Annotated in this window: 106 protein-coding genes, 4 tRNA genes and 1 other RNA gene (1 of these 111 running past the window's edge); 76 read left to right on the top strand and 35 right to left on the bottom strand. The window is 64.2% G+C overall.

Annotation, left to right across the window (positions count from 1 at the left end; genetic code table 11):
- Together mraZ and rnpB are read right to left on the bottom strand one after the other, a co-directional pair.
- On the bottom strand, positions 1-461 hold the 5' portion of the coding sequence (mraZ, locus tag B8446_RS12255; RefSeq protein WP_048849981.1) for a division/cell wall cluster transcriptional repressor MraZ. The gene continues 7 nt to the left of window position 1, outside the view; only the first 461 of its 468 coding nucleotides appear in the window; it begins with the start codon at positions 459-461; the stop codon falls past the left edge of the window.
- Positions 462-760: 299 nt separating this feature from the next.
- Positions 761-1186: RNase P RNA component class A (gene rnpB / locus B8446_RS12250), an RNA gene on the bottom strand.
- Between the two features lie 194 nt (positions 1187-1380).
- On the opposite strand from rnpB, the gene B8446_RS12245 reads away from it, so the two are divergent.
- Positions 1381-2289 (top strand): alpha/beta hydrolase, encoded by a 909-nt coding sequence (locus tag B8446_RS12245; RefSeq protein ID WP_158507588.1) that lies wholly within the window; start codon positions 1381-1383, stop codon positions 2287-2289.
- Here B8446_RS12245 and B8446_RS12240 read toward each other — a convergent pair.
- Positions 2267-2653, bottom strand: coding sequence for a hypothetical protein (locus B8446_RS12240; protein ID WP_084712313.1), 387 nt, complete (start codon positions 2651-2653; stop codon positions 2267-2269). The two genes, B8446_RS12245 and B8446_RS12240, sit on opposite strands and share 23 nt — an antisense overlap.
- 262 nt (positions 2654-2915) lie before the next feature.
- Positions 2916-4391 carry a glucose-6-phosphate dehydrogenase gene (zwf, locus tag B8446_RS12235; RefSeq protein WP_048850067.1) on the bottom strand — a complete coding sequence of 492 codons (1476 nt, stop codon included), beginning with the start codon at positions 4389-4391 and terminating at the stop codon, positions 2916-2918.
- Between the two features lie 334 nt (positions 4392-4725).
- Here zwf and B8446_RS12230 point away from each other — a divergent pair, with 334 nt between their 5' ends.
- Positions 4726-4995 carry a DUF2312 domain-containing protein gene (locus B8446_RS12230; protein WP_048849973.1) on the top strand — a complete coding sequence of 90 codons (270 nt, stop codon included), beginning with the start codon at positions 4726-4728 and terminating at the stop codon, positions 4993-4995.
- A 64-nt stretch (positions 4996-5059) separates the two neighbouring features.
- The gene (locus tag B8446_RS12225) at positions 5060-5971 is read left to right on the top strand and encodes a hypothetical protein (RefSeq protein ID WP_053053855.1); all 912 of its coding nucleotides are present in this window, start codon (positions 5060-5062) and stop codon (positions 5969-5971) included.
- Between the two features lie 19 nt (positions 5972-5990).
- Here the strand turns inward: B8446_RS12225 and proB are convergent, their stop codons facing one another.
- From proB to rplU, 4 genes are all read right to left on the bottom strand, one after another.
- On the bottom strand, positions 5991-7115 hold the full coding sequence (gene proB, locus B8446_RS12220) for a glutamate 5-kinase (protein WP_048849971.1): 1125 nt from the start codon (positions 7113-7115) through the stop codon (positions 5991-5993).
- On the bottom strand, positions 7112-8149 hold the full coding sequence (obgE, locus tag B8446_RS12215) for a GTPase ObgE (RefSeq protein WP_048849969.1): 1038 nt from the start codon (positions 8147-8149) through the stop codon (positions 7112-7114). The genes proB and obgE overlap by 4 nt, the downstream gene beginning before the upstream one ends.
- Before the next feature lie 116 nt (positions 8150-8265).
- A complete protein-coding gene (gene rpmA, locus B8446_RS12210) occupies positions 8266-8535 on the bottom strand; it encodes a 50S ribosomal protein L27 (protein WP_048849967.1) in 270 nt (89 codons plus the stop codon).
- A gap of 29 nt (positions 8536-8564) precedes the next feature.
- Entirely contained in the window at positions 8565-8879 is a 315-nt protein-coding gene (rplU, locus tag B8446_RS12205) for a 50S ribosomal protein L21 (protein WP_048850064.1), read from the bottom strand.
- A 254-nt stretch (positions 8880-9133) separates the two neighbouring features.
- Here rplU and B8446_RS12200 point away from each other — a divergent pair.
- From B8446_RS12200 to B8446_RS12180, 5 genes are all read left to right on the top strand, one after another.
- Positions 9134-9223 (top strand) — tRNA-Ser (locus tag B8446_RS12200).
- Between the two features lie 143 nt (positions 9224-9366).
- Complete coding sequence (locus B8446_RS12195) at positions 9367-9843, top strand: ImmA/IrrE family metallo-endopeptidase (protein WP_158507587.1); 477 nt, start codon at positions 9367-9369, stop codon at positions 9841-9843.
- Between the two features lie 32 nt (positions 9844-9875).
- Complete coding sequence (locus tag B8446_RS12190; protein ID WP_048849963.1) at positions 9876-10241, top strand: hypothetical protein; 366 nt, start codon at positions 9876-9878, stop codon at positions 10239-10241.
- 99 nt (positions 10242-10340) lie between these two features.
- Complete coding sequence (locus B8446_RS12185; RefSeq protein ID WP_048849961.1) at positions 10341-12728, top strand: TonB-dependent receptor; 2388 nt, start codon at positions 10341-10343, stop codon at positions 12726-12728.
- A 22-nt stretch (positions 12729-12750) separates the two neighbouring features.
- Positions 12751-13869, top strand: coding sequence for a glycerophosphodiester phosphodiesterase family protein (locus tag B8446_RS12180; protein WP_048849959.1), 1119 nt, complete (start codon positions 12751-12753; stop codon positions 13867-13869).
- Positions 13870-13875: 6 nt separating this feature from the next.
- Here B8446_RS12180 and B8446_RS12175 read toward each other — a convergent pair whose 3' ends face one another.
- The 4 genes from B8446_RS12175 to B8446_RS12160 form a co-directional block, all read right to left on the bottom strand.
- The gene (locus B8446_RS12175) at positions 13876-14181 is read right to left on the bottom strand and encodes a carboxymuconolactone decarboxylase family protein (protein WP_048849957.1); all 306 of its coding nucleotides are present in this window, start codon (positions 14179-14181) and stop codon (positions 13876-13878) included.
- A 60-nt stretch (positions 14182-14241) separates the two neighbouring features.
- Positions 14242-15570 (bottom strand): guanine deaminase, encoded by a 1329-nt coding sequence (gene guaD, locus B8446_RS12170; protein WP_048849955.1) that lies wholly within the window; start codon positions 15568-15570, stop codon positions 14242-14244.
- Positions 15571-15572: 2 nt separating this feature from the next.
- Entirely contained in the window at positions 15573-17747 is a 2175-nt protein-coding gene (locus B8446_RS12165; protein WP_306301110.1) for an FUSC family protein, read from the bottom strand.
- 96 nt (positions 17748-17843) lie between these two features.
- Entirely contained in the window at positions 17844-18806 is a 963-nt protein-coding gene (locus B8446_RS12160; protein ID WP_241767767.1) for a UdgX family uracil-DNA binding protein, read from the bottom strand.
- A 765-nt stretch (positions 18807-19571) separates the two neighbouring features.
- On the opposite strand from B8446_RS12160, the gene B8446_RS12155 reads away from it, so the two are divergent.
- From B8446_RS12155 to B8446_RS16290, 4 genes are all read left to right on the top strand, one after another.
- Positions 19572-20054: a MucR family transcriptional regulator gene (locus B8446_RS12155; protein ID WP_048849949.1), complete on the top strand. Its 483-nt coding sequence runs from the start codon at positions 19572-19574 to the stop codon at positions 20052-20054.
- Positions 20055-20176: 122 nt separating this feature from the next.
- On the top strand, positions 20177-21127 hold the full coding sequence (gene sppA / locus B8446_RS12150; protein WP_048849947.1) for a signal peptide peptidase SppA: 951 nt from the start codon (positions 20177-20179) through the stop codon (positions 21125-21127).
- A 114-nt stretch (positions 21128-21241) separates the two neighbouring features.
- Positions 21242-21577, top strand: a complete 336-nt coding sequence (locus B8446_RS12145) for an integration host factor subunit beta (protein WP_048849944.1) — start codon at positions 21242-21244, stop codon at positions 21575-21577.
- A 266-nt stretch (positions 21578-21843) separates the two neighbouring features.
- Positions 21844-21987, top strand: coding sequence for a hypothetical protein (locus B8446_RS16290; protein ID WP_158507584.1), 144 nt, complete (start codon positions 21844-21846; stop codon positions 21985-21987).
- A 509-nt stretch (positions 21988-22496) separates the two neighbouring features.
- Here B8446_RS16290 and B8446_RS12135 read toward each other — a convergent pair.
- Positions 22497-23414 carry a LysR family transcriptional regulator gene (locus tag B8446_RS12135; protein WP_048849940.1) on the bottom strand — a complete coding sequence of 306 codons (918 nt, stop codon included), beginning with the start codon at positions 23412-23414 and terminating at the stop codon, positions 22497-22499.
- A 109-nt stretch (positions 23415-23523) separates the two neighbouring features.
- Positions 23524-24474 carry a thioredoxin-disulfide reductase gene (trxB, locus tag B8446_RS12130; protein ID WP_048849939.1) on the bottom strand — a complete coding sequence of 317 codons (951 nt, stop codon included), beginning with the start codon at positions 24472-24474 and terminating at the stop codon, positions 23524-23526.
- Between the two features lie 213 nt (positions 24475-24687).
- On the opposite strand from trxB, the gene B8446_RS12125 reads away from it, so the two are divergent.
- The 6 genes from B8446_RS12125 to B8446_RS12100 all read left to right on the top strand — a co-directional run bounded on the left by B8446_RS12125 (position 24688) and on the right by B8446_RS12100 (position 31859).
- Positions 24688-25203 (top strand): Lrp/AsnC family transcriptional regulator, encoded by a 516-nt coding sequence (locus B8446_RS12125; protein WP_084712303.1) that lies wholly within the window; start codon positions 24688-24690, stop codon positions 25201-25203.
- Positions 25203-26312 (top strand): glycosyltransferase, encoded by a 1110-nt coding sequence (locus tag B8446_RS12120; RefSeq protein WP_048849937.1) that lies wholly within the window; start codon positions 25203-25205, stop codon positions 26310-26312. The genes B8446_RS12125 and B8446_RS12120 overlap by 1 nt, the downstream gene beginning before the upstream one ends.
- Complete coding sequence (locus tag B8446_RS12115) at positions 26309-27712, top strand: glycosyltransferase family 39 protein (RefSeq protein ID WP_053053853.1); 1404 nt, start codon at positions 26309-26311, stop codon at positions 27710-27712. The genes B8446_RS12120 and B8446_RS12115 overlap by 4 nt, the downstream gene beginning before the upstream one ends.
- 50 nt (positions 27713-27762) lie before the next feature.
- Entirely contained in the window at positions 27763-28797 is a 1035-nt protein-coding gene (locus B8446_RS12110; RefSeq protein WP_048849935.1) for a flagellar motor protein MotB, read from the top strand.
- Positions 28798-28800: 3 nt separating this feature from the next.
- Positions 28801-29667: a flagellar motor stator protein MotA gene (motA, locus tag B8446_RS12105; protein ID WP_048849933.1), complete on the top strand. Its 867-nt coding sequence runs from the start codon at positions 28801-28803 to the stop codon at positions 29665-29667.
- Between the two features lie 65 nt (positions 29668-29732).
- Positions 29733-31859, top strand: a complete 2127-nt coding sequence (locus B8446_RS12100; RefSeq protein ID WP_048849931.1) for a prolyl oligopeptidase family serine peptidase — start codon at positions 29733-29735, stop codon at positions 31857-31859.
- A gap of 86 nt (positions 31860-31945) precedes the next feature.
- Here B8446_RS12100 and rpsU read toward each other — a convergent pair whose 3' ends face one another.
- Positions 31946-32149: a 30S ribosomal protein S21 gene (gene rpsU, locus B8446_RS12095; protein WP_007283570.1), complete on the bottom strand. Its 204-nt coding sequence runs from the start codon at positions 32147-32149 to the stop codon at positions 31946-31948.
- Positions 32150-32439: 290 nt separating this feature from the next.
- Between rpsU and def the strand changes: the two genes are divergently transcribed.
- Genes def through B8446_RS12070 form a run of 5 tightly spaced genes read left to right on the top strand, consistent with a single transcriptional unit; the run spans position 32440 to position 36089 of the window.
- A complete protein-coding gene (def, locus tag B8446_RS12090) occupies positions 32440-32982 on the top strand; it encodes a peptide deformylase (protein WP_048849928.1) in 543 nt (180 codons plus the stop codon).
- Positions 32979-33542: a ubiquinone biosynthesis protein COQ9 gene (locus tag B8446_RS12085; protein WP_048849926.1), complete on the top strand. Its 564-nt coding sequence runs from the start codon at positions 32979-32981 to the stop codon at positions 33540-33542. Before def ends, B8446_RS12085 begins: the two co-directional genes overlap by 4 nt.
- Before the next feature lie 5 nt (positions 33543-33547).
- A complete protein-coding gene (locus tag B8446_RS12080; protein WP_241767766.1) occupies positions 33548-34027 on the top strand; it encodes a MarR family winged helix-turn-helix transcriptional regulator in 480 nt (159 codons plus the stop codon).
- Positions 34024-34713, top strand: a complete 690-nt coding sequence (locus B8446_RS12075) for a response regulator (protein ID WP_048849922.1) — start codon at positions 34024-34026, stop codon at positions 34711-34713. Before B8446_RS12080 ends, B8446_RS12075 begins: the two co-directional genes overlap by 4 nt.
- Positions 34710-36089, top strand: coding sequence for an ATP-binding protein (locus tag B8446_RS12070; protein ID WP_048849921.1), 1380 nt, complete (start codon positions 34710-34712; stop codon positions 36087-36089). The genes B8446_RS12075 and B8446_RS12070 overlap by 4 nt, the downstream gene beginning before the upstream one ends.
- Positions 36090-36092: 3 nt before the next feature.
- Here B8446_RS12070 and B8446_RS12065 read toward each other — a convergent pair whose 3' ends face one another.
- Complete coding sequence (locus B8446_RS12065) at positions 36093-36650, bottom strand: outer membrane protein assembly factor BamE (RefSeq protein WP_048850060.1); 558 nt, start codon at positions 36648-36650, stop codon at positions 36093-36095.
- A gap of 198 nt (positions 36651-36848) precedes the next feature.
- On the opposite strand from B8446_RS12065, the gene B8446_RS12060 reads away from it, so the two are divergent.
- From B8446_RS12060 to B8446_RS12030, 7 genes are all read left to right on the top strand, one after another.
- Positions 36849-37403: a YceD family protein gene (locus B8446_RS12060; RefSeq protein ID WP_048849920.1), complete on the top strand. Its 555-nt coding sequence runs from the start codon at positions 36849-36851 to the stop codon at positions 37401-37403.
- 165 nt (positions 37404-37568) lie between these two features.
- Positions 37569-37772 carry a 50S ribosomal protein L32 gene (rpmF, locus tag B8446_RS12055; RefSeq protein ID WP_048849918.1) on the top strand — a complete coding sequence of 68 codons (204 nt, stop codon included), beginning with the start codon at positions 37569-37571 and terminating at the stop codon, positions 37770-37772.
- 61 nt (positions 37773-37833) lie between these two features.
- Complete coding sequence (gene plsX, locus B8446_RS12050) at positions 37834-38904, top strand: phosphate acyltransferase PlsX (protein WP_264921728.1); 1071 nt, start codon at positions 37834-37836, stop codon at positions 38902-38904.
- 25 nt (positions 38905-38929) lie between these two features.
- Positions 38930-39877, top strand: a complete 948-nt coding sequence (locus B8446_RS12045) for a beta-ketoacyl-ACP synthase III (protein WP_048849917.1) — start codon at positions 38930-38932, stop codon at positions 39875-39877.
- 62 nt (positions 39878-39939) lie between these two features.
- Positions 39940-40263 (top strand): integration host factor subunit alpha, encoded by a 324-nt coding sequence (locus B8446_RS12040; RefSeq protein WP_048849916.1) that lies wholly within the window; start codon positions 39940-39942, stop codon positions 40261-40263.
- A 40-nt stretch (positions 40264-40303) separates the two neighbouring features.
- Positions 40304-40891, top strand: coding sequence for a MerR family transcriptional regulator (locus B8446_RS12035; RefSeq protein ID WP_084712311.1), 588 nt, complete (start codon positions 40304-40306; stop codon positions 40889-40891).
- 123 nt (positions 40892-41014) lie between these two features.
- Positions 41015-41088 (top strand) — tRNA-Pro (locus B8446_RS12030).
- Between the two features lie 96 nt (positions 41089-41184).
- On the opposite strand, the gene B8446_RS12025 is transcribed toward B8446_RS12030, so the two are convergent.
- From B8446_RS12025 to B8446_RS12015, 3 genes are read right to left on the bottom strand one after another with little or no spacing between them, the layout of a single operon-like run.
- Positions 41185-42324 (bottom strand): AI-2E family transporter, encoded by a 1140-nt coding sequence (locus B8446_RS12025; RefSeq protein ID WP_048849914.1) that lies wholly within the window; start codon positions 42322-42324, stop codon positions 41185-41187.
- Positions 42325-42361: 37 nt separating this feature from the next.
- The gene (locus B8446_RS12020; RefSeq protein ID WP_048849912.1) at positions 42362-42787 is read right to left on the bottom strand and encodes a DUF3574 domain-containing protein; all 426 of its coding nucleotides are present in this window, start codon (positions 42785-42787) and stop codon (positions 42362-42364) included.
- Complete coding sequence (locus B8446_RS12015; protein ID WP_084712310.1) at positions 42784-43623, bottom strand: NUDIX hydrolase; 840 nt, start codon at positions 43621-43623, stop codon at positions 42784-42786. The genes B8446_RS12020 and B8446_RS12015 overlap by 4 nt, the downstream gene beginning before the upstream one ends.
- 102 nt (positions 43624-43725) lie before the next feature.
- Between B8446_RS12015 and B8446_RS12010 the strand changes: the two genes are divergently transcribed.
- The 6 genes from B8446_RS12010 to B8446_RS11985 all read left to right on the top strand — a co-directional run bounded on the left by B8446_RS12010 (position 43726) and on the right by B8446_RS11985 (position 52936).
- Complete coding sequence (locus B8446_RS12010) at positions 43726-45591, top strand: ABCB family ABC transporter ATP-binding protein/permease (RefSeq protein ID WP_048850054.1); 1866 nt, start codon at positions 43726-43728, stop codon at positions 45589-45591.
- A gap of 168 nt (positions 45592-45759) precedes the next feature.
- On the top strand, positions 45760-46065 hold the full coding sequence (rpmB, locus tag B8446_RS12005; protein ID WP_048850052.1) for a 50S ribosomal protein L28: 306 nt from the start codon (positions 45760-45762) through the stop codon (positions 46063-46065).
- Between the two features lie 266 nt (positions 46066-46331).
- Positions 46332-48440: an elongation factor G gene (gene fusA / locus B8446_RS12000; protein ID WP_048849909.1), complete on the top strand. Its 2109-nt coding sequence runs from the start codon at positions 46332-46334 to the stop codon at positions 48438-48440.
- A 349-nt stretch (positions 48441-48789) separates the two neighbouring features.
- Positions 48790-50118, top strand: a complete 1329-nt coding sequence (locus B8446_RS11995; RefSeq protein WP_048850049.1) for a cytochrome c — start codon at positions 48790-48792, stop codon at positions 50116-50118.
- A gap of 39 nt (positions 50119-50157) precedes the next feature.
- Positions 50158-50619: a (2Fe-2S)-binding protein gene (locus B8446_RS11990; RefSeq protein WP_048849907.1), complete on the top strand. Its 462-nt coding sequence runs from the start codon at positions 50158-50160 to the stop codon at positions 50617-50619.
- Complete coding sequence (locus B8446_RS11985; RefSeq protein WP_048849905.1) at positions 50612-52936, top strand: xanthine dehydrogenase family protein molybdopterin-binding subunit; 2325 nt, start codon at positions 50612-50614, stop codon at positions 52934-52936. Before B8446_RS11990 ends, B8446_RS11985 begins: the two co-directional genes overlap by 8 nt.
- Positions 52937-52957: 21 nt before the next feature.
- Here the strand turns inward: B8446_RS11985 and B8446_RS11980 are convergent, their stop codons facing one another.
- From B8446_RS11980 to B8446_RS11965, 4 genes are all read right to left on the bottom strand, one after another.
- On the bottom strand, positions 52958-53626 hold the full coding sequence (locus B8446_RS11980) for an HAD family hydrolase (RefSeq protein WP_048849903.1): 669 nt from the start codon (positions 53624-53626) through the stop codon (positions 52958-52960).
- 200 nt (positions 53627-53826) lie between these two features.
- Positions 53827-54093 (bottom strand): GlsB/YeaQ/YmgE family stress response membrane protein, encoded by a 267-nt coding sequence (locus tag B8446_RS11975; protein WP_048849901.1) that lies wholly within the window; start codon positions 54091-54093, stop codon positions 53827-53829.
- Positions 54094-54099: 6 nt separating this feature from the next.
- Entirely contained in the window at positions 54100-55704 is a 1605-nt protein-coding gene (locus tag B8446_RS11970) for a S10 family peptidase (protein WP_048849898.1), read from the bottom strand.
- A gap of 67 nt (positions 55705-55771) precedes the next feature.
- Positions 55772-58549, bottom strand: a complete 2778-nt coding sequence (locus B8446_RS11965; RefSeq protein WP_048850047.1) for a phosphoenolpyruvate carboxylase — start codon at positions 58547-58549, stop codon at positions 55772-55774.
- A gap of 204 nt (positions 58550-58753) precedes the next feature.
- Between B8446_RS11965 and B8446_RS11960 the strand changes: the two genes are divergently transcribed.
- The 8 genes from B8446_RS11960 (at position 58754) to B8446_RS11925 (ending at position 66163) form a co-directional block, all read left to right on the top strand.
- Positions 58754-60052 carry a DUF445 domain-containing protein gene (locus tag B8446_RS11960; RefSeq protein WP_048849897.1) on the top strand — a complete coding sequence of 433 codons (1299 nt, stop codon included), beginning with the start codon at positions 58754-58756 and terminating at the stop codon, positions 60050-60052.
- 128 nt (positions 60053-60180) lie between these two features.
- Positions 60181-60627, top strand: coding sequence for an SUF system Fe-S cluster assembly regulator (locus B8446_RS11955; RefSeq protein ID WP_048849895.1), 447 nt, complete (start codon positions 60181-60183; stop codon positions 60625-60627).
- A gap of 37 nt (positions 60628-60664) precedes the next feature.
- A complete protein-coding gene (gene sufB / locus B8446_RS11950) occupies positions 60665-62155 on the top strand; it encodes a Fe-S cluster assembly protein SufB (protein ID WP_048849893.1) in 1491 nt (496 codons plus the stop codon).
- 39 nt (positions 62156-62194) lie between these two features.
- The gene (gene sufC, locus B8446_RS11945; RefSeq protein WP_048850045.1) at positions 62195-62965 is read left to right on the top strand and encodes a Fe-S cluster assembly ATPase SufC; all 771 of its coding nucleotides are present in this window, start codon (positions 62195-62197) and stop codon (positions 62963-62965) included.
- A complete protein-coding gene (gene sufD, locus B8446_RS11940) occupies positions 62962-64185 on the top strand; it encodes a Fe-S cluster assembly protein SufD (RefSeq protein WP_048849891.1) in 1224 nt (407 codons plus the stop codon). The genes sufC and sufD overlap by 4 nt, the downstream gene beginning before the upstream one ends.
- A complete protein-coding gene (locus B8446_RS11935) occupies positions 64182-65408 on the top strand; it encodes an aminotransferase class V-fold PLP-dependent enzyme (RefSeq protein ID WP_048850043.1) in 1227 nt (408 codons plus the stop codon). The genes sufD and B8446_RS11935 overlap by 4 nt, the downstream gene beginning before the upstream one ends.
- 14 nt (positions 65409-65422) lie before the next feature.
- A complete protein-coding gene (locus B8446_RS11930; protein WP_048849888.1) occupies positions 65423-65779 on the top strand; it encodes an SUF system Fe-S cluster assembly protein in 357 nt (118 codons plus the stop codon).
- Between the two features lie 15 nt (positions 65780-65794).
- Positions 65795-66163, top strand: coding sequence for a HesB/IscA family protein (locus tag B8446_RS11925; protein ID WP_048849887.1), 369 nt, complete (start codon positions 65795-65797; stop codon positions 66161-66163).
- Here the strand turns inward: B8446_RS11925 and B8446_RS11920 are convergent.
- The 3 genes from B8446_RS11920 to B8446_RS11910 form a co-directional block, all read right to left on the bottom strand.
- Positions 66111-67346: a class I SAM-dependent RNA methyltransferase gene (locus B8446_RS11920; RefSeq protein WP_241767764.1), complete on the bottom strand. Its 1236-nt coding sequence runs from the start codon at positions 67344-67346 to the stop codon at positions 66111-66113. The two genes, B8446_RS11925 and B8446_RS11920, sit on opposite strands and share 53 nt — an antisense overlap.
- A 59-nt stretch (positions 67347-67405) precedes the next feature.
- Entirely contained in the window at positions 67406-69172 is a 1767-nt protein-coding gene (locus tag B8446_RS11915) for a DEAD/DEAH box helicase (RefSeq protein ID WP_048850042.1), read from the bottom strand.
- A 939-nt stretch (positions 69173-70111) separates the two neighbouring features.
- Positions 70112-70558 (bottom strand): hypothetical protein, encoded by a 447-nt coding sequence (locus tag B8446_RS11910; protein WP_241767763.1) that lies wholly within the window; start codon positions 70556-70558, stop codon positions 70112-70114.
- 127 nt (positions 70559-70685) lie between these two features.
- On the opposite strand from B8446_RS11910, the gene B8446_RS11905 reads away from it, so the two are divergent.
- From B8446_RS11905 to dnaE, 16 genes are all read left to right on the top strand, one after another.
- Positions 70686-72119, top strand: a complete 1434-nt coding sequence (locus tag B8446_RS11905; RefSeq protein WP_048849881.1) for a bifunctional ADP-dependent NAD(P)H-hydrate dehydratase/NAD(P)H-hydrate epimerase — start codon at positions 70686-70688, stop codon at positions 72117-72119.
- Between the two features lie 71 nt (positions 72120-72190).
- Positions 72191-72275: transfer RNA gene (locus B8446_RS11900), tRNA-Leu, on the top strand.
- A gap of 91 nt (positions 72276-72366) precedes the next feature.
- On the top strand, positions 72367-73698 hold the full coding sequence (gene tig / locus B8446_RS11895; protein ID WP_048850041.1) for a trigger factor: 1332 nt from the start codon (positions 72367-72369) through the stop codon (positions 73696-73698).
- A 194-nt stretch (positions 73699-73892) separates the two neighbouring features.
- Positions 73893-74531, top strand: a complete 639-nt coding sequence (locus B8446_RS11890) for an ATP-dependent Clp protease proteolytic subunit (protein ID WP_048849879.1) — start codon at positions 73893-73895, stop codon at positions 74529-74531.
- 138 nt (positions 74532-74669) lie between these two features.
- The gene (gene clpX / locus B8446_RS11885) at positions 74670-75935 is read left to right on the top strand and encodes an ATP-dependent Clp protease ATP-binding subunit ClpX (protein ID WP_048849878.1); all 1266 of its coding nucleotides are present in this window, start codon (positions 74670-74672) and stop codon (positions 75933-75935) included.
- A gap of 161 nt (positions 75936-76096) precedes the next feature.
- Positions 76097-78571, top strand: coding sequence for an endopeptidase La (gene lon / locus B8446_RS11880; RefSeq protein ID WP_048849876.1), 2475 nt, complete (start codon positions 76097-76099; stop codon positions 78569-78571).
- Positions 78572-78750: 179 nt separating this feature from the next.
- On the top strand, positions 78751-79035 hold the full coding sequence (locus tag B8446_RS11875; protein WP_048849875.1) for an HU family DNA-binding protein: 285 nt from the start codon (positions 78751-78753) through the stop codon (positions 79033-79035).
- 81 nt (positions 79036-79116) lie between these two features.
- A tRNA-Val gene (locus B8446_RS11870) sits at positions 79117-79191 on the top strand.
- Between the two features lie 19 nt (positions 79192-79210).
- Positions 79211-79945, top strand: coding sequence for a biotin--[acetyl-CoA-carboxylase] ligase (locus tag B8446_RS11865; RefSeq protein ID WP_048850039.1), 735 nt, complete (start codon positions 79211-79213; stop codon positions 79943-79945).
- A 10-nt stretch (positions 79946-79955) separates the two neighbouring features.
- On the top strand, positions 79956-80771 hold the full coding sequence (locus B8446_RS11860; RefSeq protein ID WP_048849873.1) for a type III pantothenate kinase: 816 nt from the start codon (positions 79956-79958) through the stop codon (positions 80769-80771).
- Positions 80772-80791: 20 nt separating this feature from the next.
- Positions 80792-82450 carry a ribonuclease J gene (locus tag B8446_RS11855; RefSeq protein ID WP_048849871.1) on the top strand — a complete coding sequence of 553 codons (1659 nt, stop codon included), beginning with the start codon at positions 80792-80794 and terminating at the stop codon, positions 82448-82450.
- Between the two features lie 36 nt (positions 82451-82486).
- On the top strand, positions 82487-83806 hold the full coding sequence (gene proS, locus B8446_RS11850) for a proline--tRNA ligase (RefSeq protein ID WP_048849869.1): 1320 nt from the start codon (positions 82487-82489) through the stop codon (positions 83804-83806).
- Positions 83806-85053: a lipoprotein-releasing ABC transporter permease subunit gene (locus B8446_RS11845; protein ID WP_048849868.1), complete on the top strand. Its 1248-nt coding sequence runs from the start codon at positions 83806-83808 to the stop codon at positions 85051-85053. The genes proS and B8446_RS11845 overlap by 1 nt, the downstream gene beginning before the upstream one ends.
- Positions 85046-85741 carry an ABC transporter ATP-binding protein gene (locus B8446_RS11840; RefSeq protein ID WP_048849866.1) on the top strand — a complete coding sequence of 232 codons (696 nt, stop codon included), beginning with the start codon at positions 85046-85048 and terminating at the stop codon, positions 85739-85741. The genes B8446_RS11845 and B8446_RS11840 overlap by 8 nt, the downstream gene beginning before the upstream one ends.
- 34 nt (positions 85742-85775) lie before the next feature.
- Positions 85776-86555 (top strand): CBS domain-containing protein, encoded by a 780-nt coding sequence (locus B8446_RS11835; protein ID WP_048849864.1) that lies wholly within the window; start codon positions 85776-85778, stop codon positions 86553-86555.
- 33 nt (positions 86556-86588) lie between these two features.
- A complete protein-coding gene (dnaE, locus tag B8446_RS11830; protein WP_048849862.1) occupies positions 86589-90008 on the top strand; it encodes a DNA polymerase III subunit alpha in 3420 nt (1139 codons plus the stop codon).
- Here dnaE and B8446_RS11825 read toward each other — a convergent pair whose 3' ends face one another.
- A complete protein-coding gene (locus B8446_RS11825; RefSeq protein ID WP_048849861.1) occupies positions 90009-90293 on the bottom strand; it encodes a hypothetical protein in 285 nt (94 codons plus the stop codon). It abuts the gene before it with no gap.
- 262 nt (positions 90294-90555) lie between these two features.
- On the opposite strand from B8446_RS11825, the gene rpsB reads away from it, so the two are divergent.
- The 7 genes from rpsB to galK all read left to right on the top strand — a co-directional run bounded on the left by rpsB (position 90556) and on the right by galK (position 97560).
- A complete protein-coding gene (gene rpsB, locus B8446_RS11820; RefSeq protein WP_048849859.1) occupies positions 90556-91335 on the top strand; it encodes a 30S ribosomal protein S2 in 780 nt (259 codons plus the stop codon).
- Positions 91336-91448: 113 nt separating this feature from the next.
- On the top strand, positions 91449-92354 hold the full coding sequence (tsf, locus tag B8446_RS11815) for a translation elongation factor Ts (protein ID WP_048849858.1): 906 nt from the start codon (positions 91449-91451) through the stop codon (positions 92352-92354).
- 38 nt (positions 92355-92392) lie between these two features.
- A complete protein-coding gene (recO, locus tag B8446_RS11810) occupies positions 92393-93130 on the top strand; it encodes a DNA repair protein RecO (RefSeq protein ID WP_048849856.1) in 738 nt (245 codons plus the stop codon).
- 42 nt (positions 93131-93172) lie between these two features.
- Positions 93173-94216 carry a nucleoside hydrolase gene (locus B8446_RS11805; RefSeq protein ID WP_084712309.1) on the top strand — a complete coding sequence of 348 codons (1044 nt, stop codon included), beginning with the start codon at positions 93173-93175 and terminating at the stop codon, positions 94214-94216.
- Between the two features lie 114 nt (positions 94217-94330).
- Positions 94331-95320, top strand: a complete 990-nt coding sequence (gene galE, locus B8446_RS11800; RefSeq protein ID WP_048849855.1) for a UDP-glucose 4-epimerase GalE — start codon at positions 94331-94333, stop codon at positions 95318-95320.
- Positions 95321-95331: 11 nt separating this feature from the next.
- Positions 95332-96354 carry a UDP-glucose--hexose-1-phosphate uridylyltransferase gene (locus B8446_RS11795; protein WP_048849853.1) on the top strand — a complete coding sequence of 341 codons (1023 nt, stop codon included), beginning with the start codon at positions 95332-95334 and terminating at the stop codon, positions 96352-96354.
- A gap of 12 nt (positions 96355-96366) precedes the next feature.
- Complete coding sequence (gene galK / locus B8446_RS11790) at positions 96367-97560, top strand: galactokinase (protein WP_199484105.1); 1194 nt, start codon at positions 96367-96369, stop codon at positions 97558-97560.
- On the opposite strand, the gene B8446_RS11785 is transcribed toward galK, so the two are convergent.
- Positions 97554-97958, bottom strand: a complete 405-nt coding sequence (locus tag B8446_RS11785) for a hypothetical protein (RefSeq protein WP_048849851.1) — start codon at positions 97956-97958, stop codon at positions 97554-97556. The two genes, galK and B8446_RS11785, sit on opposite strands and share 7 nt — an antisense overlap.
- Positions 97959-98036: 78 nt before the next feature.
- Here B8446_RS11785 and parC point away from each other — a divergent pair, with 78 nt between their 5' ends.
- The gene (gene parC, locus B8446_RS11780) at positions 98037-100247 is read left to right on the top strand and encodes a DNA topoisomerase IV subunit A (RefSeq protein ID WP_048849850.1); all 2211 of its coding nucleotides are present in this window, start codon (positions 98037-98039) and stop codon (positions 100245-100247) included.
- A gap of 6 nt (positions 100248-100253) precedes the next feature.
- Here the strand turns inward: parC and B8446_RS11775 are convergent, their stop codons facing one another.
- Positions 100254-100991: an arginyltransferase gene (locus tag B8446_RS11775; RefSeq protein WP_048849848.1), complete on the bottom strand. Its 738-nt coding sequence runs from the start codon at positions 100989-100991 to the stop codon at positions 100254-100256.
- A 154-nt stretch (positions 100992-101145) separates the two neighbouring features.
- Between B8446_RS11775 and B8446_RS11770 the strand changes: the two genes are divergently transcribed.
- Positions 101146-102564 (top strand): phospholipase D-like domain-containing protein, encoded by a 1419-nt coding sequence (locus B8446_RS11770; RefSeq protein ID WP_048849847.1) that lies wholly within the window; start codon positions 101146-101148, stop codon positions 102562-102564.
- Positions 102565-102595: 31 nt separating this feature from the next.
- Here the strand turns inward: B8446_RS11770 and B8446_RS11765 are convergent, their stop codons facing one another.
- Positions 102596-103267 (bottom strand): endonuclease/exonuclease/phosphatase family protein, encoded by a 672-nt coding sequence (locus B8446_RS11765; protein ID WP_241767762.1) that lies wholly within the window; start codon positions 103265-103267, stop codon positions 102596-102598.
- The gene (locus tag B8446_RS11760) at positions 103264-104334 is read right to left on the bottom strand and encodes an AI-2E family transporter (protein ID WP_241767761.1); all 1071 of its coding nucleotides are present in this window, start codon (positions 104332-104334) and stop codon (positions 103264-103266) included. Before B8446_RS11760 ends, B8446_RS11765 begins: the two co-directional genes overlap by 4 nt.
- A gap of 154 nt (positions 104335-104488) precedes the next feature.
- On the opposite strand from B8446_RS11760, the gene B8446_RS11755 reads away from it, so the two are divergent.
- Both B8446_RS11755 and metC read left to right on the top strand, forming a co-directional pair.
- Complete coding sequence (locus B8446_RS11755) at positions 104489-105337, top strand: sulfurtransferase (RefSeq protein WP_048850031.1); 849 nt, start codon at positions 104489-104491, stop codon at positions 105335-105337.
- Entirely contained in the window at positions 105334-106572 is a 1239-nt protein-coding gene (gene metC / locus B8446_RS11750; protein WP_048849843.1) for a cystathionine beta-lyase, read from the top strand. Before B8446_RS11755 ends, metC begins: the two co-directional genes overlap by 4 nt.
- 95 nt (positions 106573-106667) lie before the next feature.
- Here the strand turns inward: metC and B8446_RS11745 are convergent, their stop codons facing one another.
- The 3 genes from B8446_RS11745 to hmpA all read right to left on the bottom strand — a co-directional run bounded on the left by B8446_RS11745 (position 106668) and on the right by hmpA (position 110789).
- Positions 106668-108191 carry a YifB family Mg chelatase-like AAA ATPase gene (locus tag B8446_RS11745; protein ID WP_148505972.1) on the bottom strand — a complete coding sequence of 508 codons (1524 nt, stop codon included), beginning with the start codon at positions 108189-108191 and terminating at the stop codon, positions 106668-106670.
- 44 nt (positions 108192-108235) lie between these two features.
- Positions 108236-109483: a phosphoglycerate dehydrogenase gene (serA, locus tag B8446_RS11740; protein ID WP_048849839.1), complete on the bottom strand. Its 1248-nt coding sequence runs from the start codon at positions 109481-109483 to the stop codon at positions 108236-108238.
- Between the two features lie 103 nt (positions 109484-109586).
- Positions 109587-110789, bottom strand: coding sequence for an NO-inducible flavohemoprotein (gene hmpA / locus B8446_RS11735; RefSeq protein WP_048850029.1), 1203 nt, complete (start codon positions 110787-110789; stop codon positions 109587-109589).
- An 84-nt stretch (positions 110790-110873) separates the two neighbouring features.
- Here hmpA and B8446_RS11730 point away from each other — a divergent pair, with 84 nt between their 5' ends.
- Positions 110874-111311, top strand: a complete 438-nt coding sequence (locus tag B8446_RS11730) for an RrF2 family transcriptional regulator (protein WP_048850027.1) — start codon at positions 110874-110876, stop codon at positions 111309-111311.
- On the opposite strand, the gene B8446_RS11725 is transcribed toward B8446_RS11730, so the two are convergent.
- On the bottom strand, positions 111303-112133 hold the full coding sequence (locus B8446_RS11725; protein ID WP_148505971.1) for an inositol monophosphatase family protein: 831 nt from the start codon (positions 112131-112133) through the stop codon (positions 111303-111305). The genes B8446_RS11730 and B8446_RS11725 overlap by 9 nt on opposite strands.
- Before the next feature lie 135 nt (positions 112134-112268).
- Here B8446_RS11725 and B8446_RS11720 point away from each other — a divergent pair, with 135 nt between their 5' ends.
- From B8446_RS11720 to smpB, 4 genes are read left to right on the top strand one after another with little or no spacing between them, the layout of a single operon-like run.
- Positions 112269-112994, top strand: a complete 726-nt coding sequence (locus tag B8446_RS11720; protein WP_048850025.1) for a 3-deoxy-manno-octulosonate cytidylyltransferase — start codon at positions 112269-112271, stop codon at positions 112992-112994.
- A complete protein-coding gene (locus tag B8446_RS11715) occupies positions 112991-113857 on the top strand; it encodes a prephenate dehydratase (RefSeq protein WP_048849836.1) in 867 nt (288 codons plus the stop codon). Before B8446_RS11720 ends, B8446_RS11715 begins: the two co-directional genes overlap by 4 nt.
- A complete protein-coding gene (gene dapA, locus B8446_RS11710; protein ID WP_048849834.1) occupies positions 113854-114780 on the top strand; it encodes a 4-hydroxy-tetrahydrodipicolinate synthase in 927 nt (308 codons plus the stop codon). The genes B8446_RS11715 and dapA overlap by 4 nt, the downstream gene beginning before the upstream one ends.
- 18 nt (positions 114781-114798) lie before the next feature.
- Positions 114799-115293 (top strand): SsrA-binding protein SmpB, encoded by a 495-nt coding sequence (gene smpB, locus B8446_RS11705; protein WP_048849832.1) that lies wholly within the window; start codon positions 114799-114801, stop codon positions 115291-115293.
- The last annotated feature ends 50 nt before the right edge of the window (positions 115294-115343 follow it).

Raw genomic sequence — 115343 nt, 5'->3', positions numbered from 1 at the left:
GCCGCACCCGTGGGCTGGGGACGGCTCGTCATGGCGCGCGACCGCGACCGAGCGTCCTCACGGCGCCTGGCCGCGGCTTCGGGTTCCCAGATCTGGAATGTGCGGCCCAGCCCCATGAAGGCCACCTCGTCGCGAAGTCCCGCATGCGCGCGGAGCGAATCGGGCACGATGATACGGCCTTCCTTGTCGCTGTCGATCGGATAGGCATCGGCATAAAGCGATGCCGCGAGGTCGTCATGCGCATCGGAAAAAACGTCGATCTCGCCGAGCGGCTGCGCGAGCGAGGCGAATGCGGCCTGGGGCCATGCCTCGATGCAGGGATGCAGGTGTGACGGACGGAGAATGACCAGCGAAGCGCCCGGCTCGGCCTGTGCGCGCAACGCATTGCGGAAAGCGGCCGGGATCGACACGCGGCCCTTGGCGTCAAAACGGTTCTGATGCGTGCCGAGAAACACACTCACGCCGTCTGATGCCTCCCTGCCTGCCAGTTCACTGTCGAGTTCTTGTCTGGGTAAGCATGGGATATCATGGGATTTCATGGGCCGTCAAACAAAAGACAGCCAAATCTGGCGGATTTCCGGGAAATTTTGCACGCGAATGAAGTCTTCGCCATCGTTTAGACAAAATTAGTAATCGTGATGCCAGACTGTTGTTGATCTACATCAAGTTTACGTTTTGTTCCTGCCCGTCGAAACGCATTCATTACTTGCGCGACGGTTAAGAAATGATGAAGGAGCCCGATTCGCGAGGTGATGGGACTGGTGCCAGACGGTCTGTAAGCCGGGTTCTGTCCACCAGCGCACGAAGCGGCGGTGTGACGATCATTCCTCTGGGACGCATCTTGCGATGCGCCTCGCGCGACCAACCCGAGCGACGAGGCGGGAGAACCTCCGGTCGTGCATCCCGATGGGATACCGACCTGCCGCTCCTATTCGGTCTTGCTCCCGGTGGGGTTTACCATGCCGCCCCTGTCGCCAGGCGCGCGGTGCGCTCTTACCGCCCCGTTTCGACCTTGCCCGCAACCAAGTCGCTCGCGCGACCAGTCCGGCGGGTGGTTTGTTTTCTGTGGCACTGTCCCTAGGGTCGCCCCCGCCGGCCGTTAGCCGGCACCGTTCTCCCGTGGAGCCCGGACTTTCCTCGACCGATGCAGCAAAACCGCACCCGCCGCGATCGTCCAACCGTCTGGCGGGGCGGAACCTGAACCAGGGTTGTCATTTCGTCAATGGGCGACAGCATCTTGTCAGGCGCGCCGGTCGCGTGCGTGATCGCACCATGACCGCCTTGCCCGAACGTCCTTCGCTACTGACGCGTCTTTTTCTTCACTCTCTCCGTCGTGCCGAGAAGCGGGTGCAAAAGGGACGATCGCCTCATGAGATCCCGTTGCCTCTTCCCGGGCATGCGCCTGCGCCTCATCCCCGGACCCTTGCGCGGTTGCGCAAGATCGCGGGTCGGCCCAGCTTCCCGACGATCCTGTCGAGCCTCCAGATCAGGACCTGGCGCCCGATCCTGGTGCCGGGCGGGGAGGGACGGCGCCCGGCGCGTCTCTACCGCCCGCGCGGGACGGTGCATGGCGCGATCCTGTTCCTGCATGGCGGCGGCTTCGTGCATTGCGACCTTGTGTCGCACCATGGGATCTGCTGCCGCCTGGCGCGTCAGTCAGGTGCCATGGTCCTGTCGCTCGATTATCGTCTGGCGCCGGAACACAAATTTCCGGCGGCCGTGGACGATGCCTGGGCCGCGCTGCAATGGCTTGCGCAACAGATGGAAGGTCGCGGGCCTGTCGCCGTTGCGGGTGACAGCGCGGGCGGCAATCTTGCGGCCGTTATCGCCCTGAAGGCGCGCGATGCGGGCGGGCCGAAAATTGCGGCGCAACTGCTGATCTATCCCGTCATCTGCGGTGCGGATGCGCCCGACACGCGCACTCGGTATGCACGCGGCTATTTCCTGACGGAAAGCGGAATTGCCTGGTACGGCGCGCAATATCTCAGCCATGAGGCGGAGCTGCGCGACCCGCGTTTCGCACCCGTTCTGGCCTCGTCATTCGCGGGATTGCCGCCTGCTGCGATCATTACCGGAGGGTTCGACCCGTTGCGCGGGGACGGGGAGCGCTATCGCGATCTGCTGCAGGCTGCCGGCGTGCCGGTTTTCTATCGCTGCTACGGGCGCATGATCCACGGCTTCCTGAACTTCTATGCGCTTCTGGCAGACGGACGTTCGGCGATCCGTGTCGGCGCACACTTTCTGCGCCGACACCTGCGCGCGCCGATTACTTCGTCGGAATCATCCTGAACTGACCCGGCGTTCCGGCGTCCGTCTCGATCGTGCGGTCGGCGCGGTCGATGCGCAGGGTAAACAGCTTGTCCGGCAGGCCGGTCTTCTTGCCGGGGCAGGCAGCTTCATGACGTGCCAGGACGTCGATGTGCGATGCGTTCGGCGGGTCGTCGCCGTTGACCAGGAACACGAGGCATTTGCCCGGCTCGTCGGTCAGCCCGTCATGGGTCACCAGCACGCGCAGATGTTCGACCAGCGCCGTGTTGTCGAACCAGCTGAGGTCGGTGAACGTCATCTTGTCGGCCGCGAAGTCGAGCAGGCCGGTGCGCGACATCACCACCATCAGCAGCGCGAGCGGCACGACCATAATGAGGCGGCGCATGATGTGCTGCTTGAGCGACCGCGGCGATTTTCCGCCGCGTCCGATGCGCAGCTTGGGCTTGGAAGCGGCGTCGGACGGCGCGTTGGGTGGTGCGGGCAAGTTGGTCAGACCCTCGTCGAATGGGCCGCCAAGGCGACCGGGTGGCCCGGCATATCAAAACCGCGCCACCCCGCGAAGGATTTTCAGGTGTCCCGATCTTAAAGGCTTGTTCAGACACCGAGGCGAAAGCCCCGATGTCTGCCCGCCGGAACGAGACCGGGGATCAGGCCATGTCCTCGTGCCAGGCATGGCCGTCGCGGGCAAGAAGCGCCTTCGCGGCCTCCGGACCCCAGGATCCGGCCTTGTAGGTCTCGACCGGTGCCTTGTTGGCCTTCCAGGATTCCAGGACCGGTTCGACCCAGGACCATGCCGCCTCGACCTCGTCACGGCGGATGAACAGGACGGGATAGCCACGCACGGCGTCGAGAAGGAGGCGCTCGTAGGCGTCGGGGTAACGGACCTTGAAGGTCGGCCCGAACGAGACGTCCAGCGTTGCTTCGCGCAGCGCCATGTCGTCGCGTGACGGATCCTTTGCCTCGATCGACAGCGACACGCCTTCATCCGGCTGGATGCGGATGACGAGCACCTGCGGGCGATCGCCCTCCGGAAACAGGCCATGGTCCGTCTTCTTGAACGCGATCACGACTTCGCTGACCTTGCGGGTCAGGCGCTTGGCGCTGCGGATGTAGAAGGGCACGCCGGCCCAGCGCGGGGTCGCGATCTCGGCGCGGACTGCAGCAAAGGTCTCGGTGCCGCTCTCATGGCCAAGTTCGGTCAGGTAGCCCGGAACCTCCTTGCCGCCGCTTTCGCCCGCAACGTACTGCGCGCGGACCGCGTGATCCTTGACCATCTCGGCCGTGAGCGGCTTGAGGGCCTGCAGAACCTTCACCTTGGCGTCGCGCACCGCGTCGGCATCGAGCGAAGCAGGCTTCTCCATCGCAACGACGCTGAGCACCTGAAGCAGGTGGTTCTGGATCATGTCGCGCAGGGCGCCCGAACCGTCGTAATAGCCCGCGCGTCCCTCGACGCCGACCGTCTCGGCCGCCGTGATCTGGACATAGTCGATGTATTCAGCCGACCACACGGCGTTCAGCACGGGGTTGGCGAAGCGCAGGGCGATGATGTCCTGCACCGTTTCCTTGCCCAGGTAATGGTCGATGCGGAAGATCTGGCCTTCCTGGAAATAACGGCCGACGCCGTCGTTGATCTCGCGCGCGCTCTCCTGATCGATGCCGATCGGCTTTTCAAGGACGACGCGGGTCTTCGGCGTGATGAGTTCCTGGGCGTGCAGGTTCTCGGCGACCGCGCGATAGAGATTAGGTGCGGTGGAGAAATAGAACACCCGCGCCTTGCCTTCGCCCCCGGCAAGGGAGGCCTTGAGGTCGGCCCATTTGCCTTCAGGGTCGGCGCCGTTCAGGCTGACGTAGTAGAGCATGTTCAGGAAGGCTTCGACGCGCGCCTCGTCGAGATCGGCCTTCGCAACGAACTTGTCCAGCGCCTCGCGTGCGCGGCCCTGATACTCTGTGCGGGAGAGAGGAGAGCGCGCGGTTCCGATGATGCGCGCGCTGTCCGGCACCTGTCCTGCCAGCATCCGGTAATAAAAGGCCGGCAGCAGCTTGCGCATGGTCAGGTCGCCGGTGGCACCGAAAATGACGTAGTCGAATGGCTCGACTGCATTGATCGCCTTGGACGTATCCATCAGATCGAAACTCCCGCGACGGTCGCCGTACCCTCCGGCACGCGCCAGGGGCGTTGCAGGATGGCCGGCACCTGTCCGATAGGGTTGAAATTGTGTCGCGCAGGTGAAGCGCGCGGCATTGGAAAAAGAGCGCGGGCCGCAGAAGCAGCCGGGCGAGGCGCCATATCCGGACGATCGGATTTGTTCGTGACAGGGCAGGGGCCTGTCAAGGTCGGCCTCGGTCTTTCGCGCATTGACCGCGAACATGTGAGCGCGATAAGCCGCGCGTCTCGATGGTCCGCATCGTGAACAGCGTCGGACCATCCATCTCACCACGAAGCGAGGACAGGCCGTCATGGACAGCGACAACAGCCCCGAGTCCGGTCACGAGACCGGTGGCATTGCGGCCGACCGCCTGCGGTCGATCATCGAGCGCGTCGAGCGTCTGGAGGAAGAGCGCAAGGCGCTCGGGGGCGATATCAAGGACATCTTTGCCGAGGCCAAATCGGCGGGTTTCGATGTCAAGGTGATCCGCCAGATCATCCGCCTGCGCCGGCAGGAGCCTGCGGAAGTGCAGGAACAGGAAACCCTGCTCGACATTTATCGCAGGGCCCTTGGCATGTGAGGTCCTCCGGGGCGCGCGCCGATGCCGCTTGGCGTGGGCCCTGGAATTGACGACACTGGTAGACATGATGACCACGATCGCATGGTTTCCCTGGTGGGCGCAGCTTCTGGCAGGCGTGATCCTGCTGGGGCTCGGCGTGGCCTATCTGCTGATGCCTTTCTCCGTCTTCGGCGTGAAGCCGCGTCTGGAGGAGATCGAGCTGCAGCTGGGTGAGATCCGCGCGGAATTGCGCGTGATCGCCATGCGGCTGTCGGGCGACGATGTGCCGCGCCCGGCGCGTCCGACGGAGTTCGCGCCACCACCGCAGCCGGCTTCCGCGTCGCCCGCTTCCGTGGCGCCGGCGCAGGGACCTGCTCCGATGGGGCCGCCCCGGCCGCATGTCGAGCCTGCGGCCGAGCCGTTGCGGGCTGATCCGCGTGTGGCGCGGGCCTCCGACGACTGGGCCGCACCGCATGACGCCGGTCCGCGGAGTGTGGCGCCCGTGCGTCTGAACGATCCGTGGGCACCGGCTGCGCGCGCCGAGCCCGAACGGCCGCGCACGGCACCGCCATCGGAGCGCGATCCCTATGATCGGCCCCAGACCGGCCGCTCAGGCTCATTCCTTGCGAGCGAAAGCGAGGCGGGGCCGCGCCTGTCGCCAACCGTTGCCGCTGATCGTCCTTATGACGACATGCCTCCGGAAGGCATCGCCAGGGCCCTGCGTCCCACCCATTTCGAGCCTCCGCCGCAGGATATGCGTCGGCCGCCCGTTCACCCGGTGGCACAGCAGGCGCCACAGACGCCACCTGCACCGGATCAGGGTGAGACTGATACAGGTTACTATGCCCCGCCAGCCGCTCCGGCGGGAGAGGCGCCCTGGCGTCGTCGCGAGGAGCTTTCGCCGCGCGCGGCCGACGAGCGCCCGGCGCGGGATGAGGACGATACCTGGCGCCGCCCGCGCTCGGAGCCGACGCTCCGGTGGCCGCCGAAGACCTGACCCGGGCGTCGTCGCGCTGTTACGCTGTATGCAGGACCAGATCGTCCCGGTGGATAAGCGCGTCGCCGCCGGCAAAACCCAGGATGGTCGCGATCTCGTCTGAATGCAGACCGAGAATGCGCTCCGCATCCTGGGCGCCATATTCGCTCAGACCTCGCGCGATTTCCTCGTTGTCCGGACCGCGGACACTGACGAGATCGCCCCGTTCGAAACGTCCCTCCACGCTGACGACGCCTGCAGGCAGCAGGGAACCGCCACGACGCAGTGCCGTGACTGCGCCTGCGTCGATCCAGACCGTTCCACGGACCGAGACATGGGCCCCGATCCAGCGCTTGCGCGCTGACCCCGTGTCCGTCTGGGCCAGGAACCATGAGCACCGGCCGCCTTCGCTCAATGCGCGCAGGGGGTGGGGCGACAGTCCGGAGGCAATGGCCATGTGCGCACCCGACCGCGTCGCGATCTGGGCTGCGAGCAGTTTCGTGTGCATCCCGCCCGAGGAATAGCCGGCGGGCGGCGCGCCGCCCATGGCCATGATCCGGGCATCGACCGTATCGATCAGCGGCAGATGTGCGGCGTCAGGGTCGCGGCGTGGATCGGCGGTATAGAGGCCGTCGATGTCCGAGAGCAGGACGAGCTGGTCGGCGCCGATCATCTGCGCGACGCGGGCGGCCAGACGATCATTGTCGCCGAAGCGCATTTCCGTCGTGGCGATCGCGTCGTTCTCGTTGATGACCGGCACGCCACCAAGCGACAGTAACGTGTTCAGCGTCGCGCGTGCATTCAGATGGCGCCCGCGGTCTTCGGTATCTTCCGGGGTCAGCAGAAGCTGGCCGGCGATCAGTCCATGGGCCTGCAGGGCCGTGCTCCAGGCGCTGGCAAGGCGGATCTGCCCGATGCTGGCAGCGGCCTGTTTCTGATCGAGCCGCAGACGCGCGCCGACCAGTCCGAGCTGGCGACGCGCAAGTGCGATCGCGCCCGAGGACACAACCACGACAGCCGTCCCGCGACTGCGCAGGGCCGCGATATCGGCGCAGACGCTTGCCAGCCAGTCCTCCCGCAGCGTGGCGGTGTCGGGATCGACCAGCAGGGCACTGCCGATCTTCACGACGACGCGCTGTGCGTCGGAAAGAGAGGGCGCGCTCATGCGTCGTGTTGCAGGGCGGCACGCGCGGCGGCCGTTTCCGCGCGGTTTTCCGTCACGCGATCCTGCACCGCGCGCAGGAGTTCCGGCAGCCCTTCGCCGGCCACGGCGGAGATGGCAAAAACCGGGGCGCCGGATGCCTTGGCAAGCGCGCGCTTGCGGGCCGAGATCTGCGTGGGCGTGAGAGCGTCGATCTTGTTGAGGACGACGATCTCCGGCTTGGCGGCAAGCAGGGGATCATATGCCTCCAGCTCGCCACGGATCATGCGCCAGGTCTTGGTAACGCTATCCGTCGTGCCGTCGATCAGATGAATGAGCACGGCGCAGCGTTCGACATGGCCGAGGAACCGGTCGCCGAGGCCCGCACCCTCGCTCGCGCCCTCGATCAGGCCAGGGATGTCCGCGATCACGAATTCTTCCGTCATCGACAGGCGCACGACGCCAAGCTGCGGATGCAGGGTCGTGAACGGATAATCGGCGATCTTGGGTTTCGCGCGGGACACGACGGACAGCAGGGTCGACTTGCCGGCGTTCGGCATGCCGACTAGTCCCACATCGGCGATCAGCTTCAGGCGCAGCCAGATCCAGCGTTCCTCGCCGGGCCAACCTTTATCCGCACGTCGGGGTGCGCGGTTGGTGCTCGTCTTGTAGCTGGCATTGCCGAAACCGCCGTCGCCGCCGCGGCAGAGCAGGATCTCCTTGCCGACGACATCGAGGTCGGCCAGCATCGTTTCGCGGTCCTCGTCGAAGATCTGGGTGCCGACCGGCACGTCGATCAGCACGGTCTGCGCCGCAGCGCCGGTGCGGTCCGATCCGGCGCCGTTGCCGCCCTTGCGGGCGCGGAAATGCTGGGTGTACCGGAAATCGATGAGCGTATTGAGGTTGGCGACCGCGCGAAACACGACGTCCCCGCCGCGTCCGCCATTGCCGCCGTCCGGCCCTCCGAACTCGATGTATTTTTCGCGTCGGAACGCGACCACGCCATCGCCGCCATCGCCGGAGCGGACGTAGATCTTGGCTTGATCGAGGAACTTCATCGGTCGGGTTCCGTGTGAAAAGCGGTAGGAAAAAGGGCCGAAACGAAGAGGGGGCCGGCCCTGTCGGACCGGCCCCCTGTCTCGAGGCGTACCTTGAGGGCCGAGCCTTGAGTGGATTACTCGGCGGCCTGCGGCAGCTCGGCAACCGAGACGTGCACGCGGCCTTCCGAGCGGCGCTGGAACGTCACGTGGCCATCGACCAGCGCGAACAGCGTGTGGTCACGGCCGAGGCCGACATTCGCGCCCGGCTTCATCTTGGTGCCGCGCTGGCGGACGATGATGTTGCCCGCAATCACGCTCTCGCCGCCGAACTTCTTGACGCCGAGACGACGGCCGGCGCTGTCGCGTCCGTTGCGGCTCGAACCGCCTGCCTTTTTCTGTGCCATGGGATGTGTCTCCTAATGTCCGGGTCGGTTCAGGCGGCGTTGATCGCGTCGATGCGCAGCACGGTGACGGGCTGGCGATGGCCGTTCTTGCGACGGCTGTTCTGCCGGCGGCGCTTCTTGAAGATGATGACCTTGGCCAGACGGTCCTGGGCGATGACGGTTGCTGTCACCGTTGCGCCTTCGACCAGCGGCGCGCCGATCGACAGACCCGCGTCGTTGCCGAGGGCCAGAACTTCCGAGAAGGTCACGGTGCTGCCGGCTTCGGCTTCCAGCTTCTCGACCTTGAGCGTCGCATTCGGTGCGACGCGATACTGCTTTCCGCCCGTGCGGATGACTGCGAACATCGTTATGTCTCTTTCGTCCGATCTCGTGGCCCGCCGCGTGTTCCCGGTCAGACCCAGATGCTTTTTGTCATTGGCCATAGCCCACCGCACGCCGTTCGGGCGCACGTATGGTTACGGCAAGGCGCGCTTCCTAGCGGACGGGCAGCGCCTGCGTCAATCTTTATCCCCTCGCAGGGTGCTGATTGTCGCGAAGGTGGCTTGCGCGGTTTCAAACAGCTCCGTATAAGGCCGCCCAACGACCAGGCCACATCAACGGAGAGGTGCCAGAGTGGTCGATCGGGACGGTCTCGAAAACCGTTGTACGTGCAAGCGTACCGTGGGTTCGAATCCCACCCTCTCCGCCATGTATCGCGATGCGTTTCCTGTCCGAAACGTGTCTCTGCACTGGCCTGCAGTCGCCCCAATCTTGAAAAATTGCTGTATTTCCGCTATATAGCGCACCGATCCACTCGGGTTGTCGAATGGTCGATCGGGATATGGCGTGTTGGTGGACTACAGGCAGGTAGCAGCGCGGGCAGAGAAGATCATCGCGGATCAGGGCATTCTTCGCCCTCCTGTCGATCCCGAACAGATTGCAGCGCAGGTCGGGCTCGAAGTCGTCTATGCCGAGTTTCCGGACGAGCTTCGGGAAATCGTGTCCGGATATATCGAGCCGGAGCACAAGCGCATCGTGGTCAATCGCGATACCTCCGGCGCGCGGCAGATCTTCACGATCGCGCACGAGCTTGGCCATTACATCCTGCACCGGGCCTATACCGAATCGCCCGACTACCGGATCATGCTGCGCCGCAACACCTACGCGGACGAGAAGCCGGAAGAGGAACGCGAGGCGGATGCCTTCGCGGCCCATCTTCTCGTGCCCGATGCCATGCTGAAGCGGTATCGGGACATTGCCACCGTCCGTGAACTGGCGCGCGCATTCGGTGTGTCGGAAGACGTCATCCGCAATCGTCTCAACCATTGAGGGACGAGCACGATCGCCCGCGAGGGGAGAACGTGTTCAGCGGGCAGCGGGATGACGCTCGTTCATTCCCGTCCCGTGATGCCGTCCGTGCCACGCCGATCAGCCTGTCGAGCGAAAGTGCCACCAAACAGCGACAGCTTGACCGATCCGAGCAGGAAATCGTCGAGCTCGACGGGCGTCAGCGCTTCTTCAGCCTGCGTGATACTTGGTCACGCTGGATCATCGTCTGGATCAGCACATCGATCCTGACGAACGTGGCGCTCACGTTCATGGTTGGCTTCGGCATTCTGGATTTTCAGAAATACGGCTGGTTCATCAATGCCGTGACGGTCGAGAGCTTTATCCAGGTCGTGGGCCTGGGCTACGTCGCCGTGCGGTTCCTTTTCTCTCGTGGCTGATCAGCCACAAGCTCTGAGCCGTCATTGAAGTTTCACGGACGCGTGAGCGTGCCCTGATTAAGTTCCGCCGTCGCAAGAAGACGGTGGGATCACGCGCAGATGTTGAAACTTACTCGTGGCGTCATGGCTTTGGCCGTCCTTTCGGGCTCGACGGCGCTGGCCGCACCCGATGCAGGCCAGCCTGAGCGAAAAGGAGCGGCCGGGCATCCGGCAGCGCACAAGGCACGCAGCGGTGCGAGCCAGAAGCAGGCAACACCTCAACAGGAACAGATCGTTGCGACAGCACGGCGATCACGGTCCGAGCAGAGCGTCGGCCGCGTGGAGATGCAGCGGCTGCTGCCGGGGATCAACCCGGTCAAGGCGCTCGAGATCCTGCCGGGCGTGATCTACAACGACGCTGATCCATGGGGAAACAACGAGCAGAACGCCTCGCTGTTCATCCATGGCTTCAACCAGAACCAGCTCGGCTACACGCTCGACGGCGTGCCGCTCGGCGATCAGTCCTATGGCAATTACAACGGGCTGTCGCCGCAACGCGCCGGAATTTCCGAGAACATGGCAGCTGCTTCGGTTGCGACAGGCGCAGGTGCGCTCGGCACGGCGTCCACCTCCAATCTCGGCGGCACGCTGCAGTTCCTGACGCAGGACCCGCTGCATCATGCGGGTGGGCAGCTCAACCAGACCTTCGGCAGTTTCTCGACGTTCCGCACATTCGCCCGGGTGGACACGGGCGATTTCGGCAACGGGAATTCGGCCTACATTTCCTGGGCACGACAGGATGCACGCGCATGGGACTTTGCCGGGCATCAGGGCGGCAACCAGGTCAACCTGAAGTTCCTGCATCAGGGCGAGCGCGACAAGCTCACGTATTTCTTCGACTGGTCCGACAAGGTCGAGCCGAATGAGGATTCCATCACGCTGCCGAGCGGCTACGGGCTCTACAAGCGGCCGTTCACCTATCCGAACTTCGCCTATGCAGAGTCATACATCAACTCGGCGGCCTACAAGGCTGCAGGCCTCAACTATCGTAACTACTACTCCGACGCGCAGCGCGAGGATTTCCTGACCTACCTCGCGTGGTCGCACGATTTTTCCGATGCCCTACACTGGAACACACAGTTCTACTATCACCACGATCTGGGTGAGGGCGTCGTTGCGGGTCCGATCACGGCAGCCGGCCTGCCTGCGCTGTTCTCGGCCTATTATCCGGGACAGGACCTCAACACGGTGTTCGGTGGATCGCAGTATGCGACGCGCACCACCGAATACTGGGACAATCGCGGCGGCGTGCAGACCGCGCTGACCTATCACCTCGGCAACCATACGATGGAAGTCGGCGGCTGGTATGAGCGCAACAACAACACCCAGGCGCGCCGCTGGTATGCGCTCGATGCCTCGGATCCCACATCGCCGTATGATCGTCAGCAGAACGCGCTGGTCGATCAGTACACCAACAATTTCTACACCAACACCTTCGTCACGCATCTGCAGGACAGCTGGCAGATCTCGAAAGCCTTCACGCTGAACGCCGGGTTCAAATCCGAGCTTGTCTATACGAACGGCACGCTCCCCGTCGCCGCGATCCCGGGTTCGCTGTCACCGGCGAACGCCGTGACCGTGCCGGGCGGGACGATCGCCGCAGTGAAGCCGTTCCTGCCGGCATTCGGCGCGGTCTGGAACTTCACGAAACACGAACAGTGGTTCGCGAACATCCAGGAGAACATGCGCAGCTTCCAGGCGGCGGGCTACGGCAATGCAACGCCATGGGGTGTGACCAGTCAGGTCGCCTTCAACAATTTCAAGAACAACGGCGAGCCCGAAACGGCCTGGGCTTACGAGACGGGCTTCCGGACACACGGCCGCCGGCTCGACCTCGGACCGCTGACCGGGATCGACGGACAGCTCGAGTACTATCACGTCCATTACTCGAACCGGCTGATCGCAGTATCCACGACGCAGGTCCTGTCATCCATCATCGGGTCCGCGACGATCCTGACGAACGTGGGATCAGTCGATACCGATGGGATGGACTTCTCGTTCACGGCCCAGTTCGGCCCGCATTTCTCGTTCTACAACGCGCTGAGCTACAACAAGTCGGTCTACAACGATAATTATGTGACCGGTAGCACGGTGGTCCATACCGCCGGCAGGAATGTCGCGGGCAATCCCGCCTGGGCCGAGAAGTTCGTCGCGACAACCACCTGGGGCCCGTTCTACGGGCAGTTCACCGGCGATGTGATCGGCAAGCGCTACGCGACATATACGAACGATCTCTGGGCCTCGCCCTACGCGCTGTTCGGCGTCAATGCGGGATATACGATCCGGGGCATTCCGCATGTCGCGGCACTAAAGGTGCAGGGCAACATCACCAACCTGACGAACGATCGCGGCTGGTCGACGATCAGCACGACGCAGGCTTCCGGACAGTTCACCGCCTATCCGATCATGCCCCGCATGTATTTCCTGACATTGAGTGCATCCTTCTGAACCGCAGGGCCGAAACCGATCCATGTTGAACAGACGCTCCATACTTCTCGCAGCAGGTAGCCTGACCGTAACCGGCTCGTTCGCCGGTCGGGGGGTGCGCGCGGCGCCCATGCTGAGCCCGCGCCCGCTTGTGATCGGCCACCGGGGAGCGTCCGCGCTTCGCCCCGAGCACACGCTGGGCTCATACGCCAAGGCAATCCAGGACGGCGCCGATTACGTCGAGCCCGACCTGGTGCCGACCAAGGACGGCGTGCTCGTCTGTCGGCACGAGAGCAATATCGCGGCCACGACGGATGTCTCGGATCGTCCGGACTTCGCCGCCCGCCGTCGCACAATGACGATCGACGGCAAGGCCGAGACCGGCTGGTTCACTACGGACTTCACGCTCGCCGAACTCAAGACCCTGCGGGCGCGCGAACGTCTGCCACAGATTCGGTCGCACAACACCCGTTACGACGACCGCTTCGATGTGCCGACCTTCGTCGAGATGATCGATTTCGTGGCGGCGGAATCCGCAGCACGCGGGCGGGTGATCGGCATCATCCCCGAGATCAAGAACTCGACCCACTTCCATGGGCTCGGGTTCGACCCCGAGAAGACGTTCCTCGAGACCATCGCGGCGCACGACTACACCCGGCAGGCGCCGCTCGAGGTCCAGTCCTTCGAGACCGCCAACATCAAGCGGATCGGCGGAGAGGTGAAGCGGATCAATCCGCAGGCCCGGATCATGCTTCTGATGGGCGAACGCAGTCAGATTCCGCCTGATATCGCGGCGGCTGCGGGCCACACGACCTTCGGCGATCTCATGACACCACGTGGGCTGACAGCGGTGCGGGCGTACGCTGACGTGATCGGTCCGTCCAACACGGATCTGATCCCGCGCGATGCAAATGGGGCGTGGGGTGCGCCAAGCACGCTGGTAGCCGACGCGCATCGCGCCGGCCTGCTGGTTCATTCCTATACGGCGCGTCCGGAAAACACGTTTCTTCCGGCTCAGCTGCGCGACCATTCGGGCATGAACGCGCGCAACATCGCAGGCTCGATTGCGGAGATCCGCGCCTATCTCGATCTCGGGCTCGACGGGTTCTTCACCGACGATCCCGCGATCGGACGTCTGGCCGTGGACGGGCCGGGCGAGTAGCGCGCCTTACTTGGCGAACATGTGGGTGGCGTGCGTCACGGCACCACCGGCACGGATCGCGGCCGAGACCAGGGCTGCTTCGGCGAGTTGAGCGTCTGTGGCGCCCGCATCGCGCGCCGCGCTGGTGTGCAGGGCGATGCAGTAGGGGCACTGGGTAGCCATTGCGACGCCCAGGGCGATCAGTTCCTTGGTCAGTTTGGGAAGGGCGCCCTCGGCGAAGGCGGCATTGTTGAATGCCCAGAACGCCTTCATCGCCTCCGGTGCGCCTTCATCGAGCGCCTTGAGCTGACCGAGGTTCTTCATATCGTACATGGATGCGGTCCTTGTGTCTTGCCTCCCTGACTCTGAAGGCGAGGCAGGGCACAGGGAAAGTCACATTCCGGAGCGCATTCCGGTCTCGCGCGAGAAGACACGGTCTCCCGCGACGTATGTCGCAGCGACGCTGCGTTCATCGCCCAGCAGAAGCAGGCTGAAGAGCACGTCGTCGATGTTCTCCGCCTGCGCGGTTCTCAGGCGCTGGACCGGCGTCGCATGCGGATCGAAGACCACGAGATCGGCTTCCATGCCGGCCGCGATTCGCCCGATGTGCCGCTCGAGACCAAGCGCCTCGGCAGCCCCCGCTGTCGCCAGCCATAGCGCCTGCACCGGGTGCAGGCTGTGCCCGAGGATCTGGGCGACCTTGTAGCCGTCGGCTGCGACCTTCAGCATCGACAGCGTATTGCCGCCCGCGACATCGCTGCCCAGCCCGACCTTGACCGGCCGATCCCGACGGAGAGCGTCGAACAGCGGAAAATGCCCGCTTCCAAGGAACAGATTGGAGGCAGGGCAATGGGCGACGGCACACCCTGCATGGTGGCAGCGGTCGAAATCGCCCTCGGTCGCATGGACCGCATGGCCGAAAATGCTACGCGGCCGGACGAGGCCTGCGTGATCATAGACATCGAGATAGGACGCACGCTGCGGGAACAGCGTCTTGACCCATGCTTCTTCGGCCTTGTTTTCGAGAAGATGGGTTTGCAGAAACAGCGTCTCGTCCCGTGCCAGCAGCGCACCCGCCGCCTCGAGCTGCGCTTCGGTGCTGGTCGGCGCAAAGCGCGGCGTGACGGCGTAGAGCTGGCGGCCATTGCCGTGCCATCGCGCGATCAGGGCCGCGCTGTCGTCATGGCCGGTCGTGACATCGTCCCGGAGCCATTCGGGGGCATTGCGGTCCATCAGGACCTTGCCCGCGATCATGCGCGTGTTGCGACGAGCCGATTCCGTGAAGAACGCATCGACCGACTGTGGATGGACGGTGCAATAAACGGCGGCGGTCGTGGTGCCTGAACTCAGGAGCGAATCCAGGAATGTTCCGGCAAGCCGCGCGGCGTAGGCCGGATCCTCGAGACGCCGTTCTGCCGGGAAAACGTAGCGCTCGAGCCAGGCCAGCAACTGCTCGCCGTAGGATGCGATGATCGGCAGTTGCGGGTAATGCACATGCGTATCGATCAGCGCGGCGCTGATCAGCTTGTCCGGATAGTGGGCAACCCGTGTCCCAGGGGCCAGGGCGTCCCTGGTCGAATCGAATGCGCCGAACGCGGTGATACGGCCGTTGTCGATGACGATCAGCGCGTCGGATTCATAGACGAGGGCCTCGTCCGGGGGGATTTCGAACGGGTTGGCGGCAAACGTTACGGCCGGGCCCCGGAGTGCGCATTGCGTCATGGTCAGGCCGTTATCGTCCGGGGATTGCCCCGGAATGGATGTTTTTCGTCGAGGAAGGCGCTGTTGGCCTGCAGCGCGTGCGCGATCACGACGACGTAGGTCAGCGCCCGTGTCAGCTCCAGCCGCACGATATGATCAGGCTCGGCCGCTTCAAGAGCCCGCAGGCGCGAAAGCGTCCGCTGGGCCGAAACTGCGGCACTCACATGCCGGCCGGTCGAGCGCTCCATGCGGATCAGCAGCAGATCGACCGCCCGTCGCGCCGAAGCCGGGAGATGATCGCGGCCCATCACGGTGCGCAGCCGGATCACGTTGAGACCGATCGTCAGGACCGCCAGCGTGCCTTCCAGATAGTCCTCGATCAGGCGCGTGGGCTTCGGTCCCGCATGACGGATCAGTCGCGCGAAGCGGTCGATGTTGCGTCCGATCCAGGAGGACGTCCGTGGCGGGATCCGCATGTGGCAGAGCGCGCGAAGCTCCGACAGCATCTGCCGTCGCAGGCGGAGCCGCTCGGCATTGGGATCGAACGGCAGGACAAGCCGGAAGACGAGTGTCGCGACCACATTGGCGAACACGACCGACATGGCGCCGTTCATGAATGCGATCTCGTTGATGCGATGGTGGTTCTCGATCGCCAGCATGTCCGGCATCAGCAGGCCGAAGGCTGCTGCGGCTCCTGCAGTGGACGGGTTGAATTTTGCAAGGCCGCAGAAGAACAGGGCGATGCCGACCGTGGGGATCAGACTTTCGAAGTAGCTGAAGCTCGGTGTGATCCACAGGGCCAGCACGCCCGCAATGATCGCGGCCCAGATGGCGCCTCTCAGGAATACGACCGTGCCCAGAACGGGGTTTTCGCGCGTGGCGAACAGGCCGCACACGAGCGAGGTGATCGCAATGAACCCGAGCCCGTTGGGCCAGGCGGTCACCTCGTAGAACAGCGCGGTGATCAGGACGGCGGCAAAGGCGCGAATGCCATTGTCGATGGCCGCGCGCGGATCGCGATGGGATTGCAGGCGAAAGTGGAAGTGATCGCCGCTGATATGATGGGTGCTCGCCTCGTATTCCGTGACGGCCGTTTCCATGTCGAGCAGGATTTCTCCCAGCGCCACGTGTACCGCGCGCTCGTCGATCGCCGACGGCGCACGATCATCTGGAAGCGGCGTCAGGCCGTCATCGTCCAGCCAGACGGTGCGCAGGCGGCATTCGTCGCGCAGTGCATGGAGCGAGGCGAGGAGTCCCGGCACTTCCTCGGTGCGGCGCAGACGCGCGGGCAGGGAACGAAGCAGCGTGGCCGCATGGCTTGCGGTGGTCTGGAACACGCCGCTGCTGACGTCGAGCGTTGCGATGCGGGTCGCCATGCCGAACCCGCGCGACAGCAGGATGGATACGGCCGCCAGGGCAGCGCGGGCGTGGTCGCCCTCGTGCCCATGCGGACCCATTTCGACTTCGGAAAACTCGATCTCGCTGTTGATCGTGAGGATGGTGCCGAACAGGCTGCGCGCCTCGCGCCAGGCGCCGTCGGTCTGGGTCAGGATGTCGGCCAGGGCATTGCTGACGAGACTCAGCGCCGACAGCAGCTTGCGACGCACCTCGCGCCGCGCCTCGCGCTCCTGTCCCTGGGCGAAGATCATCCCCATCAGAGCCTCGCAGACGACGCCGAGGATAATGTAGGTCGTGCGCGAGACGGCGATAAAGAACACGTTGTCCGGGTTGGACGCCGCGTCCATTGCAATGATCGCGCAGGTATACCCCGCGAGCACCAGCGCGTAGGACCGGAAATTGCTGACGAAGGTCGCAAAGCCCGAGCAGATGCCAACCCAGAGCGCCACAGTCGGGAAGAAGAGCCAAGGCGCCTGGGGGAAGGCCGCAACGATTCCAACGGCGCCGAATGCGCCCAGAAACGTGCCGACGATACGCCAGCGTGCCTTGGAGAGGCTTTCGCCGCGCGTGTTCTGCGCAACGGCCCAGACCGTCATCACCGCCCAGACGGGCGAGTCGAGTTCCATCCAGAGCGCGATGCCCAGGGCCAGGAACGACGCCGCCGTGTTGCGCAGTGCGAACCCGAATGCCTGAGGCGACGGCGCGTAGAGCCAACGGAACCCGCCAGACTTTCGTTTCGGCCATGCGCTGGCGAGCCCGGAGGCCCAGCCGCGCATCGAACTCAGCGGGCGTGCCCCCAACGTCTCTTCGCGCTCCCGAACAGGACCCGCGACATGCGATGCGCGGGCAATCGCGACATCATGTCAGCCTGTTGCAGTCTTGAAAAGGCGTGATGACTATTCTGCGATCCAGGAGGCGGCGAGTTTCAGGTCTTCGATGAAGCGCTCGGTTTCGCGCGCTTTCGCAGGCTCCGGAACGCGCAGCAGATAGGATGGGTGCGTCGTCACCAACCCGCGGCTGCCATCGTCCAGCATGATGGGCTGCGACCGCTCCCGCGAGATCGTCACGGGCCTGCCGAGCACGGCCTGTGCCGCGGATGCGCCAAGCATCACCAGAACCTTCGGCTGAACGAGGTGCCGTTCGGCCGCGAGCCATGGGGCGCAGGCGTCGATATGTTCGGCGCCGGGCTTCTCGTGAATCCGACGAGGTCCGCGCGGCACGAAGCGGAAGTGCTTCACCGCATTCGTGACATAGGCGTCCTCGCGGGCGATCCCCGCCGCATCCAGGCAGTGACCCAGAAGCTGGCCCGCGGGTCCGACGAAGGGTCGGCCGGCAAGATCCTCCTGATCGCCCGGCTGCTCGCCCACGAACATGAGGCGAGCGCCGGCCTTGCCCTCCCCGAAGACGGTGCGGTTGGCCGGCTTCCAGAGCGCGCACTCACGGCAATCCGGGGCGCGGGACCGCAGATCGGCAAGTGACGGTGCTTCGAGTACTGACGTGACATCGCAGTTGAGGTCGAGAACAGGGAGTTCAGTCCAGTATTCATTGTCCGGACCAGCTTTACAAAGTGCGTCAGCCCGATCCCAAAGCACCTGTGGATCCATCTCGTCGGATGCGTCTCCGGGGCCGAAGCGTAACACATGGCCGTCCCACACCATCGCAGCATCTGGCGAAAGCAGAGCCCAGGGGCCCGTCCGGCGCGCCATCATAAAGGGAGCCTGGGCACGAAGGACGGCAGGCGACGCATCGCTACGCCATCCTGCGGGGCTTTTACCTGGAGGCGGATCAAGCTTGTCCCGGGCGTCCAGAGCCGCTGCCCGAGCCGTTGCGGCAAGAGTTTCGAGCCCGTCATCTGTCATCGCCTCTGAATGCCGCTCCAGGGTCTTCAATATTTCGCGATGAAGGATTTGAAAGCGTTCGGGGTCGGGAGCATGTATTGCAGCCATCAACGTGTGCGCGACACGACGAGACAGTTTGAATGATGCTGGAGTATCTGGCAGTTCGCGCTCGGCTCTCGGGGCGTATAGATCCGCTGGCGGCATGACCTGCCACTGTACAGCGTCTGGCGGAATGCCGTCCGCGATCAGCCGGCGGACATGAGCCCGCCATCCCGCCAGATCGGCATCGTGAGCCAGCAGAATGCGGCATTTGTCCTGCGGATCGTCTGAAACCATGAGTAAACCGACGCCTTTTGTCATAACGGGCGCACGCGATACGCCTGCAGCCATAACATACTGTGACTGGCTAGAGTTTCTGACCAATCGGCGAGGTGAAATTCGTCAGTGCTCTTGCAAAGAGGCGCCGTAATGACAGGTCTAGAGCTATGTCGCTTAACGCGTTCGTAATGATCGGCTCGTGACCAGAGGATCGCGATATTTTAACGCGTTATCTTCAAATGCGGACTTTGTAGTGTCGGCACTCATATGTATCATGTAACATGATGTAGCGATGCTCATCACTTGAGCAGTTGCACGTAGCGTTCCCGCCGTTTGTGGCAACGTTCTCTTGGCAAACACTCAAATTTGGCACTAAGTGCAGCGATCACGATGGCGCGTTTACTTGGAATTGAATACCGGTTAAACAGACTGCCCCTCGTCGAGAAAATTGTTTCTGGAGATACTGTTGTGTCCAACCCTGATGCCAATCCTGTTCTTTTGGAGCTGACCGCGCAGATTGTGGCGGCGCATGTCGCACATAATCCGGTCGCGGGGGATGCGCTGCCGGGCCTCATCAAGCAAGTCTTCCAGGCACTCGAGGGAGCAGGGGCGGTGGAGCCGGAACCTGAGCGGCCGCAGCCTGCGGTTCCGATCAAGCGCTCCGTGTTTCCCGACTACATCGTCTGCCTCGAGGACGGTAAGAAGCTGAAAATGCTCAAGCGGCACCTGCAGAGTGCCTATGGCATGTCGCCTGAGCAGTATCGCGAGCGCTGGGGGCTGCCGTCCGATTATCCGCTCGTGGCACCGAACTATGCTGAGCGCCGAGCAACCTTGGCGCGTGAGATCGGGCTTGGCCGCAAGATCAATGCCAAGACCGAGCGTCCGGCGGTCGAAGAGGACAGCGAGGTCAAGCCGGCGCGCAAGCCGCGTGGGCGCCGTCCCGCGGTCTGAGGTCCGCTGGCGCTACTCTCGCCGGAACCGTCCGGCTGTTTCTGCCTGATGGTTCTTTAAAGCGGCTACGATGCGGTATCATAGGGTTATGACTATGGCACCGTATTGCGGAAAGGCGAGTGATGGAACCGAACGGAGATATGGTTGTCGAGCGCGTCGCTCGGGCCCGTCAGCTCGTTTACTGGCGGGCAGCAGCCATTGTCCTCTTCATGTTGGCCCTGTTCGGTCCGGTCGCCAGCCATCTCGCCCGGCATCCTGCGGTGCTCGGCGTACCCCACATCGCGAAGCTGCGTATTCATGGGGTCATTACAGACGACACCGCCGAAACGGTCGCGGCACTTGATCGTGCCGCCCACGATACCGCGACGCGAGGCCTGTTGCTCCGGATCGAAAGTCCTGGCGGTGCGGTGACGGGCGGCGAAGCCCTGCACGATGCCATCGTGCGGTTCGCCGCCAGGAAGCCCGTGGTCGTTTCCATGGGGGGGCTTGCGGCATCTGCCGGCTACATGATCGCCGTGCCGGCTGCGCGTATTTTCGCCATGCCGTCAACACTGACCGGCTCGATCGGCGTCATCATGGAATCGCCGGAGTTCTCCGGCCTTCTCGGCAAGCTCGGCGTCTCTGTCGACACGATCGTTTCCGGCCCGCTGAAGGGGCAACCGTCGCCGACGGCGCCACTTACGCCCGAAGGGCGCGAAATGCTGCAGGGCGTGGTCAACGATCTGTTCGGGCAGTTTGTCTCCATGGTGGCGCAAGGTCGGCATATGACGGCTGACCACGTGCGTTCTCTTGCAGACGGCCGTCCTTATACCGGCCAGCAGGCGCTGGCGCTCGGCCTCGTCGATCAGATCGGCACGGAGGCGGATGCAACGGCGTGGTTGCGCAAGCGCCTCGGTGCCAGCGACATGCACGCCATGCCGGTTTCGCCACTGCTGCGTCCGGACGGCCTGCGCCCGTGGTACAGGCGCCTCGCACCGCGGAATATTGTGACGGTATTGCCGGGTTCTCAAGCACTTGCGTCTGCTCGGGCGTGGCTCGGGCTTGACGGACCTGTTGCGATCTTGCAACCCTGATGCCGCGCAATCATGCGATCATGACAAGACAATGACGACGGCCGGTTTTTGCACGCGCTCCAGTATTCCGGGCGACACGCGGTGCGGTCATCAAATCGGTAACGGAGGAAGGGCGTGACCAAATCGGAGTTGATCGCCGAACTGGCCGCTGCGAATCCTCATCTGCTGTCACGCGACGTCGAAATTATCGTGCAGACTATTTTCGACGAAATTACGGCCGCCCTTGCCAGAGGTGACCGGGTAGAGCTGCGTGGCTTCGGAGCCTTCGTGATCAAGCATCGCGATGCCCGGACGGGACGCAACCCGCGCACGGGAGATGCCGTCGACGTCGATGAGAAGCATGTACCATTCTTCAAGGCTGGCAAGGAATTGCGGGAGCGGGTCAACCGCAATGCCGGCCGCAAGCGTCGTGCCGTAACGTCGAGCGATAACGCTGCCGATCGGCTCTGAAGCGTGTCGGTTGCGCGACACCTCCATACAAACCAATGCACCATGGTTAAAATTTCACACACGGCCGTCGTTGTGACATCTATGTTCCCTGTCTGTTCGGTCTTCAGGAGGGTATGGATATGATGAGCATCGCCCCGATTGTGGCCGGTAGCCGCTGTGCTGTTCTGCTGCTTCTCCTGACAGTTCAGTCGGCATCCGCTCATCCTGGCCACAGCACCGCGCGGCATGGCCACGTGATGCCCACGCATTCCGCATGCTCGGCTGCCATGACGGGTTTCATACTGACGCCGCATCTGAAAGATCTGCATCGTCTCGACGCCAACCGCCGTTATGCGCCGGTCGGGCAGGCCATGTTCTATCCCAATGGGCAACGATGCGGCGGCCGTCACGCCCGGCATTGGCGCGGGTGACTATTACCTGCGGCGCAGGCGGAAACAGCGTTTCATGGCGGCAAGGGGCCTGTTGTCCAGAGAACTGTGGCAACCAGCATGCTGGAGCGTATTTCAGCCGCTAAGGCTCGGACCGCCATTGGCTTCAGGGCGGGCAATATGGTAATCCGCCCCCCAGTCATACAGGACAGCCCGGGATAATCGTGTGCCCGTTGGTCGGGAAACTGCTCATGGTGTCCAAGAGGGCGCACCTGCAGGGCCGGCATCTGATGAGCACGTACCGAGACGGTGTCCGGAGACGGCGCAGAAGAATGCGTCAGGCCCGCGCCGCGCGGTTGGCGATCGACTTCGGCGGGACGCCATACCTTCGGTGCCACCAATGACGCTCAAGGTCATTTCTACAGCGCGCAGTAAGACACTGTGCGCTCGACTTTTCAGGAACCGCCTCGCTACATCCGGCTCTGCGCCGCCAAAACGATCAGGTGGCGCAGTTTTGGCTGGAATGACGGCCGATATGTCGGCCGGCCGTTTCAGACGAGGCTTGCGGCCATCGCATGGTGATGTCGTGTCGCGGCAATCTCCGCGAGCAGGAAGTCACGGAAGACGCTGACCCGTTTCGATGAGCGAAGCTCTTCCGGATAGACAAAAAACGCTTCGATCGACGGAACGGGAAGGTCGGGCATCAGCTTGACCAGCTTCGGGAAAGCAGACGCCACATAGAGCGGCAACGAGCCGATACCGGAGCCGCTCGAAAGGGCCGTCGCCAACGCGGGCAGATTGTTGACCTCGAAATACGGCGTCGCAGTGCGCCCCGTCGTGTCCCGGATGACGTCGAACAGCCAGTTCACGTTGGGCAGAGGCGGGTGCCAGCCATGGAAGCCCAGCAGCTTATGTGCATGCAGTTCTTCGAGGCTCTTCGGCTCGCCATGCTCTGCGATGTAATCGGCAGACGCGTAGATCGGGATCGGAAAGTCCGCCAGGTGACGCTGGATCAGGTCGGCCTGATGCGGGGGATGCATCCGTACCGCGACGTCGGCCTCGCGCATGCCGAGATCGAGATCGTCGTCCTCCAGAAGCAGCGTGACGGTGATGTCCGGATGCTGGAGCAGGAACCGGCCGATTCGCGGGGTCATCCATACGTTGCCGAAGCCGGTGGTCGTCGTGACCTTGAGCTTGCCGGCTGCCTTCTCCTTGCTTTCGCTCAGGAAGGCCTCCGTAAGAGCCAGCTTGGAGAACACATCCCGCACGGTGCGGTTCAGGGTCTCGCCCTGTTCCGTCAGGATAAGGCCGCGCGCGTGCCTGTGAAACAGGGACACGCTCAGCGCTTCCTCAAGTGCCGAGATCTGACGTGATACGGCTGACTGGCTCAGAGAGAGCTTGTCGCCGGCGTGGGTGAACGAGCCGGCCTCGGCAACGGCGTGGAAAATCCGAAGCTTGTCCCAATCCATTGGTGCCCGACGCCTTCCGCTCGTTGACAGTCCATAACGTAACACGATCGGCCCCCCGAACGGGGCGGTCAAGCAAAGCTTCCGATTCGGACCCTAATATTGCTGCTTTTTATATTCCGGAGAGGTAACGTTCCGCCTCGAGCGCCGCCATGCACCCCGTTCCGGCGGCCGTGACCGCCTGTCGGAAGTGCTTGTCCTGAACATCGCCTGCAGCAAAGACGCCCGGAACCGAGGTCCGTGTGCTGCCGGGCGTGGTCACGACGTAGCCTTCGTCATCGCAGGTCACCTGATCGCGGAAGATCGCCGTGGTCGGGCTGTGGCCGATGGCAATGAACACGCCCTGGACCGAGAGCATGTCCTCTTCGCCGGACAGGGTGTCGCGCAGCCGCACGCCGCTGACCGTGGGCGGCGTGCCCGAGGCGAGGATCTCGTCCACGGCCCGGTTCCACAGCACGGTGACCTTGGGATGGGCGAACAGGCGGTCCTGAAGGATCTTCTCGGCGCGCAGGGTGTCGCGGCGGTGGATCAGCGTCACATGGTCGGCGTGATGCGTCAGATAGAGCGCTTCCTCGACGGCAGTATTGCCGCCACCCACCACGGCCACCGTCTTGCCGCGATAGAAGAAGCCGTCACACGTGGCGCATGCCGAGACGCCAGCGCCCTGCAGCCGGTTCTCCGATTCGAGGCCGAGCCAGCGCGCCTGTGCCCCCGTCGCAATCACGACGGCTCGGGCGAGATACACATCACCTGAATCACCGACGAGACGGAAAGGCGCGTCAGGCGACGAGCGGGCAAAATCGGCTTCCGTGATGATGTCGTAGAGAATGGTGGTTCCGACATGGGTCGCCTGCGCCTGCATCTGCTCCATGAGCCATGGCCCCTGGATCGGGTCGGCGAAGCCCGGATAGTTCTCGACATCGGTCGTGATCGTCAGCTGTCCGCCGGGCTGAAGGCCGGCCACCAGAATGGGCTTGAGGTTGGCGCGGGCAGCGTAGATCGCGGCGGTATAGCCGGCCGGTCCGGCGCCGATGACCAGCAGGTCCGTCTCGTATGTGGTCATGAGGGGGACGCGTCTCCTGATGCTTGTCGGGGCTCTGGGTTCGTGGCTGCGTTATATGGGGGCATCGCGGCCGCGACGCCAGCGCGATGCGCGGCCGTGATGTCGCGCAGATCAGGCGGGGCAGACTAGGCGGGGTGCGTGCCATGCCATATACCCGAACCCACGATGCCGACCTCTGACGCTATCAGTCCTGTTGCCCCCGGAGTTGACGACATGTCTGGTCAAGATCCGTCCGGGCCGATCGCTTCCTACGGTAACGAACGCAGGACCCAGCCGGATCTTGATGCAATCGACCGTCGGATCGTGATGGAGCTTCAGGAAGACGGCCGCATCACGAACGTCGAACTCGCCCGCCGTGCCGGCATTTCGGCCCCGCCATGCCTGCGTCGCGTGCGCCGCTTGGAAGAGGCGGGTGTGTTGCGCGGCTATCACGCCGATGTCGATCCGACACGGCTCGGCTGGTCCCTGATGATGTTCGCGTTGATCGGCCTCGACAGCCAGAAAGGCAGCGTGCTCGAAGCCTTCGAGCGTCAGGTCGCTGACTGGCCCGAGATTCGCGAATGCCACATGATTCGTGGCGGCGGAGATTTTCTGGTTCGCCTCGTCGCGCGTGATGCCGAGCATCAGAACCAGCTCACGCGGCGGCTGACCGACTGCACGCATGTCGCCCGTGTCCAGACCCTGCAGACGATCCGCACCAGCCGTGATCTGGCGGGCGTGCCTATCTGATGGCGGGTGAAGACGCGCGTGCGGCCAGTCTGCCCGCGCATCTGAGCATCGTCGTTCCCTGCTACAAGGAAGCAGCCAACGTGCGACCGCTCGTGGCCGCCCTCGATACGGCGCTGGTCGGCCTGTCGTGGGAAGTGATCTTCGTCGACGACAATTCGCCTGATGGCACGGCGGGCGTCGTCCGCGACGTGGCGAGCGTCGATCCGCGCGTGCGAGTGATTCAGCGCGTCGGACGGCGCGGGCTTTCGAGCGCGGTGATCGAGGGCTTTCTTTCGTCATCCGCGTCGATCGTCGCCGTCCTGGATGGTGACCTTCAGCACGACGAAAGTGCGTTGCCCGCCATGGTGCGCCTGATTGCGCACGATCAGGCTGATCTTGTCGTCGCGAGCCGCCATGTCGAGGGCGGCACCAACGCAGGCCTTGCCAATGCCTGGCGGCGCTGGTTGTCCAACAGCGGCATCCGGGCGGCGCAGGCGCTGCTGCCTTATCCGTTGAGCGATCCGATGAGCGGGTTCTTCGCGATCAGGCGGGACCTGTTCCAGTCGCTGCTGCCGAAACTCTCGGGTGCCGGGTTCAAGATTCTGCTCGATCTCGCGATGTCGGCGGGCCGCGACATGCGCGTGGCCGAGGTGCCGGCAGTCTTCCGGCCCCGACTTGCGGGCGAAAGCAAGCTCGATGTGGTCGTGCTGCTGCAGTTCGCGATGATGATCGTGGACAAGTTGTGCCGTGGTTATGTACCGACCCGCTTTGTTGCGTTCGGGGTCGTCGGGCTGATCGGGGTTGCCGTGAACCTTGGAATTTCGACGGCCGCACGAATCGCCGGGTTCGGATTCAGCAAGGCCCAGACGGTAGGAACGATCGCCGCTATTTTCGCCGATTTCTGGCTCAACAACACGTTGACCTATCGTGACCGGCGCCTTCGCGGCGTGCGCATGTGGGGCGGCCTTGTCGTGTTCACGCTGGCCTGTTCCCTGGGTGGTATCGCCAATATCGGTGTGGCGCGCATGGCTTATGCGACGTTCCACCATTGGGATCGGTCCAGTGCGGTCGGCGCCGTGATCGGCGTCGTCTGGAATTATGCGATCGCATCGACACTGGTCTGGAGATGACACCGCGCTGGCTGTGGCCTCTGCTGCTGGCACTGACGCTCGTGCGGCTTGGTGTGGCTGCGGTGCTGCCGCTCACGCCGGACGAGGCCTATTACTGGATCTGGTCACGCATTCCTCAGGCCGGGTATCCCGATCACCCGCCGATGGTGGCGCTGTGGATACGGGCAGGGACAGCGCTGTGCGGGCGGACGGCGCTCGGCGTCCGTCTCTTCGGGCCATTGTCCGCGCTGGCGGGCTCTTGGCTGGTGTGGGCAGCCTGCCGGGACCTGTGTGTCGTGTCGGGACGCGATCAGGCGCGTGCGTGGCGTGCGCCGATCCTGCTCAATGCGACTCTGATGATCGGGCTCGGCTGCGCGCTGATGACGCCCGATACGCCCCTCACATTTGTTCTGGCGCTCGCGCTGTGGGCATTCGCGCGTCTCATGAGAACAGGTCGGCCCGCGTGGTGGCTGCTGATCGGGCTGGCACTGGGACTGGGGTTCGACTCCAAATACACGGGCCTTCTGGTCGCGGGCGGTCTGGCGTGCTGGCTGGTCGCGAACCGGTCGGGCAGGGCGTGGCTGAGCCGGCCGATGCCCTGGGCCGGGGCAGGGCTTGCGTTCATTGCGATGCTTCCCGTGCTCGCGTGGAATGCGCGTCATCACTGGATCAGCCTTGTCCGACAGGGTGGCCGTGCCGGGGACTGGCAGCCGGCACGTGCTCCGCAGTTTCTGGGCGAACTGTTCGGCGGACAGATCGGGCTGGCAACGCCGCTGGTGTTCTGCGTCTTCGGGCTCGCGATCTGGCGTGCGCGGCGCATCCCGGCCGCTTATCCGTGGCTCTGGATGGTGCTGCTGCCATGCTCCGTGTTCGTGCAGCACGCGTTGGGCGCTCGCGTTCAGGCAAACTGGCCCGTCGTGCTCTATCCGTCGCTTGCCGTGCTGGCGGGCTGCTTCATGACCCGCATCGCGCCCGCGGCCGTGCTGGGGTTCGTCGTGACGGGCCTGGTCTATCTGCAGGCGACGACGGGGATCGTGCCGTTGTCGCCGCATCGCGATCCCGCGGCCCGGGAGACTGCCGGCTGGGCCGATCTGGCGGCCGAAACGACGCAGTGGATCGGCACGACGCCGCTGTCCGTGCCGGAATATGGTCTCGCATCCGAACTGGCATTCTACGGCGTGCCGCACATCGTGGGCCTTGATCCCCGATGGAAGGACTTCGCCGCACCGGAGGCTGATATTCGGCCAAACCTTATTCTGGCACGGGCGGACGAGCGTCCGGATCCGGCGTGGGAGCGGGCAGGCGGCTTCAACGACATCTGCCGTCATGCCCATGCGCGCATTGTTCAGTGCTACCGGTTCTACAGGGCATCGGGGGATGCGCATTCCTCGATTGCCGCCATCGACCTGCCGCCGCGTTAACCGCCGTTTAAGGGAGCGGCCTGCATGGTGTCTGCAAAGAGGAAGCAGGCATGGCGGCAAAACACGGCAGCAACTCCAACAGGTCCATCATCATCCGCCGGGAGGAGGTCGTCTCGGGCGGCCATCATGGCGGAAGCTGGAAGATCGCCTACGCGGATTTCGTGACCGCGATGATGGCGTTCTTCCTCGTCATGTGGCTCATCAATGCAACGACCGAGCAGCAGCGGCGTGGCATCGCCAACTTCTTCAATCCGTTGGCCGAACGTCAGGATGCGCCACCCGCCGACAGCGTGATGCCTGCCATGGGCTCGCCATTGGCGAAGACACGCCGTGCGGCACCGGCAAGCCGGCCGCTCGATCAGCAGCAGGCCCAGCGCGACGTCACACCGCCACCGGAACCGACACCCGCGGCCCTTCGGCAAAGCGCGAATGGCATTCTCAATGGGGGGGGGCGTGCGGAGGCGCGCGCGCTGACGCGGCCCGGCGTGGAAGATGGAGCGTTCTCCGGTGTCGACCGACCCAGGATCGTGCCGATCGGTGGCAGCGTCGATCCGGACCCGTCCCCGCCCGGCAATTCCGCGCAGTTGCAGGCCTCATGGGACAACGCGGCGCGCCATATTTCGTCCGCTCTGGCTGCTGCTCCGGACCTGCGTGCCGTGCGCGACCAGATCAAGGTCGGGGTCAAGCATGACGGACTTCATATCGAACTGGCCGATTCCGAACTCAAGCCGATGTTCGCGCTCGGAGCGGCCGTTCCCAACGCCTATGCCAAGGTGCTTCTCCAGACGATCGCGCCGTTTCTCCTGGGTGCGCCGGGAACACTCTCGGTTCTGGGATATACTGACGCTGCTCCCTACCGGCCCGGACATGTGACGAACTGGACGTTATCGGCGGAGAGGGCCGATTCGGCCCGGGATGTGCTGGTGACGGCAGGATTTCCGGATTGGCGGATCGGCGCCATCACCGGCCACGGAGCCCGAGGTCTGGCCTTGCCGAAGCAGCCGCTGGATGCGGCGAACCGCCGGGTCGTGCTGGTGCTCGGCCCGGATCCGAAGTCGCCCAACGCTGCGACGGGAGCCAATTGAGCCATGATGATACTGATCGGGCTAGGCGTGGTCCTGGGCTGCGTATTCGGATCGTTCATCGCGTCCGGAGGTGCGATCGGCCCGCTTGTCGCGTCCATGCCGTTCGAACTTCTGACGATTCTGGGCGCGGCCATCGGCACGTTCATGATGGCCAATTCGAGCCGCGACATCAAACATCTGGGCTCTGGTGTGAAGATGGCCATGAAAGGCCCGCGATATGGCCGTCAGGACTATCTCGAACTGCTCAGTCTGCTGTTCTATCTCGTGCGCCTTGCGTCAATGAAGGGCATGAAGGCACTGGAGCCGCATATCGAGGCACCCAGCGAGAGCGCAGCGTTCCGTGCATTTCCGAAGATCGCCGAAAATGCCCAGGCGCGGAACCTGATCTGCGACTATCTGCGCATGATCGGAATGAATGCCAACGATCCTTACCAGATCGATGAAATCATGGGGCGCGAACTCAAGAAGACATTGCGTGAGGAAATGCACCTGCCGCATGCGCTGCAATCCGTCTCGGACGCGCTTCCGGCACTTGGAATCGTTGCAGCTGTCCTGGGCGTCATCAAGACCATGGGCTCGATCAGCAAGCCGCCGGTCGTGCTTGGCGAGATGATCGCCGGTGCTCTCGTGGGGACATTTCTGGGCATCCTGCTGGCGTATGGCATCGTCGCACCGATCGCGGCACGGCTGACGTCGGTCATTGGCGAGGAAGCCAGTTATTTCGACCTGATCCGTGCCGTTCTGGTTGCTCACCTCCAAGGCAACGCGCCGATTGTCAGCGTGGAAATCGGTCGCAAGGACGTCCCGGGCTCCCTGATGCCCAGTTTCGAGGAGGTCGAGGAAGCCACGTCGAGCCTTTCGATCCCATGAGAACCTGATTGGACCGACGGCGATTGTGGTGCCAACCTGTTTTGGTGCCGAAAGGGAGTATCTGAATGCGTCTAAGTGCTGTTCTGGTCATGTCCGGGGTCATGTCGTCGTGGCTCGGCAGTCCACTGGCCGAAGCCGCATCGGTGTCTTCTGCGCCGAGTGAACAGGCGCTGTCGCAAGTCATGAACCCCAGCGCCCTGTCGTGGGTGAGGGCCCAGAACGCCCGGACGTTCGACAGTCTCCAGTCGGATCCGCGCTATCAGGGATTTTACGATTCCATCCTGAAAGCCGAGCAATCGCCCGCGCGTCTGCCAACGCCGGAATTCATCGGGGGACGCATCTGGAATTTCTGGCAGGACGCGCGACATCCGCGCGGCATCTGGCGCGAAACCAGTCTCGCCTCGTACGAACAGACGCAGCCGAGCTGGACGACCCGGCTCGACGTCGATGCACTTGCCCATGACGAGCACGCGAACTGGGTTTTTCAAGGCTCCGAGTGCTTGCATCCGGCCGATGCGCGCTGTCTCGTGGCCTTGTCCGATGCCGGCGAGGATGCGGTGACGCTGCGCGAATTCGATCCGGCAGCCGGACGGTTCGTGACGAATGGCTTCGCCTTGCCGAGAGGCAAACAGAGTGCGGCGTGGATTGATCGCGATACACTGCTCGTCGCGCGCGACTGGTCAGGAGCCGGTGCAGACCTGACGCAGTCGGGATACCCGTTCGTGGTGAAAGCCTGGCATCGAGGCACGAAGCTGGGCGATGCCGTCGAGGTCATGCGTGGCAATGCGCAGGATGTCGAGGTCGATCCGACAGCGCTGGTTGATGAGCATGGCCAGCAGCTGGTGCTGATCAATCGGGGCGTCACGTTTTTCGAAAGCCGCTATGCCGCCGTCATCAAAACGCCGGAGGGCTTTGTCACGCGGCCCCTCAACCTGCCGGGCAAGGTCACAATTGCCGGGTTCTCATCCGGGCGTCTTGTTCTCCTGCTTGCCCAGGACTGGACCCTGGGCACGAAGCGCATCCCCAGCGGCAGCGTCGTCGCAATCGATCCTGCTGATCCGGCTCGTGATCCGGAACTCATCAAGCAGCCGACCGCTAACCAGGCGATCATGGATGCCCGTGTGACCCGAGGGGGTGTCCTGGTCACAGGATATGACCGCGTCCAGCCACAGGCGGCCCTCTATCACCGGGGAACCGACGGAGCATGGCAGGCGCATGCGATCGCCGTTCCAGGTAACGAATCGGTGAAAATCGCCGCAGCCAGCCCGTCGTCCGTCACTGCTTTCCTCGACATCGAGGGATACATCCAGCCGCCCCAGCTCTGGGCCGCGGATACGGCGACAGATGCGACGAAGCTGCTCCATACGACGCCGGACCTGTTTGATGCCGGCAACCTGACGGTGGAGCAGCTCTGGACGCGGTCGACGGACGGAACCAGAATCCCCTATTTTCTCGTGCATCGACGCGACGTGGTGCCTGATGGGCGAAACCCCGTTCTGCTGACCGCATATGGCGGGTTTCAGGCTTCCTACCTTCCGACATACTACCCGGATGTCGGCGCGACATGGCTCGCACATGGCGGCGTCTACGCGGTCGCGAATATCCGTGGCGGCGGCGAATTCGGACCGGCCTGGCACGAGGCCGGGCGAAAGAGCGGGCGACAGCGCGCTTACGACGACTTCGCATCCGTCGGTCGCGATCTCGTTGCGCGTCATATAACCAGTTCAGGTCATCTGGGCATTCGCGGCCGCTCCAACGGCGGATTGCTGATGGGGGTGGAATTCACCCAGCATCCGGACCTCTGGAAGGCTGTCGTGATCGGCGTCCCGCTTCTGGACATGCTGCACTACGACAAAATGGCAGCGGGCGCATCATGGGTCGATGAATACGGCAGCCCCGCGAACCCGGCCGAGCGTCCATTCCTCGAATCGATCTCGCCACTTCAGCATCTGCGTGCAGGCGTCGATTATCCGACGCCGTTCATCTTCACATCGACCAAGGATGATCGCGTCGGTCCTGTGCACGCTCGTCTGTTTGCCGCACGTCTTCAGGAGCTGGGGCGGCCGTTCTATTACTATGAAGATACGGAAGGGGGGCATGCGGGGACGGTCAACGCCCCGGAGATCGCCCACGAGCGAGCGCTCGAAGCCGTTTATCTGACACGCGCACTGGCCGATCCGCCACTGCACTGAGGTCGGCGGCAACTTGCGCAAGAAAAAGGCCGGTGCCCCATGTGGGACACCGGCCTTTTTCTTGTCTTGGATGCGATGCTGGCTTCTTAGAAGCCTTCACGCTCCAGACGCTTGCGCTCCATCTTGCGAGCGCGGCGCACGGCCTCGGCGGCCTCACGCGCACGGCGCTCGGACGGCTTCTCGAAATGGCGACGCAGCTTCATCTCGCGGAACACGCCTTCGCGCTGCATCTTCTTCTTCAGGGCCTTGAGCGCCTGATCGACATTGTTGTCACGGACGAGAACCTGCACTGGGCCGTCAACTCCTGCGTTATCTTCGTGGCGATCACATCGCCGGTGAATGTGGTTCGAACCCGGTCTTGAAAGACCGGTTCCAGGGATCGCGGTCCCACCAACGGCAAGCCCCACGAGGAATGGCCGCCGCCCATAGCACGGCGCCGCCACACAACACAAATCTTTTGCGCGGTGCGTTCGCCGCTGCTTGCGAGCAGGCAGGTAACGAATGGCGGAGCACCTGTGGCACAGTGCAGCAAACGCCGCAAATCCGACGCGATTCGGCTGTTATCTGATGGAGTGACCCGATGGCCCTGCTCAAGATCGCCCGCATGGGCCACCCGGTTCTGCTGGCGCGTGCCGCGGCGGTCGAGGATCCTCTGGCGCCTGATATACAGGATCTCATCGCGGATATGATCGAGACCATGCACGATGCAAATGGCGCAGGCCTTGCGGCACCCCAGGTGCACCGGTCCCTGCGCCTGTTCGTCTATCATGTGCCGGTCAGCCGAGAGCCGTCTGCGCCGCTGTCGATACGGGCCCTGATCAACCCGGAAATCACGCCGATCGACGACGCCATCATGCTCTGCGAAGAGGGATGCCTGTCCATTCCCGGCCTTCGCGCGACGGTGCCGCGCCATGAGCGCGTACATTATCGCGGGCTGGACCAGAACGGCGTGCCTGTCGAAGGAGAAGCCTCCGGTTTTCACGCCAACGTGCTGCAGCACGAGGCGGATCATCTGGACGGTGTTCTCTATCCCATGCGCATCGTCGATCACACGCGGTTCGGCTTCTCGGAAGAGCTGCTCCGATATCCGCCATCGGCCACACGTGAAGGAGATGCACCATGACCGACGCGACGCCCGAGATGCTGTCAGCCGAAGAATGCGCCGCGCTGGATGCGGTGGGGGCAGCAGGCGGCACGTGGTCGGAGCGGCTCCGTACGCTCGAGCCCGTGCTTGCCGATGCACTGCCGCAGCGTGCCGTCGATTCGGCCGCGCTCTATTTCACCCGTCAGACCCGGCATCTGACAGTGGACCAGAGCCAGCTTTCGGCTTTTCCGAAGATATCGGCGCGAATCCGGATGCTGATCCTGACCTGGCTCGGCAGTATCCGCGATGACGAAGTGACGGCACATGCGGCCTTTGCCACGATCGTGCGCGATCCGGTCGTCCCGCCGCGGGTCATATGGCAGACCGCCGATCGTATCTGGTCTCTCGCGCTGCCTGGCTCGCCGGACCATGGCTTCCCGTTCTACAGCAAGCGCACGATCCTGTCCGGCGTTCTGGGATCGGCCCTGCTGTATCAGTTCAGCGGCCGGACACCGGAAGAGGTGGCGCGGTTTGTCGATCGCCGCCTGGCGAACGTCGCGCTGATCGGGCGCCTGCGTCGCATGGGGCGATCACGATGATTCCCATGCCGCAGGATGCGCCCGGAAGCGCGCATCTCTACCTGCGTGAACAACAGCTTCGCGTGGCCTACGAGGCCATGATGCAGTCCTGGCGCGATCTGCAGGCCGACTGCGACCCGGCCCTGCGACAGGCTCGACTGGGCCCGGCGCATCATCGCATCCTGTTTCTGATCGCAAGTCATGACGGCATCACCATGACGACCCTGCTGGATCGCCTCGGCATCACGAAGCAAAGTCTCAGCCGGGCACTTGGCGAACTGGTCGAACGGGATCTCGTCACACGCACGGCGCTTCCCGGCGACCGCCGCCGGAAGCCTCTGTCACTGACGACGCGAGGGGCGGCACTCGAGCGCCATCTGTTCGATCTCCAGCGGGCGCGTCTGACACGAGCCTTTCGTGCGGCCGGCGTGGGTGCAGTCGACGGTTTTCGAAAGGTGCTTGCAGGGCTTGCTGAGTCTGCCGAGCCGGCGCGGATTCAGTCATGAGCGCTGCCCATATCCTGGTCGTGGACGACGACGCGCGCCTGCTCCGCCTGCTGCAGCGTTATCTCAGCGAGCAGGGTTTCCGCGTGACGGTTGCCGAGGATGCACAGGCTGCGCGCCGGGTCCTGAGCGTGATGCAGCCGGATGCGCTCGTTCTGGATGTGACGATGCCCGGCGAGGATGGCCTGACCCTGACCCGATCGCTGCGTGAGGAAGGGTGGTCGTTGCCGATCCTCCTCCTGACGGCACGCGGTGAACCGGCCGATCGCATCAACGGCCTCGAATCTGGCGCGGACGATTATCTCGGCAAGCCGTTCGAGCCGCGCGAGCTCCTGTTGCGCCTGCGTGCGCATCTGCGACGGATGACGCCTGCGGCCAGTGTTGCGCCTCGCATCCTCCGCCTCGGACGACTCGAATTCGATACCGCGCGCGGGCTGTTGTCGGGTGCGGACGGTCCGGTTCACCTGACGGGCGGCGAGGCGGCCCTGCTGGGCGCACTGACCCGTCGCCCGGGCGAGGTGATGTCGCGTGAGGACATCGCGCGTGCGCTTGACATGGAGGAGATCGGCGAACGCGCCGTCGACGTGCAGGTCACGCGCCTGCGCCGACGGATTGAGCCGGACCCGCGCGAACCGCGCTTTCTGCACACGGTGCGCGGCAAGGGCTACGTTCTGAAACCCGGAGCATGACTGTCGAGCGCGGAAAATGGGGGCGTGGGCTGGAACGCCCGATACGCCGTGTCCTGCCGAGGTCGCTTCTCGGGCGCTCTCTTCTGATCGTGCTGATCCCACTTCTGGTGACGCAGGCGATTGCGCTCGAACTCTTCTATGGCAACTATCTGAGCGTGGTCTCCCGCCGGATGTCCGAAAGCGTGGTCGGCGAGATCGCGTTCACGCTCGACATGCTGGATAGCGATCCCGGCCGGTCGGAATGGATCCTCGCACGGGCGCGTGCGCGCACGCAGCTTGCGATCAGCCTCCGTCGCGGGGCGCATCTGGCTCACGCAGGTTCCAATCACGTGCTCGGCCCATGGGACGACGATCTGGCGCGCACGCTGAGGTTGTCGCTCGATCGGCCCTTTCTAGTGGACTGGCAGCGCGACCTGCGGTCGGTCCAGATCAGCGTTCAGTTGCGCGAAGGCGTCCTGGATGTGACGGCGCCCCGCAAGCGGCTGCATGTCGGGCCGATCTGGCTGTTCGTCGTGTGGGCCGTGGGAAGCTCGCTGGTTCTGTTCGTGATCGCGAGCCTGTTCATGCGTAATCAGGTCCGCGCGGTGGGACGGCTGACGCGGGCCGCCGAATCGTTCGGTCTAGGCCGCGATCCGGGTCCCATCCGGCCGGAAGGAGCACAGGAGATCCGCAAGGCGGCGACGGCGTTCAATCGCATGCAGGAACGCGTCAACCGTTTCGTGGCCCAGCGTACGGCCGTGCTTGCGGGCGTATCCCACGATTTGCGCACGCCGCTGACACGCCTGCGTCTGACGGTTGCGATGTTGCCCCAGGAAGGGCAGGTCGATGCGTCGGTCCTGCGCCAGGATGCCAGCGACATGGTGTCCGATATCGAGGAGATGGAGCGCCTGATCGGCAGCTACCTGTCGTTCGCGCGTGGTGAAGGAGACGAAACTCCGGTTCCGACCGATCTTGTCGCGCTGATCGAGGACGTGGCGTCGGCGGCCACGCGGGCAGGTGGAACGGTGGTCGGTCGCGCGCCAAGGGTCATTGCGCCAGGCAAGGGACGTAATGTCGAGATCACGGTGCGGCCCGATGCGCTTCGGCGTGTGCTTGGCAATCTCGCGGATAATGCGCGCCGCCATGGTGGCCGCATGTCGTTCGAAGTGCGTGATCGGGGGCGGCAGGTGCAGATCGCGGTCGATGACGACGGGCCGGGCATTCCGAAAGCACGCCGCGAGCGTGTCTTTCGTGCCTATGACAGCAGCGGCCCTGCCGGCGGGAACGGCCTTGGGCTGACGATTGCTCGCGACATTGTCCACGCCCATGGGGGCGCGATCCGGCTGATGGAGAGCCCGATGGGCGGGCTTCGGGTCCTGCTGACGCTACCGCGCTGAGGATCAGGGCAGGCTGTTGCCGACGCCGCCCTGTCCGGTGCCCTGGCCGCTGCCCAGCGGGCCCTGGCTGCCGCCGAAGGTGCTGCCCATGTTGCTCATCGGGTTGTACTTGCCGACGTTGCCGAGGATCTGCTGCAGGATGTTGATCTTGGTGCCCGGCGTCGGCGTGGTCTGGTTGACCATGCCGACATCGTAGCCCTTGGACTTGTCGAGGGTCGCGACCTTGCGCAGCACGCCATCGTTGTCGAATGTCAGCACGACCACGTCCTGCTTCCTGACCGCCGGAAACTCCAGCGGACGCGGGGCGGTGATCATGGATACGTAGATCCAGGTATTGTCATCGAAGGTCGCACGCGCGGTGGGCGAACCGAGCAGGTCCATGACATCGGACCGGCGGCTGGTGCCGGGCACGAGCTGCGCGTAGTCGGCCTTTTCGATCAGGGAGCCACGGGCCTGCGGAATGGGGCCGAATAGGCCGCACCCGGCGATCGGCAGCGTGCCGGCGATCGTCGCGACGGCGGCGAGACGTCGCAGTCCCGGAAATCGCTTGGTCTGTGGCATGGGTCCGCCTGCTGTTGTCCCTGAGGGCGCAGCGCGAGCATGATCGCGCGCAATCTTCGAACAGGACGGGTGCCCGATCACGCCTTTTCTGTCAACGACCGGGCCGGTTTCGTGTCGCCGGATGGTTGCGAGGAATGCCGATCCACGCCACGTGATCACGATGACCCATGTTTCTGCCCGTTCGAAGGAAGGTTCCTGATGTCTCATGCGCCGGAACTCTCCCGTCGCTTTTCGTTTCGTCGCCTGGCCCAGATGCCGGTCGAGGAAAAGATCACAGCCAATGTGACGGAATGCGCAGCCCTCGCGAAGCGCTTCGACCTGCCCAGGCTCGACAGCCTGTCCTGTCGTTTTCGTCTGACGCAGGGCGAGCGACACAGCGTGCTGGCGGAAGGCTGGCTTGCCGCGCGCGTGACGCAGGTCAGCGTCATCTCGGGTGAAGCCTTCGACGACGCTGTTGCCGAAACCTTCGCCATCCGTTTCGTGCCGCGGCACGAGTTCCGCGAGGATGACGGCGTTGATCTGGAGGCGCCGGACGTTCTGCCTTACGACAACGATTCGATCGATCTTGGAGAGGTCGCAGCCGAGCAGCTGGGCCTTGCCCTCGATCCTTATCCGCGCATGCAGGGCGAGGGGCTCGACGAGGCCGTGGATGTGGTGCCTGCAGAGGACGAACCGGCCGAAGAGAGAGAGGATGCGCAAGCGCGCCCCAATCCGTTCGCCGCGCTGGCAAGCCGCCGTGAAGGAAAGCATTGATCAGGTCTAGGCGCAGGTGATGCTTGCGATGGGCGGTCTGGTCTGCTAGAGCCCCGCGCCTGATCGCAACATTGCCGGATGGGCTTTGGCCCCGCCGAAACCAGACTCTGGTGATGTCGGACGCCGTGATATCCGGCGCCCGTTTTTTTTAGAAGGTGTCGTTCCATGGCCGTCCCCAAAAGAAAGACCACGCCGTCCCGTCGTGGCATGCGTCGCAGCCACGAAGCTCTGCGCGTCGAAGCGCACGGCGAGTGCGGCAACTGCGGCGAACTGAAGCGCCCGCACCACGTGTGCAGCCATTGCGGTCACTATGACGGCCGTGAAGTCGTCGGGGCCGGCAAGGCGCTGAAGACCGCCGTTCGCGCGTGAGGCTGGTCGCGTGAGCGACAAGGGCGCCTTCCTTCTGGATGGCGATAAAACGGAAACCGACCTGGTTCGAGACGCTTCGGACATCGGTGCGCAGTATACCCTCGCGGTCGACGCCATGGGGGGAGATCATGCGCCCGATGTCGTGTTGGCAGGCCTCGAGCTTGCCGCTGATCGGCATCCGGGCGCGCGCGTTCTTCTGATCGGTGACGAGGCTGTTCTGCTGAGCCGCCTCAAGCAGCATCCGAAGGTCGCGGCAATCTGTGATGTGCGTCATGCGCCAACGGCCGTGCCGATGGACATGAAGCCGACGGCGGCGCTTCGGCTTCGCGATTCGTCACTGCGCATGGTCATGGATGCGGTTGCCAACGGCGAGGCACAGGGTGTCGTGTCGGCGGGTAACAGCGGTGCGATGCTGGCGCTTGCGAAGATCGTCATCAAGACGCTTCCCGGCATCGCACGGCCGGCCATGGCCGCGGTCAATCCGTCGGCCCGTGGCGACGTCGTGATGCTCGACCTGGGTGCCAATCTTGGATGCGACGCGCGCAACTTGGTCGAGTTCGCGATCATGGGCGAAGCCTTCGCCAAGGCAGTTCTGGGCCTGCCGCGTCCGAGCATTGGCCTGCTGAACGTCGGAGCCGAGGAGCTGAAAGGCGACGAACGCCTGCGCCAGGCAGCAGACAGCCTGCGTGACAGTGTTCTGTCCGGGCAGTTCCATGGATTCGTCGAAGGTCACGACATCACCGCCGGGACGACCGATGTCGTCGTGACGGACGGGTTCACGGGCAATATCGCCCTGAAGACGGGGGAGGGCGCGCTGAAGCTGTCCGCCCAGCTTCTGCGGCGCGTGTTCGAGACCAGCTGGCTGACAAAAATCGGGTATCTTCTGGTCCGGCCCGGGCTGGAACGCATGCGCGAATGGATTGATCCCCGCCGCTACAACGGTGCGATGTTCGTCGGTCTGAACGGCGTCGTCGTGAAATCGCATGGCGGCACGGATGCGGACGGGTTCGCCTCCGCGGTCGACGTGGCGATGGACATGGTGACGCACCATTTCAACGATTCGATCCTGGAGCGCCTGGCCCAGATGACAGCGGCGCGGGTCGGTGACGAAGCGGTCGTGGACGCGCTCTGAGCGTCCATCAGTCTGGGAGAAGCTCATGTCGGCCAGCGCGCGCCTGATCGGGTTTGGCAGCTATCTGCCGAGGCAGATCGTCACCAATGCGGAACTGGCCGCACGGATCGAGACATCCGACGAGTGGATCACCACGCGTACGGGTATTCGGCAACGCCATATCGCGGCACCTGACGAGACTGCGGCGAGCATGGCCTGTGCTGCCGCCAGAGCAGCCCTGTCTTACGCTGGGGCGCAGCCGGACGATGTCGATGCCATTGTCGTGGCGACGGCAACGCCCGATCAGGCGTTCCCGGCGGTTGCCGTCCGTGTGCAGGCGATGCTTGGCATGTCGCGGGGCTTCGGCTTCGACCTCAGTGCCGCCTGTTCGGGCTTCATCTATGCCCTTTCGATGGCGGACGCGCTCATACGGTCCCGGCAGGCACGGCGCGTCCTGGTGATCGGAACCGAAGTCTATTCCCGCATCCTCGACTGGTCGGATCGTTCGACCTGCGTCCTGTTCGGTGACGGCGCAGGTGCTGTCCTGCTGGAAGCCCAGGACGGGGATGAGACCATAGGGCTGTTGTCGACGCATCTCCATTCCGACGGCACCAGCGGGGACCTGCTGTATGTCGACGGTGAGACGCATCACCTGCACATGCAGGGGCGGGACGTGTTCCGGCACGCGGTGACAAAGCTTGCCGGTGCGGTGGACGAGGCGCTCGCGGCCAATGGCCTGTCTTATGCCGACGTCAACTGGCTGGTGCCGCATCAGGCCAATCTCCGGATCATCGACGGCATGGCAAAAAAGCTCGGGCTGTCGTCCGAGCGCGTGGTCGTGACCGTGGACCGTCATGCGAACACATCGGCCGCGTCCATACCCTTGGCGCTCGACGAGGCTGTGCGCGATGGCCGGATCAAGCGCGGGGATCTCGTGCTGATGGAAGCGCTTGGCGGCGGCCTGACCTGGGGTTCGGCACTCGCGCGGATCTGACCGCTGCAAACTTTCATGCCTGATTTGTTTGACGGTTATCGTGCCCATGATACGGTTACGTCATGACTACCGTCACGCGCGCGCATCTTGCTGAACACATCTACAGTCAGGTCGGGCTGTCACGGCACGAATCTGCCGATCTCCTTGAAGGCGTTCTCGAAAAGATCGCAGCGACGCTGGAGGAGGGACACTCCGTCAAGCTCAGCGGATTCGGGACGTTTTCCGTCCGCCAGAAGGGCCGACGCACGGGGCGCAACCCCAAGACCGGTGTCGAAGTACCGATCATGCCGCGTTCGGTTCTGGTCTTTCGTCCGAGCCAGATCCTGAAAAACGGCGTGAACGAAGGCAGCGGCACGAAACGAATGAAGGCCGGTCGGGAGGCTTAACCGCGTGTCATCACAGCTCGATGAAGGCGCGCCGGACGCGATACCCGGCGATGACGCTCTTGGCTGGGAGCGTCTCAAGAAGGCGCCCCACGCTTACCGGACGATCAGCGAAGTCGCGGACGATCTTCACGTTCCACAGCATGTCCTGCGATTCTGGGAGACCCGTTTTCCCGAAGTGCGCCCGCTGAAGCGGGGCGGCGGACGCCGCTATTATCGTCCGGAAGACATCGACGTCCTGCGTCGCATCTCCGAGCTGCTGTATGTGCAAGGTTATACGATCAAGGGTGTCCAGCGCGTCCTGCGCGAAGGAGAGGGCGGGACGGTCGTGTTTCCCGAACTGCCGAATGTGACCGAGCCCTCCGAATCGGAGACCGACCTGATCGGTGCCGAGGCGGAAGACAGCCTCGCCATTCCCGCCGCGCCTGAAAGCGTGCCGGTCGCCGAGCCCGTGTCGTCATTCGACGCCGAAGCGCTTCCCGATCCGGTTGTGGATATGAGCCTGCAGGCCGATCTCGATCAGTTGCGCCGCGAAGCTGACGTCTTGCGCTCGGAACGGCAGGTTCTGCGGCATCAGCTACGCGACATTCTGGAAGAACTGTGCGCGATTCGGAATACGCTGCCTCACTGAACAGGCCAGCATTCGGGTTATCGGGCCCGGAAATCCGGTTCTTGTCCTGGGTCGATTTCGCGTCGCTGCGGCCCTTGCCTGCATGGGATCGGGCTGCTAAACCCCGACCCACCGCGAGACGGACGGGCAGTAGCGCAGCCTGGTAGCGCATCAGTCTGGGGGACTGGGGGTCGTGGGTTCGAATCCCGCCTGCCCGATATCCCGTCTCGCGGAAGCTCCTGCTTCCAGAACAATTTGAAACCGATGGATCGGTTCCACGACGAACCGATCAAGCTGGGGCTTGCCAGAACCCCTCAGGCGGCGTTCGGCGACGTCTGTCGATCCGGCGGCTCACCTTCGGTCCAGTTGCGCCAGAGCAGGTGCAGGGCAGCCAGGATTGCCGGGCCGAGGAACAGGCCGAGAAGACCCCAGGTCTCCACACCGCCCAGAATCCCCAGCAGGACCCACAGGAACGGCATCTGGGTCGATCCGCCGATCAGGGCCGGGCGGATGAAGTGATCGGCGACAAAGATCACGAACAGGCCAAGACACAGCACACTGATCCCGCCAATGACGCTGCCCTGGACCAGAATGAGCGCCGAAACCAGCGCGATCGACGGCACGGCCAGAAACGGGATCATCGCGGCGACGGCGGTCACGCCGCCAAACAGCAGGGGCTGCGGTGCGCCGGCGAAGACGTAGGCCGTGCCCATCACGAAGCCCTCGCCGAGCCCCACCAGAACCAGCCCTGCCACGACTCCATGCACGGCCGAGATCATCTGGCGCGCCAGCGATTCGCCGCGATGGCCGAACAGGCGGTGCGAGCCGATCAGGCAGCGCTTCGTCACCGTTCGTCCGTCACGCAGCAGGAAGAACAGCGTCGCGATCGAGAACAGGAACAGAATCCCGCGATGGGCAACCTGTCCGCCGAGGCGCCGGGTCATCGCCATGCTGCGGAGGGCGTCCACCGAGTGCAGGAGGTCAGCGACGTCATCCGGGTGGACCATATGGTCTTGCCACCATTTGACGGCCTGTGCGCCGAACATCGGAAGGCGCGGCAACCAGGGTGGAACTGGAGCCCCGCGCTGGCGGATGAGTTCCAGCCAATCCAGGACGTTCTGCGCCTCGTGTGCCGCCTCAAGTCCGATGATCGAAAGCGGTGTGAGAAAAATCAGTGCGATCGCAGCCGTGAACAGGGCGGCAAGCGACGTATCCCCCCAGGCCCAGCCACGCTGTGCGCGCCGATAGGCCGGCCAGGAAATCACTGCAAAGATGCACCCCCAGGCCAGTGCAGGCAGGAAGTCGTGCAGCGTGAACAGGCCCAGCAGTACGAAGAACAGGGCCAGCAGGCCGCGACCCCGACTCTGCATGCGGCCGATCTTCTCGGCGGCCAGTTCGACAGCCGGATCGGCCCGCCGGGGCGGTTCGTCCAGAAGAGGGGGCGTTGCATTCATCGAAAGAACATGAGGGCGATTGGAGGTCGCGGCAACGTCAGAACGCGGCGCATCCCGACCCCGCGAGCACGCCGACCGACTGCTGGGCGAATTCCGAGCGGTACGCCGCCCGGATTGCATCGATGTCCTGCCGCAGACCAGGCCTGTCGGGCGTGACGATCCAGACCAGACGGGACGGTTCATGCGTGATGCGGCTCGTCACGCGGTCGCGCCACTGACCCATTCCTTCAGACACAGTCAGACCGTCTGGAAAACGAGGTGTCACGACGCGTGCAAGGAAGTCCTGCCAGTGCGCATCGGACATCGGCTGACCATCCGGTCGCGTCAGGCCGAACATCAGCGTGATCTGAAGCGACGCGCTGCCGCCGATCGCGGTGCAGGCCGCCGGAGGTGAGGGGTGGGTGCAACCTGCGCATCCTATCGCGGCCATTGCCGCAATGGCCGCTGCGCCAAGACGTCTCATGGCTCGAGTGCCATGGAGAGACCATCGTTCAACGCTGCGCGCAACGTATGCGCCTCATCGCCACCGATCAGGCCACGGCGCAGGAACAGGTCGATCAGGACGAGGTTGACGTTGAACTTGAAATCCTGCGTGTCGCGAACGAGCGCGAGCGCCTGCTCGATCGGCAGCAGTTCAAAGCTCACGACCTCTCCGTCGTCCGGGACAGGGCGAAAATCCTCGGGCAGAAACAGGTCGAAGCAGTGCAGGAGATCGCGCCGCGCACCCTCCGGGCGCTCGACGGCATAACCCAGCAAAGAAGCAGGAACCGCGCTCGATGACAGGTCGGCGCCCAGGCTGGCCTCCTCGCGCGCTTCCTTGACCACTGCTTCCAGGGAGGTAAGGCCCGCCGTCATGCCGCCCGCCACAAGATGATCGAGCTTGCCGGGATCGAGCCGCTTGTGCGGGCTGCGCCGGCCGATCCAGAGATGGAGGCCGTCGGACCGTTCCACCAGACCGTTGACGTGAACGCCCTGAGCCAGCAGCCCGAGCAATGGAAGCGCGCCCCGATCGATACGCCCAAGCGGCGCGGCATCCGGACCCGTCAGCACGTCGAACAGTTCGTCATGGGGGCGGTAGAGCCCAATCTCCGCCATGCGGATGCCGAGCGCCTCGATCGCAGGACCCGAGGGCACCGAGAACCCGCGCGGTTCACGGATCAGCAGGGCGTCGAGAGCGGGCTCCACGGTTGGATGAACCCGCCCGATCACGGCGTTTCCGCACCAGAGCAGCGAGCCTGTGCGCGTAGGCGCCTGGCAGCGTCGGATATGGGCGAGGAGCGGGTCGTTCGGATGTGTCACGGTATCCCACCGCTTCCCACCGCCGCCCTGTGGCGTCAAGCATCGTGCTTGCATCGGGCAGATCCGTCGCCGATCTAGGGGTCGATGGATGCGACGCCCGCCGTGAACGGCACAAACTCCCGACACTCGAACGCTCCCGGCCGCAAGGCGCCTCTTCTGGAGACGGTGCGCGCGGTTCTGCCCTATCTCTGGCCCCGGGGAAGCGCGCAGGGAGACCGGGAGACCCGCCTGCGGGTGTTGGGAGCGCTGGGCCTGCTTCTGGCGGGACGGGGTCTCACGGTGCTGGTGCCATTCCTCTACGCGGCCGTGGTTGGAAGGCTGACGCATTCCGCTGCCGCAGTGCCAGTGGCGCTGATCGTTGGTTACGGGCTGCTGCAATGCGTGTCCCACGGGATGGATACGCTGCGCGAGTGGGTGTTCACGCCGGTCTCATTGCGGATCGCACGTAATCTGACACGTCATGCTGTCAGGCATGTCCATGACCTGTCGCTGCGTTTTCATCTCGACCGGCAGACAGGCGGCCTCACGCGGGCGGTCGAACGCGGCTCGGATGCGATCGGCCAGATTTCCCGAATCGTGTTGTTCAACGTCCTGCCGTCAGTGCTGGACACTGTCCTGACAATCGCCGTCGTCTGGCGCCTGTTCGGCTGGCGCTACGTCGTGGTGATTGTTGTCGCGCTTGCGATCTACTGCGCGGTCACGCTGCGGGTCACGCAGGCGCGAATCGGTCTTCGGCGTGCGCGCAACGATGCCAATACGGCTGCCCAGCATCGTTTGGTCGACAGCCTGCTCAATTATGAGACCGTCAAATATTTCGGTGCGGAAGCCTTCGAGGATGCCCGGGTGGATGCAGCCCAGGCCCGGCTCGAGACGGCATCGCGAAAACTCCAGCAATCATCGGCGGCGCTGTCCACCGCCCAGAACGTCATCATCGCGAGTGCTGCCGCGGTGATCATGCTGATGGCAGCGCACGGCATTGCGGATGGCCGATTTGGCGTCGGACGCTTCGTGCTGGTGAACACCTATCTGATTGCGCTCTACGAGGCACTCACGTCGCTGGGCTGGGTCTATGCCGCGCTCCGTTCGGCGCGCGTGGATCTGGAGCAGATGGTGGCGCTGCTGGACGAAACACCCGAGATTGCCGATGCGGAAGGTGCGCGGATCCTGCCGGCGCATCTGGACGAGGCCGGCCCTGCTGCCATCCGCTTCGAACGTGTCTCGTTCGGTTACGACGCCAAAAGACCGATTCTAACTGACGTGTCGTTCGCGGCCGAACCGGGTGCAAGCATTGCGCTGGTCGGTGAAACGGGCGCAGGAAAATCGACCATCGGCCGACTGCTGTTTCGTTCCTACGATCCTGTCTCCGGCTCGATTCTGATCGATGACCAGAACATTCGCGGGTTGTCGCAGGCATCGCTACGGGCAGCGATCGGTGTTGTGCCGCAGGACACCGTGCTGTTCAACGACACGATCGGCTTCAACATCGCCTATGGGCGGCCCGATGCGGACGTGGCCGACATCGAGCATGCCGCCCGGCTGGCCCGTGTTCACGACTTCATCGCCACTTTGCCCGACGGATACGATACGGTCGTGGGCGAGCGGGGACTGAAACTGTCGGGCGGGGAAAAGCAGCGCATCGCCATTGCACGCGTGATCCTGAAAGATCCACGAATCCTGCTGCTGGACGAGGCCACGAGTGCGCTGGATACGCGTACGGAACGCGCCATTCTCGGCGCGCTGCGTGATCTGTCGCGGGCGCGCACGACCATCACGATCGCGCACCGTCTGTCTTCGGTGCGCCACTGCGACGAAATCCTTGTGCTGGATCGCGGGCGTGTGGTCGAACGCGGAACCCATGGTGCATTGCTGGCCGCCGGTGGCCGATACGCGTCCATGTGGCTGGCGCAGGATATGGAAGAGGCAGAGCGTGGCGAACACGGTGATGCCCAGCGCGTGGATTATCCTTGACGCTTGTGGGACTCTCGGCCATAAGCCGCGCCTTATTGGAAAGTTGACCGTCGGGCGCGATGTCCCGGGGTGATGCGCGTCGTCTGCGTCATTCCGGCCTCTTGGGCCCTGGTCTTGGTCCGGGCGCCCCTGTCGTGGCGGCCGAAGAAGTTGAGGAAGCTCCAGAAGATGTCTCGCCGCTGCCAAGTCACGGGCAAGGGTGTGCTGACCGGCAACAACGTCAGCCACGCCAACAACAAGAGCCGCCGTCGTTACCTGCCGAACCTGCAGGAAACGTCGCTCCTGTCCGACATCCTGGGTACGCCCGTCCGAATGCGTCTCACGACGAACGGCATCCGCACGGTCGAACACAACGGCGGCCTGGATGCGTTCCTGCTCGGCACGCCGAACCGGAAGCTTCCCGAGGAAGCTCTCGTCCTGAAGCGCCGCATCCTGCGCGCCCAGGAGAAGAAGGCGGCGGCCCAGCCGGCCTGATCCGCCGGGGCCCAAGGGTCCGCAGTTTATAGAAGATTGGCCTTGAAAATCGGGGCGGCCTGCTTCATTCAGCCGCCATCGAGAACTCGGCCCGAACCGGTCGTTTGGTCTCCGCGCAGGGTGCGCCGATCGTATCCTGATCTGGCCCGCAAGACGGGTCACCGGAGAGTGCCGGCCACGGCAGAAGGTGCTTCGAACCTCCCCTGACAGGCGATGGCCGCGGGGTGGTCCAAGGCACCTTTCATCGTATTCAGGAGGCAGCCCCCGTGTCCGAAACCAGTTCAGTCGAAGTCGCCAAATCGGCGCTTTCCCGCATTCGCAACATCGGCATCACCGCGCATATCGATGCCGGCAAGACGACCACGACCGAGCGCATCCTGTATTACACGGGCATGTCGCACCGGATCGGCGAAGTGCATGACGGCAACACCACCACCGACTACATGGCGCAGGAGCGTGAGCGCGGCATCACGATCACTTCGGCAGCCGTGACGTGCGAGTGGGCCGATCACCGCATCAACATCATCGACACCCCGGGCCACATTGACTTCAACATCGAAGTCAACCGCTCGCTGCGCGTGCTCGATGGCGCCATCTTCGTGATCGAGGGCGTGGCCGGCGTGCAGCCGCAGTCCGAGACCAACTGGCGTTTGGCGGATCGCTATAACGTCCCGCGCATCATCTTCATCAACAAGCTGGACCGCACAGGCGCGGACTTCTACCGGGCGTTCGACACGCTCAAGGAGAAGCTCGACATCGTGGCGGTCCCGCTGCAGCTCCCGATCGGCGTCGAAGACAACTTCGTGGGCGTGGTCGATCTGGTCGAGATGCGTGCGATCGTGTGGGAAGGCGGCGAGCTCGGCGCCAAGTTCCACTACGAGGACATCCCGGCCGACCTGAAGGAGAAGGCCGAGGAAGCCCGCCAGACACTGCTGGATACGGCGCTCGGCGTCGATACGGCGGCCATGGAAGAGTATTTCGAGAAGGGTGACGTCGACGTCGCCACCCTGAAGAAGTGCATCAAGAAGGGCGCGATCTCCGGCGAGTTCCGTCCGGTCATGTGCGGCACGGCGTTCAAGAACAAGGGCGTGCAGCCCTTGCTCGATGCCGTCATCGACTATCTGCCGGCTCCGGACGAGGTCGAGGGCATCCGTATCGCGCCGCCGGAGGACGAGGAAGTCGACGAGAACTTCCTGCCGATCGTGCCGGTCGATCCGGAAGGCAAGTTCGCAGGCCTCGCGTTCAAGATCATCTCCGACAAGTACGGCACGCTGACCTTCGTGCGCGTCTATCGTGGTGTTCTGAACTCGGGTGACACCGTGCTCAACACCACGAAGGGCCACAAGGAGCGCGTCGGCCGCATGTTCCAGATGCATGCCGACAAGCGCCAGGAAGTGAAGTCGGTCGGCGCGGGTGACATCGCGGCATTCGTCGGCCTCAAGGACACCGTGACCGGCGATACGCTGGCCGATGCGGCTGATCCGGTGGTTCTGGAGCGCATGCAGTTCCCGGTTCCGGTCATCGACATCTCGGTCGAGCCGAAGACCAAGGACGGCGTCGAGAAGATGACGCTGGCGCTGCAGAAGCTCGCAGCCGAGGATCCCTCGCTGCAGCTGAAGACCGACCAGGAAACGGGCCAGACGATCCTGTCCGGAATGGGCGAGCTGCACCTCGACATCATCGTCGACCGTCTACGTCGTGAATACGGCGTGGAAGCGAACGTCGGCGCACCGCAGGTGGCGTATCGCGAGACGATCACCCAGCCGCATACCGAGGTCTACACCCATAAGAAGCAGTCGGGTGGCTCGGGTCAGTACGCTGAAGTGAAGATCGAGTTCGCTCCGGTCGAGCGCAACGAGGACATCCAGTTCGAGAACAAGGTCGTCGGCGGCGCGATCCCCAAGGAATACATTCCGGCGGTCGAAAAGGGCATCCGGATGCAGTCCTCCACGGGCGTGCTCGCGGGCTTCCCGACGGTCGACTTCCGCTTCACGCTGCTGGACGGCAAGTACCACGATGTCGACTCGTCCGCCCTGGCGTTCGAAATCGCAGCGAAGGCGTGCTTCCGTGAAGGCATGAAGAAGGCCGGTCCGGTCATCCTCGAGCCGATCATGGACGTCGAGATCACGACGCCGAACGATCACGTCGGTGACGTGGTAGGCGACCTGAACCGTCGTCGCGGCATCATCCAGAGCCAGGAGACGTCGGGTTCGACCGTCATGATCCGCGCTCAGGTGCCGCTGAAGGAAATGTTCGGCTACATCTCGCATCTGCGTTCGGCCACGAAGGGACGCGCGTCCTTCACGATGCAGTTCCATCACTACGATCCGGTGCCGCGTAACGTGGCTGAGGAGATCATGGCGAAGTCCGCCTGATCGTTTTCTCATCCGGTCACACGAAACCCCGCTCTTCCGGAGCGGGGTTTTTTGTTGTCTGATACCGGCATTACATATGCTTCCACGGCGTGTCTGCATCCCGGCACAGACATGTCACCAGCTTATGTCGTGATAGTGGCACTCAGTGTCATAAGTGATTCGAAATTTGACAGTCTTTGTCGTGTCGATGCGCCATCGACGCGCCCGGATTTGCCGATCTGGCTGCAGAACGTCCCGATGGCCGGGTCTGGTTGTTCAAATTCTCCTTTATCGTCATAGTGTTGGCACCCTGAAAGCGTGCTTGTTTTCGCCCATTCTCCTGGTGGGTTGATACGGAAGAGGTTTGCCCGTGCTGAAGCGGATTGCCGCCATTGCTGTCGCACTTGCCGTCGTGGCCGGTGGCGGTTTCCTGATCTACGCGTGGAATCCCGCCATCACGCCGATCGCTCGTCCCAATCCTGCAGCGTTCCCGCATGATGCGGTAGCGAGGGGCGAGATCGTCGCAAATGCGGGCTACTGCGTGGAATGCCACACCCGTGCCGATCTCGGTGGGGGCCCGGAACTCGCCGGCGACTACAAGATGAACACACCGTTCGGTGCGCTGTTCTCCCCGAACATCACGCCCGACGTCGAGACAGGCATCGGCACGTGGTCCGAGGCTGCATTCCGGCGTTCGATGTATCGCGGCGTCGATCGCGACGGCGCACATCTGTTTCCGGCGTTCCCGTTCAATCATTTCACCAAGATGTCCGAGCAGGATATCTCGGATCTCTATGCCTATCTGATGACGCGTCCGGCCGTGCACATGACGCATCGCGCGAACACGCTTCCGTTTCCATTCAACCTGCGCATTCTCGAGGCCGGCTGGGCGCTGCTGTTTGTCAGCCCCGGGCGGTATCAGCCCGATCCATCGCATGACGCGATGTGGAACCGTGGCGCCTATCTCGCAGAAGGCGATGCCCATTGCGGCGCGTGCCATACACCGCGCAACCTGCTGATGGCCGAGAAGTCCAGCGCACCGTACGATGGCGCGGTGATCGACGGCTGGATCGCGCCGCCGCTGAATGCGCATAATCCGACCCCCGTCGTCTGGACCGAAGACGAACTGTTCGCCTATCTCCGCACGGGTGTCGCACCCCTGCATGGTTCGGCGGCCGGTCCGATGTCGCCCGTTGCGCATCGCTATCTCGGGCGTATTCCGGAATCGGATGTGCGGGCGATCGCGCATTATTTCGCAACCATGGACGACGCGGCTCACCGCCAGTTCCAGGATGCGGCGGCTCTGGCCGCAGCCCTGAAAGCCTCGGGCCGGGACCTGTCGGGTCCGCAGCATGACGCGGCTGTTCGCCTGTATCAGGGCGCCTGCGCTGCCTGCCATTACAACGCCGGTTCGGCGCCCGTGCTCGGGCGGCCCGAACTCGCGCTCAACAACGCGCTCTGGCTCGACGAACCCAACAATCTCTATCAGGTGATGCTGCATGGGATTGGCGCCTCGGAAGGGCAGTCGGGGATCGCAATGCCGAGTTTTTACGCCGGGCTGACCGATGCCGACATGGCGCGGATCGCGGCCTACCTGCGGGCAACCCGCACGACCCTGCCGCCGTGGACTGACCTCGAGGCGAAGGCTGCCAAGCTGAGAGCGGCGGTCGGTCCGCCTCCGATCAATGCCTCGCATTGATCCCAAGGTCGCGACGCGTAGCCCGGAAGAAGGTATCTGATGACGAAATTCGAGCTCAATGGAAAGCCGGTCTCCGTGGATGCGCCGGATGACACGCCGCTGCTGTGGGTCCTTCGCGATGACCTGATGCTGACCGGAACCAAATTCGGATGCGGTATCGGCGAATGTGGCGCTTGCACGGTGCATGTGGGCGGCCGTGCGACGCGCTCCTGCATCACACCGCTTGCCTCGATCGAGGGGGCCTCGATCACGACGATCGAAGGCCTGGACCCGGACGGCAACCATCCGGTTCAGGTGGCGTGGCGGGACGGGCAGGTGCCGCAATGCGGCTACTGCCAGTCGGGCCAGATCATGCAGGCGGCAAGCTTTCTGAAGGATTTCCCCCATCCGACGGATGCGGAAATTGACGCGGTCATGGGCGGCTCGCTGTGTCGCTGCATGACCTACATACGCATACGCGCAGCGATCAAGCAGGCAGCAGGAACCACGACGCATGAGTAGGCTCGAGCGGATCGCGCGCCAGTCGGACAAGGCCTACGCGGCCCGGCATGATCTTTCGCGCCGCGGCTTCCTGATGACCAGCCTCGGGGCGGGGCTGGCTTTCGGCTTCGCCCGCTCGGCCGAAGCGGCGCAGCATTTTCCGTCGGCCGGCACGCTGCCGGGCGGCGGCGCGTTCGAACCGAACATCTGGTGCGCGATCGCGCCCGACGGTTCGGTAAACGTGAACATCATCCGCGCCGAGATGGGACAGCATATCGGCACGGCGCTCGCCCGGATCATCGCGGACGAGATGGAAGCGGACTGGAGCCAGGTCGGCATCACCTATGTCGATACCGATCCCAAATGGGGCCTGATGGTGACCGGCGGCTCGTGGTCCGTCTGGATGACGTGGGACGTCTTCCGGCAGGCCGGCGCCGCCGCGCGGACGGTCATGGTGGACGAGGGTGCCAAAATTCTCGGCGTGCCGGCCGATCAGTGCACGGCCCGAAACGGCGTGGTCAGCGCCGGCGCCAAATCGATCTCGTATGGCGATATCGTCGCACGTGCGAAGCCGACACGCAGCTTCTCGCCCGACGAAATGGCCAAGCTGCCGCTGAAGCCGGCGGGCGAGCGGCGGCTGATCGGGCAGGCGACGACGGCGCTGGATATTCCGGACAAGACCACGGGCCGCGCCGTCTATGGCATCGATGCGCGCCTTCCGAACATGCTGTACGGCAGGCCCAAGCTGCCGCCCACGCGCTATGGCTCGAAGGTCCAGTCGGTCGACGACAGCGAAGCGCGCAAGGTCGCGGGCTATGAGCGCTATATTGTCCTCGAAGACCCGTCAGGAACCGTGCCGGGATGGGTTGTGGTTCTGGCGACGTCCTATCCTGCGGCGATCCGGGCGACCGATGCGCTCAAGGTGACATGGGTCGCGGGCGACACGGCGCATGTGTCCGAAGACGACATCATCGCCCACGGCCGGGACCTGATCGGCAAGCCCGGCGGTACTCGCATCTTCGACGATCCGGGCAATGCGCAGGCCGTCGCCTCCGCCCACCGGACGATCGAACGCGAATACATTACGACGTCCGTCGCGCATTACGCGCTGGAGCCGGTGAATGCGCTGGCGCGGCTGGACGGCGACGTCTGGGAAATCCACTGCGGGCATCAGTGGCAGTCGCTCTGGCTGCCGGTCATGGCCAAGGCGCTTCAGGTGCCGGACGGCAAGGTCGTCATGCGCACCTACATGCTGGGCGGCGGCTTCGGACGGCGCCTCGGCGGCGACTACGCCATTCCTGCGGCCCTTGCGTCCAAGGAAATCGGCGGCCGTCCGGTCAAGCTTGTGCTCACCCGTTCCGACGACATGCAGTTCGACACGATCCGTTCGCCGTCGTTGCAGTCGATCAAGGCCGGCCTTGACGAACACGGCGCGATATCCGCCATGCAGTATCATGTCACAGCAGGGTGGCCGACGCAGGTCATGGCGCCGGCTTTCATGGCGAAGGGCCTCGACAACCAGCCATACGACCAGTTTGCGCTCTCGGGTGCCGATCACTGGTACGAGACCGGACCCACGCTCGTTCGCGCGATCAGCAATGATCTGGCGAACCGCACATTCTGCCCGGGCTGGCTGAGGTCGGTCAGCGCGGGCTGGACGCCTTGGGCGCTCGAGTGCTTCGTGGACGAGGCAGCCCACGAAAGCGGGCACGATCCGCTGGACTATCGACTGTCGATGTTGACGGCGCAGGGGCGCAACGCCGGCAAGGCGCCGAGTTCGATCGGTGGTGCGACGCGGCAGGCGGCAGTGCTGAAGCGGGTCGCGGAAATGGCGGGCTGGGGACGGCAGTTGCCGCCCGATACGGCGCTGGGTCTGGCCACGACGTTTGGCCAGGAACGCGAAATGCCGACCTGGACCGCAGGTGTTGCGCAGGTTCACGTCGATCGGAAGACGGGCGTCGTCACCTGCCAGAAGCTCTGGCTGGTGCTTGACGCCGGAACGATCGTGCATCCGGACGGCGCGCTGGCGCAGACGCAGGGCGCGGCGCTATGGGGCCTGAGCATGGCCCTGTTCGAGGGCACGCGGGTCGAGCAGGGACGTCTGGCTGCGCATAACCTCGACAACTATACGCCGCTGCGGATTGCCGATGTTCCGGACATGGACATCGTCTTCATGGAGAACACCGAGAAGCCTTCTGGCCTCGGCGAACCCGGCGTGACCGTCATCGCGCCTGCGATCGGCAATGCCATTTTCCGGGCAGTTGGTGTGCGTCTGCGCACCTTGCCGATGCGGCCCGATGATGTGCTCGCCGCACTGAGGGACCAGACGCGCAGCTGATTGCTGCGCGTCTGGGCGGCCTCAGGCCTGGAAGAGTTCGAGCGTCTCGTTCGGACCCTCCCGGGCCTCCAGCGCGTCATAGCCCGGCACTGTGAGGTGTGGTGTCGACATTGGCTCGCGGTGTGTATGCGTGATTACGACAACCTGCGCGCCTGACGCCTCGGCCGCCTGAATTCCCGCAGGGGCATCTTCGAAGATGACGCAGTCTTCAATGGCCACGCCTAGGCGTTCCGCGCCCAGCAAAAAGCAATCCGGCTCGGGTTTGCCGCGAACGACATCCTCGGATGTGACGAGCACGGGCGGCATCGGCAACCCGGCAATTTCGATCCGACGCAATGCCAGGTCGCGCGTGGCGGATGTCACGATCGCCCAGCCATGGTCGGGAAGGGATGCCAGGAAGCGGGCAGCGCCAGGGATTTCGGTAATGCCGTCCGTATCGACCATTTCCTGTTCCGTGATCCAGCGCGCTTCGGCCTCCGGATCGACCGGAAGGTTCTGGCGCTTGACGGTTTCGATCGTGCGTACGCCATGCAGTGTCGGGAGGAACGCCTCGACATTGAGCCCATGCTTGCGTGCCCAGCGCGCCCAGACGCGTTCGGCGGCGACGATGGATGTCAGGATCGTGCCGTCCATGTCGAACAGGAACGCGTCGAGGTGGTGATCCGGGAAAAGCCGGCGGTGGTTGGTCATGGAGCGCTCCGGTTCCGAGGAGAGGGGGCCAGAGCGTGTAAGTCATCGAACACGATGACAAGGCCAGATCCATGACACTGCAGTGAAAGTGATGGAATTGCACCGAACCGCTTCGGCGCAGACACTGGTTCCGACCTTCTGGCCAGATCGATGGCAGGCTGGCCGACCACGTCGAAACGCAGCCGGCGCGCCTGCCGTGATCAGACGCCGGCGTTGCGTCGAGTGATCATGTGATAGAGCGCGAGCAGCACCATGGCGCCCACGACGGATGCGATGAACCCCGCAGGTTGCCCCGGGCGATACAGATGCAGCGCCCGGCCGGCCATGCTGGCGAATACCGATCCGACGATACCGAGAAGCGTGGTCACGATGAAGCCGCCGGGATCGCGCCCCGGCATGAGCAGCTTGGCGATAACGCCGGTGATGAAGCCAAGAATGATCGTGATGATCAGGCCGTGGTGATGCATGGCGACTTACCCCTGGTGGTCGGTTTCGCGGATGAAAGCGGCCACGTTGTCATGAAGTTGCTTCAGGGACGCCTCGCTCACGTAAACCATGTGACCTGACTGGTACTGCTTGAACTCGATGTTTTTCTGCAGGGCAGCGGGAATCGGCAGGTGCTTCATCTCGTAGATGCCCTCGTAATAGGGCGTTGCGAGATCAAAATATCCTGCATTCAGCATGACATGCAGCAGGGGGTTCGTCTTCATCGCCAGGGCCAGGTCGGGCATGACGTTCGGAACCTGCGACTGGTTGCCGTCATCCGGCAGGGTATGTGGAGCCTGCCAGGAATCCGCCTTCAGCCGTCCGAACGGGCGGTAGATCGCGTCGTCTCCATAATGGAGCGTCTTGCGCACGTAGTCGTTGAATGCCGAGACATAGGCGGAGCTGATGGCGCTCGACTGCGGGTCGTAGCCCACTTCCTTGCTCATCGGGTCGATCTGCGGTCCGGAGAAACGGGTATCGAGGCGCCCTGTCGCGATTCCGGTGCGTGCCTGCAGTTCGTGTTCGAACTCGCCGCCCGTGATGCGCAGGTCCGCACGGTCGATGTAGTCCACGGGAAGGCCGGTGTAGTCGTGCAGTTTCTGCACGACATGCTGGCGATCGGCCGCCGAAAGATCCGCGCCCTGTTGCAGGGCGAGCAGATAGTCCGTGCTTGCGAAATGCTCGACCTCGCGCAGGAAGGCCTGCAGGTCTGCGGGCTGCGTCGGCAGCATGTGATGGTAGGCGGCGGTCGCGGCATAGGTCGGCAGCGCCAGGACGTAGGGGCGGTCGTTGCCCGGATCGTCGTTCGCGCCGTCCACGCTGTTGCCGTAGCTGAGGATCTGCGACAGCAGGATCACGCCATTGAAGTCGATGCTGTCATCGTTCTGCAGATCGTTGACGACGACTGCGGACCGCATGGTGCCGTAGCTTTCGCCGAAGAGGTATTTCGGAGAGTTGTAGCGCCCGAACTTGCCGAGAAACTGCGTGATGAAGTTCGCGAATGCGTGACCGTCCGCGTCCACGCCCCAGAATGCCTTTTCGGCGTCCTTGCCGGCAATGCGGCCAAACCCCGTGCCCGGGGCATCGATGAACACGACGTCCGACGCGTCGAGAAGCGTGTCGTCGTTATTGATGAAGCGATAGGGAGCGGCCGGCGTATGGCTGTCGTCCAGCGTCTCGATCCGGCGGGGGCCGAACGACCCCATATGCAGCCAGACCGAGGCAGAGCCCGGGCCACCGTTGTAAACGAACGTGATCGGCCGGGTGGCCGGATCGGCGCCCTTCTTGAAATAGGCCGTGTAGAACATGGACGCCGTCGGCTCGAGCGTCTTGTCTTCGGGCTTCGTCGGATCAGGCTCGCCGACACGCTTGCGCACGATGTCGGTCGAATCGTCATAGCTGTTCGGATGCACCACGAGGGTGCCGGCAACCGCCGTATAGGCAATGGCCTGGCCACGCATCGTGACCGTGCCGGAGCTTGTGCTCTCCGTTGTTGCAGGCTTGTCGGGCGAGGTCGTGGGCGCCGCAAGGACGGAAGTCGACAAGGCAAGGGAGAGCGCGGATGCGCCCCACGGGTTGCGGCGATGTTTCAAACAGGAACTCCGTCGGATCGGTAGAATGTTATAATATACGGTAGTGGGCGGATCTGATGCGCAGATGTCAACCAAAAGCGCCGTTCGCATGCATGATGGCGATGCTGATCTCGCGCAGCACATCGAACAGCTGACTGATCGGCGTGAAGATCTGCTCGTGTTCCCGGACGAAGCCGTGATCATCGCGCGGGCCGGAGGGCTCGGCGAAGTCGAGATCGGCGCGCACCGTGCTGCCACGCGGGAAGATTTCGTTGAGCTTGCGCATCGCCTGCGGCACGTCGAGACAGAGGATCATGCCCAGAAGCCGGTCATAGGAAATGTCGGCGCGGGGGCTGAAATACGGGATCCGCGTTGCGATCTGCCAGATCTGCTCGATCACGCCGATCCGGATCGCGTGCAGAAGATGCTCCCGCGTGGCCATGCGCGGGCTGTCGGGCCACGCGCCACGCAGCGCGAGATGGTCGGCCTGGATCCGGCGGAACATCATCGGAAGCTTCGTCCAGAAGCCCAGTGCCTCGAGCCCGTGCGCAATCGAGACGCAGCGCCGGCGGCGGGCCGCATCTCCGGCGTGGCCCGCACGATCGAGCCAGGTGCCAGGGTCGAGCAACAGGACGTTGGTGCGCAGCACCTCGATGTCCGAATGGCTGAGGGCAGCCCGTGCAAAGTCGAGCGCGCGGCGGAACCGCGGGCTTTCGCTCATGAACTGCTCGAAGGCATCGGGATGACGGGCGGCCGCCGATCCCAGGCCGTGCACGACGTCCGCCCACCAGCCAAGCTGCTGCAGGATCGCGTTGTTGGGAATCGCCCTGAGCTGGCTGGGATGACTGATCCGGACGATGGCGGCCGAATCGCTTTGGCGCGCGGATGGACGCGAGCCCGTCTTGTCGATCAGCGACGGGCCAAATGCGCCAAGCAGCGCGCCATATCCGGGGTCTTCCACGAGATTGCCCATGTCGAGCGCGATCGTCGAGAAGAAGTCCGAGGCGAAGTCCGGCTTCTCGTAAACCTGATCGAGGCGCGTCGCCGGATCGGCACCGGGACGCGGGGCGCTTGCGACGTGCTCGGCGAGGGTTGCGATTGTCGATTTGGCAATCGCATCGGTGCCGAACAGCGTGTAGCCGTCGCCGCCCTGAAATGCTGATTCCTCGCGCGTCACGATGCCGGCCGCAGCGAACGTCAGGCGTGCGCGGCTGGGCGAGAGATATTTCAGCCGATCCGACAGGTGGAAGGGATGGGCGCCGCGCCCGATGCTCTCGCCATGCGTGTCGAACAGCACCACCTCGACATGCGTCAGCTCATGTTCGCGCAGCAAGGCGGCGGTGCGCAGGCGCAGCCGCTCGACAAGGTTGGTCGCGGCGAGCTGTCCGACATAGCGGCCCGAATCCGAATAGCCGAACTGCAGGCACAGGCGACCGGAGCGCGCCAGATAATCGCGCCAGTGACGCGACCGCAGCGCTTCCTCGATGATCGTCTCGCCATCCTCGAGCGCGTCCCGCGTCTCGAACAGCGGCGAGATTTCGATCAGATGATCGGGGATGCCCAGCAGGCGCGCCAGCCACAGCGTCGCCAGCAGCGTGTAACCGCTCTCGGTTTCGGCGATCAGGAAGCGGACCGGCGTCTCGGCATCGATGTGCTTGACGATCTGCGCCATCGTCATCATCAGCCGCGCCGCGGACGATTGCTCCACCAGCAGCGCGCCGAAATCGACCGGCAACGCCGTCACATTATCCAGCGCCTCGTTGATCTGGGACAGGACCACCCGGCGATGGCTGCGGTTGCCGGGGTCGTCCTCTATACCAAGACGCGCCCGTGCGACATTATAGATCTGCCCGGCATTCAGCCGCGTATGAACACGGGCCAGCGACAGCCCGTGGGCCTTGAAGCCGGCGATGGCGGTCGACAGCGCGTCGGCCCGCTGCGGATCGTGCGCGACGAGGGCGTGCGTATCCGCGAACGCGTCGTCGAGCGCGCTGGCACCGAGGATGGCATCATCGCGCTCGCCGATCAGGAGGCGGGCGAAAGCGGCCACGTCCTCGGGGCGGCATTGTCCGGAACGTGCGTCCGGACAGGCCTCGGTCTGGCGCGCGATGACATCGAGCGCGCGGTCGAGCGTGGCAATCAGCGCCGCCGTTTCGGGCAGGATCGCCGCCGTCTGGGCGCGCAGGCGTGTCAGCTGGGCGGCCTTCATCATCAGACGGATGCGCAGCGTGTCCCACCACCCGATATCCGTCCGTCCGTCGGTATCGAACCCGACCCAGCTGGCCAGGATCACGGGGCTGGGGCGCAGGCCGGCCCGGATCTCGTCGGCACGATCCGGCCAGCGCGCGATGGCGGCCGCGAGGATCGCCTCGGCCAGGGCATCAAGCGCGTCACGGCCACGTGCGATGGCACTCATGGCCAGCGACAGCTCCTCCATCAGCGTCGGCGGCGCGCTGCGGCGATGAGTGGCGAGCTTCGGGATCTCGACGGCCGGATCGGATGCTCGTCCGGCCAGAAGTTCGTATACCCGGTTGTCGAGGGCGAATGTCGGGTGGGCCGTGAAGACTGCCGAGAAGGCTGGGCGCGCGAGCATAGTTGCGAGCTGGGCGGGGTCGTCGGCGCGTGTCACGAGTTGCTCGGCTGCGCGACGCAGCGCATCCGCCGGATCCGCCGTGTGCTGCAGCCCGACATAGCGGCGCAGGCGCGCTGTCCGGTCCTCAAGGCATTCGTCGCGGATCTGCGCGATGCAGGCCTTCAGTTCCGCAATCCCCAGAGTGCCGTCGGACAGCCGGTCCGCGATCCTGTGCGCGACGGGCAGCATCCATCCCTGCTCGGGGCGCTGCGGGTCGCCGCAAGCCTGCGTCATTTCCTCCTGCCACGCTGCGACGCGTATGCCCGCGGCATGGGCGAGAGCTGCGAGGTCCTGGGATTCGGAGGCGGAGGTCTGGGGGTGCGGCAACGGGATTCTCGCAGTCTTGGAACGGCAGGCCATTTTCCATTGTGCGGCGGGGTGAGGCAATCGGTGCAATACCGATTTATCGTACCGCGTGGGGATGGTATCGAGCCCGGCATGTCCGATGCCGATCCCATCCGGCCCGATCAGGCCACAGCACGCGCCACCCTGCGTCGCTATCGTGCGCTCGCATCAGGCCTTCTGGTCGGTATGGGAGGCATCACGGCACTGGGCTATGGACTGCCGGCGAGCGGGATCATCGCCGACAGCTGGGAGATCCAGCTTCTGCGCGCCGGCGGACGGGCCGGACTTGTCGGCGGGATCGCGGACTGGTTCGCGGTCACGGCGCTCTTTCGTCATCCGCTCGGGCTGCCGATCCCGCATACCGCGATCCTGCAGAACCAGAAGGACCGTCTGGGAACAGCGCTCGGGCAGTTCGTCGCGGGCCAGTTCTTTACCGAAGCCGATGTGGAACGCGCACTCGTCAATCTGGACGCGCCGGGGCTGATCGCCCGCGCGCTGTCCCAGCCGCGCACGCTGCAGACCGTCAGCCGCGCGATCCGCGATTCCCTGCCGCCCATGTTCGAACGGCTCGAGGACGGACGGGCGTCGGCCGCCATCAGCCGCATGATCCCGCAGCTCATGGGGGGCGACGATCTCGCGCCGCTCATCGCCCGTGCGCTGCGTGCGCTGGTCGAGGGCGACTATCATCAGGAGGTGCTGTCGTTTCTGCTGGTGCGGATCAAGGACAGCGTGCGCGACAAGGATTCGGCCCTGCGCGCGATGATCGCCGAACGCGTGCGGGAGCAGGGCGGCCGCTTTCTCGGCTGGGCGATCGGCGGATCGATCGCCTCGAAGGTGCTCCACGCGATCAACCAGGAGCTGGAGCGGATCGACCCGCTGGATTCCGCCCTTCGTGAAGGTTTTTCCGAATGGGTACGGGCAGAGGTTGACCGGATCGAGCATGATGCCGCGCGCAGGCGGGAGATTGCTCATGCGATCGGCGGTGTTCTGACGCACGAAAGCCTCAAGGCCTGGAGCCAGGACGTGTGGCGACGGGCGCGTGCCATGGCGGAGGCCGACATGCGGGCAGAAAACGGCTGGACCGCGGGGGCGATCGAAGTGCTGCTCAAGCGGCTGGCTGAGCAACTGAACAGCGACACGGCCCTGCGTGCGAAACTCGATCGTGGACTTGCGTCGCTTGCCATGGCGGCTCTTCCGTCGGCGCGTGTGCGGCTGGCCGCCTTTATCAGCTCTGTCGTCGCACGATGGGACTCGCTTGCTTTCGTTGAGCGGATCGAGCTGAAGGTCGGGCGTGACCTGCAGTTCATCCGGATCAATGGCACGGTGGTCGGATTCATTGTCGGGCTGGCACTGGATGTCATTTTGCGTGTTCTTTTCGGCACCCGTCTTTGAAAAACGGTCCGAAATCTCATGTTTCGACACATCTTCCCTTGACGACGGCCTCGCGGTTCCGCATCTGACACTCAATCAGGACCGGCACAGTCTCCATTGAAGGATGACCCGTTGCCGAGGAGGACCGGATGCTGAGGCTGTCGAAACTGGCCGATTATGCCGCCGTGCTGCTGGTGCAACTTGACCGGCATGATGAACTTGCGACTTCGGGTGTTCTGGCAGGCGAAACGGGCGTGCCGGAGCCGACGGTCGCAAAAATCCTGAAGGGGCTGGCTGGTGGCGGTTTCGTGGTGTCGCAGCGCGGCGCGCGGGGCGGATACAGGCTGGCGCGGTCCCTCGACACGATCTCGATCGCGCAGGTGATCGGGGCGATGGATGGTCCCATCGCCGTCACCACATGTGTCGAGGGCCGGGTGTGCGAGGCGAGTGGCCTGTGCGCGCTGTCCGGCAACTGGGACATGGTGAACGATGCCATCGTCCGCACTCTGGATTCCATCACGCTCGCCGATATGGGACGCGGCCGCCGCGGTGCAGACCATGCCCGCGCGCCGGCCGGCGCATCGGCGACGCTATGAACACGACGAACCTGACATCTGAAGGGAAGGCGTTGCGATGCCTGCAGTAACCGAGACCCGCGAGGCCGTCGAAACCCTCAGCCAGTCCACGTACAAGTGGGGGTTCGAGACCGACATCGAGATGGAGATCGCGCCGAAGGGACTGAGCGAGGATACCATCCGCTTCATCTCCGCGCGCAAGGGCGAGCCGGAATGGCTGCTGGAATGGCGTCTCAAGGCCTATCGCGCGTGGTGCGAGATGGAGCCGCCGCTGTGGGCCAAGCCGCATCATCCGCCGATCGACTTCCAGGACGCACATTATTTCGCGGAGCCAAAGAAGAAGCCCGGTCCGAAATCCCTGGAGGAAGTCGACCCGGAACTGCTGCGCACCTACGAGAAGCTGGGCATCCCGCTGCACGAGCAGGCTTTGCTCGCCGGCGTCGAAGTGCCGGAGGGCGAGGAAGCCCGGATGCCGGTCGCAGTCGATGCGGTGTTCGACAGCGTCTCCGTGGTGACGACCTTCCGCAAGACCCTAGAAGAGGCGGGCGTGATCTTCTGCCCGATTTCAGACGCGGTGAAGGAACATCCGGAACTCGTGCAGCGCTACCTTGGCAGCGTCGTGCCGGCGGGCGACAATTTCTATGCAGCCCTTAATTCGGCTGTGTTTACCGATGGAAGCTTCGTCTACGTGCCAAAGGGCGTTCGTTGCCCAATGGAGCTGTCGACCTATTTCCGCATCAATGCCCGCAACACGGGACAGTTTGAGCGCACGCTGATCATCTGTGAAGACGGCGCCTCCGTGTCCTACCTCGAAGGCTGCACGGCTCCCCAGCGCGACGAAAACCAGCTCCACGCGGCTGTCGTCGAACTGGTCGCGACGGATGACGCGTCCATCAAGTATTCGACGGTGCAGAACTGGTATCCCGGCGATGCCGAGGGCAATGGCGGGATCTACAACTTCGTGACCAAGCGTGGCGCATGTCGCGGTGCACGTTCGAAGATTTCGTGGACGCAGGTCGAGACAGGTTCTGCAATCACGTGGAAATACCCGTCCTGCATTCTCGCGGGCGAAGGCTCAGTTGGCGAGTTTTATTCGGTCGCGGTGACCAACAATCACCAGCAGGCCGATACGGGCACGAAGATGATCCATCTGGCGCCCAACACGCGTTCGACCATCATCGCGAAGACGATCTCCGCGGGGCGGTCGGACAGCACGTATCGCGGGCTGGTGCGCATGATGCCCAAGGCGCGCGGCGCACGGAACTTCACCCAGTGCGATAGCCTCCTGATCGGTGACCAGTGCGGCGCCCATACCGTGCCCTACATCGAGAACCGCAACATGACTGCGCGGATCGAGCATGAGGCCACGACGTCGAAGATCTCCGAGGATCAGCTCTTCTATTGCCGTTCGCGCGGTCTGTCGGAAGAGGATGCGGTCGGCCTGATCGTCAACGGCTTCTGCAAGGACGTCCTGAAGGAACTGCCGATGGAATTTGCCGTCGAGGCGCAGAAGCTGCTTCAGATCAGCCTTGAAGGCAGTGTTGGTTAAGTATTGATTTTGAACGATATCGCGGACCGAAACATGACCATGACCGACTTCCTGACCGTCACCAATCTTCGGGCACGGATCGATGACAACGGGACCCCGAAGGAAATCCTTCGGGGGCTCGATCTCGAAATCCCGCCGGGCGAAGTCCATGCGATCATGGGCCCTAACGGGTCGGGCAAATCCACGCTGTCCTACGTTCTGTCGGGCCGCGAGGAATATGAGGTCACCGAAGGGTCGGTCCGGTTCAAGGGACAGGACCTGCTGGCTCTCGAGCCGGACGAGCGCGCGGCGCTCGGCGTGTTCCTGGCGTTTCAGGCGCCGGTCGAACTGCCGGGCGTCAACAATGCCAACTTCCTCCGCACGGCGGTGAACGCGGTGCGGCGCGCACGGGGCGAAGCGGAGCTCGATGCGGTCGGTTTTCTAAAGGCGGTGCGTGCAGAGACCAAGCGCCTGCATATGTCCGACGAGATGCTGAAGCGACAGGTCAATGTCGGGTTCTCGGGCGGCGAGAAGAAGCGCAACGAGGTGCTTCAGATGCGCATGCTGGCGCCCAGCCTCGCGATTCTGGACGAGACCGACAGCGGCCTCGACATCGACGCGCTGCGGATCGTGGCGGACGGCGTGAACTCGCTGCGCGGACCGGATTTCTCGGCGCTGGTCATCACCCACCACCAGCGGCTGCTCGACTACATCCATCCGGATCGCGTGCACGTCATGGCGCAGGGCCGGATCATCCACAGCGGCGGTCCTGAGGTCGCGCATGAGCTGGAGGCCAAGGGCTACGCGCGTTACCTGCAGGCCGCCGCATGAACGCGATCACCACTCTGCAGGCCCCGGCGCTGGAGCGGTTCATCGCTCGTGCCAGGGGCGACGTTTCCGTATTGCGTGGCGACCTGCCGACGCGTGCCGTGGAGGCGTGGCATTACACGTCCCTGCGTGACGTGGCGAAGGTGCCGTTCGAGGATGCGCCGGACGCCGATTTCGAGGCTGCCCGCGCCTTGATCGACGCGCATTTCCCCGCCGATCTGAACATGGCGCGCGCCGTTTTCGTCAACGGTCGCTTCACGCCTGATCTGAGCACTGGTCTTGAAGCGTTTGACATTGCGGCATTCTCTCCGGGGTCGGGTGCGATGGCGCGCCCGGAACGTGATGCCATTGCGGGGATCAACGCAGCGCTTGCTCAGGACGGACTGACGCTGCGTGTTCCGCAGGACGTCGATGCCGGACGGCTCGCACTCATCTCCGTCGATGTGGGCCAGGGACGCTTCTCGACGCATCCGCGCCATCGCATTGTCCTGGAGGACGGCGCGGCACTGTCTCTGCTCGATCTCAATTTTGGCAGCGGCGCGTATCTGAGCAATCCGGTGTTCGAGATCGTTGTCGGCGATCGTGCGCGCCTGACGCATGCCAAGGTTCAGGACGAGGATTGCGAGGCTTTCCATCTTGCACTGGTCTATGCGGACGTTGCGACCCGGGGCCTCTATGACAGCTTCACCCTGACCATGGGGGCTGCCCTGAGCCGGCATGAGGTTCATGCAGGATTGCTGGGCGGTCATGCGACGGTCCACGTGAATGCCGCCCAGTTGCTGGATGGCGACCGGCATGCCGACCTCACGTCGGTCATCACGCATGGCAATCCGGACTGCGTGTCGCGTCAGACGGTCAAGAACGTCCTGCTCGACACGTCGCACGGCGTGTTCCAGGGCAAGATCTATGTCGATCGGATCGCGCAGAAGACCGACGGTTATCAGATGAACCAAGCGCTTCTGTTGTCCGATCGGGCGCAGATCGACAGCAAGCCGGAACTGGAGATCTACGCCGACGACGTGCGGTGCAGCCACGGTGCAACGGTCGGCGCGCTCGACGAAGAACAGCTCTTCTATCTTCAGTCGCGCGGCATTCCGCGTGACGACGCCCGCGCCATGCTGGTGAGAGCGTTCCTGACCGATGCCATCGCGTTGATCGAAGACGAAGGCATGCACACGTTGCTGGACGCCGCGGTCGACGCGTGGTGGGCACGGCGGTCATGAACGCGGCGTTCGACGTCCAGGCGATCCGCGCGCAGTTTCCGATCCTGTCGGAACGTGTGCATGGGCGGCCGCTCGTCTTTCTCGACAGTGCGGCGTCGGCTCAGAAGCCGACCTGCGTGATCGAGGCGATGGCCCGGACCATGCAGACGCAGTACGCGAACATTCATCGCGGCCTGCATTGGATGAGCGAGCGCACCACGGCGGCCTACGAGGGCGCGCGTGATCAGGTGGCGGGCTTCATCCATGCGAACTCGCGTCGCGAGATCGTCTTCACGCGCAACAGCACCGAAGCGATCAATCTCGTGGCCTATTGCTTCGGATCGATGCTCAGGCCGGGCGATGCCGTGCTGATCTCCGAGATGGAGCATCATTCCAATATCGTGCCTTGGCAGATGCTGCGGGATCGCGCCGGTATCGAACTGCGGGTGGCGCCGATCACCGATACGGCGGACATCGACCTCGATGCCTACGAGGCGCTGCTGACGGATGGGCATGTGCGCCTCGTGGCCATCACCCACATGTCGAACGTGCTCGGCACGATCACGCCGGCGCAGACATTGGCCGAAATCGCGCATCGCCATGGCGCGCGGATCCTGTTCGATGGCTCGCAGTCTGCCGTGCATCGTAAAATCGACGTGCAGGCCCTGGACGCCGACTTCTTTGTCCTCACGGGGCATAAGATCTATGGCCCGACGGGCATCGGCGTCCTGTGGGCCCGCGAGGAACTGCTCGAGGCGATGCCGCCGTTCATGGGTGGCGGCGAGATGATTGAAAGCGTCTCGTTCGCGCGCAGCACATGGGCAAAGCCACCGCACAAATTCGAGGCCGGCACGCCTGCCATCATCGAGGCGATCGGCCTCGGTGCCGCCATAGGCTTCATGCAGGACATCGGACCTGAGGCGATTGCGGCCCATGAAGCAGAGCTTGTGGCTTATGGACGGGACCGTCTGGGCGCGATGAATGCCCTGCGCATTCTGGGCGATCCAGCGGAGCGGGGCGGGGTCCTGTCTTTTACAGTGGACGGAGCGCACCCACATGATCTGGCGACCCTGCTGGATCACCAGGGAATTGCCGTGCGGGCCGGACAGCATTGTGCGGAACCGCTGATGCACCGGCTCGGCGTGCACGCCACCACCCGGGCCAGCTTCGGCGTCTATACGACGACCGATGACATCGATGCCCTGGCAGACGGGCTGGAGCGCGCCCGCCAGATGCTGCTGTAGGCGAAGGACGACCGATGCAGACCGATATGACACCTGCCGGGGCCACGGGCCCGATTGCCCATCCGGGACTGCCTGACGAGGATGCCGTGGTCGCTGCGATCGCGACCGTGTTCGACCCGGAAATTCCGGTCAATATCTACGAGTTGGGCCTGATCTATGCGATCGACCTGCATGATGACGGGCGCGTCGAAATCGAAATGACGCTGACCGCGCCGAACTGCCCGAGCGCCCAGGAACTGCCCGAGCAGGTTCGTGATGCCGTGGCGAAGGTCGACGGCGTCACCAACGCGGCCGTGCAGATCGTATGGGACCCGCCATGGGACATGTCGCGCATGAGCGACGACGCCCGTCTTGCCCTGAACATGTTCTGATTGCGGAGAAACTCGATGTCGACACAGACCGCATCCGTTACGCCGAAGCGCGCCCTGCCGCCACTGATGTCCCTGTCGGATCGCGCGGCCAGCCGGCTGCGCGCGCTGTATGCCGGTGCGCACGAAGGGCAGCTGCTGCGCATTTCCGTCTCGACGCGCGGCTGCTCGGGCATGTCGTATGACATGAATTTCGTCGATGCGCCTGCGGACAGCGATGAAATCGTTCGCGATCACGACCTGACAGTTCTGGTCGATCGCAAGGCCACGCTGTTCCTGATCGGGACGACGATGGACTACGTGACGAAAGACCTCGAATCCGGGTTCACGTTCGTCAACCCGAACGAGAAGGGCCGCTGCGGGTGCGGCGAGAGCTTCCACGTCTGAAAGCGATGACGCTTTCGACTTCGGTCGACCAGAGGAACTGGTCGACAACCGTGATGGATTCGAGCGTAAAGCCCGCCTGATGCAGGCGGGATGCATCTGCTTCCAGCGCCTGCGGATTGCAGCTCACGTAAATCACGTCCCGAAGTGAGGATGCGGCGATTTCCCCGATCTGGGGCGCAGCACCCGAATAGGGCGGATCGAGCACGCAAAGCCGCGCGTCCGACAATTCCTTGCTCATCAGAGGCTGTCGACCGAGATCGCGCGCGGTGATTTCGATACGACGCCCGGCCATGGCACGCCGCACGGCGGCTGATGCTCCGGCATCGCCTTCGAACGCGCAGACGCGCCCATGCTCGGCGAGCGGAAACGTCAACGTGCCGCATCCGGCATACAGTTCCGCGATCACGTCACGGCGGTTGAGCTTTGGAAGCGCGGCGATCACGGCCTTGACGATCGCGCGCTCGCCGTCAGGCGCCGCCTGAAGAAACGCGCCCAGAGGCGGCGACACGGACGCGCCGGCAAAATTCTGTCGGACAGGTCCGGTCTGTGCGACGATTTCGGCGACAGCTCTGCCGCGGCGCGATCGCCATCCGATCCGGGGCACGCCCTGTGCGCGGGCAAAAGCCGCGAGTTTCGTGCGGTCGGCAGCACCTAGTTCCACATCCGTCGCAAGCAGGATGTCCGGGCCGCTGTCGAGCAGGTTCAGGAGCACGTCCCCGTCAGCCGTCAGCGCGCCGAGAGACGCGAGAACAATGCGCAGGGGCGCCAGCAGTGCGAACAGGCGCGGATCGAGGATATGGCACTCGGTCATGTCGACCGGGTCGCCCTGCCGCCTGTGCAGTCCAAGGATGACGCCGCCCGAGACCCGTTTTGCGGCGAGGTCGATCCGTCGCCGGGTAAGCGGCAATACCTGCTCGATTTTTGGCGTAACGCTTGCAAATCCGGCCCGCATCAGGGCCTGCCCAACCCGATCTGCTTTCCACTGCGCCAGTGCAGGCAGGGAAAGCTGCTGGATGGCGCAGCCTCCGCAGGTGCCGAACAGCGTGCAGGGCGGCACAACCCGATCAGGGGAGGGCGTTTCGATCTCGATCAGATCGGCTGGACCGTGGCCAAGCCTCACGCGCGCCTGTTCGCCCGGCAGAGCGCCGGGCACGAACATGCGACGCCCTTCGACTTCGGCCACGCCGTCACCGGCCGCGCCGAGGCCGAGGATGGCTAGGGACTCGAGACGACCAGGCAGGTTCAGGCGTCTCCACCGCGCGCACGGCGCGGCAGCAGCATGAAGGCCGGCGTATCGTGGCCGAACCCGGTCGGCGGGCTCTGCGGATCGAAGGCCGGGGCCGGACGAACGGAGCCGCCGCGCTCGTCCCGAGGCGGACGCTGTCTGCGCGTGTCACCATGACGCGCATCGTCCTGGCGGGGAGCGTCAGCCCGTGTCCTTTCGGTTCGTGTCTTTTCGGCCCCTGCTTTTTCAGCTCCGGCCTTTTCAGGGCGAGGCGCATGGTGCTGAGGCGTGTCGCGACGGACAGGCTCTTGCGGGGCCGCGTCCTGAATCGGCTGCTCCCGCTCGGGCGTCTTCGGCTGGTCGGTATGATCCTTCCGCCGATCCTTGCCGTGCCGCTTCTTGTCGCGATGACGGCCGCGGTCGCCCGACGCGTCTTCCGGCGCCCACTCGGTCGGTGTCACGCCCGGATAGGCCGGCTGCGGGATCGTCTTGCCGGTCAGGCTCTCGATCGCATCGGCGAGGTGCTTGTCATACGGGGAGGCCAGGCTGATCGCATGCCCCTGACGTCCCGCACGACCAGTCCGCCCGATCCGATGAACATAGTCCTCGGCATTGAACGGCAGGTCGAAATTGAAGACGTGCGAAAGTCCGCCGATGTCGATCCCGCGCGCCGCGACGTCCGAACAGACGAGGATCGCCAGTTCGCCCGCGCGGAACCGCTCGAGTGTTGCAAACCGGACCGACTGCGGCAGATCGCCGTGAAGGGCGCCGGCCGAGAAGCCGTGCTTCGTCAGGGACTTGAGCAGCGTATCCACATCGCGCTTGCGGTTGCAGAACACGATGGCGTTCTGGACGTCCTGCTGACGAAGCAGCCGGCGCAGGACGCGGCGCTTGTCATCCTCCGGCACGACAACGAGCGCCTCGTCGATCGTCGTAGCGACCGACGATTGCCGAGCGACCGTGATCTCCTTGGGCGCGTTCAGGAACGCGTCGGCGAGCTTCCGGATCTCGGGCGCCATCGTCGCCGAGAAAAACAGTGTCTGCCGGTTCGGTGGCAGAAGGCCCACGATCTTCTCGATGTCGGGAATGAATCCCATGTCGAGCATCCGGTCCGCCTCGTCGATCACGAGATGGCGGGCCTGCGTGAGCAACAGACCACCGCGCTCGAACAGGTCGATCAGGCGCCCCGGCGTCGCAATCAGGACGTCCACGCCGCGACCCAGAATCTCGCGCTGGTCCTTCATGCTTTCGCCGCCGATCAGCAGCGCATGGGTCAGGCGAAGATGCTTGCCATACAGCTTGAAGTTTTCCGCAACCTGCAGGGCCAGCTCGCGTGTCGGCTCGAGGATCAGGCAGCGCGGCATACGTGCACGCGCCCGCGATCCATGAAGGATTTCGAGCAGCGGCAGCACGAACGACGCGGTCTTTCCGGTCCCGGTCTGGGCGACGCCCAGCACGTCATGTCCCGCGAGCACCATGGGAATGGCGCCCGCCTGAATCGGCGTGGGGTGGTGATAACCGAGTTCCTGAATGGCCTGCATGATCGGCGCGGACAGACCGAGCTCGCTGAACAACGGTCCGGTCCGTTCAGCGACTGGGGCTGTCTCAGCAGCCGCGGGCTGCACGACCGCGGAAGCAGCCGCCTGGGATGCGTCGGCGACCGGCTCCAGACTGCGTGTCTGGCTACCGCCAGTTGTGTCCACCGTAACCGGCGTTTCCGCTGCCGGGGGAGCCTGATCGTGAGAACGGCGTGGTGTGGCCGCGATCGGGTCCAGCGAACCCATCGTCATCTGTGCAGGATCGCCCGAGGACGTCTTTGCAGTCGATTGCTTGCGCGGCCGTCCGCGTCCGCGACGCGGCGCGGCAGCCTCACTGGTGTCCGGTGCAACCGCTTCAGTCGCGGATTTCGCGATCGGTATTTCGGCTACCGGAGCCGCCGGCGTCTGGGCCGCGTCAGCCTGCTTGCGGGGACGCCCTCGGCCACGGCGTGGGGCGTTGCCCGCATTCGTGTCCGCCTCGGACGCGTCCGGCGTCAGGCTTGCGCCGGGGGCCTCGGCCGCCGACGGGGCGACGACATCAGGAGCGCTCGGCTGCTTGCGCGGACGGCCGCGGCCGCGGCGCGGAGATACGGGGTCCGGTTGAGGCGTCGGCTCGGCACGTGCCGGGCGCGTGACAGAGGCGGTATCGACCGGTGGTGCATCCTGCGCTTCCGGGGCGGCTTGTACGCGCTTCGCGCTCCGCCGCACGGGTCTGGGCGCTGCGTCGCCGGCGGTCGCGACGTCGGCCTTGCGCGGACGACCCCGCTTCTTCGGAGCGGGCTGCTCGACGGTCGCCGATGGCGGTGTCTCGGTCGTGCGGCGGGCACGCGCGGGTGTTCCGGCAGCCGCCGTGCTCCGGCGTGACTTGGCGGGCGCGGTTTTTGCCTTGGCGTCCGGAATGACTTCCGTAACGGTCTCCGGATTCGTGTCCGGGGCGTTCTTGCGGGCCTTGCGGCTGCGCGACGTGCTCGAAGATGCGGTCGGCTTGGCGCTCAAACTACTCTCTGACGTGTCTCGGGTGGCCCGGCGCGTCCGGCGTTCGAAGGGTGTTCTTCGAAAACCGCCGCGTCTGGAATTCGGGCGCGCCTGTCTGCACGCCGCGTCGGCAGGCCGTGCCTATCGGCAAATGTGGCCGAAATCAAGCATTCCCATGCGGCCCCTTGGCAGGATGACGATGGAGACGTGTCAGATTCCCCGAGCGAAGGCCGCTGCCAGGATCGCAAGCAGGCCGAGTGCCACCACGCCGATCGTCTGTTTACGCACCGAATCGAGCAGGGCCGGCTGCGGGCGAAGCGCGCGGCGCGCCCGCGTCAGCGGCCCGCGTGCGATGACGATCGACCAGGCACCCATGGCAAGTCCAAGCAGCATCATGATGTCGACCGGCATCGGGACGACGGCAAAACCGCCCTCGTGCAGGATCAGCGCGAAGCCGGTCACGACCGACAGGCCGAAGACATGCCAGACCGAGCGAAAAAATCGCGTCCATGATTGCAGCATCACCGACTGCTTCTGGTTGGCGTCCAACAGGGACACGACGCGTCCGGAGATCAGCACGGCGTAGGTGGCGCCGCCGATCCAGTAGGCCATGGCCAGCAGGTGCAGTGCCAGAACGAGGGTCCAAATCAGCGCCAAACTCAGTCTCCGTCGTGTCGTCGGTCATCCCGGATATTGCGAACCATCTTGGGGCCGGGCGCTTTTGTTCCCTGATAAGCGAAGTGTGCGCAAGAGGCGCGTTCACGCAAGTCGGGAGAGCCAGTTTATGTCCTACGCTGCCTTCGGGTTGCCCACGCCGGATCAGTGTGCCGCCTGGGATCGGCGTGCATCCGATATCGTCCCGTTGAGAACGTTGATGGAAAACGCCGGGCGCGCCTGCGCGCGCGCCATTCGGAGGCACATGGCGCCTGCGCGGACGCTCGTGCTGTGCGGACCAGGCAACAATGGTGGCGATGGCTATGTCGTTGCCCGTCATCTCGCCCAGGCGGGTTGGCCGGTCAGTGTCGCGGCGATGGCCGAGCCGAAACCCGGCACGGACGCGCATGACGCGCGCGCAGGCTGGCGTGGGCCGATGGTCCCGTTCAGCCCGGACGAGGCCTCCCGGGCTGGTCTCGTGATCGATGCCGTCTTTGGGGCAGGGCTGTCGCGGGATGTGGACGACGTGATCGCCGAGACGCTGCATGCGGCGCGGCGTATCGTGGCCGTGGATATGCCCAGTGGCGTCGACGGGGCGACCGGTTCGGTCAGGGGAGCGGCGGCACCCTGCCTGCTGACGGTCACGTTCGGTCGGCCGAAGCCCGGGCATCTCCTTCTCCCGGGTCAGGCGCTTGCGGGTGAACTGGTGGTGGCCGATATCGGCATGCCGCCGGGGCTGCTGGCTGAAATCGGAATCGATACCTGGGTGAACGAGCCCGGGCTGTGGCATGTCCCGGAATCCGGGCTCGAGAGCCACAAATATTCCCGTGGCGTGGTCTCCCTCTGCGGCGGTGCCGCGATGCCCGGTGCCGCAAGGCTTGCCGCCGCGGGTGCGCGGGCTTCCGGTGCAGGCCTCGTGCGGATCGCTGCGGGGCCCAATGCGGGGCCATACAAGCTCGGGGCGCCGGGACTCATCGTGGATTCCGACCCTCTTGATGATTTGTTGCGGGACGAACGACGCAAGACGTGGATCTGCGGTCCGGGGCTCACGGTCGACGAAGTGGCACACACGCTGCCGACCCTTCTCAAGGCGGAGCGCACGGTGTTGGCCGATGCCGGGGCGTTGGCCTGGGCCACCGAGGATCTGTCACGCCTGCGTGGCGTGTCTGCCATCACGCCGCATATTGGGGAGTTCTCGAAGTTGTTCGGAAATCCCGGTGCGGATCGCCTCGGTGCGGCACGTGCGGCGGCCGCGCGGATCGATGCCGTCGTCATTCTGAAAGGGGCGGACACGATCATCGCGAGTCCGGATGGGCGGGCCGCGATCAATGTCCATGCGTCCTCCGCTCTGGCGACGGCCGGATCGGGCGACACGCTGAGTGGTGTCATCGCCACACTGCTGGCCGCCGGCATGGCGCCGTGGGATGCGTGCGGTGCCGGCGTCTGGCTTCACGGGGATGCCGGATTGCATGCCGGCGACTGGCCGATTGCGGAAGATCTCGACCGTCATCTGGGTGCGGCCAGGGCGCGTGCGATCCGGCAGCAGGCCACGCGTGCGCGATAGGTATGCTGCCATCGCTTGTCGACGGGCGCGGCTTGCTATAAAGGCGCTCCGCTCATGACGGAAGCTCGCCTGCGGGCGTGGTGGAATTGGCAGACACGCCAGATTTAGGTTCTGGTGGCGCAAGTCGTGGGGGTTCAAGTCCCTCCGCCCGCACCAGCTTCCTGTCGCACGGCTTCCCGCGCCGGCCCTGTTGCCGCGCGCATTTTTCATTCCTTCAAGATTATCGACCGAGAGGATCGCCTCGCAGATGCAGGTTACGCAAACGCAATCCGAAGGGCTCAAGCGCGGCTTTACCGTGACGGTGCCTGCATCCGAGCTGGAGACGCAGCGTGCCGCGAAGCTGGCCGAGCTCGGCCGCACGATGTCGCTGCCGGGCTTCCGTCCGGGCAAGGTGCCCGTCAGCCTGGTGAAGCAGCGCTTCGGCCGCGCCGTGCAGGGCGAGCTGCTCGACAAGGTGCTGAACGAGACGACGCAGCGCGTGCTGGAAGAGCACAAGCTCCGTCCCGCGATGCAGCCCAAGCTCGGGCTGGTGTCCGGCGCAGAGGGTGAGGGCGATCTCGAGTTCACGCTCGAGATGGAAGTCCTGCCGGAGATCGCGCAGCCGGACCTGTCCGACCTGTCGCTGACGCGCCTGAAGGCGCCGGTCAATGCGGATACGGTGGACAAGGCGCTCGCGGACATCGCCAAGCGTCAGCGGACGTTCGAGACGATCGAGGAAGATCGTCCGGCAGCGAAGGGCGACGTCGTTGCCGTCGACTTCGTCGGCAAGATCAACGGTGAGGCGTTCGAAGGCGGCACCGCCAATGATGTCAACGTCGAGATCGGCGGCGAAGGCTTCATCCCGGGATTCGCCGAGCAGCTCGAGGGCATGAAGCCCGGCGAGGAAAAGACGATCACCGTGACCTTCCCGGAGGATTACGGCGCAGCCGAGCTCGCCGGCAAGGAAGCGACCTTCGACATCAAGGCACACGCGCTGAAGAAGCCGATCGATCCGGCGCTCGATGACGATCTGGCCAAGAAGATCGGCTTCGAGGGGCTGGAGCAGATCCGCGAGCTGATCACCAAGCAGGTATCGAGCGAGTACGACCAGCTGTCACGCCTGCGGATCAAGCGTGAACTGCTGGATGCGCTGGCCGAGAAGACCGATTTCGAAGCGCCCGAGAGCATGGTCGACGCCGAGTTCGCCCAGATCTGGCAGCGTGTCGAGCAGGATCGCGCCAATGGCGAGACCGACGAGGAAGACGCAGGCAAGGACGACGAGACGCTGCGTGCGGACTACCGCAAGATCGCGGCTCGTCGCGTCAAGCTCGGTCTGCTCCTTGCCGAGATCGGCCGCGCCAACAATATCGGCGTGACGAAGGAAGAGATGGTGCAGGCGATCCGCCAGGAAGCGTCGCGCTATCCGGGTCAGGAGCAGATGGTCTTCGAGTTCTTCGGCAAGAACCCGCAGGCGGCGGAAAGCCTGCGCGGGCCGATTCTCGAGAACAAGGTCGTGGACTACATCATCGAGCTGGCGAAGGTGACCGACAAGGAAGTCACGCCTGAAGAACTGGCGGAAATCCCGCCGGCAGATCTCTGATCCGACGTGTTGCCCCGCTCAGGCGGGGCAAATTTCGCGCGTCCGGCGCAGTCTGCTTGCAGACGTGCTCTGGAATGTCTGCGCGTTCGCGCTATGTCTATGAGACGAATGGTCATGACGGGTTCTGAGTGGACCGTCGGACCTGTCTGCAACGGTTGTCGGCGACAGGCCGCTGCCAGGACGGGAGCAAGGCGATGAGGGATCGGGATCCCGTCGAGGTTTTCAATAACGCGATGGTGCCGATGGTGGTCGAGCAGACCTCCCGCGGCGAACGGGCGTTCGACATCTTTTCGCGCCTGCTTCAGGAGCGGATCATTTTTCTGACGGGCCCGGTGTATGATCAGGTCGCCAGCCTGATCTCGGCGCAGCTTCTCTATCTGGAGAGCGTCAATCCGGCGAAGGAGATCTCGTTCTACATCAACAGCCCGGGTGGCGTGGTGTCGGCCGGTCTCGCGATCTACGACACGATGCAGTACATCCGCAGCCCGGTCAGCACTGTGTGCATCGGACAGGCCGCATCCATGGGATCCCTGCTGCTCGCCGGTGGTGAACCGGGACGCCGTTACTGTCTGCCGAATGCCCGCGTCATGGTGCATCAGCCGTCGGGCGGCGCGCAGGGGCAGGCTTCGGACATCGAGATCCAGGCCCGCGAAATTCTGATCATCCGTCAGCGTCTGAACGAGATCTACCGCCAGCATACGGGGCAGACTCTCGAGGAAATCGAGCGCAAGCTCGAGCGCGACAGTTATCTGTCGGCAGAGGAGGCGAAGGCCTTCGGTCTGATCGACGAGGTGGTTGAAAACCGGCCGCAGAGCGCGGCTGAAAAGGGCTGATGCTGGTCTGCGGATCAGCATGGCAAGCTCCGTGGGGCTTGCCGAGCGTTTTGGCGTCAGCCTAAGATTTCGAGATTCCCGCGGGGGCGGTGTGCGTGACTGCGCCACCCGTGCCCGACGCGGGAACGAGGAGCAGTGATGAACGCCAAGAGCAGCGATCCGAAAAACACCCTCTACTGCTCGTTCTGCGGCAAGTCCCAGCACGAGGTCCGCAAACTGATCGCGGGACCGACGGTGTTCATCTGCGACGAATGCGTCGAACTTTGCATGGATATCATTCGCGAGGAGCACAAGACGCACCTTGTGAAGTCGCGCGACGGCGTGCCGACTCCGAAAGAGATATGCAAGGTTCTCGATGATTATGTGATCGGACAGTTCGAGGCCAAGAAGGCGCTCTCGGTCGCGGTGCACAACCATTACAAGCGGCTGGCCCACGCGCAGAAGAACAACGACGTCGAGATCGCCAAGTCCAACATCATGCTGATCGGGCCCACGGGCTCAGGCAAGACACTGCTGGCGCAGACGCTGGCACGGATCCTCGATGTGCCGTTCACGATGGCGGACGCGACCACGCTGACCGAGGCAGGCTATGTCGGCGAGGATGTCGAAAACATCATCCTCAAGCTGCTGCAGTCGGCCGACTACAACGTGGAACGTGCGCAGCGCGGCATCGTCTATATCGACGAAATCGACAAGATTTCCCGCAAGTCGGACAATCCTTCGATCACGCGCGATGTGTCGGGTGAAGGCGTTCAGCAGGCGCTGCTGAAGCTGATGGAAGGGACCGTTGCCTCGGTGCCGCCGCAGGGCGGCCGCAAGCATCCGCAGCAGGAGTTCCTGCAGGTTGATACGACCAACATGTTGTTCATCTGCGGTGGTGCCTTCGCCGGGCTCGACAAGATCATCAGCGCGCGTGGCAAGGGATCGGGCATCGGCTTCGGGGCGGAAGTTCAGAACCCCGACGACCGGCGGACAGGCGCGATCCTCCAGGCCGTGGAGCCCGAGGATCTGCTCAAGTTCGGACTGATCCCGGAATTCATCGGCCGACTTCCGGTTCTGGCCACGCTCGGTGACCTCGATGAGGAAGCCCTGATCCAGATCCTGACCAAGCCGAAGAACGCGCTGGTTAAGCAGTACGGGCGCCTCTTCCAGATGGAAGGCGTCACCCTGACTTTCACGGACGACGCCCTGGTTCAGATTGCGAAGCGGGCGATCGCACGCAAGACAGGCGCGCGCGGGCTCCGGTCGATCATGGAGAACATCCTGCTCGGCACGATGTTCGACCTGCCGGGTCTGGAAGGCGTCGAGGAAGTTGTGATCAACCGCGACGTCGCCGAAAACAAGGCCAGTCCGGTTTACGTTTACGGCAAGGGCAATGCCCAGCCGGCGGAGCAGTCCGCCTGAGGCCGCATCGCGGTCACACCTACCCCCGTTCCCCTTGGGGTTCGGGGGTAGCAGTCCCATATCTGATGATGTGCCGTGAGCGCGTTTGCGCCTGGTGAAGAGGTGAGCGGTGTGCCGATTGCGGGCGCCGCCGCCCCGATCGTCCCTTTGGAGATCAAGACATGACTGACAAGAAAAATCCCGCGCCTGAGGCAGAAGACGTGTCGGGCGAGCCGGTGTCGGTGTCGTCGCGCGGCGCCATGGCAGTGCTTCCGCTGCGTGATATCGTTGTGTTCCCGCACATGATCGTTCCCCTGTTCGTAGGGCGCGAGAAATCCGTGCGGGCGCTTGAAGCGGTCATCAAGGACGACAAGCAGATCCTGCTTGTTGCCCAGAAGAACGCTTCCCAGGATGACCCGTCGGCAGACGATATCTATCGTTACGGCACGGTTTCGACGATCCTGCAGCTGCTGAAGCTGCCTGACGGCACGGTGAAGGTGCTCGTCGAGGGTACGCGGCGGGCGCGCATCGAATCGCTTGAGGACGTGGACGGCCATTTCGAGGCGAAGATTGCCGAGGTGGACGAGGAGCGCGCCGAGGGAAGCGAGACCGAGGCGCTGGCCCGGACCGCGATCGCGCAGTTCGAGCAGTATATCAAGCTGAACAAGAAGATCGCCCCCGAGGTGATGGTGTCGCTCAACCAGATCGAGGATCTCTCGAAGCTGGCCGATACGATTGCGAGCCATCTGACTCTCAAGATCGCCGAAAAGCAGGAGATGCTCGAGACGGGCGCGGTCGCGCGTCGTCTGGAGCAGGTCTTCGCTCATATGGAGCAGGAGATCGGTGTTCTCCAGGTGGAAAAGCGTATCCGGAACCGCGTGAAGCGGCAGATGGAGAAGACGCAGCGCGAGTACTATCTGAACGAGCAGCTCAAGGCGATTCAGAAGGAACTGGGCGAAGGCGAGGACGGCAAGGACGAGACCGCCGAACTCGAGGAAAAGATCAAGAAGACCAAGCTCAGCCGGGAAGCGAACGAGAAGGCCATTGCCGAGCTAAAGAAGCTGCGTGGCATGAGTCCGATGTCGGCCGAGTCGACGGTGGTGCGCAACTATCTCGACTGGATCCTGAGCATTCCCTGGAAAAAGCGCTCTAAGATCGCCCGCGACCTGTCTGCGGCCGAGACCGTGCTCGAAGCCGATCATTACGGGCTGGACAAGGTCAAGGAGCGTATTCTGGAATATCTGGCGGTACAGACCCGCAGCCAGAAGCTGAAAGGTCCTATCCTGTGCCTCGTCGGGCCGCCGGGTGTGGGCAAGACGTCGCTCGCGCGATCGATTGCGAAGGCGACCGGCCGGAACTACGTCCGGATGTCGCTGGGTGGCGTGCGTGACGAGTCGGAGATCCGCGGTCACCGGCGGACCTATATCGGCTCCATGCCGGGCAAGATCATCCAAGGCATGAAGAAGGCGAAATCGTCCAATCCGCTGTTCCTGCTGGATGAAATCGACAAGCTGGGTGCTGACTGGCGCGGTGATCCGTCGTCGGCTCTGCTTGAGGTGCTGGATCCGGAACAGAACGCGACGTTCGCCGACCATTACCTGGAGGTCGATTACGACCTTTCGGACGTGATGTTCGTGACGACGGCCAACAGCCTGAACATGCCGCAGCCGCTGCTCGATCGCATGGAGATCATTCGTCTGTCCGGGTATACGGAAGACGAGAAGGTCGAGATCGCGAAGCGTCATCTGGTGGCCAAGCAGGGCGAGGCGCACAACCTGAAGCCGTCCGAATGGTCGGTGAGTGACGATGCGCTGCTGGAGCTGATCCGGGCCTACACCCGTGAGGCTGGCGTGCGCAGCCTCGAGCGCGAGATTGCCAAGCTTGCCCGCAAGGCTGTGAAGCAGATCGTGACCGGCAAGGCGGCGCGGATCGACATCACCCCGGAAAACCTCGGTGAGTTTGCGGGTATCCGCCGGTTCCGTCACGGCGAGACCGAAGCCGAGGACATGGTGGGTGTGGTCACCGGTCTGGCGTGGACCGAGGTCGGCGGCGAGATCCTGACGATCGAGAGCGTCATGGTGCCCGGCAAGGGGCAGGTGAAGCTCACGGGCAAGCTGGGTGACGTGATGCAGGAAAGTGCATCCGCAGCGCTCTCTTATGTGCGGTCGCGCGCGAGCCATTTCGGCATCGTCCCGTCGGTCTTCGAGAAGCGTGATCTTCATGTGCATGTGCCGGAAGGTGCGACACCGAAGGATGGTCCGTCGGCGGGTGTGGCCATGGCGACCTCGCTGATCAGCGTCATGACGGGCATTCCGATTCGCCGCGATGTGGCGATGACGGGCGAAATCACGTTGCGCGGCCGTGTCCTGGAGATCGGTGGACTGAAGGAAAAGCTGCTGGCGGCGCTTCGGGCAGGGGTCAAGACGGTCTTCATTCCGAAGGACAACGAGAAGGACCTGGCCGAAGTCCCGGCGAACGTCCGCGATCATCTCGAGATCGTGCCCGTCAGTCACGTCGATCAGGTCATTGATCGTGCGTTGACGCGTGTTCCCGAGCCGATCGAGTGGGATGAGGCAAGCGATGCCGTGGTTGTCGGCGCTGCCGCAATCGCGGGCACGTCGCAGGCGGCGCGCGTCAAGCCGAAGGTCAAGCACTGATCCCGTTGGTGCTGCGTGGCCGTGTCCGAGACGACGCGGCCACGCGATAATGCGCGCTTCGCGTGCCGAAGGTCGGTTGACGCCACAAAAAACGGCTTCATAGTGCGGGCCAACATGACCGAACGCCAAAAACCGCCCATGTGGGCGGCGGCGTTCCAGAAAGGTAAGAAAGGCGCATTATGGACAAGCCCCTCAACAAGCAGGAACTCGTCGCAGCGGTGGCGGACGACGCCGATCTGCCGAAGGCGAAGGCCGGCGAGGTGGTCGATGCGGTGTTCGGCGCCATCGAGAAGGCACTCGCCAAGGGGCAGGAAGTGCGTCTCGTTGGGTTCGGCACGTTCGTGACGGCAACGCGCAAGGCGGCCAAGGGCCGTAACCCGCGCACCGGCGAGGAAATCGACATTCCGGCGTCCACCTCTGTCCGTTTCAAGCCGGGCAAGGGCCTCAAGGACGCGGTCGGCTGATCTCTGATCGGTTGGCCCGGGCGGCGTCTTCGGCCGCCGCCCATTTTACAGGCCGGTCCGTTTGTGACCGGTTTTTCTTTAGGGCGATTAGCTCAGCGGTAGAGCGTCTCGTTTACACCGAGAGGGTCGGCGGTTCGATCCCGTCATCGCCCACCAGACCATTTCCGAAGTTCCGATGAACGCCGCCCCTGATTGGCGCCTCGAGCGTTACGACACGCTCGGTTCCACTTCAGACCTATGCCGCGAACGCGCAGAAGCGGGGTCCGAAGCAGGTCTGGTCATCCATGCTCTGCGACAGACTTCGGGTCGTGGAACACGCGGCCGCACATGGATCGATCCCGGCGGCAATCTTTCAATGTCGGTTCTCCTACGCCCTGATCCGGCGCACATGCGCTTTCTGGCGTTTGTGGTTGCCACTGCGGTTTTCGATGCCCTTGCAGGGGGCTCGAACGCCGAAGATCTGCGGCTCTCTCTCAAATGGCCGAACGACCTGATGCTAGCCGGTCGCAAGTTGGCCGGTATCCTGATCGAGACCGGAGAGGAGGCGGCGGCTCCCTGGGCTATCGTCGGCATTGGCGTCAATCTCGCTTGCGCGCCGACTGTTCCGGGGCGTGAGTTGGCTTGCCTTGCCGATGCCGGCATCGTGCTGTCACCGCCGGATGCAGCCGCACGGATCCTGGCATGTCTCACGCACTGGCTCGAGATTCTGGAGCGCGATGGTTTCGCGCCCGTGCGCGTCGCCTGGCTCGCGTGGGCGCATCCGGTAGGGAGCAAACTTGCGGTTCAGAGGGGAGGCGACTATATTCGTGGATTGTTCCACGGTCTGGACCCCAATGGCGCCCTGATGCTCCAGACCGACAGCGGTGAAATCGTCCGAAGTGTTGCGGGCGAAGTGCTGTTGGTGGGTTGAAGGACAAAACGTGCTCCTCGTCGTCGATGCCGGCAATACCAACGTCGTTTTTGCGATCCATGACGGCGAGACGTGGCGCGGCGAGTGGCGGATTTCCACGAGCGATCAACGCACGGCCGATGAATACGCGGTCTGGCTGCTTGCCCTCATCGAGCGGGCCGGGCTCGATCCGCGTGTTGTCGATCGCGCGATCATCGGGACCGTGGTGCCGGCGGCGCTGTATCATTTGCGCCGCCTGTGCCGCCAATGGTTCGAGATCGAGCCGCTCATCGCCAATTTGGCGCTGGACTGGGGCTTCCCGATCGATGTCAACCAGCCGGAAGAGGTGGGCGCTGACCGTCGCCTGAACGGACTTGCGGCGCAGGTTCTGTTCGGCGGACCTCTCGTCGTCGTCGATTTTGGTACGGCAACGACGTTCGATGTCGTGGATCGGCGTGGCGCCTTCATCGGCGGTGTCATCGCGCCGGGTATCAATCTTTCGATCGAGGCCCTTCATCAGGCGGCAGCACGGCTGCCGCGGATCAGCGTGGGCCGCACCTCGTCCGTGATCGGCCGCAGCACGACGACGGCCATGCGGTCCGGCGTCTTCTGGGGATATATCGGGCTGATCGAGGGGATCGTGGCCCGCATCACCGACGAACTCGACCCTGAAACCAAGGTTATCGCCACAGGCGGCCTCGCGCCCCTGTTTTCCGAAGGCACGACGCTCTTCGACCATATTGCACCTGAACTGACGCTCGATGGCCTGCGACTGCTGTCCGATCGCAATGCTTCGCGTCACGCCCGTGTTTCCGGCCATGTGCCGCAATCAGACCTGCAAGACTGACAAACAACAAAGGAGTTTTTATGTCCGAGCTGAAGAACGGTCTGGCCTTCCTGCCATTGGGCGGGACAGGCGAGATCGGCATGAATTTCAATCTCTATCGCCTGACCGAGAACGGTCGCGAGACCTGGCTCGCCGTCGATTGCGGCATCGGTTTCTCCGGCAACGATACGCCGGAAGCCGAAGTGCTGATGCCCGACCCGAGCTTCATCGCCGATCGGGCGAAGTCACTGTGCGGGCTCGTGATCACGCACGCTCATGAGGATCACTTGGGTGCCGTGGCGCATCTGTGGCCCCAGCTGCGCTGCCCGATCTACGCGACGCCGTTCGCCGCAGCCGTTCTGCGCCGCAAGCTGGGCGAGGCGCATCTGGCGCGCGAAGTCCGCATCCATACGATTCAGCCGGGCGCCTCCTTCGATGTCGGGCCGTTCGCGCTTCAGTTCATTTCGGTGACCCACTCGGTCGCGGAAGCCCAGGCGGTCGTCCTGCGGACACCGTATGGCATCATCGTACATACCGGTGACTGGAAGCTCGATCCCGAGCCGCTGGTCGGACCGATGACCGATCTCGATACGTTCCGTGCCGTCGGCGATGAAGGCGTGCTCGCCATGGTCTGCGACAGCACGAACGCGCTGAAAGAAGGCAAGTCGGGTTCCGAAGCTGAAGTCCGCGACGGACTGACGGAAGTTATCTCCCAGATCAGGGGCCGCGTGGCGGTGACGTGCTTCGCGAGCAATGTGGCGCGTGTTCACAGCATCGCCCATGCTGCGCGGGCAGCCGGGCGACAGGTCATGATCGTCGGGCGCTCGCTGCGCAATCTCGAGACGGCCGCTCGTGAGTGCGGCTATCTTGCCGATCTGCCGCCGTTCCTGACCGAACAGGACGCCGCCGATATCGATGACGACAGCCTCGTCATGATCATCACCGGCAGCCAGGGCGAGCCGCGCTCGGCTTTGTCGCGAATCGCATCCGATACGCACCCGAACATCTCGCTGGGACAGGGCGATACCGTCATCTATTCGAGCCGGATGATCCCCGGCAACGAGCAGGCGGTCATGGCTGTGCAGGACAACCTGACCCGGCGCGGCGTGCATGTCATTACCGATCGCGATGCCATGGTGCACACGTCGGGACATGCGACACGCGAGGACATCCGGACGCTCTACCAGATCGTGCGCCCGAAGCTGAGCGTTCCGACCCACGGCGAGTGGCGCCATCTGACCGCGCATGCTGCACTGGCGCGCGAGTGCGGTGCGGAAGCGGTCCTGCTTGAAGACGGCGACCTGCTCAATCTGGCGCCTGGCACGGCCGAGGTCGTCGATACGGCACCGACCGGCCAGCTCGCGCTGGATGGCGGCCGTCTGCTGCCGATGACCGGCGGCGTTCTCGCGGCACGCCGCAAGATGCTGTTCAACGGCATGGTTCTGGCCAGCTTCGCGGTCGATGACGAAGGCTACGTGATCGGCGAGCCCAAGATCAGTGCGCCGGGTCTCCTGGAATCGGAAGATCCCGAGAGCATCCGGATTTCGGAAGAGTTCGCGGATGCGATCGACGAGATCCCGGACGAGTTGCGCCAGGAAGACAGTGCATTCCGCGATGCGGCCAAGACCGCCCTGCGTCGTGCTCTCGGGCGCAAGCTGCAGAAGCGTCCGCTGGTAGACGTGCATCTGCTGCGCGTCTAAGCCGTCCTACCCGTACCCGACTGATCAGGAAGTTCGATGCGTCTGTCTCGCGCGTTTCAGCCGATGCTCAAGGAAACCCCGGCCGAGGCGCAGATCGTCTCGCACCGGCTCATGCTGCGTGCGGGACTGGTCCGCCAGACCGCATCGGGCATCTATGCCTGGTTGCCGGCGGGCCTGCGTGTCCTCAACAACATCGCCCGGATTGTGCGCGAAGAGCAGGACCGGATCGGCGCACAGGAAGTCCTGATGCCGACGCTCCAGTCGGCGGAGTTGTGGAAGCGGTCCGGTCGATACGATGCGTATGGACCGGAGATGCTGCGGATCCGGGATCGCCACGAGCGGGATCTGCTGTATGGGCCGACGAATGAGGAAATGATTACCGACCTGTTCGGTGGCGCCGTGAAATCATATCGGGAACTGCCGCAGACACTGTACCACGTGCAGTGGAAGTTCCGTGACGAGATCCGGCCGCGCTTCGGCGTCATGCGCGGGCGCGAGTTCCTGATGAAGGATGCCTACAGCTTCGATTCGTCCTACGAGGGAGCGGTTGCGAGCTACCGGCGCCAGATGCTGGCCTATCTCCGGAGCTTTCAGCGGATGGGCGTTCGCGCCGTGCCAATGGTCGCCGATACCGGGCCGATCGGTGGTGATCTGAGCCACGAGTTCCTGATCCTGGCACCGACCGGCGAAAGCGGCGTTTTCTACGACGCGTCACTGGAAGAGCAGGACTGGCTCGCGCAGTCGGTCGATCTCGATGACGAGGCAAGCCTCGAGGCATTTTTTGGCCGCGTTACCGGAAGCTATGCCGCGACCGACGAAATGCACGACGCCACGAAGTGGGAGACGGTCCCGGCGGAGCGCCGTCGCGAGGGGCGCGGAATCGAGGTCGGGCATATTTTCTATTTCGGCACCAAATATACCGAGTCGATGGGCATCTCGGTCAGCGGTGCCGATGGCGCGCCGTTCTTCCCGCAGATGGGATCGTACGGCGTGGGCATCTCGCGTCTCGTGGGGGCCATCATCGAGGCGAGCCATGACGACGCCGGCATCATCTGGCCGGAGCAGGTGGCACCGTGGCGTGCGGCGATCCTGAACCTCAAGCCCGGCGATCAGGCGACGGATGCCATTTGCGAGACGCTGTATGCTTCGGCTCCCGACGCATTGGTCTATGACGATCGCGCGGACCGGGCCGGGGTGAAGTTCAATGACGCGGACCTGATGGGCCATCCGCTGCAGCTGATCGTGGGACCTCGTGGGGCTGCGGCCGGCCGGGTCGAGGTCAAGCGCCGTGCGACCGGCGAGCGGTCCGAGATGTCGCTCGACGAGGCGCTCGCCCTGATTGCTTCCGGAACCTGATGTTCGGCCGTTTCGAGCGGACAGTCGCCGGGCGCTACCTGCGCGCACGGCGCGGCGAACGGTTCGTGTCGATCATCGCGATCTTTTCGCTGATCGGCATCGCGCTTGGCGTTGCGACGCTCATCATCGTCATGGCGGTGATGAACGGCTTCAAGGCCGATCTCATGAGCCGCATCCTGGGGTTGAATGGCGACCTCAGCGTGTTTGCCTATGGTCGTCCGATCGAGAACTACGGCGATACGGTGGCCGCCATCCGTCAGGTGCCGGGCGTCACCAAGGTGCTGCCGATCGCGGAAGGAACCGTGCTGATTCAGGCCGGGTCCTACTCCTCGGGTGCTGAAGCGCGGGGCATCGCGCCAGCTGACCTGCAAAAATTCACGGCAATCAGTTCGGGTATCGAGGCGGGTACTCTTGCCGATTTCCATGGCGATGACGCGATCGCCGTTGGTGAATCGCTCGCCGCTCACGCGGGTCTGAGTGTTGGCTCGTCACTGACGCTGCTGTCGCCCAACGGGCAGGCCACGCCGTTCGGCACCATGCCGCGGATCCGGACCTATCATGTCGTGGCCATCTTCGACGCCGGCGTAAACGACTACGACAGTTCGGTCGTGTTGATGCCGCTTGAGAGCGCCCAGAAGTTCCTCATGATGCCGGATGCGGTGTCGCTCATCCAGATCTCGACGGCCGATCCCCTTGCCGTGCAACCGGTCACGCGGGAGGTTGTGAGCCGTCTGGACGATCCGCGTTTGCGGGTCCTGGACTGGACGCAACAGAACAACGCGTTCCTTGGTGCGGTCACGGTCGAGCAGAATGTGATGTTTCTAATCCTGACGCTCATCATTGTGGTCGCGGCGTTCAACGTGATCTCGTCCCTGATCATGATGGTGAAGGACAAGACGCGCGACGTGGCGGTACTGCGCACGCTCGGTGCGAGCCGGGGAGCCGTCATGCGGATTTTCCTGATGTGCGGCGCTTTCGTCGGCATCGTCGGGACGGTCGCTGGCACCCTGATCGGCGTCGTGTTCTGCGTGAATATCCGGCGCATCCAGACGGCTGTGGAGCACATCACAGGCGCGCAGGTGTTCAACCCGCAGGTCTATTATCTCGAACATCTGCCCGAGAAGCTGATCTGGGGACAGGTGATCGAAGTCGTGCTGCTCGCACTTGCCCTGTCACTGCTCGCAACGCTGTATCCGTCGTGGCGCGCGGCGAAGACCGACCCGATCGAGGCGCTGCGTCATGAGTGAGCATTCGCCGCAGGACGTTGCGCTGTCGATGCGCGGCGTCTCCCGGCGCTTCCGTTCGGGCGAAGGTTGGCTCGACATCCTCCGCGGCGTCGACCTCGATATTCGCGCAGGAGAACTCGTGGCCCTTGTGGCGCCGTCCGGGACCGGTAAATCGACACTGCTTCATCTGGCGGGACTGCTCGAATCACCCGATTCCGGGGCGATCTCGATTGGCACTCGCGACGTGCATGGGCTGTCCGATCTGGCGAGGACGGCTGTTCGGCGGGACGAGATCGGCTTCGTATACCAGTTCCACCATCTGCTGGCGGAATTCACGGCGCGCGAGAACGTCATGCTCCCGCAGCTGATCGCAGGTGTTTTGCCCGCGGTCGCGCGTGCACGCGCTGACGATCTGCTGAGCCGGTTCGGTCTGGCGCACCGACTGACGCAGATGCCGGGCAAGCTGTCGGGCGGCGAGCAGCAGCGGACCGCCATCGCGCGTGCATTGGCCAACGCGCCGCGTCTGCTTCTGGCTGACGAGCCGACCGGCAATCTCGACGTTCATACATCGGACGTCGTGTTCGACGAACTGGTACGCACCGTTCGATCGGACGGGGTGGCAGCTTTGATCGCCACGCATAACGATGCGCTCGCAGCCCGGATGGACCGGGTGGTAACGTTGCGAGACGGAATGATCGTGGCGCTCTAGAACGGACCGCCTCATGTCGGGAAGGGAGGGCAGAATGCTGGCCAGGGATCTGATGACGAGCGATGTCGTCACGACGACACCGGATACCGACCTTCTGACAGCGATCGATCTGTTGCTGACCAAACGAATCACGGGTCTTCCGGTCTGCGATGCCCATGGCCGTCTGGTTGGAATCCTCACCGAAGGCGATCTGCTCCGTCGGTCCGAACTGGGCACCGGCGGCGATGAAGGCGGGTTCTGGTTCCGCATGTCGCGCGAGCGCCGGGCCGAGCGTTACGCGCGGCTGCATGGACGGCATGTTTCCGCCGTCATGACGAAGAGCGTGGAATCGGTCGCCCCTGACGATACGCTGGTCGACGTTGTGGCCAAGATGCAGACGCAAGGCATCCGGCGGGTCACGGTGGTCGATGGAGATCGGCTGGTCGGTATCATTTCCCGGCGCGATATCGTGCGGGCCTTGCGTGACCGATTGGCGGACGCCGGAGCGCCGATGGCGGATCAGGAGATCGTCGATCGGATCACGCAGCGCCTGTCGTCCGAACGCTGGGCGCCGCACGATGTGAAAGTCACGTGTCAGGCGGGCAACGTGACCTTCACCGGCGAGGCGCGGGACGAAGCGGATCTGGATGGTCTTCGCGCCATGGCGACCGGTTTGCCGGGGGTCAAGGCCGTGCGCCTCGACCGGGTCTTCCTTCAGAACGGGCTTGGGTATGCGCGCGCGGCCGACATCGATGCCGGTATCAATCCGCCCCCGAGCCGCGAGACAGCAGCCCAGTGGTTTCGGGAAACCGGCGATGACGAGGAAGCCTCCTGAACGACTCCGCCGTGGCGTGATAAACCATGCCTCATGAGCCATGCCGACTTCATCCATCTGCGTAACCACTCCGCCTACTCACTGAGCCAGGGCGCGATTCGTGTTGCCGACCTTGCCAAGCGGGCAGCCGAACTCGGCATGCCGGCAGTCGGCCTGACGGACAGCGGCAATCTGTTCGGTGCGCTCGAGTTTTCCCAGTATTGCAGTCAGAACGGCGTTCAGCCGATCATCGGGTGTCAGATCGCGCTTCCTCCTGTCACGGACAAGCCGGGTGTGCCGTCCGAGCCCGTGGTTGTTCTGGCCCAGAGTGAGGAAGGTCTGGCCAACCTTCAGTGGCTCTCGACCGAAGGTTTCATGGGCAGCGATCCGGGCGATCCCGTGGTTTCGCTGGACGTGCTGTGCGCCCGGAGCGCGGGGCTGTTCCTGTTGACGGGCGGGACGGGCGGGCCACTGTTCCAGCGTCTGGCCGAAGGGCAGGAGAATGCTGCACGAGCCTGGCTTGCACAGGTGGCCGCCGCTTTTCCCGGACGGTGCGCGATCGAGATCCAGCGGCATGGGCTGGCGTCCGAGCGTGCGGTCGAGCCTGGCTTGATCGCACTGGCCGACCAGGCGGGCCTGCCGATCGTTGCCACCAATGAATGCTTCTTCCCGACGCCATCGATGCACGAAGCGCATGATGCGCTGCTCTGCATTGCACAGGGCCGGACCATGGCGGAGCAGGACCGCCGTCGTGTGACGGCGGAGCACTGGTTCAAGCCGCCGGATGCGATGCGGGCCTTGTTCGCCGATATTCCGGAAGCATGCGACAACACGATCGCGATCGCGAAGCGCTGCGCCGTCATGGTGCAGGGACGCAAGCCGCTGCTGCCGATCTGCCCGAAGGTCCATGACGGCGCGACCGAGGAAGAGACGCTGCGCACGATGGCCCGCGATGGCCTCAAGGCGCGACTGGACAAGCTCAGTGCCGACGAGGCGACCCGCACGGTTTATGGCGAGCGTCTGGAGACCGAGCTCGGCATCATCGCAGGCATGGGCTTTCCCGGTTACTTCCTCATCGTGGCCGACTTCATCCAGTGGGCCAAGGCCAACGATATTCCCGTGGGGCCGGGTCGCGGCTCGGGTGCGGGATCGCTGGTCGCATGGGCGCTGACCATCACGGATATCGACCCGATCCCGTTCGGCTTGCTGTTCGAGCGCTTCCTGAATCCGGAACGCGTGTCGATGCCGGACTTCGATATCGATTTCTGCCAGGACCGGCGGGACGAGGTCATTCGATACGTGCGCGGCGAATACGGCGCGGATCGCGTGGCCCAGATCATCACGTTCGGAAAACTGCAGGCGCGTGCGGCCGTGCGCGACGTGGGGCGCGTTCTCGGCCTGCCGTTCGGCATGGTCAATCGCGTGGCCGAACTCATTCCGAACAATCCGGCCAAACCGGTGACGCTCGCGCAGGCCATCGCGGGCGAGCCGAAGCTGCAGGAAATGCGCGAGTCCGACGAAGCGCTTCGTCGCCTGATGGAAATCGCACTTCAGCTCGAAGGGCTGTACCGACACGCATCGACGCACGCCGCGGGCGTCGTGATCGGTGATCGCAAGCTGGTCGAACTCGTGCCGCTCTATCGTGACCCCAAGAGCGACATGCTGGTCACGCAATACAACATGAAGTTCGTCGAGCAGGCCGGGCTCGTCAAATTCGACTTCCTGGGTCTGACCACGCTGACCATTCTGAAGCGCGGCCTGAAATTCCTGCAACAACAAGGAATTGAGGTTGATCTCTCAACGTTGCCCTTAGACGACAAAAAGACCTTCGACATGCTTGCACGTGGTGATACCGCCGGCGTGTTCCAGTTCGAAGGTGCGGGCATGCGCGACATGCTCAAGCAGATGGGTGCCAGCCGCCTTGAGGATCTGATCGCCGGCGTTTCGCTGTATCGGCCGGGCCCGATGGCGAACATCCCTGATTACTGCCGTCGCAAACATGGCGAGGCGTGGGCACCTCCACATGAGGAGATCCGCCCGATCCTGGAAGAGACCTATGGCATCATGGTCTACCAGGAGCAGGTCATGCAGATCGCCCAGAAGATGGCGGGCTACAGCCTCGGCGGCGCTGACCTGCTGCGACGTGCGATGGGCAAGAAGATCGCTTCCGAAATGGAGAAGCAGCGCAAGATCTTCGTGGACGGTGCAACCGCGCGCGGCATTCCGGCGGACAAGGCCGAGGAAGTGTTCGATCTCATGGCCCGCTTCGCGGACTATGGATTCAACAAGTCGCATGCCGCAGCCTATGCGCTTGTTTCCTACCAGACAGCCTGGATGAAGGCGAACCATCCCGTCGCGTTCATTGCGGCCTGCATGTCGCTCGCACGCGAAAAGACGGACAAGCTGGCGGCCTTGTGCCAGGAAGCGGCGCGTCTCGGTATTCCGGTGCTTCCGGTCGACGTCAATCGCTCGGAAGCCGACTTTGCCGTCGAACAGCAGCCTGACGGCACCTATGGCATCCGCTACGCACTGGCGGCCGTGAAGCGCGTCGGATTTGGTGCCATGGAAGCGCTGGTGGCGGCGCGGGGCGATACGCCGTTTCGCGATCTCGTCGACTTTGCCTCACGCTGCGATGCGCGCCAGCTCAACAAGATGCAGATGGAAAATCTCGCAAAAGCAGGGGCTTTCGACAGTCTTGTTGCGGACCGACATACGGTCTTTGCGAGCAGCGAGACCGTTTTGCGACGTGCGCAGTCCCAGGCGCAGGAGGCGGCATCCGGCCAGATCGGACTGTTCGGCGGTGCTGGTGCGCCTGAGCCTCTGCGGCTTGCGGATGTTTCGCCATGGCCGGCATTCGAGCGCCTGGCCGCGGAAGCGGAAGCGATCGGGTTTCATATGACCGGACATCCGCTCGATGCCTATCGTCCGCTTTTGCGGCGACTGCAGGTTGTCGAGTCCGCCCAGCTCGAAGCGAGCGCCCGGTCAGGCGCGGTCCGGGTCAAGATCGCGGGCTGCGTGGTCGACCGTAAGGAACGCCCGACCCGCAGCGGCAGCAAGATGGCCTGGCTTCGTCTGTCGGATCGGACCGGTGGATGTGAAGTCACCCTTTTTTCCGAAGTTCTGATGAGATCACGCGAGCTGCTGGTCGCGGGCCATGCCGTACTGGTCTCGGCGGAGCTCAAGATCGACGGAGACGCGCTGCGCATCACCGCCCAGGATGTCTGCGATCTTGAGCGGGCGGCGGCGGAAGCCGAGGGCGAGCTGCGGGTGTGGATCGATGACGCGGCCGCGATCTCGTCCATTCAGGACATGCTGCGCGACGAGCAGGGCGGGCGCGGGCGGATTGTGCTGCTTCCGACGATCGAGGACCGGCGGCAGGTGGAAATCACGTTGACGGATCGTTATCGGGTCACGCCGCGACTTGGCGAACGCATGCGCATCCTGTCCGGCGTCGGCCGGATCGAGCACCGCTGATCAGGTGCCCGACGCGCTGGTGGCAGAGTTTGGCAAGCCATAAACGGCGTAGTGCGCGAGGGCAGTCTTCGTCGGATATTGGTAGGACAGCGCCCCATCCTGCGAATAATAGCTGGTAACGACGATCCCGAGAGCCGGATCGATTTTGGGGTCAGGATTGAGAAGTCGCACCGGGCTGCTCGCTGTGCTTGCAGTGGCAGAGCGTCCTGTCGTCGAGACCGTTTGCGACGGCGTCGTATCTACAGATGCAGTCGGGATGGAGGGGCCGGCCTGCGAGACATTCATGACCTCGATCTCCCAAGGATTACAACCTCAGGTAGCAGGTCCGTGACCTCGAGGCAATCTGGTTGAATAATTGCCGGACGACCTGACGAATCATGCGGTAATCCTCGCCGAAAGTCTTGCGCGGCGTCACGGATTTGGCCATATGCGCGCTGTCAGTGGGGAAGCCCGCCGTCAATTCGCACATGTGGCGCCTGTTTGGTGTCCGGCCTGAAGCCGGATGCTTCGCTGCATGGAGGTTCAACCAAACGAAGGAATTCGAATCATGGCGATGCCTGATTTCACAATGCGCCAGCTGCTCGAAGCCGGCGTGCATTTCGGTCACCACACGCGTCGCTGGAACCCGGCGATGGCGCCGTATCTGTTCGGCGTCCGCAACCAGGTCCATATCATCGACCTGCAGCAGACCGTGCCGATGCTGGATCGTGCCCTGAAGGCCGTCCGCGACACCGTTGCTGGTGGCGGTCGCGTGCTGTTCGTCGGCACCAAGCGGGCTGCGGCTGAGCATGTTGCCGAGGCGGCGACGCGTTGCGGCCAGTATTACGTCAACCATCGCTGGCTCGGCGGCATGCTGACCAACTGGAAGACGATCACGGGTTCGATCAAGCGTCTGCGCCAGATCGACGACATGCTCGCCGGCGATACGCAGGGTCTCACCAAGAAAGAGATCCTGGACATCACGCGCGACAAGGACAAGCTCGAGCGGTCGCTCGGTGGTATCAAGGAAATGGGCGGTCTGCCCGACATCCTGTTCATCATCGACACCAACAAGGAAAAGCTGGCGGTCGAAGAGGCCAACAAGCTCGGCATTCCGGTGATCGCGGTGCTCGACAGCAACTCCGATCCGCGTGGCGTCACGTTCCCGATCCCGGGCAACGACGATGCGATCCGCGCGATCACGATGTACTGCGACCTCGTTTCGCAGGCCGTGCTCGATGGCATCTCGGCTGAGCTCGGCGCATCCGGCGAGGATTTCGGTGCGGCCGAAGAGCTGCCCGAGGCCGTGGCCGAAGTTCCGGCCGAAGAGCCGGCGGCTGCCAACTGAATGATGATGTTGCTCGATGCCGACAGGGCATCGGGCAACTGTTTTTGACGGGCGCGCCCGCGATCCGAGTACCGGACCGCAGCGCGCCGTTTGGCTGTTTTGAGGAGCGAAACATGGCGGAAATCACCGCAGGCCTGGTGCGCGAGCTGCGCGAGAAGACCGGCGCCGGCATGATGGACTGCAAGAAGGCGCTGACGGAAGCGTCCGGCGACATGGAAGCGGCGGTCGACTGGCTGCGCAAGAAGGGGCTGTCGCAGGCAGCCAAGAAGTCCGGTCGCGTGACGGCCGAAGGTCTGGTGGGCGTTGCATCGGCCCCGAAGATGGCCGCGATGGTCGAGATCAATGCCGAGACCGATTTCGTCGGCCGCAACGAGGCCTTCCAGGATTTCGTGGCCGCCGTTGCGGAAGCGGCCCTGAAGGTCGGCGACGACCTGGAGACGCTGAAGGGTGCCACTCTCGCCAGCGGTCGCACGGTCGCCGACGAGCTGACCCACCTCATTGCGACGATCGGCGAGAACATGTCGCTCCGTCGTGCGAAGGTGCTGAGCGTGCCGTCGGGCGTGGTCGCGTCCTATGTTCATGGCGCGCTGCGTCCGGGCATCGGCAAGATCGGCGTGCTGGCGGCTATCGAGGCGCCGAGCGAGAGCGATGCGCTTGAGACGCTGGGCCGTCAGATCGGCATGCACGTTGCAGCAACCCGCCCGACCGCACTCGACATCAAGGGCGTTGATTCCAGCGCTCTCGAGCGTGAGCGCGCGGTGTTGGTCGAGCAGGCCCGTGCATCCGGCAAGCCGGAAGCGATCATCGAGAAGATGGTCGATGGCCGTATCCGCAAGTACTACGAGGAAGTGGTGCTGCTGGAGCAGATCTGGGTGCATGACGGCGAGAGCCGCGTTGCCGCCGTCGTCAAGAAGGCGGGTGCCGAACTGATCGCGTTCGAGCGCTTCCACCTCGGTGAAGGCATCGAGAAGGAAGAGAACGACTTCGCCGCTGAAGTCGCAAAGGCAGCCGGCGGCTGAACGCTGCTGGCCTGATGGCAGCCGGAGCCTGAGCTTCCATGGAATGGGAAGCCGCGGCTCTGGTGCTTTCGGCGCGGCCCTTCGGTGAGGGCAGTGCGATCGTCCATCTCTTCACGGAAGAGCATGGACGATGTGCCGGGCTAGCCCGCGGTGGGGCCTCCCGGCGCCAGGCGTCCTTGTGGCAACCCGGCAATCTGGCGCTCGTGCATTGGCGCGCACGTCTGGCCGATCAGCTCGGTCAGGTCACCGGCGAGCTGGTCCATCCCGCGGCCGTCACGATCCTGGATGCGCCGCTGTCGCTTGCGATGTTAAGCTCGGTGCTCGCGGTGGCTGATGCGACGCTCCCGGAGCGCGAGGCGTATCCCGCGCTGTTCCTCGATACAGTTCGCCTCGTGGCCCTGATCGCTGCTCGCGCCGACGATCCCCCAATGGCGCTGCTCGTGGCCTGGGAACTGGCGCTGCTCGGCGAGATTGGCTTCGGGCTCGATCTCGGCGCATGTGCCGTGACGGGAAGCACTTCTGATCTACGCTTTGTATCGCCCAAGACCGGGCGTGCCGTCAGCGAGGATGCGGCGGGTGTCTGGCGCGATCGTCTGCTGCGGCTACCCGCGTTCCTGCGCGATCCGGACGCGCCGTCGGGTCCCGAGGACTGGCGCGATGGTCTTGATCTTACGGCCCATTTTCTTTCACGCGAGGCCCTTGGCCAACGTCATGTCGGCCTGCCTGCGGCCCGGCTGCGCCTGCGCGAGCGGATAGGCGCCATGATCTCGGCCTGAGCTCTGCTTGTGCATGGCTCGAAAACGCGCGTTGATGAGACGATGCATATCCTGAACCGTCGCACATTCGGCCAGCTTGGATTTTATGCCTTCGCGGCATCCTCCGCGCATGCGGCGCCTTCTTCCAGAAGACGAAAAGTCATTCTCGACACCGATCCGGGTGTCGACGACGCGATGGCGCTGCTTTTCCTGCATTTCGCACCAGATGTCGAACTGGTCGGCATCACGACGGCATCCGGCAACGGCCTGATCGCCACGACAACGCACAATGCCCGATATCTCGCGGAAACGTTCGGCATTACCGTGCCGGTCGCACAAGGGCAGGGGCCGTCGCTCGACGGCGTGGTGGGTGAGGCGCCGGTCTATGTCCATGGCCGCAACGCGCTTGGAAATGTGCCCGAGCCTGCGCGCCTGAACCGGGCACTCGATCCGCGACCGGCGCACCGGTTCATCATCGACATGCTGCGGGCATCGCCTGGCGAGATCACGCTGATCGCCATCGGCCGGATGACCAATCTCGCCCTCGCACTGCGCGAAGATCCTGCGATCGCGTCATTCGCGAAGCAGGTGATCATCATGGGGGGCGCTTTCGGCACGAATGGTGTGCTGGGCAATGTCACTCCGGCCGCGGAGGCCAACTTCGCCGGTGACCCCCGTGCAGCGGACGAGGTAGTTGGTGCAGCGTGGCCGGTCACGGTCGTGGGGCTCGACGTCACGACGAGGACGATGATGAACGATGCGTGGCTGGCCAGGCTTCGTGACCGGGGCGGCCCCGCGTCGAAGTTCATCTGGGACGTCACGCGGTTCTACATGGATTTCCATCACCGGCGGCTCGGGCTGGATGCGATCTACGTAAACGACTCCTCGGCCGTGGCCTTTTTCCTGGACCCCAGCCTGTTCAGCGTTCGGCGTGGCGCTATTCGGGTCGTGACCGAAGGGATCGCTGCCGGAGAATCGATCCTGAAGCCTGCGGGACGACGCTTTCCCGCAAATGGCTGGGATGGCCGGCCTGATCAGGCGGCGTGCATCGATGTCGACTCCGAACGCCTCAAGGCGCTTTATGCCCGTACCTTGTTAGGGCATTGAAGACAGGGGTTTGCGGGCGGCAAGGCACGGACATGTGACGCGCGTCGACCGGCCCTGATGTGTGAAAAGAGGAAAGGCGTGGCCGTGCGCCACGTCGGCCAAGGACGACGAGATATGAAATGCCTGGTGACGGGTGGGGCGGGCTTCGTGGGGAGCCACGTGGCTCAAGCTCTCCTGGATGGTGGCCATGAAGTCGTGGTTCTGGATGACCTGAGCACGGGTCACCGCGCCGCCGTGCCGCAGGGTGCGCGCTTCGTCCATGTCGATCTGGCCGATGCCGCCGCAACCGACGCGGCGGTCGGCGCGGAGCGCTGGGACGCGGTGCTGCATTTCGCGGCCCTGTCGCTGGTGGGCGTCAGCATGCGGGAGCCGTTCCTGTATCTGCGTCGGAACACGATGACGGCGTTGAACCTGATCGAAGCCTGCACGAAGCATAAGGTCACGAAGCTCGTCTTTTCCTCCACGGCGGCGCTGTTCGGCGGTGACCGGCCGGATCCGATTGCGTCCGGCGATCCGATCGACCCCGGCTCGCCCTATGGCGAAAGCAAATATCTGATCGAACGCACGCTGGTCTGGGCCGATCGGATCTTCGGATTGCAGAGTGCATGTCTGCGTTATTTCAATGCTGCGGGCGCCGACCCGAAAGGCCGTCTGGGAGAAGATCACCGGCCCGAGACGCACCTCATTCCATTGACCATCGATGCGGCATTGGGACGGCGTCCAGGACTGAAGCTGTTCGGTTCGGATTATCCGACGCGCGATGGGACCTGTGTTCGCGATTATATCCATGTGATGGATCTCGCGGACGCGCATATCCGTGCGATCGGAGAACTCGACAGCCGCTCGGTCACCTACAATCTCGGCAATGGCCTGGGCTTCACCAACATGGAGGTGATCCAGAGCGTCGAGCGGGTCAGCGGCCGACGTGTGCCATGGGAATGGGCCGAACGGCGCCCCGGTGACCCGGCCGTCCTCGTGGCGGATTCGGCCGGCGTCCGGGCCGAGACCGGATGGATGCCGCGCTATCAGCAGCTCGATGACATCGTAGAGACGGCGCTGCGGTGGCGCGAGGCCCATCCCCATGGCTACGGCGAGCCGGCCTGAAAGCAGTCGGGATGAACCCATTCGACGTCAGCGACTACCCGCATCGCCGGTTCAACCCGCTGACCGGACAATGGGTGCTCGTGTCGCCGCACCGGGCAAAACGGCCCTGGCAGGGCGCGAATGAGGCCGGACCTGTACGCAGTCAGGTCCGTCATGACCCGACATGCTATCTGTGCCCGGGCAACACCCGGATCAACGGCGTGGTCAATCCGCCCTATGAAGGCACGTTTGTTTTCACGAACGACTTCGCGGCGGTCATGCCGGATACGCCGCCTGCCCCTGAAACGGATGATCCGCTGTTCCGGCTGGAGGCTGCGCGGGGCGTCAGCCGGGTCATCTGCTTCTCGCCCGATCATAGCCTGACGCTGCCGGAACTTCCCCTGTCGGGGCTCGAAGGCGTGATCGACGCATGGGCGGAGCAGAGCGCCGAACTCGGGCAGGACTATGTCTGGGTGCAGGTCTTCGAGAACAAGGGCGCGATGATGGGATGCTCCAACCCGCATCCCCATGGACAGGTGTGGGCGACAGACTTCATTCCGAACGATCCGCTAGCCGAGGATATTGCCCAGCGCGCTTACCACGCGCGGCACGGAAGCCCCATGCTGCTGGATCTGGTCGAACGCGAACGGACATCGTGCGAGCGCATCGTGGTCGAAACGGAGCACTGGCTGGCCATCGTGCCGTTCTGGGCAGTCTGGCCATTCGAGACGCTCGTCTTGCCGCGGTTTGCGGTGCAGCGGATGCCCGATCTCGACCAGGATGCACGGGGGGATCTGGCTATCTGCCTCAAGCGGCTGACGAGCGCCTACGACGCGCTGTTCGAGACGTCATTTCCGTATTCCATGGGCTGGCACGGGGCGCCGTTCGACAACCGTGATCCCATGCCGTGGCAACTTCATGCGCATTTCTACCCGCCGCTGCTCAGATCAGCGACGGTCCGGAAATTCATGGTCGGCTACGAGATGCTGGCCGAATCGCAACGCGATCTGACGCCCGAGCAGGCGGCTACACGACTGCGCGCCGTCGTTTCCTGAGGATAACCTGTCATGACGCCGTCGTCCGATAACATCGTCATGGTCGAGGCAACCGACCCGGTCACGCGGGCGAAAGAGGGGTTCGAGGCCCATTTCGGTTTGCCTCCGTCCGTCGTCGTGCAGGCGCCGGGCCGGGTCAACCTCATCGGCGAGCATACCGACTATAACGATGGCTTCGTCCTGCCGTGCGCCATCGAGTTTCGCAACGTCGTGGCACTCAGTCCGCGCAGCGACGGGCACGTTCATGTGCTTGCGCTGGATATGGGCAACGAAACGGATGTGTTTGCAGTGGACGTGCCGGTGTCCCATGCGGAGACGGCGGACTGGTCGGACTATGTCCGAGGCGCGGTCGAGATCCTGCGCAGGCAGGGCCGCCATCTCGCCGGCTGTGACATGGCTATTGCGGGTGACGTGCCGCAGGGCGCCGGGCTGTCGTCCTCGGCGTCGCTTCTGGTCGCGATCATCACGGCCTTTCGTGAACTCGATCACCTCGACGATCTCGCGCCCAAGCGAGTTGCCGAGGCGGCGCGTGCGGTGGAGACCGATTTCGTCGGTGTCAAATGCGGGATCATGGACCAGATGATCTCCGCCTGTGGGGAGCGGGGCCATGCGCTCCTGATCGACTGCCGCTCGCTCGAGACGACGCCTGTCGCCCTTCATCCGGACCTTGCCGTGCTGATCGTGCATTCCGGCGTTTCCCGCGGGCTGGTCGAGAGCGAATACAACCACCGGCGTGAAGAGTGCGAACGGGCGGCCGCCCATTTCGGCGTTCCCGCGCTGCGCGACCTCTCCCTCGGGAGGCTGGATGCCGCGCCGGATCTGCCGGATCCTGTCGCCTGGCGCAGGGCACGCCATATCGTCACGGAAAACGCGCGCGTACTGGACAGCGTCGAACCACTGGCGGGCGGCGACCTGCCCGCCATCCGTGCGCTGCTTCAGGCATCGCACGCATCCATGCGGGACGATTTCGGCATCACCACGCCCAAAATCGACGAACTGGTGGCCATCGTGCAGGACGCGATCGGCGAGCGGGGCGGCGCGCGCATGACGGGTGGCGGTTTCGGCGGCTGCATCGTGGCGGTACTGGATCGCGAGGCGCTCGAGGCCGCACTGCAGGCGGTCGCACAGCGCTATCAGACGCCTGATGGCACGCCCGCGTTATGCTTCGTCTCCCAGCCGTCGGCCGGTGCCTCGCGCATTCAGTAACCGGCGACGCCGTGGCTGGGCAGTCCATGCAGTGCCCGGACTTCCGGCGGATCGGCGTCCGGCGACCAAACGCTCCAGTCCCAGCCGGGATGCTGATTGATTTCGGCGGTCATCTGCCGCTCCTGCAACGGCGTGCCGTGATGCGCGCTGACCCAGGCAGCATAGGCCATGCGGTTTCCCATGTACACGCAGCCGCAGGTCAGCGGGTCAGCGTACAGCAGGACCGCGTTCGTGCCGTTCATCCGGTAGGCCATACGGTTCGCCGGCAGCAGGTTCATCAACTGCCAGCGCGCGGTCGTATTGGCGTAATGGGCGGTGAAACCGGCCAGTGCCAGATCGTCTTCCGACTTGCGGATCTGGCCGTATGGCGCACAGGCCGCAAGCATCGCGAGGAACATCGGGATGATGGTCCTGCGTGGGAGGCTGGACGTGCCGCGTCGGGCCGGTCTATCTGGCCCCATGCATGAGGGGCGTCGATGAGTTCTGATCCGGCCGGTCATATCGAAGATACCAAGCTCGCCGAGGCGTTGAGCGAGCGATATCTCGCGTATGCGATGTCAACGATCATGTCGCGGTCCCTCCCGGATGTGCGCGATGGTCTCAAGCCCGTGCATCGGCGGCTTCTCTACGCCATGCAGCAGCTGCGCCTTGATCCCACATCGGGGTTTAAAAAGTGTGCACGCGTCGTGGGTGACGTAATCGGTAAGTTCCACCCCCACGGCGATGTCGCGGTTTATGATGCGCTCGTCCGTCTGGCGCAGGATTTCGCCGTTCGATTCCCGCTCGTCGAAGGGCAGGGCAATTTCGGCTCGGTCGACGGCGATGGCGCGGCGGCCATGCGGTACACCGAGGCCCGGCTGACTGCCGTCGCCCAGGCATTGCTTGACGGCATCGCCGAGGATGCGGTCGATTTCCGCCCGACCTATGATGGCGAGGACGCGGAGCCGGTGGTGCTTCCGGGCGCGTTCCCGAATCTGCTCGCCAATGGCGCGGCCGGCATCGCGGTCGGTATGGCAACCAGCATTCCGCCCCATAATGCAGGCGAAATCTGCCGTGCGGCACTGCATCTGATTGCGCATCCGCAGGCCGAAACCCGCGATCTGATCGCCTTCATGCCGGGACCGGATTTCCCCACCGGCGGCGTGCTGATCGAGGACGACGCAAGCCTTCTCTCCGCTTACGAAACCGGGCGTGGCTCGTTCCGCATGCGGGCCCGCTGGGCCGTGGAGCAGGGCCGATTCGGAACCTGGGTCGTGATCGTGACCGAGATCCCGTATCAGGTGCAGAAATCGCGACTGATCGAGCAGATCGCCGAACTGATGGAGCAGAAGAAGCTTCCGCTGCTGGGCGATGTCCGTGACGAGAGCACGACCGATATCCGGCTTGTGCTGGAGCCCAAGACACGCGGGGTCGAGCCCGAAGTCCTGATGGAGACGTTGTTCCGGGCCACATCGCTCGAGAGCCGTTTTCCGCTCAACATGAACGTGCTGACTGGAGATCGCGTGCCGCAGGTTCTGGGTCTGCGTGCCGTGTTGCGGGCGTGGCTCGACCATCGTCACGAGGTGCTGATTCGCAGCCAGCGGCATAGGCTGGCCGCGGTGGAGCGACGTCTTGAAATTCTGGACGGTTTTCTCGCCGTCTATCTCAACCTCGACGAGGTCATCCGGATCGTCCGCGACGAGGACGAGCCCAAGCGAGAACTGATGCGCGCGTTCAGCCTGAGCGAAATCCAGGCCGAAGCAGTGCTGAACATGCGCCTGAGGTCGCTGCGTCGTCTCGAGGAGATGGAGATCCGCAAGGAGCACGCGGCCCTCGAGAAAGAAAAGGCGGGTATCGCGGGTCTTCTCGGCAGCGATGCGCTGCGCTGGAAGCGGATCGCCAAGCAGATCGGCGAGGTCGAGAAATCGTTCGGCAGCGGGGCACTTGGTGCGCGGCGCACAGAGATCGCGCATCCGCCCGCGCCCGTGGATCTGACGCAGGCCTTCGAGGTCGACCGCGAACCCGTGACCGTTCTGCTGTCGCGGGAGGGCTGGATCCGGGCCGCGCGTGGACACGGGCTGGATATGGCAGCCCAGAAGTTCAAGGAAGGCGATGCCGCCTATCTCCAGATCGAATGCCAGAGCACGGACCGGATCTGCGTTCTGGCAAGCGGCGGCCGCATCTTCACCATCCGGGTTGCGGACCTGCCACGCGGCCGCGGTTTCGGTCAGCCCGTACGGACATTGGTCGACCTGCCGCAGGACGAGCAGGTGGTCGTGATGTTCGCGGCGGGCGACGGCCGGAGGCTTCTGGTCTCGACCGCAGGCCGTGGCCTGATGGTCAAGGATAGCGACATGGTGGCCGAAAAGCGCACCGGCAAGCAGGTGCTGACCCTGCGCGACGGCGAACGCGCGGCGGCGTGCGTGCCGGGCGAGGGCAGCCATGTTCTCATGCTGGGCGACAACCGTCGCCTGCTGATCTTCCCGGCCGATCAGGTGCCGGAGATGGTCAAGGGCCTGGGCGTCGCCCTGCAGAAATACAAGGAAGCTGGTACCGGCGTGCGCGAGGCGCGGGTGTTCGATCTTGCGACCGGGCTGGTCTGGCAGGAAGGCACGAAGACGCGCAGTGCCGCGGACCTCGCGGACTGGGTCGGTAAGCGCGGCGATGTCGGAAAGACGGCGCCGCTGTGGATGACGCGCCGGAGCTGAAGCGGATCAGGTGGAGAGAGGCGTCGCGTCCAGCGGGCGCCACGATCCCGCGGACATGATCTCGGCCGGCCGGAAGCGGGCCTTGTAAGCCATCTTGTCGCTCTGCCGGACCCAGTAGCCGAGATAGAGATAGGGCAGGCGGCAGGCGCGCGTATAGCGGGCCTGCCACAGCACGGCGTTGGTTCCGAGCGAGCGTTCCGCCAGATCGGGATCGTAGAACGTGTAGACAGCCGAAAGGCCGTCGCTGAGCTGGTCGATCAGGGCAACGCAGAGCAGGCGGTCGGTGGGATCGCGAAACTCGATGAGCGACGTATCGACGGGCGTGTCCTCGATCATCGCGCGATAATCGCTGTTGCTCATCGCCGCCATGTCGCTGCCGGCGTGCCGGGCCGCCTGATAGCGGGAAAAGAGAACGAACTGCTCATCCGTTGCGCAGGGACTGACGATCGTCGCGATGAGATCAGCGTTGCGCTTTTCGACCCGCCTCTGGGTCCGGTCGAGCACGAGGTCCGCCACTGGAACGCGGATCGGCACGCAGGCGTGGCACCCCGCGCAGACCGGCGCGTAGACGACGCCATGACTGCGCCGGAATCCTGCGCGTGACAGGCGGTCATGCAGGGCGACGGGATCCGCGCCGGCCAGCTCCGTGATGACTTTGCGTTCCGTGCGCCCGGGAAGGTACGGGCAGGGCGCGGGTGACGTCGTGTAGAACATCTGCGGGCGATGGCTCGCTGTTACCGTCATGCCTCCCCCGTTTCCAGATCGTTGCGCGGTTCGGCGCGGGACCGCGCGCCTTCGCAGAGCGTGAATTTAATGCGTCCGCCGATGGATTGCATCACTCGATTTCAGCGACCGTGATGATCTGGTGCCGCACGCTGATTGCGATATCGTCGCCGTAATGATGCACTGGCTCGATTCGTCTTCCGGATATGGACTTCTGGCAATCCGGGTGGCGCTCGCGCTGGTGGCGACGCTTCACATCCTGCGCACCAAGGACGATACCGCGGCCGCGACCGGCTGGATCGGGGTCTGCTGGCTCATGCCGTTCACGGGCGTGGTCCTGTATGCGATGTTTGGCATCAACCGCGTCCGGCGTCTCGCACAACGCATCGCAGAACGGCGGACCTGGGAGGGCGACGGCGGATCAGGTGGTCCGCGCCGGACGATAGAGGGCCGTCTTGCGCCGCTCGCCCGGACCGTCACCAAGCTGACCGAGCGGCCCGTGATGGACGGCAACACGATCGCCATGATGCACAACGGGGATGCGACCTATCCCCGGATGATCGAGGCGATCGACGCGGCCGAGCGCACAATCCTCCTGTGCTCCTATATCTTCCGTCATGACCGGGTCGGGACCGATTTCGTGGCGGCGCTCTCGCGCGCGAAGGCGCGGGGCTGCCAGATTCATGTGCTCGTGGACGGGATCGGCAGCGGCTATTTCATCTGTGGCGTCGAACGCGCGTTACGGCGCGAGGGGATCGATTGCCGTCGTTTCATGCATTCGGTGCTGCCTTGGCGCATGCCGTTCATCAACCTGCGCAATCATCGCAAGGTGCTGCTGATCGACGGGCGCATCGGCTTCATGGGCGGTCTGAACATCGGCGAGGAAAACCTCCTGCGCCTGCGCACGAAACTGCCGGTCTGCGATACGCATTTCCGCGTCGAAGGTCCGATCCTGCGTCAGCTGACCGAGAGTTTCGTGCAGGACTGGGCCATGACCACAGGCACTGATCTCGATGGCGACACGTTTTTCCCGGACGTGGCGCCGCTGGGTGACGTGCCGCTGCGTGTCGTGACGTCGGGGCCGGACAACGATCTGGAGAAGATCGAGTACGCGATGCTGCAGGGCATCGCCCTGTCGCGCACGCATGTGCGCCTGATGTCGCCCTATTTCCTGCCGGACCAGCGGTTCTCGACCGAGCTGCGGCTGGCTGCCCTTCGCGGTGTCGAAATCGACATCGTCGTGCCGGGCAGCAGCAATCACCACCTGATCGACTGGGCACGCGACGCCAATCTGACGCAGTTCCTCAATGCCGGCTGCCGGATATGGATGGCACGGCCGCCGTTCAACCATTCGAAGCTGATGGCGATCGACGACGACTGGTGTTTCGTCGGCAGTGCCAATCTGGACGTGCGGAGCCTGCGTCTGAACTTCGAGATCAATCTTGAGGTCTATGACACGGCCATGACGCGGGACGTCTCGAACTTCATCGACCGGCACCGCCATATCCGCGTGACGCACCACGATCTTGACAAGCGCCCGATGCCCGTGAAGCTGCGCAACGCTGCCGTTCGGCTGTTCATGCCCTATCTCTGACAGCCGTCGCCCCGGGCGACCTCGTGGCCGATCAGGGATCGAGACGGAGCTTTACGGCGATCGGGTGATGGTCGGAACTGTAGTTCGGCATGACCTGCGCCCGCTCTCGGGTCATGCCTCGGACGAGACAGCGATCGATCCGGATCGGCACGACATCGACCATGCGATGGGTCGTGGCACGGGGACCGACATCGCGGAAACCCTTGAGCATCACGGGGCCCACCAGGTTGAAGTCCCCCATGATGAGCGAACGTGGACGCAGGAACTGGGCGATCCTGTGGAGCTGCCGGCGGTTCAGGATCTGTCCGTGGGACAGATGGACATTGGCCACCGAAAATGTTCCGAAGTCGATGATCTGGGCAGTCCTGCGGACAATAAGGCCCGGCGGCAGCGCGCAGGCGACCGGGGTCCGTTCGAATGGATAGCGGCTCCAGCAGGCGGTGCCATGGGGACGGCCGGGCAGGGGAATGCGCGCGTAATGTCCGCCGATGTGCAAGGGCAGGTCGTCGATTGCGTCCATTGCCTCCTGCATCAGGAAGATATCCGGCTGCAGGGCATGGAAGACGTGAATGACCTCGCGCAGCGTCGCACCGTCGCGCCGCAGCAGGTTCCAGCTTGCGACCGTGACCGACTGGCCGGGCTGTGGAACCGCGGGCTCGTCGGCGTCCGGTTCGACGAATTGGCGTTTGGCTTGCGTCATCATGAGGTCAGGAGATCATCCGTCTGGGCCTGCGTGCCGTCCCTGCGGCCGCTGGCGAATTCGGCCGTCAGCGTGAAGCCGACACCGAGCAGGACAGGCCCGAGGAAGATCCCCAGGCCCCCGAAGGTCACAACGCCGCCGAGCACCCCGAGTACCGTCAGGAGATAGGGCAGCTGCGCGCCGCGTGAAATGAAGATGGGCCGGATCAGATGATCGGCGCCCGAGATGAACAGGACGCCGTATCCGGCGAGGAAAAGGCCGCGTCCGAGGTGATGGGTCAGTGCAAGCCAGACGGCTGCCGGGATCCAGACCAGTGGCGCGCCGATCGGGAAGACCGCAAGGAATGCGGCAACACCCGCGAGCAGTACCGGGCTCGGCACGCCTACGATCACGAACCCGATTCCCGTGAGGACACCCTGGACGATGGCCGTGCCTAGGATGCCGTAGACGGTGCCTCGGATCGTGGCCCCGATGATCGTGATCAGGCGTCTTGCGTAATCGCCGGCGATCCGCTCCAGTACGGCCACCAGCGTCCGTCCCAGCGCATCTCCGTTGATCCAGAAGAACAGCGCCACGAACAGGGCAACGCCCACTTCCAGCAACCCACTTGCGATCTTCAGCAGGACGGTGAGGATATATTGCGCGATGGCCCCTGCGTAGGGCTGCAGGGTCTGACTGAGCGCGCCCAGATCCTGGCTCCAGTGCCGATAGGCATTGACCATCTGTCCGCCGACGAGTGGCACATGGCCGAGCCAGGACGGTGCGGGTCGTGACCGGGCGATCTCGATCAGCATGCCGTTGAGATAGGCGATGGTTTCGGGAACGTCCGTCACCCCGGCCGAGGCCAGAAGTGCCAGCGGCACGAGGATCGCGACCGCGCTGCACAACATCATCGTCAGTGCGGCAAGCGAAGGGCGAAGCCGCTGACGCAGCCGCTTGTAGAGTGGCCACGTCGTGAATGTCAGGATCGCGGCCCAGACGATTGCCGAGAGGAACGGCAACAGGATCGCAATGCATCCGTAGGCGACGCCTGCCAGAAGCAGACCGAGCATGATGCGTTCGGTGGTCACGCCGCGTTCTGGTCCTTCACGCCCGTCATCATTCGCAATCATGCGACGTTCGGATCGCGGCGACCAGCCCCGCACGCATCTTCGATGGGGTCTTGTTCACAACGCAGGGGAATGTTTCATGAATATCCGTCCCGTTTTCCGAAGGTCCGATGTCATGCGCTCCGACGTTCTGCTGTCTCCTGCCGCGTTTGCCGCATCGCAGGGCGACTGGGTTGTTCTGGATGCAACCGTCCTGTTGCCTGGGCAGTCGCATGACCTCGACGAGCTGTTCCTGAAGAGACGCCTGCCCGGCGCGCGTCGTCTGGCGCTGGACGACGTCTCCGATCCGGAAAGCGACCTGCCGCACATGGCGGCCACGCCGGGCCGGTTCGCGGCAACCCTGTCGCGACTGGGTATTTCGGAGCGCGATCGCGTGCTGTGCACGGACCGTTTCGGGGTCGTCGGTGCCTGCCGGGCATGGTGGCTGTTCCGCCTGTTCGGCCATGAGACGGTGCGCGTGCTTGACGGCGGAATGCCGGCCTGGGAGGCCATGGGCGGTGCTGTCGAAGGTGGCGTCTTCGTTCCTGCCGATCCCGCGTCATATCGTCCGCGCCCGTTCTATGCCCGTCTTGCCGGTGTCGGCGACGTTGCGGCGGCGCTGAAGGACGGCGGCCTCGTGCTGGACGCGCGGTCCGCCGGTCGTTTCCGAGGGGAAGTGGCGGAGCCGCGCCCCGGTGTGCGATCCGGCCATATGCCGGGTGCCGTCAACGTCCCCTATGATCAGGTTCTGGATACGACCGGCGCCTTCCTCTCGGACGAACCTCTTCATGAGCGCCTGAGCCGGGCCGGAGCGCGCAGTGGACGCGCGGCCACGACGACATGTGGCTCGGGGCTGACCGCTGCCGTGCTGACGGTGGCACTGGCTGCTGCGGGATGCGACGAAGGCGCGCTCTATGACGGATCGTGGGCGGAATGGGGACGAGATCCGGCGCTGCCGGTGGTAACGGGAGAAGCAAGCGCATGAGCGGGCAGGCTGTGTCGTATGAGGAACTGGCCCCGCTGGTCAGCAATGGATGGTCTCGGTTCGCCACGCTACTGGCCCAGGGCGGGCGGGGCGCGGCGCCGGGTCGCGATGGTCGATATGTGAACGTGCCGCTGGCCCGGGGATCGACGGTCCTGTTCCCGACGCTCGAGGCCATGCGGGACAACGGACGCGGTGCTTACGACCACCAGTCGATCTACGGCGCGATGGGATCTCCTGTTCAGCATGAACTCGAGGGTCTGGTCGCGGCGGTGGAAGGCGGCGCCCATACGCAGATCGTCTCATCAGGTCTGGCCGCCTGCACGACGCCGCTGCTCGCATTCCTCGGTGCGGGCGATCATCTGCTTCTGCCGGACAGTGTTTACGGACCGACGCGGCGTTTCGCCGATACGATGCTCGCAAGGTTCGGCGTGAACACGACCTATTACCCGCCCTGTGCCGACGAGACGGCAATCCGCAGTCTGATCCGTCCAGAAACAAAGGTGGTCTTTACGGAAAGTCCGGGCAGTCACACGTTTGAAGTGCAGGATATTCCGATGCTGGCGCGCGCCGCCCACGAGGCCGGCGCGCTGCTGATGCTCGACAACACATGGGGCATCAGTGTTTTCCAGCCGTTCGAGCATGGGGTCGATATCTCGATCCAGGCGCTGACGAAATATCCGGGCGGCCATTCGGATATCATCCTCGGTGCTGCGACTGTGGCTGACGAGGCTCTCTGGCGGCGGCTCCGGGACAGCGCAATCCAGCTCGGTCAGCTCGGCGGCCCGGAAGATTGCTGGCTGACACTGCGGGGACTGCGCACGATGGGCGTTCGTCTGCAGGCGCAGGCCTGCGCGGCGCTTCGTGTGGCACTTTGGCTACGTGAGAGGCCGGAAGTCGCGCGGGTCTTTCATCCGGCTCTTCCGGACTGTCCGGGGCACATGCTGTGGCGGCGGGATTTCTCGGGCGCGAGCGCGTTGTTCGGTGTCGAACTGAGTGCCGACTTCTCCGTCTCCGCCATGGAGGCCATGATCGACAGCCTCGACATGTTCGGCATCGGCGCCTCCTGGGGCGGCTATGAAAGCCTTGTGCTCCCGTCGACGGGGGGAATTCGTCGGACATTGCCACAGACGCCGAGCGGCCCCGCATTCCGTCTGCAGATCGGACTCGAAGCGCCGGACGATCTGATCAGTGATCTTGAGCAGGGTCTGTCGGTGCTGAGGACCGTGGCAGCGTAAGGCTGCGTGGTTCCGGGCGGGCTACAGGTTTCTGGAGAATGCTCTGAAATCGTAAGGACCTGCTGCGTCGGACGGCGTCGATAACAGACAGCGGATTACGCGCGGGTGTAGCGTCGTTGCCGAAACCCGAGCGCTTCGGCCACATGATGCCTGTCAGTCTCGCCGGCGCCTTCAAGGTCCGCAATCGTGCGGGCGACCCTGAGAAGCCGGGTCAGGCCACGTGCTGACAGGCCGAGCCTGGTGCCCGTCTGTTCGGCCAGATCTCGCGCGGCGTCGTTCATGGGAAAGTGTTGAGGATCCGTGCGGGCATTGACCATGCCTTGGCGCGCGATCTGCCTGGCGCGTGCCCGGGTCACGCGGGCACGCACGGTCGCGCTGTCTTCGCCGCGTCCCGCGCGGCTGAATTCGACGGGAGACACCGGGGCGATGTCCACGGTGAGGTCCATGCGGTCGAGCATCGGGCCGGAGATCCTGGCGGTATAGTCTTCTCCGCACCGGGGTGCCTTGCGACAGGCCCGCTCCGGGTCTCCGAGGTAACCGCACCGGCAGGGGTTCATCGCCGCGATGAACTGGAAGGCGGCAGGATAGGTCACATGATGTGCCGCCCGCGCCACGCTCACCTGGCCGGTCTCGATCGGCTGGCGCAGCGCCTCGAGACACGCGCGACCGAATTCAGGCAGCTCGTCCAGGAACAGGACGCCATGATGGGCGAGGCTCACTTCGCCCGGACGGGCCTTCTGTCCGCCGCCGATCAGCGCTGGCAAACTCGCGGAATGATGCGGATCGCGATAGGTGGGCCGGGTAGACAGCGTGCCGCCGGGCAGTCGTCCCGCAGCACTTTGCACCCGGCCCACCTCCAGCATTTCGTGCGATGTCAGATCCGGAAGGATCGAGGGCAGGCGGCTGGCCAGCATCGATTTTCCGGCACCAGGCGGCCCACTCATCAGCAGGGAGTGTCCTCCCGCCGCCGCAATTTCCAGCGCCCGCCGTCCCACGGCCATCCCGCGCACATCGGCCAGGTCGGATCCGTAATCGTTGCAGTCCTGCATTGGAGAATCGGGAACTGGTGACAGGACCTGCTCGCCCCGGAAGTGCCGCACGAGTGCCGGGAGATCGGACGGGGCCACGATGTCGAGGTCTGGGCCGCCCCAGCGCGCCTCCTGTCCCTGTGCCTCCGGGCAGATCAGCCCAAGCCCACGCTCTGCGGCTGCAAGGGCCGCTGACAGAACGCCGTTGACCGGATTGACCCGCCCGTCGAGCGAGAGTTCTCCCAGAACCGCGTAAGCGCTGGCCGTTTCATGCGCCACGATGCCCATGCCGACCAGCAGGGCCACGGCGATCGTCAGATCGAAATGCGCCCCTTCCTTCGGCAGGTCGGCCGGCACCAGATTGACGAGAATGCGCTTGGGGGGCAGCGCCAGCCCCATGGATGTCAGTGCCGCACGCACGCGCTCTCGTGCCTCGCCAACGGCCTTGTCCGGCAGCCCCACGATGAGGAAGGCAGGCAAGCCGGTTGCGATCTGCACTTCGACCGTGACCGGGACGGCGTCGATGCCGATGAACGCAAAGCCTTCGATGCGGGCGATGCGGGACTGAACGGGAGGCGATGCGGGGCTCATGCTGTTCATGCAGGGAGCATGAGCCCGCATTGGTTAAGCGGTGGTTAACGCTGGTAGATAAGACGGGCGCGAATGGTGCCTTCGAGGTTGCGCAGGGCTTCGAGCAGTTCGTGATCCTGGGTGGCATCGCCGCTGCCGTCCGATTCGACCACGACGTACCCGAGCTCGCCGTCCGTCTGCAGGAACTGCGCCGTGATGTTGCGCCCGGCGGCCGAAAACACCTCGTTGATCTGGCGCATGATGCCTGGCCGGTTCTGGTGCACGTGCATGAACCGGGTTCCGCGCGGGCGCTCGGGAAGCTGGACGGGCGGGAAATTCACGGCTCCCAGCGTGGAGCCGACATCGGAATAATCGACGAACTTGCGCGCAACCTCGACGCCGATCCGCTCCTGCGCCTCGGCCGTCGAGCCGCCGATATGCGGCGTCAGCAGAACGTTCTCGAGGCCTTGCAGCGGAGAGGAGAAGCGCTCCTGCGGCCCTTTCGGTTCGACCGGAAACACATCGATCGCTGCACCCAGAAGGTGCCCTTCGCGCAGGACCGTTGCCAGTGCGTCGAGGTCCACGACACTGCCGCGCGCATTGTTGAGCAGGAAGCTGCCCGGCTTCATCCGCCGCAGCTCGGCCTCGCCGATCATGTTGCGCGTGCTGTCATTAGCCGGGACATGCAGGCTGACGACATCAGCTTCGGCCAGCAGATCGTCGAGCGTTGCCGTGGGCTGGGTATTGCCGTGCGGCAGCTTGTCGATCACGTCGAAATAGATGACGCGCATGCCGAACGCCTCGGCAAGCACGGAAAGCTGCGAGCCGATGGATCCGTATCCCACGATGCCGAGCGTCTTGCCGCGCACTTCCCACGAGTTCTTCGCGGACTTGTCCCAGCCGCCTTCGTGACAGGCAGCGGAACGCGACGGGATCCGGCGCATCAGCATCACGATCTCGCCCATCACCAGTTCGGCGACAGAGCGCGTGTTGCTGAACGGAGCATTGAACACCGGAATGCCTCGCGCGCTGGCTGCCTTGAGATCGACCTGATTGGTGCCGATGCAGAAGCAGCCGATCGCCATCAGGCGGTCGGCTGCATCGAGAACGGCTTCCGTCAGCTGCGTGCGCGAGCGGATGCCGATCATGTGCACGCCGGAGACGGCCTCTCGCAGCGCGTCACCTTCGAGCGCGCCGGCCAGGCGCGTGACGGAATGATAGCCCGACGCCTCGAGATGGCGCACGGCACTGTCGTGCACCCCTTCCAGCAACAGGATCCGGATCTTGTCTTTCGGCAGGGAAAGCGCGCTCATACTCCGTTCGAACTCCTTGTTCGCCTTGACGCGACCCCGCTGAACGCGGGGTGGCCTGCCTAGCGGATCGGAGGCGCGCTGGCTAGGTTTGTCGCATATGGGTTCAGGTCAGGTCGTCGCCTGAGCCGAAATACTCATATCGGATCCGGCTCGGCGGAATGCCAGCCGTCCTCAGCGCGTCCACAGTCGCGCGCATGAAATCATCGGGGCCGCATATATAGCAGGTGGCATCGGGATCGACGGTTCCGGCCAGCCATTCCATGGGGATGCGCCCGTCATGGATATGCGTCTGCGGGGCCTGCGGTCCAGCGGCGGGGGCGGACCGTGTGTAAAACAGTTCCGCCGTCATCTGTTCGTGTCCGCCGAGATGCTGGATATGCCGCGCGAAGGCGTCCCGGTCGCGGTTTGCATCACAGTGGATGTACTGCACGGCAGGCTTCTGCGGGCATCCCAGCAGCGTATCGAGCATGGCAATCATGGGCGTGGCCCCGATGCCCCCGCTGATCAGGACAACCGGGGCGCCGGCCGGGCCTGTCAGGATGAAGTCTCCTGCCGGCGCCGATACCTCCAGCATCGTGCCCTCTTTCGCCTCGTCATGCAGCCAGTTGGAGACGAGGCCGCCCGGAATGCGCCGCACGCTGATCCTGTAGGCTTCGTCATCCGGCGCCGACGAGATGCTGTAGTTGCGGCTTTGCGCGTCATGTCCGGGGACGTGAAACCGGAATGACAGGAATTGCCCGGGCAGATGCCGCATGACCGGCTGGCCGTCGACGGGTGCCAGCACGAACGAGATGACGTCGGCACATTCGACAACGCGCTTTTTTACGAAGAACGATCGCCATCCGGTCCAGCCGCCTCGCATGGCGCCATGGCTTGCCGAGATCTCCGCTTCGCGGGCGATGAGAATGTCGGCCAGGAACCAGTAGGCGTGCCCCCAAGCCTCAAGGATCTCGGGCGTTGCGGCGTCACCCAGCACCTCGCCGATTGCACCGAGGAAGGCCGTTCCGACCAGAGGATAATGACCGGGCTGAACCGTCAGTCCGACGTGCTTCTCGGCGATCCGCTCGATTGCCGCGCCCAGTACGCCGGGATCGTCGATATGGCGCGCGTACGCCAGGACCGCGCCTGCCAGCGCTCGCGCCTGGCTCCCGTCGGCCTGGTGGGAGAGGTTGAAGTAACTGCGGATATCCGGATCGATAAGCAGTCTGCGATACATTTCTGTCGTGATCGCCAGACCATGCACCTCGAGGGCCGGGATACAGGCCTTGATGATCGATCGGGTGTTCTCGTCCAGCGGCAGCGCCATCGATACACGTCCCATGAAGTGTCACTCAATGACATTTATGAAAGGGGATTGGATAAAGATGTCAACGCCGGATATCTTTTGAGCATGCGACTGACCCGGCATACCGACTATGCATTGCGCGTTCTGATGTACCTCGACGCAAACGACGGGCAACTGAGTTCAATCCGCGAAATCGCGCTGACGTATCGGATTTCCGAGAACTTCCTGATGAAGATCGTCCACCGCCTGGGCATGGCAGGCTACATCATCACCGTCCGTGGCCGAGGCGGCGGTCTGCGTCTGGCTCATCCGCCGCACGCGATCCGGATCGGCGATGTCGTGCGGCGTACAGAGGAGGACATGGCGCTGGTCGGATGCATGCAGCCGGCGTCGGAAGATGCGGGATGTCTGCTGGCTGACGCATGTCGGCTTCGCGGCGCGATCGGAGAGGCGTTATGCGCGTTTCTCGCGGTTCTGGACGGATACACGCTGGCCGACATGGTAACCGGCCATGAACGGCGCCTTCTTGTTCGGTCAGACTGAAGATAGCGGCGCGAGTGCCGCGACAGCGGTATCCAGCAGCGCCGGGTCGCCGAGCGCCAGCACCGTTCCATCGCCTGACGCATCGAGCGGGCGTCCCTGCCAGTCCGTCATGATGCCACCAGCGCCAGCCACGATCGGCACAAGGGCCGCCCAGTCCCAGACCTTCATCGTGCATTCCGCGACAACGTCGATCTGCCCGAGCGCCAGCAATCCGTAGGCATAGCAGTCCCCACCCCAGGAGACGCGCCGCACCTGCCGGCCCAAATTCGCAAAGCGCGGTTTCGCATCGTCGCTCAGGATGTCCGGCGACGTGCAGGACAGTTCCGCTGCGGCCAGATCACGAAGCGCGCGCGGTCCGATCCGGCCGCCGATCGGGGAGGAAAATTCGGTGCGCCTGCCTTCGATTCCGATCCAGCGTTCGCCGAGAACGGGTTGATCCAGAACGCCCAGGACCGGTCGTCCCTTGTGCAAGAGCGCGATCAGCGTGCCGAAGGTCGGGCGCCCCGTGATGAAAGCGCGCGTGCCGTCGATCGGGTCGAGAACCCACTGCCAGTCGGACCCGGCATCCGCGCCACTCCCATATTCCTCGCCCAGCAGGTCATGTGCAGGGAATGCCTTCGTAATGACGGCGCGCATGGCCTGCTCGGCCTCCCGGTCGGCAATGGTGACAGGGCTGTCGTCACCTTTCATCTCGGCACCGATTGTCTCACGAAAGTAACGTCTGACGATCGGACGCGCGGCATCCGCACAGGCAAGCGCCACGGCGCGGGCGGCCTCGAGCAGCTCGGCGGGCACGGCACCTGAGGGATGATGATCCGGCATCGCGATATTCATTCCTTCGTGCACCCGACGGCCATCGGTCCGCGGGAATTGACGCTGTGGGGCGCGCTGCGGCATCTATCGGCGCCCGTCGTCCGTGCTTGCCCCGAACTCTTGCCAAAAGGCAACTTTCCGACCATGAATCCGATCATCGTCATCCCGTCGCGGCTGGCCTCGACGCGATTGCCAGCCAAGGCGCTGGCCGATATCGGCGGCGAACCCATGATCGTTCGCGTCGCGCGCCGTGCGCGTGACTCGGGCGTGGCGCGCATCGTGGTCGCGGCAGGCGACGAAGCGATTGCCGAGGCCGTCGCGCCGCTCGGGATCGAGGCGGTGCTGACGCCGCCGGATCTTCCGAGCGGTGCCGATCGGGTCCATGCGGCACTGGATATCATCGATCCCGCGGGGCTGCATGACGTCGCCATCAACCTGCAGGGCGACCTGCCGCTGATCGATCCCGAGGTCGCACGCATCGCCTGTCTGCCGCTGGAAGACGGCTTCGATATCGGGACGCTGGTGGCACCGATCGCGGACGAATACGAGCGTCAGGCATCGTCGGTGGTCAAGGTGGCGTGCGCCTTCACATCCGAAAGGCCGGCGCGCGCGCTCTATTTCTCGCGGGCCACGATACCATGGGGCGACGGGCCCGTGTGGCACCATGTGGGCATCTACGCATGGCGACGCGCGGCACTGGCGCGGTTCGTGGCACTTCCCCGCTCGCCGCTGGAGGCCCGTGAGGGACTCGAGCAGTTGCGGGCGCTTGAGGCCGGAATGACCATCGGCTGCATGAACATCGCGCATGCGCCACTTGGCGTGGATACGGCCGAGGATCTGGCACGCGTCCGGGCGGCACTGGCATCATGAAGACGATCGCGTTTCAGGGCGAAGCGGGTGCCTATTCCGATCTCGCCTGCCGGTCGGCGCGTCCGGGCTGGGCGACGTTGCCATGCATGACGTTCTCGGATGCGATCCGTGCCGTGCGCAACGGCCGGGCCGATGAGGCGATGCTGGCGTGCGAAAACTCGCTGGCGGGGCGCGTTCCGGAGATCCACCTGCTTCTGCCCAAGGCGGAGCTTCAGATCGTGGGCGAGCACTTCCAGCGCGTCGAACATTGCCTGCTGGCCGTGCCGGGAACGGAGTTGCGGTCGATCCGGCGGCTGCATTCCCATCCGGTGGCACTGGCCCAGGTGAGGGATCTGACGGAGGAACTGGGAGCAATCGCAGTTCCACAGGCCGATACCGCGGGTGCCGCGATGCTGGTGGCCCAGTGGAACCGACCGGAAGACGCAGCCATCGCATCGACGCTCGCGGCCGAGCTGTCGGGACTCGAGATCCTGCGTCACAATGTCGAGGATGCCAGCCACAACACCACACGTTTCTACATTGTGGCGCGCGGACGTGACTGGCCGCCACAAGCGCAGGCAGGCATCATGACCACGCTTCTGTTCAGGGTCGCCAACACGCCGGGCGCGTTGAACAGGGTCCTGTCCGGGCTGGCTGACGGCGGCATCAACATGACGCGCCTAGAGAGCTACATGCTCGACGGATCGTTTGCGGCAACGCAGTTTCTGGTGGATATCGAGGGCCACCCGGCCCATCTCCCCGTAGCGCGCGCGCTGTCCGGAATGGACCAGGTCTGTGCCGAATGGACGATCCTTGGCGTATACCCAGCGAGCACGCATCGCGCGGGGCTTGCGGACCTAACCCGACGTGACGGGGGAGAATGACAGTGCAGGACGCATTTATCCACGAGATCCCGACGTCATGCGTTCGGCTCGTCGGGTCCATGACGGCGTTGATCACGCCCATGACCGAAGACGGCGCCGTGAGTTTCGACGCATTCGGCCAGCTGATCGAAGCGCAGATCGCAGGCGGGACCGACGTCCTCGTGCCGGCCGGCACGACCGGTGAAAGCCCGACGCTCAGTCATGACGAGCACGGTCGTGTCGTGGCGTTTGCTGTCGAGCGGTCGAACGGCCGCGTTCCCGTCATGGCCGGTGCCGGGTCGAACAGCACGCGCGAAGCAGTCGAACTTGCGCGACATGCGGCAGCAGTGGGCGCAAACGCCGTTCTCGTGGTCACGCCGTATTACAACAAGCCGACGCAGGAAGGGCTGTATCGACACTTCATGATGGTGGCCGACGCGACGGATCTGCCGCTGTTCGTCTATAACATCCCAGGTCGTTCGGTGGTCGACGTTTCAAACGAGACCATGGCGCGCCTGGCGCGCCACCCGAACATCGTGGGCGTGAAGGACGCAACCGCCAATCTCGCGCGGCCCCTTCAGATGCGCCAGATGATCGGGGCTGGATTCGTCCAGCTTTCGGGCGATGACGCAACGACGCTGCCGTATCTGGCCGCCGGTGGGCATGGCTGCATCAGTGTGACGTCGAACCTTGCGCCAGCCACGTGCGCCCGCATGCATCGCGCCTGGCGTGAGGGGCGGTTCGCGGATGCCTTGGCGCTTCATCTGCGCCTGATGCCGCTGCACGAGACTCTGTTCTGCGAAGCGAGTCCGGGACCGGTCAAATATCTGGCCCAGCGGTTGGGGATCGGAACGTCGGCTCTGCGCCTGCCGCTGGTTGAACCCAAGGACGCGTCCCGCGCTTTGCTGGATGCGGCACTGCAGGCAGCAGGCCTGCCGGAATAAGGGGCTATCGGAAGTCACGTGGCGGACAAGAAAAACAAGAGCGGCCTGATCTCGCATGGGATTGCGGCACAGAACCGCAAGGGCCGCTTCAATTACACGATCCTGGAAACGACCGAGGCCGGCATCGTTCTCAAGGGGCCGGAGGTCAAGAGTCTCCGGATGGGACGCGCCATGATCACCGAGGCCTATGCCGGTGAACGTGACGGCGAGATCTGGCTCTTCAACTCCTACATCCCGGAATATCAGGCCGGCGTGCTTTCGCGTTTCGACACTCGCGCGCCACGCAAGTTGCTGCTGCACCGCAAACAGGTCGCCCATCTGCTGGGCGCTGTGACGCGAGCCGGCGCTTCGCTCGTGCCTCTCGACATTCATTTCAATGCCCGCGGTATTGCGAAGCTGACCCTGGGGCTGGGTGAAGGGCGCAAGAAAGAGGACAAGCGTCACGCCATTGCTGAACGCGACTGGCAGCGAGACAAGGCGCGGCTGATTCGCAGCAAAGGTCGCGATTACTGATCAACAGGCCTAATACCAAAGGGCATAGCTGCTGACTCGTTGGTGATGTG

Source organism: Tanticharoenia sakaeratensis NBRC 103193, from assembly GCF_000963885.1.
GTDB classification, from domain to species: Bacteria; Pseudomonadota; Alphaproteobacteria; order Acetobacterales; family Acetobacteraceae; genus Tanticharoenia; species Tanticharoenia sakaeratensis.
Note: the sequence above shows the minus strand (reverse complement) of the source record. Positions and strands in the feature narration are given on the sequence as shown.

What these genes read in the sequence shown, in the direction of transcription:
- B8446_RS12240 (WP_084712313.1), bottom strand. Translation starts at nt 2,653, where the DNA reads ATGCGCCGCCTCATTATGGTCGTGCCGCTCGCGCTGCTGATGGTGGTG.
- zwf (WP_048850067.1), bottom strand. Translation starts at nt 4,391, where the DNA reads ATGGATACGTCCAAGGCGATCAATGCAGTCGAGCCATTCGACTACGTC.
- B8446_RS12230 (WP_048849973.1), top strand. Translation starts at nt 4,726, where the DNA reads ATGGACAGCGACAACAGCCCCGAGTCCGGTCACGAGACCGGTGGCATT.
- B8446_RS12225 (WP_053053855.1), top strand. Translation starts at nt 5,060, where the DNA reads ATGATGACCACGATCGCATGGTTTCCCTGGTGGGCGCAGCTTCTGGCA.
- proB (WP_048849971.1), bottom strand. Translation starts at nt 7,115, where the DNA reads ATGAGCGCGCCCTCTCTTTCCGACGCACAGCGCGTCGTCGTGAAGATC.
- obgE (WP_048849969.1), bottom strand. Translation starts at nt 8,149, where the DNA reads ATGAAGTTCCTCGATCAAGCCAAGATCTACGTCCGCTCCGGCGATGGC.
- rpmA (WP_048849967.1), bottom strand. Translation starts at nt 8,535, where the DNA reads ATGGCACAGAAAAAGGCAGGCGGTTCGAGCCGCAACGGACGCGACAGC.
- rplU (WP_048850064.1), bottom strand. Translation starts at nt 8,879, where the DNA reads ATGTTCGCAGTCATCCGCACGGGCGGAAAGCAGTATCGCGTCGCACCG.
- B8446_RS12185 (WP_048849961.1), top strand. Translation starts at nt 10,341, where the DNA reads ATGTTGAAACTTACTCGTGGCGTCATGGCTTTGGCCGTCCTTTCGGGC.
- B8446_RS12180 (WP_048849959.1), top strand. Translation starts at nt 12,751, where the DNA reads ATGTTGAACAGACGCTCCATACTTCTCGCAGCAGGTAGCCTGACCGTA.
- B8446_RS12175 (WP_048849957.1), bottom strand. Translation starts at nt 14,181, where the DNA reads ATGTACGATATGAAGAACCTCGGTCAGCTCAAGGCGCTCGATGAAGGC.
- guaD (WP_048849955.1), bottom strand. Translation starts at nt 15,570, where the DNA reads ATGACGCAATGCGCACTCCGGGGCCCGGCCGTAACGTTTGCCGCCAAC.
- B8446_RS12160 (WP_241767767.1), bottom strand. Translation starts at nt 18,806, where the DNA reads ATGACAGATGACGGGCTCGAAACTCTTGCCGCAACGGCTCGGGCAGCG.
- sppA (WP_048849947.1), top strand. Translation starts at nt 20,177, where the DNA reads ATGGAACCGAACGGAGATATGGTTGTCGAGCGCGTCGCTCGGGCCCGT.
- B8446_RS16290 (WP_158507584.1), top strand. Translation starts at nt 21,844, where the DNA reads ATGACGGGTTTCATACTGACGCCGCATCTGAAAGATCTGCATCGTCTC.
- B8446_RS12135 (WP_048849940.1), bottom strand. Translation starts at nt 23,414, where the DNA reads ATGGATTGGGACAAGCTTCGGATTTTCCACGCCGTTGCCGAGGCCGGC.
- trxB (WP_048849939.1), bottom strand. Translation starts at nt 24,474, where the DNA reads ATGACCACATACGAGACGGACCTGCTGGTCATCGGCGCCGGACCGGCC.
- B8446_RS12125 (WP_084712303.1), top strand. Translation starts at nt 24,688, where the DNA reads ATGTCTGGTCAAGATCCGTCCGGGCCGATCGCTTCCTACGGTAACGAA.
- B8446_RS12120 (WP_048849937.1), top strand. Translation starts at nt 25,203, where the DNA reads ATGGCGGGTGAAGACGCGCGTGCGGCCAGTCTGCCCGCGCATCTGAGC.
- B8446_RS12115 (WP_053053853.1), top strand. Translation starts at nt 26,309, where the DNA reads ATGACACCGCGCTGGCTGTGGCCTCTGCTGCTGGCACTGACGCTCGTG.
- B8446_RS12110 (WP_048849935.1), top strand. Translation starts at nt 27,763, where the DNA reads ATGGCGGCAAAACACGGCAGCAACTCCAACAGGTCCATCATCATCCGC.
- motA (WP_048849933.1), top strand. Translation starts at nt 28,801, where the DNA reads ATGATGATACTGATCGGGCTAGGCGTGGTCCTGGGCTGCGTATTCGGA.
- B8446_RS12100 (WP_048849931.1), top strand. Translation starts at nt 29,733, where the DNA reads ATGCGTCTAAGTGCTGTTCTGGTCATGTCCGGGGTCATGTCGTCGTGG.
- def (WP_048849928.1), top strand. Translation starts at nt 32,440, where the DNA reads ATGGCCCTGCTCAAGATCGCCCGCATGGGCCACCCGGTTCTGCTGGCG.
- B8446_RS12085 (WP_048849926.1), top strand. Translation starts at nt 32,979, where the DNA reads ATGACCGACGCGACGCCCGAGATGCTGTCAGCCGAAGAATGCGCCGCG.
- B8446_RS12080 (WP_241767766.1), top strand. Translation starts at nt 33,548, where the DNA reads ATGCCGCAGGATGCGCCCGGAAGCGCGCATCTCTACCTGCGTGAACAA.
- B8446_RS12075 (WP_048849922.1), top strand. Translation starts at nt 34,024, where the DNA reads ATGAGCGCTGCCCATATCCTGGTCGTGGACGACGACGCGCGCCTGCTC.
- B8446_RS12070 (WP_048849921.1), top strand. Translation starts at nt 34,710, where the DNA reads ATGACTGTCGAGCGCGGAAAATGGGGGCGTGGGCTGGAACGCCCGATA.
- B8446_RS12065 (WP_048850060.1), bottom strand. Translation starts at nt 36,650, where the DNA reads ATGCCACAGACCAAGCGATTTCCGGGACTGCGACGTCTCGCCGCCGTC.
- B8446_RS12060 (WP_048849920.1), top strand. Translation starts at nt 36,849, where the DNA reads ATGTCTCATGCGCCGGAACTCTCCCGTCGCTTTTCGTTTCGTCGCCTG.
- rpmF (WP_048849918.1), top strand. Translation starts at nt 37,569, where the DNA reads ATGGCCGTCCCCAAAAGAAAGACCACGCCGTCCCGTCGTGGCATGCGT.
- B8446_RS12045 (WP_048849917.1), top strand. Translation starts at nt 38,930, where the DNA reads ATGTCGGCCAGCGCGCGCCTGATCGGGTTTGGCAGCTATCTGCCGAGG.
- B8446_RS12040 (WP_048849916.1), top strand. Translation starts at nt 39,940, where the DNA reads ATGACTACCGTCACGCGCGCGCATCTTGCTGAACACATCTACAGTCAG.
- B8446_RS12025 (WP_048849914.1), bottom strand. Translation starts at nt 42,324, where the DNA reads ATGAATGCAACGCCCCCTCTTCTGGACGAACCGCCCCGGCGGGCCGAT.
- B8446_RS12020 (WP_048849912.1), bottom strand. Translation starts at nt 42,787, where the DNA reads ATGAGACGTCTTGGCGCAGCGGCCATTGCGGCAATGGCCGCGATAGGA.
- rpmB (WP_048850052.1), top strand. Translation starts at nt 45,760, where the DNA reads ATGTCTCGCCGCTGCCAAGTCACGGGCAAGGGTGTGCTGACCGGCAAC.
- B8446_RS11990 (WP_048849907.1), top strand. Translation starts at nt 50,158, where the DNA reads ATGACGAAATTCGAGCTCAATGGAAAGCCGGTCTCCGTGGATGCGCCG.
- B8446_RS11985 (WP_048849905.1), top strand. Translation starts at nt 50,612, where the DNA reads ATGAGTAGGCTCGAGCGGATCGCGCGCCAGTCGGACAAGGCCTACGCG.
- B8446_RS11980 (WP_048849903.1), bottom strand. Translation starts at nt 53,626, where the DNA reads ATGACCAACCACCGCCGGCTTTTCCCGGATCACCACCTCGACGCGTTC.
- B8446_RS11975 (WP_048849901.1), bottom strand. Translation starts at nt 54,093, where the DNA reads ATGCATCACCACGGCCTGATCATCACGATCATTCTTGGCTTCATCACC.
- B8446_RS11965 (WP_048850047.1), bottom strand. Translation starts at nt 58,549, where the DNA reads ATGACGCAGGCTTGCGGCGACCCGCAGCGCCCCGAGCAGGGATGGATG.
- B8446_RS11960 (WP_048849897.1), top strand. Translation starts at nt 58,754, where the DNA reads ATGTCCGATGCCGATCCCATCCGGCCCGATCAGGCCACAGCACGCGCC.
- B8446_RS11955 (WP_048849895.1), top strand. Translation starts at nt 60,181, where the DNA reads ATGCTGAGGCTGTCGAAACTGGCCGATTATGCCGCCGTGCTGCTGGTG.
- sufB (WP_048849893.1), top strand. Translation starts at nt 60,665, where the DNA reads ATGCCTGCAGTAACCGAGACCCGCGAGGCCGTCGAAACCCTCAGCCAG.
- sufC (WP_048850045.1), top strand. Translation starts at nt 62,195, where the DNA reads ATGACCGACTTCCTGACCGTCACCAATCTTCGGGCACGGATCGATGAC.
- sufD (WP_048849891.1), top strand. Translation starts at nt 62,962, where the DNA reads ATGAACGCGATCACCACTCTGCAGGCCCCGGCGCTGGAGCGGTTCATC.
- B8446_RS11935 (WP_048850043.1), top strand. Translation starts at nt 64,182, where the DNA reads ATGAACGCGGCGTTCGACGTCCAGGCGATCCGCGCGCAGTTTCCGATC.
- B8446_RS11930 (WP_048849888.1), top strand. Translation starts at nt 65,423, where the DNA reads ATGCAGACCGATATGACACCTGCCGGGGCCACGGGCCCGATTGCCCAT.
- B8446_RS11925 (WP_048849887.1), top strand. Translation starts at nt 65,795, where the DNA reads ATGTCGACACAGACCGCATCCGTTACGCCGAAGCGCGCCCTGCCGCCA.
- B8446_RS11915 (WP_048850042.1), bottom strand. Translation starts at nt 69,172, where the DNA reads ATGGGTTCGCTGGACCCGATCGCGGCCACACCACGCCGTTCTCACGAT.
- B8446_RS11905 (WP_048849881.1), top strand. Translation starts at nt 70,686, where the DNA reads ATGTCCTACGCTGCCTTCGGGTTGCCCACGCCGGATCAGTGTGCCGCC.
- tig (WP_048850041.1), top strand. Translation starts at nt 72,367, where the DNA reads ATGCAGGTTACGCAAACGCAATCCGAAGGGCTCAAGCGCGGCTTTACC.
- B8446_RS11890 (WP_048849879.1), top strand. Translation starts at nt 73,893, where the DNA reads ATGAGGGATCGGGATCCCGTCGAGGTTTTCAATAACGCGATGGTGCCG.
- clpX (WP_048849878.1), top strand. Translation starts at nt 74,670, where the DNA reads ATGAACGCCAAGAGCAGCGATCCGAAAAACACCCTCTACTGCTCGTTC.
- lon (WP_048849876.1), top strand. Translation starts at nt 76,097, where the DNA reads ATGACTGACAAGAAAAATCCCGCGCCTGAGGCAGAAGACGTGTCGGGC.
- B8446_RS11875 (WP_048849875.1), top strand. Translation starts at nt 78,751, where the DNA reads ATGGACAAGCCCCTCAACAAGCAGGAACTCGTCGCAGCGGTGGCGGAC.
- B8446_RS11865 (WP_048850039.1), top strand. Translation starts at nt 79,211, where the DNA reads ATGAACGCCGCCCCTGATTGGCGCCTCGAGCGTTACGACACGCTCGGT.
- B8446_RS11855 (WP_048849871.1), top strand. Translation starts at nt 80,792, where the DNA reads ATGTCCGAGCTGAAGAACGGTCTGGCCTTCCTGCCATTGGGCGGGACA.
- proS (WP_048849869.1), top strand. Translation starts at nt 82,487, where the DNA reads ATGCGTCTGTCTCGCGCGTTTCAGCCGATGCTCAAGGAAACCCCGGCC.
- B8446_RS11845 (WP_048849868.1), top strand. Translation starts at nt 83,806, where the DNA reads ATGTTCGGCCGTTTCGAGCGGACAGTCGCCGGGCGCTACCTGCGCGCA.
- B8446_RS11840 (WP_048849866.1), top strand. Translation starts at nt 85,046, where the DNA reads ATGAGTGAGCATTCGCCGCAGGACGTTGCGCTGTCGATGCGCGGCGTC.
- B8446_RS11835 (WP_048849864.1), top strand. Translation starts at nt 85,776, where the DNA reads ATGCTGGCCAGGGATCTGATGACGAGCGATGTCGTCACGACGACACCG.
- dnaE (WP_048849862.1), top strand. Translation starts at nt 86,589, where the DNA reads ATGAGCCATGCCGACTTCATCCATCTGCGTAACCACTCCGCCTACTCA.
- B8446_RS11825 (WP_048849861.1), bottom strand. Translation starts at nt 90,293, where the DNA reads ATGAATGTCTCGCAGGCCGGCCCCTCCATCCCGACTGCATCTGTAGAT.
- rpsB (WP_048849859.1), top strand. Translation starts at nt 90,556, where the DNA reads ATGGCGATGCCTGATTTCACAATGCGCCAGCTGCTCGAAGCCGGCGTG.
- tsf (WP_048849858.1), top strand. Translation starts at nt 91,449, where the DNA reads ATGGCGGAAATCACCGCAGGCCTGGTGCGCGAGCTGCGCGAGAAGACC.
- recO (WP_048849856.1), top strand. Translation starts at nt 92,393, where the DNA reads ATGGAATGGGAAGCCGCGGCTCTGGTGCTTTCGGCGCGGCCCTTCGGT.
- B8446_RS11805 (WP_084712309.1), top strand. Translation starts at nt 93,173, where the DNA reads ATGCATATCCTGAACCGTCGCACATTCGGCCAGCTTGGATTTTATGCC.
- galE (WP_048849855.1), top strand. Translation starts at nt 94,331, where the DNA reads ATGAAATGCCTGGTGACGGGTGGGGCGGGCTTCGTGGGGAGCCACGTG.
- B8446_RS11795 (WP_048849853.1), top strand. Translation starts at nt 95,332, where the DNA reads ATGAACCCATTCGACGTCAGCGACTACCCGCATCGCCGGTTCAACCCG.
- galK (WP_199484105.1), top strand. Translation starts at nt 96,367, where the DNA reads ATGACGCCGTCGTCCGATAACATCGTCATGGTCGAGGCAACCGACCCG.
- B8446_RS11785 (WP_048849851.1), bottom strand. Translation starts at nt 97,958, where the DNA reads ATGTTCCTCGCGATGCTTGCGGCCTGTGCGCCATACGGCCAGATCCGC.
- parC (WP_048849850.1), top strand. Translation starts at nt 98,037, where the DNA reads ATGAGTTCTGATCCGGCCGGTCATATCGAAGATACCAAGCTCGCCGAG.
- B8446_RS11775 (WP_048849848.1), bottom strand. Translation starts at nt 100,991, where the DNA reads ATGACGGTAACAGCGAGCCATCGCCCGCAGATGTTCTACACGACGTCA.
- B8446_RS11770 (WP_048849847.1), top strand. Translation starts at nt 101,146, where the DNA reads ATGATGCACTGGCTCGATTCGTCTTCCGGATATGGACTTCTGGCAATC.
- B8446_RS11765 (WP_241767762.1), bottom strand. Translation starts at nt 103,267, where the DNA reads ATGATGACGCAAGCCAAACGCCAATTCGTCGAACCGGACGCCGACGAG.
- B8446_RS11755 (WP_048850031.1), top strand. Translation starts at nt 104,489, where the DNA reads ATGCGCTCCGACGTTCTGCTGTCTCCTGCCGCGTTTGCCGCATCGCAG.
- metC (WP_048849843.1), top strand. Translation starts at nt 105,334, where the DNA reads ATGAGCGGGCAGGCTGTGTCGTATGAGGAACTGGCCCCGCTGGTCAGC.
- B8446_RS11745 (WP_148505972.1), bottom strand. Translation starts at nt 108,191, where the DNA reads ATGAGCCCCGCATCGCCTCCCGTTCAGTCCCGCATCGCCCGCATCGAA.
- serA (WP_048849839.1), bottom strand. Translation starts at nt 109,483, where the DNA reads ATGAGCGCGCTTTCCCTGCCGAAAGACAAGATCCGGATCCTGTTGCTG.
- hmpA (WP_048850029.1), bottom strand. Translation starts at nt 110,789, where the DNA reads ATGGCGCTGCCGCTGGACGAGAACACCCGATCGATCATCAAGGCCTGT.
- B8446_RS11730 (WP_048850027.1), top strand. Translation starts at nt 110,874, where the DNA reads ATGCGACTGACCCGGCATACCGACTATGCATTGCGCGTTCTGATGTAC.
- B8446_RS11725 (WP_148505971.1), bottom strand. Translation starts at nt 112,133, where the DNA reads ATGCCGGATCATCATCCCTCAGGTGCCGTGCCCGCCGAGCTGCTCGAG.
- B8446_RS11720 (WP_048850025.1), top strand. Translation starts at nt 112,269, where the DNA reads ATGAATCCGATCATCGTCATCCCGTCGCGGCTGGCCTCGACGCGATTG.
- B8446_RS11715 (WP_048849836.1), top strand. Translation starts at nt 112,991, where the DNA reads ATGAAGACGATCGCGTTTCAGGGCGAAGCGGGTGCCTATTCCGATCTC.
- dapA (WP_048849834.1), top strand. Translation starts at nt 113,854, where the DNA reads ATGACAGTGCAGGACGCATTTATCCACGAGATCCCGACGTCATGCGTT.